The organism is Pseudomonas sp. (assembly GCF_051660785.1).
In the GTDB taxonomy this organism is placed as follows: domain Bacteria; phylum Pseudomonadota; class Gammaproteobacteria; order Pseudomonadales; family Pseudomonadaceae; genus Aquipseudomonas.
Map to the genome: position 1 here is coordinate 170716 of NZ_JBOFQE010000059.1, position 110006 is coordinate 280721.

Annotated in this window: 116 protein-coding genes (2 of these 116 only partly in view); 68 read left to right on the top strand and 48 right to left on the bottom strand. The window is 59.0% G+C overall.

What is annotated here, in order from left to right; translation table 11 throughout:
* Both ACRC4F_RS16455 and mqo read right to left on the bottom strand, forming a co-directional pair.
* On the bottom strand, positions 1 to 1562 hold the 5' portion of the coding sequence (locus ACRC4F_RS16455) for an acyltransferase family protein (protein WP_438660289.1). The gene continues 379 nt to the left of window position 1, outside the view; the window shows 1562 of its 1941 coding nt (coding positions 1-1562); it begins with the start codon at positions 1560 to 1562; its stop codon lies beyond the left edge, outside the window.
* Between the two features lie 345 nt (positions 1563 to 1907).
* Positions 1908 to 3554 (bottom strand): malate dehydrogenase (quinone), encoded by a 1647-nt coding sequence (gene mqo, locus ACRC4F_RS16460; RefSeq protein WP_438660290.1) that lies wholly within the window; start codon positions 3552 to 3554, stop codon positions 1908 to 1910.
* A gap of 425 nt (positions 3555 to 3979) precedes the next feature.
* Here mqo and ACRC4F_RS16465 point away from each other — a divergent pair, with 425 nt between their 5' ends.
* Complete coding sequence (locus tag ACRC4F_RS16465; protein ID WP_438660291.1) at positions 3980 to 4228, top strand: hypothetical protein; 249 nt, start codon at positions 3980 to 3982, stop codon at positions 4226 to 4228.
* A 100-nt stretch (positions 4229 to 4328) separates the two neighbouring features.
* On the opposite strand, the gene ACRC4F_RS16470 is transcribed toward ACRC4F_RS16465, so the two are convergent.
* Positions 4329 to 4544 (bottom strand): DUF4287 domain-containing protein, encoded by a 216-nt coding sequence (locus ACRC4F_RS16470; RefSeq protein ID WP_438660292.1) that lies wholly within the window; start codon positions 4542 to 4544, stop codon positions 4329 to 4331.
* A gap of 229 nt (positions 4545 to 4773) precedes the next feature.
* On the opposite strand from ACRC4F_RS16470, the gene ACRC4F_RS16475 reads away from it, so the two are divergent.
* Entirely contained in the window at positions 4774 to 5175 is a 402-nt protein-coding gene (locus tag ACRC4F_RS16475; RefSeq protein WP_438660293.1) for a carbohydrate-binding module family 20 domain-containing protein, read from the top strand.
* 95 nt (positions 5176 to 5270) lie between these two features.
* On the opposite strand, the gene ACRC4F_RS16480 is transcribed toward ACRC4F_RS16475, so the two are convergent.
* Complete coding sequence (locus ACRC4F_RS16480; protein WP_438660294.1) at positions 5271 to 6155, bottom strand: LysR family transcriptional regulator; 885 nt, start codon at positions 6153 to 6155, stop codon at positions 5271 to 5273.
* Between the two features lie 133 nt (positions 6156 to 6288).
* Here ACRC4F_RS16480 and ACRC4F_RS16485 point away from each other — a divergent pair, with 133 nt between their 5' ends.
* The 3 genes from ACRC4F_RS16485 (at position 6289) to lldD (ending at position 11101) form a co-directional block, all read left to right on the top strand.
* Complete coding sequence (locus tag ACRC4F_RS16485) at positions 6289 to 7938, top strand: GMC family oxidoreductase (RefSeq protein WP_438660295.1); 1650 nt, start codon at positions 6289 to 6291, stop codon at positions 7936 to 7938.
* A 155-nt stretch (positions 7939 to 8093) separates the two neighbouring features.
* Positions 8094 to 9716 carry an MFS transporter gene (locus ACRC4F_RS16490; RefSeq protein WP_438660296.1) on the top strand — a complete coding sequence of 541 codons (1623 nt, stop codon included), beginning with the start codon at positions 8094 to 8096 and terminating at the stop codon, positions 9714 to 9716.
* A 242-nt stretch (positions 9717 to 9958) separates the two neighbouring features.
* Entirely contained in the window at positions 9959 to 11101 is a 1143-nt protein-coding gene (lldD, locus tag ACRC4F_RS16495) for an FMN-dependent L-lactate dehydrogenase LldD (RefSeq protein ID WP_438660297.1), read from the top strand.
* A gap of 237 nt (positions 11102 to 11338) precedes the next feature.
* Here lldD and ACRC4F_RS16500 read toward each other — a convergent pair whose 3' ends face one another.
* Both ACRC4F_RS16500 and ACRC4F_RS16505 read right to left on the bottom strand, forming a co-directional pair.
* A complete protein-coding gene (locus ACRC4F_RS16500) occupies positions 11339 to 11707 on the bottom strand; it encodes a DUF427 domain-containing protein (RefSeq protein WP_438660298.1) in 369 nt (122 codons plus the stop codon).
* Positions 11708 to 11998: 291 nt separating this feature from the next.
* The gene (locus tag ACRC4F_RS16505) at positions 11999 to 12832 is read right to left on the bottom strand and encodes an oxidoreductase (protein ID WP_438660299.1); all 834 of its coding nucleotides are present in this window, start codon (positions 12830 to 12832) and stop codon (positions 11999 to 12001) included.
* A 207-nt stretch (positions 12833 to 13039) separates the two neighbouring features.
* Between ACRC4F_RS16505 and ACRC4F_RS16510 the strand changes: the two genes are divergently transcribed.
* The 6 genes from ACRC4F_RS16510 to ACRC4F_RS16535 all read left to right on the top strand — a co-directional run bounded on the left by ACRC4F_RS16510 (position 13040) and on the right by ACRC4F_RS16535 (position 18606).
* The gene (locus ACRC4F_RS16510; RefSeq protein ID WP_438660409.1) at positions 13040 to 13939 is read left to right on the top strand and encodes an AraC family transcriptional regulator; all 900 of its coding nucleotides are present in this window, start codon (positions 13040 to 13042) and stop codon (positions 13937 to 13939) included.
* 135 nt (positions 13940 to 14074) lie between these two features.
* Positions 14075 to 16024, top strand: a complete 1950-nt coding sequence (locus tag ACRC4F_RS16515; RefSeq protein WP_438660300.1) for a DNA topoisomerase III — start codon at positions 14075 to 14077, stop codon at positions 16022 to 16024.
* 115 nt (positions 16025 to 16139) lie between these two features.
* A complete protein-coding gene (locus ACRC4F_RS16520) occupies positions 16140 to 16769 on the top strand; it encodes a glutathione S-transferase family protein (RefSeq protein WP_438660301.1) in 630 nt (209 codons plus the stop codon).
* 49 nt (positions 16770 to 16818) lie between these two features.
* Positions 16819 to 17322: a GNAT family N-acetyltransferase gene (locus ACRC4F_RS16525; protein ID WP_438660302.1), complete on the top strand. Its 504-nt coding sequence runs from the start codon at positions 16819 to 16821 to the stop codon at positions 17320 to 17322.
* Between the two features lie 518 nt (positions 17323 to 17840).
* Positions 17841 to 18170 (top strand): hypothetical protein, encoded by a 330-nt coding sequence (locus ACRC4F_RS16530; protein ID WP_109636020.1) that lies wholly within the window; start codon positions 17841 to 17843, stop codon positions 18168 to 18170.
* Between the two features lie 130 nt (positions 18171 to 18300).
* On the top strand, positions 18301 to 18606 hold the full coding sequence (locus ACRC4F_RS16535; protein ID WP_438660303.1) for a hypothetical protein: 306 nt from the start codon (positions 18301 to 18303) through the stop codon (positions 18604 to 18606).
* Here the strand turns inward: ACRC4F_RS16535 and cynR are convergent.
* On the bottom strand, positions 18592 to 19488 hold the full coding sequence (gene cynR / locus ACRC4F_RS16540; protein WP_438660304.1) for a transcriptional regulator CynR: 897 nt from the start codon (positions 19486 to 19488) through the stop codon (positions 18592 to 18594). The two genes, ACRC4F_RS16535 and cynR, sit on opposite strands and share 15 nt — an antisense overlap.
* Positions 19489 to 19611: 123 nt before the next feature.
* Between cynR and cynS the strand changes: the two genes are divergently transcribed.
* Both cynS and ACRC4F_RS16550 read left to right on the top strand, forming a co-directional pair.
* Positions 19612 to 20079: a cyanase gene (cynS, locus tag ACRC4F_RS16545; protein ID WP_109629803.1), complete on the top strand. Its 468-nt coding sequence runs from the start codon at positions 19612 to 19614 to the stop codon at positions 20077 to 20079.
* A gap of 165 nt (positions 20080 to 20244) precedes the next feature.
* Entirely contained in the window at positions 20245 to 20904 is a 660-nt protein-coding gene (locus tag ACRC4F_RS16550) for a carbonic anhydrase (protein ID WP_438660305.1), read from the top strand.
* Positions 20905 to 20916: 12 nt separating this feature from the next.
* Here ACRC4F_RS16550 and ACRC4F_RS16555 read toward each other — a convergent pair whose 3' ends face one another.
* From ACRC4F_RS16555 to glsB, 5 genes are all read right to left on the bottom strand, one after another.
* Positions 20917 to 22980 (bottom strand): 2Fe-2S iron-sulfur cluster-binding protein, encoded by a 2064-nt coding sequence (locus ACRC4F_RS16555; protein WP_438660306.1) that lies wholly within the window; start codon positions 22978 to 22980, stop codon positions 20917 to 20919.
* A 128-nt stretch (positions 22981 to 23108) separates the two neighbouring features.
* The gene (locus ACRC4F_RS16560) at positions 23109 to 23732 is read right to left on the bottom strand and encodes a DJ-1/PfpI family protein (RefSeq protein ID WP_438660307.1); all 624 of its coding nucleotides are present in this window, start codon (positions 23730 to 23732) and stop codon (positions 23109 to 23111) included.
* Positions 23733 to 23881: 149 nt separating this feature from the next.
* Complete coding sequence (locus tag ACRC4F_RS16565) at positions 23882 to 24229, bottom strand: BON domain-containing protein (RefSeq protein ID WP_438660308.1); 348 nt, start codon at positions 24227 to 24229, stop codon at positions 23882 to 23884.
* A gap of 76 nt (positions 24230 to 24305) precedes the next feature.
* The gene (locus ACRC4F_RS16570; RefSeq protein WP_438660309.1) at positions 24306 to 25808 is read right to left on the bottom strand and encodes an aldehyde dehydrogenase family protein; all 1503 of its coding nucleotides are present in this window, start codon (positions 25806 to 25808) and stop codon (positions 24306 to 24308) included.
* An 84-nt stretch (positions 25809 to 25892) separates the two neighbouring features.
* The gene (gene glsB / locus ACRC4F_RS16575; RefSeq protein WP_438660310.1) at positions 25893 to 26801 is read right to left on the bottom strand and encodes a glutaminase B; all 909 of its coding nucleotides are present in this window, start codon (positions 26799 to 26801) and stop codon (positions 25893 to 25895) included.
* Positions 26802 to 27195: 394 nt separating this feature from the next.
* Between glsB and ACRC4F_RS16580 the strand changes: the two genes are divergently transcribed.
* The 4 genes from ACRC4F_RS16580 to ACRC4F_RS16595 are packed head-to-tail and all read left to right on the top strand — an operon-like array spanning position 27196 to position 29399.
* A complete protein-coding gene (locus ACRC4F_RS16580; RefSeq protein ID WP_438660311.1) occupies positions 27196 to 27414 on the top strand; it encodes an HvfA family oxazolone/thioamide-modified RiPP metallophore in 219 nt (72 codons plus the stop codon).
* Between the two features lie 57 nt (positions 27415 to 27471).
* Positions 27472 to 27987 (top strand): HvfX family Cu-binding RiPP maturation protein, encoded by a 516-nt coding sequence (locus ACRC4F_RS16585; protein ID WP_438660312.1) that lies wholly within the window; start codon positions 27472 to 27474, stop codon positions 27985 to 27987.
* Positions 27988 to 28040: 53 nt separating this feature from the next.
* Positions 28041 to 28664: a glutathione S-transferase family protein gene (locus tag ACRC4F_RS16590; protein ID WP_403096981.1), complete on the top strand. Its 624-nt coding sequence runs from the start codon at positions 28041 to 28043 to the stop codon at positions 28662 to 28664.
* 36 nt (positions 28665 to 28700) lie between these two features.
* Positions 28701 to 29399: a dienelactone hydrolase family protein gene (locus tag ACRC4F_RS16595; RefSeq protein WP_438660313.1), complete on the top strand. Its 699-nt coding sequence runs from the start codon at positions 28701 to 28703 to the stop codon at positions 29397 to 29399.
* A 61-nt stretch (positions 29400 to 29460) separates the two neighbouring features.
* Here ACRC4F_RS16595 and ACRC4F_RS16600 read toward each other — a convergent pair whose 3' ends face one another.
* The 5 genes from ACRC4F_RS16600 to ACRC4F_RS16620 all read right to left on the bottom strand — a co-directional run bounded on the left by ACRC4F_RS16600 (position 29461) and on the right by ACRC4F_RS16620 (position 33921).
* A complete protein-coding gene (locus ACRC4F_RS16600) occupies positions 29461 to 30711 on the bottom strand; it encodes a hypothetical protein (RefSeq protein ID WP_438660314.1) in 1251 nt (416 codons plus the stop codon).
* A 188-nt stretch (positions 30712 to 30899) separates the two neighbouring features.
* Positions 30900 to 31184, bottom strand: coding sequence for a hypothetical protein (locus tag ACRC4F_RS16605; protein ID WP_438660315.1), 285 nt, complete (start codon positions 31182 to 31184; stop codon positions 30900 to 30902).
* Between the two features lie 2 nt (positions 31185 to 31186).
* Positions 31187 to 32155, bottom strand: coding sequence for a nitrilase-related carbon-nitrogen hydrolase (locus tag ACRC4F_RS16610; protein ID WP_438660316.1), 969 nt, complete (start codon positions 32153 to 32155; stop codon positions 31187 to 31189).
* Positions 32156 to 32259: 104 nt separating this feature from the next.
* Complete coding sequence (locus ACRC4F_RS16615; protein WP_438660317.1) at positions 32260 to 33192, bottom strand: GlxA family transcriptional regulator; 933 nt, start codon at positions 33190 to 33192, stop codon at positions 32260 to 32262.
* 108 nt (positions 33193 to 33300) lie between these two features.
* On the bottom strand, positions 33301 to 33921 hold the full coding sequence (locus tag ACRC4F_RS16620) for a cell wall hydrolase (protein WP_438660318.1): 621 nt from the start codon (positions 33919 to 33921) through the stop codon (positions 33301 to 33303).
* A 141-nt stretch (positions 33922 to 34062) separates the two neighbouring features.
* Here ACRC4F_RS16620 and ACRC4F_RS16625 point away from each other — a divergent pair, with 141 nt between their 5' ends.
* Entirely contained in the window at positions 34063 to 34914 is an 852-nt protein-coding gene (locus ACRC4F_RS16625) for a CAP domain-containing protein (RefSeq protein ID WP_438660319.1), read from the top strand.
* Between the two features lie 31 nt (positions 34915 to 34945).
* On the opposite strand, the gene ACRC4F_RS16630 is transcribed toward ACRC4F_RS16625, so the two are convergent.
* Both ACRC4F_RS16630 and ACRC4F_RS16635 read right to left on the bottom strand, forming a co-directional pair.
* The gene (locus ACRC4F_RS16630) at positions 34946 to 35182 is read right to left on the bottom strand and encodes a hypothetical protein (RefSeq protein WP_438660320.1); all 237 of its coding nucleotides are present in this window, start codon (positions 35180 to 35182) and stop codon (positions 34946 to 34948) included.
* Between the two features lie 37 nt (positions 35183 to 35219).
* Positions 35220 to 36269 carry an SDR family oxidoreductase gene (locus tag ACRC4F_RS16635; RefSeq protein ID WP_438660321.1) on the bottom strand — a complete coding sequence of 350 codons (1050 nt, stop codon included), beginning with the start codon at positions 36267 to 36269 and terminating at the stop codon, positions 35220 to 35222.
* A gap of 117 nt (positions 36270 to 36386) precedes the next feature.
* Between ACRC4F_RS16635 and ACRC4F_RS16640 the strand changes: the two genes are divergently transcribed.
* Together ACRC4F_RS16640 and ACRC4F_RS16645 are read left to right on the top strand one after the other, a co-directional pair.
* Positions 36387 to 37295 carry a LysR family transcriptional regulator gene (locus tag ACRC4F_RS16640; protein ID WP_438660322.1) on the top strand — a complete coding sequence of 303 codons (909 nt, stop codon included), beginning with the start codon at positions 36387 to 36389 and terminating at the stop codon, positions 37293 to 37295.
* A 147-nt stretch (positions 37296 to 37442) separates the two neighbouring features.
* Positions 37443 to 39206 carry an L-lactate permease gene (locus tag ACRC4F_RS16645; protein WP_438660323.1) on the top strand — a complete coding sequence of 588 codons (1764 nt, stop codon included), beginning with the start codon at positions 37443 to 37445 and terminating at the stop codon, positions 39204 to 39206.
* A gap of 58 nt (positions 39207 to 39264) precedes the next feature.
* On the opposite strand, the gene ACRC4F_RS16650 is transcribed toward ACRC4F_RS16645, so the two are convergent.
* Entirely contained in the window at positions 39265 to 40143 is an 879-nt protein-coding gene (locus ACRC4F_RS16650; protein ID WP_438660324.1) for a LysR substrate-binding domain-containing protein, read from the bottom strand.
* A gap of 102 nt (positions 40144 to 40245) precedes the next feature.
* Here ACRC4F_RS16650 and ACRC4F_RS16655 point away from each other — a divergent pair, with 102 nt between their 5' ends.
* Positions 40246 to 40659 (top strand): ester cyclase, encoded by a 414-nt coding sequence (locus ACRC4F_RS16655; protein ID WP_438660325.1) that lies wholly within the window; start codon positions 40246 to 40248, stop codon positions 40657 to 40659.
* A gap of 175 nt (positions 40660 to 40834) precedes the next feature.
* The gene (locus ACRC4F_RS16660; RefSeq protein WP_438660326.1) at positions 40835 to 41098 is read left to right on the top strand and encodes a DUF2790 domain-containing protein; all 264 of its coding nucleotides are present in this window, start codon (positions 40835 to 40837) and stop codon (positions 41096 to 41098) included.
* Between the two features lie 205 nt (positions 41099 to 41303).
* Here the strand turns inward: ACRC4F_RS16660 and ACRC4F_RS16665 are convergent, their stop codons facing one another.
* Entirely contained in the window at positions 41304 to 42251 is a 948-nt protein-coding gene (locus tag ACRC4F_RS16665; protein WP_438660327.1) for a DMT family transporter, read from the bottom strand.
* Between the two features lie 122 nt (positions 42252 to 42373).
* On the opposite strand from ACRC4F_RS16665, the gene ACRC4F_RS16670 reads away from it, so the two are divergent.
* Both ACRC4F_RS16670 and yghX read left to right on the top strand, forming a co-directional pair.
* Positions 42374 to 43219, top strand: a complete 846-nt coding sequence (locus tag ACRC4F_RS16670; RefSeq protein ID WP_438660328.1) for a LysR family transcriptional regulator — start codon at positions 42374 to 42376, stop codon at positions 43217 to 43219.
* A 59-nt stretch (positions 43220 to 43278) separates the two neighbouring features.
* A complete protein-coding gene (gene yghX / locus ACRC4F_RS16675; protein ID WP_438660329.1) occupies positions 43279 to 44166 on the top strand; it encodes a YghX family hydrolase in 888 nt (295 codons plus the stop codon).
* Between the two features lie 239 nt (positions 44167 to 44405).
* Here the strand turns inward: yghX and ACRC4F_RS16680 are convergent, their stop codons facing one another.
* The gene (locus tag ACRC4F_RS16680; RefSeq protein WP_438660330.1) at positions 44406 to 45194 is read right to left on the bottom strand and encodes a DeoR/GlpR family DNA-binding transcription regulator; all 789 of its coding nucleotides are present in this window, start codon (positions 45192 to 45194) and stop codon (positions 44406 to 44408) included.
* Between the two features lie 114 nt (positions 45195 to 45308).
* On the opposite strand from ACRC4F_RS16680, the gene ACRC4F_RS16685 reads away from it, so the two are divergent.
* From ACRC4F_RS16685 to ACRC4F_RS16695, 3 genes are all read left to right on the top strand, one after another.
* Positions 45309 to 46190 (top strand): serine hydrolase domain-containing protein, encoded by an 882-nt coding sequence (locus ACRC4F_RS16685; RefSeq protein ID WP_438660331.1) that lies wholly within the window; start codon positions 45309 to 45311, stop codon positions 46188 to 46190.
* Positions 46191 to 46500: 310 nt separating this feature from the next.
* Positions 46501 to 47379: a glycoside hydrolase domain-containing protein gene (locus ACRC4F_RS16690; RefSeq protein WP_438660332.1), complete on the top strand. Its 879-nt coding sequence runs from the start codon at positions 46501 to 46503 to the stop codon at positions 47377 to 47379.
* Positions 47380 to 47412: 33 nt separating this feature from the next.
* Positions 47413 to 48939: a hypothetical protein gene (locus tag ACRC4F_RS16695; protein WP_438660333.1), complete on the top strand. Its 1527-nt coding sequence runs from the start codon at positions 47413 to 47415 to the stop codon at positions 48937 to 48939.
* A gap of 3 nt (positions 48940 to 48942) precedes the next feature.
* Here the strand turns inward: ACRC4F_RS16695 and ACRC4F_RS16700 are convergent, their stop codons facing one another.
* The gene (locus tag ACRC4F_RS16700; protein ID WP_438660334.1) at positions 48943 to 49611 is read right to left on the bottom strand and encodes an ATPase; all 669 of its coding nucleotides are present in this window, start codon (positions 49609 to 49611) and stop codon (positions 48943 to 48945) included.
* Positions 49612 to 49912: 301 nt separating this feature from the next.
* On the opposite strand from ACRC4F_RS16700, the gene ACRC4F_RS16705 reads away from it, so the two are divergent.
* The 5 genes from ACRC4F_RS16705 to ACRC4F_RS16725 all read left to right on the top strand — a co-directional run bounded on the left by ACRC4F_RS16705 (position 49913) and on the right by ACRC4F_RS16725 (position 54819).
* The gene (locus ACRC4F_RS16705; protein ID WP_438660335.1) at positions 49913 to 51589 is read left to right on the top strand and encodes an MFS transporter; all 1677 of its coding nucleotides are present in this window, start codon (positions 49913 to 49915) and stop codon (positions 51587 to 51589) included.
* Between the two features lie 115 nt (positions 51590 to 51704).
* Complete coding sequence (locus tag ACRC4F_RS16710; protein WP_438660336.1) at positions 51705 to 52610, top strand: alpha/beta fold hydrolase; 906 nt, start codon at positions 51705 to 51707, stop codon at positions 52608 to 52610.
* Between the two features lie 350 nt (positions 52611 to 52960).
* Positions 52961 to 53386, top strand: coding sequence for a hypothetical protein (locus ACRC4F_RS16715; RefSeq protein ID WP_438660337.1), 426 nt, complete (start codon positions 52961 to 52963; stop codon positions 53384 to 53386).
* Between the two features lie 188 nt (positions 53387 to 53574).
* Positions 53575 to 53823, top strand: a complete 249-nt coding sequence (locus ACRC4F_RS16720) for a hypothetical protein (RefSeq protein WP_438660338.1) — start codon at positions 53575 to 53577, stop codon at positions 53821 to 53823.
* A 252-nt stretch (positions 53824 to 54075) separates the two neighbouring features.
* The gene (locus ACRC4F_RS16725; protein WP_438660339.1) at positions 54076 to 54819 is read left to right on the top strand and encodes a hypothetical protein; all 744 of its coding nucleotides are present in this window, start codon (positions 54076 to 54078) and stop codon (positions 54817 to 54819) included.
* Between the two features lie 40 nt (positions 54820 to 54859).
* On the opposite strand, the gene ACRC4F_RS16730 is transcribed toward ACRC4F_RS16725, so the two are convergent.
* Positions 54860 to 55666 carry a hypothetical protein gene (locus ACRC4F_RS16730; RefSeq protein WP_438660340.1) on the bottom strand — a complete coding sequence of 269 codons (807 nt, stop codon included), beginning with the start codon at positions 55664 to 55666 and terminating at the stop codon, positions 54860 to 54862.
* 191 nt (positions 55667 to 55857) lie between these two features.
* On the bottom strand, positions 55858 to 56058 hold the full coding sequence (locus ACRC4F_RS16735; RefSeq protein ID WP_438660341.1) for a YbdD/YjiX family protein: 201 nt from the start codon (positions 56056 to 56058) through the stop codon (positions 55858 to 55860).
* A 461-nt stretch (positions 56059 to 56519) separates the two neighbouring features.
* Between ACRC4F_RS16735 and ACRC4F_RS16740 the strand changes: the two genes are divergently transcribed.
* Together ACRC4F_RS16740 and ACRC4F_RS16745 are read left to right on the top strand one after the other, a co-directional pair.
* Positions 56520 to 57125, top strand: coding sequence for an SCO family protein (locus ACRC4F_RS16740; protein WP_438660342.1), 606 nt, complete (start codon positions 56520 to 56522; stop codon positions 57123 to 57125).
* The gene (locus tag ACRC4F_RS16745; protein WP_438660343.1) at positions 57125 to 57613 is read left to right on the top strand and encodes a copper chaperone PCu(A)C; all 489 of its coding nucleotides are present in this window, start codon (positions 57125 to 57127) and stop codon (positions 57611 to 57613) included. The genes ACRC4F_RS16740 and ACRC4F_RS16745 overlap by 1 nt, the downstream gene beginning before the upstream one ends.
* A 150-nt stretch (positions 57614 to 57763) precedes the next feature.
* Here ACRC4F_RS16745 and ACRC4F_RS16750 read toward each other — a convergent pair whose 3' ends face one another.
* On the bottom strand, positions 57764 to 58747 hold the full coding sequence (locus tag ACRC4F_RS16750) for a GlxA family transcriptional regulator (RefSeq protein ID WP_438660344.1): 984 nt from the start codon (positions 58745 to 58747) through the stop codon (positions 57764 to 57766).
* Positions 58748 to 59023: 276 nt separating this feature from the next.
* Here ACRC4F_RS16750 and ACRC4F_RS16755 point away from each other — a divergent pair, with 276 nt between their 5' ends.
* From ACRC4F_RS16755 to ACRC4F_RS16805, 11 genes are all read left to right on the top strand, one after another.
* A complete protein-coding gene (locus ACRC4F_RS16755) occupies positions 59024 to 60334 on the top strand; it encodes a flavin-containing monooxygenase (RefSeq protein ID WP_438660345.1) in 1311 nt (436 codons plus the stop codon).
* Between the two features lie 25 nt (positions 60335 to 60359).
* Positions 60360 to 60776, top strand: coding sequence for a RidA family protein (locus ACRC4F_RS16760; protein WP_017338215.1), 417 nt, complete (start codon positions 60360 to 60362; stop codon positions 60774 to 60776).
* 156 nt (positions 60777 to 60932) lie between these two features.
* Positions 60933 to 61610 (top strand): DUF1028 domain-containing protein, encoded by a 678-nt coding sequence (locus tag ACRC4F_RS16765; protein ID WP_438660346.1) that lies wholly within the window; start codon positions 60933 to 60935, stop codon positions 61608 to 61610.
* Positions 61607 to 62758 carry an acetylornithine deacetylase gene (gene argE / locus ACRC4F_RS16770; protein ID WP_438660347.1) on the top strand — a complete coding sequence of 384 codons (1152 nt, stop codon included), beginning with the start codon at positions 61607 to 61609 and terminating at the stop codon, positions 62756 to 62758. Before ACRC4F_RS16765 ends, argE begins: the two co-directional genes overlap by 4 nt.
* Positions 62759 to 63042: 284 nt before the next feature.
* On the top strand, positions 63043 to 64458 hold the full coding sequence (locus ACRC4F_RS16775; RefSeq protein ID WP_438660348.1) for a purine-cytosine permease family protein: 1416 nt from the start codon (positions 63043 to 63045) through the stop codon (positions 64456 to 64458).
* Positions 64459 to 64632: 174 nt separating this feature from the next.
* Positions 64633 to 64851 carry a PLD nuclease N-terminal domain-containing protein gene (locus ACRC4F_RS16780; protein WP_438660349.1) on the top strand — a complete coding sequence of 73 codons (219 nt, stop codon included), beginning with the start codon at positions 64633 to 64635 and terminating at the stop codon, positions 64849 to 64851.
* Between the two features lie 575 nt (positions 64852 to 65426).
* On the top strand, positions 65427 to 65720 hold the full coding sequence (locus tag ACRC4F_RS16785) for a fructose-bisphosphate aldolase (protein WP_438660350.1): 294 nt from the start codon (positions 65427 to 65429) through the stop codon (positions 65718 to 65720).
* A gap of 274 nt (positions 65721 to 65994) precedes the next feature.
* The gene (locus tag ACRC4F_RS16790; protein ID WP_438660351.1) at positions 65995 to 66357 is read left to right on the top strand and encodes a hypothetical protein; all 363 of its coding nucleotides are present in this window, start codon (positions 65995 to 65997) and stop codon (positions 66355 to 66357) included.
* A 179-nt stretch (positions 66358 to 66536) separates the two neighbouring features.
* Positions 66537 to 68009, top strand: a complete 1473-nt coding sequence (locus tag ACRC4F_RS16795) for an FRG domain-containing protein (protein ID WP_438660352.1) — start codon at positions 66537 to 66539, stop codon at positions 68007 to 68009.
* A gap of 796 nt (positions 68010 to 68805) precedes the next feature.
* Positions 68806 to 69156, top strand: a complete 351-nt coding sequence (locus ACRC4F_RS16800; RefSeq protein WP_438660353.1) for a DUF6152 family protein — start codon at positions 68806 to 68808, stop codon at positions 69154 to 69156.
* Positions 69156 to 69668, top strand: a complete 513-nt coding sequence (locus ACRC4F_RS16805; protein WP_438660354.1) for a DUF6644 family protein — start codon at positions 69156 to 69158, stop codon at positions 69666 to 69668. The genes ACRC4F_RS16800 and ACRC4F_RS16805 overlap by 1 nt, the downstream gene beginning before the upstream one ends.
* A 26-nt stretch (positions 69669 to 69694) precedes the next feature.
* Here the strand turns inward: ACRC4F_RS16805 and ACRC4F_RS16810 are convergent, their stop codons facing one another.
* From ACRC4F_RS16810 to ACRC4F_RS16835, 6 genes are all read right to left on the bottom strand, one after another.
* The gene (locus ACRC4F_RS16810; RefSeq protein WP_438660355.1) at positions 69695 to 70267 is read right to left on the bottom strand and encodes a nucleotidyltransferase family protein; all 573 of its coding nucleotides are present in this window, start codon (positions 70265 to 70267) and stop codon (positions 69695 to 69697) included.
* Positions 70268 to 70339: 72 nt separating this feature from the next.
* Positions 70340 to 70786 carry an NUDIX hydrolase gene (locus ACRC4F_RS16815; RefSeq protein WP_438660356.1) on the bottom strand — a complete coding sequence of 149 codons (447 nt, stop codon included), beginning with the start codon at positions 70784 to 70786 and terminating at the stop codon, positions 70340 to 70342.
* 114 nt (positions 70787 to 70900) lie between these two features.
* Complete coding sequence (locus tag ACRC4F_RS16820) at positions 70901 to 71449, bottom strand: cupin domain-containing protein (RefSeq protein ID WP_007946335.1); 549 nt, start codon at positions 71447 to 71449, stop codon at positions 70901 to 70903.
* A gap of 443 nt (positions 71450 to 71892) precedes the next feature.
* Positions 71893 to 73179, bottom strand: a complete 1287-nt coding sequence (locus ACRC4F_RS16825; protein ID WP_438660357.1) for an NAD(P)/FAD-dependent oxidoreductase — start codon at positions 73177 to 73179, stop codon at positions 71893 to 71895.
* A 50-nt stretch (positions 73180 to 73229) separates the two neighbouring features.
* On the bottom strand, positions 73230 to 74720 hold the full coding sequence (locus tag ACRC4F_RS16830; protein WP_438660358.1) for an aldehyde dehydrogenase: 1491 nt from the start codon (positions 74718 to 74720) through the stop codon (positions 73230 to 73232).
* 250 nt (positions 74721 to 74970) lie between these two features.
* Positions 74971 to 76347, bottom strand: a complete 1377-nt coding sequence (locus ACRC4F_RS16835) for a glutamine synthetase family protein (protein WP_438660359.1) — start codon at positions 76345 to 76347, stop codon at positions 74971 to 74973.
* A gap of 280 nt (positions 76348 to 76627) precedes the next feature.
* On the opposite strand from ACRC4F_RS16835, the gene ACRC4F_RS16840 reads away from it, so the two are divergent.
* From ACRC4F_RS16840 to ACRC4F_RS16860, 5 genes are all read left to right on the top strand, one after another.
* Entirely contained in the window at positions 76628 to 77389 is a 762-nt protein-coding gene (locus tag ACRC4F_RS16840) for a gamma-glutamyl-gamma-aminobutyrate hydrolase family protein (RefSeq protein WP_438660360.1), read from the top strand.
* A 364-nt stretch (positions 77390 to 77753) separates the two neighbouring features.
* Complete coding sequence (gene potA, locus ACRC4F_RS16845) at positions 77754 to 78896, top strand: polyamine ABC transporter ATP-binding protein (RefSeq protein ID WP_438660361.1); 1143 nt, start codon at positions 77754 to 77756, stop codon at positions 78894 to 78896.
* Positions 78897 to 78925: 29 nt separating this feature from the next.
* Positions 78926 to 79807, top strand: coding sequence for an ABC transporter permease subunit (locus ACRC4F_RS16850; RefSeq protein WP_438660410.1), 882 nt, complete (start codon positions 78926 to 78928; stop codon positions 79805 to 79807).
* A complete protein-coding gene (locus ACRC4F_RS16855; protein WP_438660362.1) occupies positions 79804 to 80688 on the top strand; it encodes an ABC transporter permease subunit in 885 nt (294 codons plus the stop codon). The genes ACRC4F_RS16850 and ACRC4F_RS16855 overlap by 4 nt, the downstream gene beginning before the upstream one ends.
* Before the next feature lie 272 nt (positions 80689 to 80960).
* Positions 80961 to 82058 carry a polyamine ABC transporter substrate-binding protein gene (locus ACRC4F_RS16860; RefSeq protein ID WP_438660363.1) on the top strand — a complete coding sequence of 366 codons (1098 nt, stop codon included), beginning with the start codon at positions 80961 to 80963 and terminating at the stop codon, positions 82056 to 82058.
* Between the two features lie 399 nt (positions 82059 to 82457).
* Here the strand turns inward: ACRC4F_RS16860 and thpR are convergent, their stop codons facing one another.
* Positions 82458 to 82997 (bottom strand): RNA 2',3'-cyclic phosphodiesterase, encoded by a 540-nt coding sequence (thpR, locus tag ACRC4F_RS16865; protein ID WP_438660364.1) that lies wholly within the window; start codon positions 82995 to 82997, stop codon positions 82458 to 82460.
* Between the two features lie 60 nt (positions 82998 to 83057).
* Here thpR and ACRC4F_RS16870 point away from each other — a divergent pair, with 60 nt between their 5' ends.
* Positions 83058 to 83252, top strand: coding sequence for a hypothetical protein (locus ACRC4F_RS16870; RefSeq protein WP_438660365.1), 195 nt, complete (start codon positions 83058 to 83060; stop codon positions 83250 to 83252).
* Positions 83253 to 83266: 14 nt separating this feature from the next.
* Here the strand turns inward: ACRC4F_RS16870 and ACRC4F_RS16875 are convergent, their stop codons facing one another.
* Both ACRC4F_RS16875 and ACRC4F_RS16880 read right to left on the bottom strand, forming a co-directional pair.
* Positions 83267 to 83620, bottom strand: a complete 354-nt coding sequence (locus ACRC4F_RS16875; protein WP_438660366.1) for a DUF1428 domain-containing protein — start codon at positions 83618 to 83620, stop codon at positions 83267 to 83269.
* A 16-nt stretch (positions 83621 to 83636) separates the two neighbouring features.
* A complete protein-coding gene (locus tag ACRC4F_RS16880; protein WP_438660367.1) occupies positions 83637 to 84704 on the bottom strand; it encodes a hypothetical protein in 1068 nt (355 codons plus the stop codon).
* A gap of 433 nt (positions 84705 to 85137) precedes the next feature.
* Between ACRC4F_RS16880 and ACRC4F_RS16885 the strand changes: the two genes are divergently transcribed.
* Positions 85138 to 85407 carry a hypothetical protein gene (locus ACRC4F_RS16885; protein ID WP_438660368.1) on the top strand — a complete coding sequence of 90 codons (270 nt, stop codon included), beginning with the start codon at positions 85138 to 85140 and terminating at the stop codon, positions 85405 to 85407.
* On the opposite strand, the gene ACRC4F_RS16890 is transcribed toward ACRC4F_RS16885, so the two are convergent.
* From ACRC4F_RS16890 to ACRC4F_RS16900, 3 genes are all read right to left on the bottom strand, one after another.
* A complete protein-coding gene (locus tag ACRC4F_RS16890) occupies positions 85404 to 86042 on the bottom strand; it encodes a Vgb family protein (RefSeq protein ID WP_438660369.1) in 639 nt (212 codons plus the stop codon). The genes ACRC4F_RS16885 and ACRC4F_RS16890 overlap by 4 nt on opposite strands.
* A gap of 35 nt (positions 86043 to 86077) precedes the next feature.
* Positions 86078 to 87298, bottom strand: coding sequence for a helix-turn-helix domain-containing protein (locus ACRC4F_RS16895; protein ID WP_438660370.1), 1221 nt, complete (start codon positions 87296 to 87298; stop codon positions 86078 to 86080).
* 257 nt (positions 87299 to 87555) lie between these two features.
* A complete protein-coding gene (locus ACRC4F_RS16900) occupies positions 87556 to 88386 on the bottom strand; it encodes a cupin domain-containing protein (protein WP_438660371.1) in 831 nt (276 codons plus the stop codon).
* A gap of 135 nt (positions 88387 to 88521) precedes the next feature.
* On the opposite strand from ACRC4F_RS16900, the gene ACRC4F_RS16905 reads away from it, so the two are divergent.
* The 3 genes from ACRC4F_RS16905 (at position 88522) to ACRC4F_RS16915 (ending at position 89897) form a co-directional block, all read left to right on the top strand.
* Positions 88522 to 89040, top strand: a complete 519-nt coding sequence (locus tag ACRC4F_RS16905; protein WP_438660372.1) for a carboxymuconolactone decarboxylase family protein — start codon at positions 88522 to 88524, stop codon at positions 89038 to 89040.
* A gap of 30 nt (positions 89041 to 89070) precedes the next feature.
* A complete protein-coding gene (gene grxC / locus ACRC4F_RS16910; protein WP_438660373.1) occupies positions 89071 to 89322 on the top strand; it encodes a glutaredoxin 3 in 252 nt (83 codons plus the stop codon).
* 146 nt (positions 89323 to 89468) lie between these two features.
* Positions 89469 to 89897 carry a nuclear transport factor 2 family protein gene (locus tag ACRC4F_RS16915; protein WP_438660374.1) on the top strand — a complete coding sequence of 143 codons (429 nt, stop codon included), beginning with the start codon at positions 89469 to 89471 and terminating at the stop codon, positions 89895 to 89897.
* A gap of 78 nt (positions 89898 to 89975) precedes the next feature.
* On the opposite strand, the gene ACRC4F_RS16920 is transcribed toward ACRC4F_RS16915, so the two are convergent.
* Positions 89976 to 91181 carry an NAD(P)/FAD-dependent oxidoreductase gene (locus tag ACRC4F_RS16920; protein ID WP_438660375.1) on the bottom strand — a complete coding sequence of 402 codons (1206 nt, stop codon included), beginning with the start codon at positions 91179 to 91181 and terminating at the stop codon, positions 89976 to 89978.
* A 257-nt stretch (positions 91182 to 91438) separates the two neighbouring features.
* On the opposite strand from ACRC4F_RS16920, the gene ACRC4F_RS16925 reads away from it, so the two are divergent.
* The 5 genes from ACRC4F_RS16925 (at position 91439) to ACRC4F_RS16945 (ending at position 94300) form a co-directional block, all read left to right on the top strand.
* Entirely contained in the window at positions 91439 to 92008 is a 570-nt protein-coding gene (locus ACRC4F_RS16925; protein WP_438660376.1) for an RrF2 family transcriptional regulator, read from the top strand.
* Positions 92009 to 92041: 33 nt separating this feature from the next.
* Positions 92042 to 92443, top strand: coding sequence for a hypothetical protein (locus ACRC4F_RS16930; protein ID WP_438660377.1), 402 nt, complete (start codon positions 92042 to 92044; stop codon positions 92441 to 92443).
* An 11-nt stretch (positions 92444 to 92454) separates the two neighbouring features.
* The gene (locus ACRC4F_RS16935; RefSeq protein ID WP_438660378.1) at positions 92455 to 92994 is read left to right on the top strand and encodes an HD domain-containing protein; all 540 of its coding nucleotides are present in this window, start codon (positions 92455 to 92457) and stop codon (positions 92992 to 92994) included.
* 171 nt (positions 92995 to 93165) lie between these two features.
* The gene (locus ACRC4F_RS16940) at positions 93166 to 93444 is read left to right on the top strand and encodes a DUF3303 domain-containing protein (protein WP_438660379.1); all 279 of its coding nucleotides are present in this window, start codon (positions 93166 to 93168) and stop codon (positions 93442 to 93444) included.
* Positions 93445 to 93625: 181 nt separating this feature from the next.
* The gene (locus ACRC4F_RS16945) at positions 93626 to 94300 is read left to right on the top strand and encodes a DUF3313 domain-containing protein (protein ID WP_438660380.1); all 675 of its coding nucleotides are present in this window, start codon (positions 93626 to 93628) and stop codon (positions 94298 to 94300) included.
* A gap of 53 nt (positions 94301 to 94353) precedes the next feature.
* Here ACRC4F_RS16945 and ligD read toward each other — a convergent pair whose 3' ends face one another.
* From ligD to ACRC4F_RS16960, 3 genes are read right to left on the bottom strand one after another with little or no spacing between them, the layout of a single operon-like run.
* Complete coding sequence (gene ligD / locus ACRC4F_RS16950; protein WP_438660381.1) at positions 94354 to 96954, bottom strand: DNA ligase D; 2601 nt, start codon at positions 96952 to 96954, stop codon at positions 94354 to 94356.
* Entirely contained in the window at positions 96951 to 97943 is a 993-nt protein-coding gene (locus tag ACRC4F_RS16955) for a methyltransferase (RefSeq protein ID WP_438660382.1), read from the bottom strand. Before ACRC4F_RS16955 ends, ligD begins: the two co-directional genes overlap by 4 nt.
* Before the next feature lie 10 nt (positions 97944 to 97953).
* Positions 97954 to 99339: an iron-containing redox enzyme family protein gene (locus ACRC4F_RS16960; protein WP_438660383.1), complete on the bottom strand. Its 1386-nt coding sequence runs from the start codon at positions 99337 to 99339 to the stop codon at positions 97954 to 97956.
* A gap of 191 nt (positions 99340 to 99530) precedes the next feature.
* On the opposite strand from ACRC4F_RS16960, the gene ACRC4F_RS16965 reads away from it, so the two are divergent.
* A complete protein-coding gene (locus ACRC4F_RS16965; protein ID WP_438660384.1) occupies positions 99531 to 99971 on the top strand; it encodes a cupin domain-containing protein in 441 nt (146 codons plus the stop codon).
* Between the two features lie 127 nt (positions 99972 to 100098).
* Here ACRC4F_RS16965 and ACRC4F_RS16970 read toward each other — a convergent pair whose 3' ends face one another.
* Entirely contained in the window at positions 100099 to 100815 is a 717-nt protein-coding gene (locus tag ACRC4F_RS16970; protein WP_438660385.1) for a tellurite resistance TerB family protein, read from the bottom strand.
* 396 nt (positions 100816 to 101211) lie between these two features.
* On the opposite strand from ACRC4F_RS16970, the gene pcsA reads away from it, so the two are divergent.
* The 4 genes from pcsA (at position 101212) to ACRC4F_RS16990 (ending at position 103950) form a co-directional block, all read left to right on the top strand.
* Positions 101212 to 101934 (top strand): phosphatidylcholine synthase, encoded by a 723-nt coding sequence (gene pcsA, locus ACRC4F_RS16975; protein ID WP_094471814.1) that lies wholly within the window; start codon positions 101212 to 101214, stop codon positions 101932 to 101934.
* 6 nt (positions 101935 to 101940) lie between these two features.
* The gene (locus ACRC4F_RS16980) at positions 101941 to 102327 is read left to right on the top strand and encodes a DUF488 domain-containing protein (RefSeq protein ID WP_438660386.1); all 387 of its coding nucleotides are present in this window, start codon (positions 101941 to 101943) and stop codon (positions 102325 to 102327) included.
* 148 nt (positions 102328 to 102475) lie between these two features.
* On the top strand, positions 102476 to 102973 hold the full coding sequence (locus tag ACRC4F_RS16985) for a GNAT family N-acetyltransferase (protein ID WP_438660387.1): 498 nt from the start codon (positions 102476 to 102478) through the stop codon (positions 102971 to 102973).
* Positions 102974 to 103023: 50 nt separating this feature from the next.
* On the top strand, positions 103024 to 103950 hold the full coding sequence (locus ACRC4F_RS16990; protein ID WP_438660388.1) for a universal stress protein: 927 nt from the start codon (positions 103024 to 103026) through the stop codon (positions 103948 to 103950).
* A 136-nt stretch (positions 103951 to 104086) separates the two neighbouring features.
* Here the strand turns inward: ACRC4F_RS16990 and ACRC4F_RS16995 are convergent, their stop codons facing one another.
* Both ACRC4F_RS16995 and ACRC4F_RS17000 read right to left on the bottom strand, forming a co-directional pair.
* The gene (locus tag ACRC4F_RS16995; RefSeq protein ID WP_438660389.1) at positions 104087 to 104899 is read right to left on the bottom strand and encodes a class I SAM-dependent methyltransferase; all 813 of its coding nucleotides are present in this window, start codon (positions 104897 to 104899) and stop codon (positions 104087 to 104089) included.
* Positions 104900 to 104936: 37 nt separating this feature from the next.
* On the bottom strand, positions 104937 to 105206 hold the full coding sequence (locus ACRC4F_RS17000; protein WP_094471809.1) for a DUF4242 domain-containing protein: 270 nt from the start codon (positions 105204 to 105206) through the stop codon (positions 104937 to 104939).
* A gap of 181 nt (positions 105207 to 105387) precedes the next feature.
* On the opposite strand from ACRC4F_RS17000, the gene ACRC4F_RS17005 reads away from it, so the two are divergent.
* On the top strand, positions 105388 to 106380 hold the full coding sequence (locus ACRC4F_RS17005) for an AraC family transcriptional regulator (RefSeq protein ID WP_438660390.1): 993 nt from the start codon (positions 105388 to 105390) through the stop codon (positions 106378 to 106380).
* A gap of 9 nt (positions 106381 to 106389) precedes the next feature.
* Here ACRC4F_RS17005 and ACRC4F_RS17010 read toward each other — a convergent pair whose 3' ends face one another.
* The 3 genes from ACRC4F_RS17010 to ACRC4F_RS17020 form a co-directional block, all read right to left on the bottom strand.
* Positions 106390 to 107598 (bottom strand): cytochrome c biogenesis protein DipZ, encoded by a 1209-nt coding sequence (locus ACRC4F_RS17010; protein ID WP_438660391.1) that lies wholly within the window; start codon positions 107596 to 107598, stop codon positions 106390 to 106392.
* Between the two features lie 177 nt (positions 107599 to 107775).
* Positions 107776 to 107988 carry a hypothetical protein gene (locus ACRC4F_RS17015; RefSeq protein ID WP_438660392.1) on the bottom strand — a complete coding sequence of 71 codons (213 nt, stop codon included), beginning with the start codon at positions 107986 to 107988 and terminating at the stop codon, positions 107776 to 107778.
* 39 nt (positions 107989 to 108027) lie between these two features.
* Positions 108028 to 108294 (bottom strand): DUF2790 domain-containing protein, encoded by a 267-nt coding sequence (locus ACRC4F_RS17020; protein ID WP_438660393.1) that lies wholly within the window; start codon positions 108292 to 108294, stop codon positions 108028 to 108030.
* A 305-nt stretch (positions 108295 to 108599) separates the two neighbouring features.
* On the opposite strand from ACRC4F_RS17020, the gene ACRC4F_RS17025 reads away from it, so the two are divergent.
* Both ACRC4F_RS17025 and ACRC4F_RS17030 read left to right on the top strand, forming a co-directional pair.
* Complete coding sequence (locus ACRC4F_RS17025) at positions 108600 to 109340, top strand: response regulator (protein ID WP_282382256.1); 741 nt, start codon at positions 108600 to 108602, stop codon at positions 109338 to 109340.
* On the top strand, positions 109337 to 110006 hold the 5' portion of the coding sequence (locus ACRC4F_RS17030) for an ATP-binding protein (RefSeq protein ID WP_438660394.1). Its footprint extends 641 nt past the window's final position; the window shows 670 of its 1311 coding nt (coding positions 1-670); the start codon lies at positions 109337 to 109339; its stop codon lies off the right edge, out of view. Before ACRC4F_RS17025 ends, ACRC4F_RS17030 begins: the two co-directional genes overlap by 4 nt.

The following is a 110006-nucleotide window of genomic DNA, read 5'->3' on the forward strand; positions in this document are numbered from 1 at the left end:
TCCACCACCCGCTTGATACTCGCTTCGACCATGTCTTTGGCAATCGCGTCCCTGGGCCAGATCGCCGCCAGCACCACATAGTGATAATGGTTCTGCTCGATCATGGTGAACACACGTTCGTTGCGTTTTGCACAATGGGCGGCGTAGACCGCGTTCATGTCGACGGTGTAGCCGAGGATCGGCGGGCACGAGTCCATGGTGTAATCCATGATCGACAGGTTGTCTGGTTTGGCCAGAAGATCCACCATGCCGGTGAAATGATTGGCAAACGAATCACCGATCATGATGCCGTCCAGCTCGGCTTTTTTGACCCCCAGACGGCACGTGTCATTAGGTCCTGTGCTGTAAAGCGCATTGGTGACGTGGCACCCCTTGCGAATCTCGCTCGGCTTTTGCAGGGTCATCGCTTCGAGTGCTGAAACATCAGGACTGAATCGTTGTGGAAACCCGTTGAATTGCACGCTCAGCACCGCCAATGCAGCCAGGCCCAGGGCCGGGACGGCGAATCGACGGGCAAAGACTTTGGAAAAGTGCCACGTCGCTCCATCGCGCCGAAAAGGCACCTCGACATAACGCCAGGACAGCCACGCGAGGATGATCGAAACCGCGATCAGTATCGCCCCGACCGGCAGATCGATGGGGATCCCCAAATAGCTCAGGTAGGCAATCAACGGCCAGTGCCACAAATACAGCGAATAGGAAATCAAGCCGATGAACACCATGGGCCGGCTGGTGAGCAAACGCGAGCGCGTGTCGCCGCTGCCGGCCAGGATCAACAACGCGGCACCCAGGCACGGGATCAAGGCGTTGGTCCCGGGGAAGGTCGAGGTGGGGTTCAAGGCAAACAGCGAATAACCGATCAGCAGGAATCCGGCCAGGGCAATGCCATGCGCCGTGAGCTTTCCGATGATGCGCGGTTGATGCAGATAGATCGCCAGCAACCCACCCAGCATCAATTCGAAAAAGCGCGTAGGCAACAGGTAGTAGGCGGCGGTTGTAAATACGCCTGCCGCGTATTCTGAAGCGCCAACCGCGAAGACTACGCCAATGGCCAAAACCGGCAGCACGTAACGTGGCGCCAAGCGGTAGAGCACGACAATGAACAGCGGCCAGAGCAGGTAGAACTGTTCTTCAATGCCCAGTGACCAGGTATGCAGCAGGGGCGCTTCACTGGCGTCCGCGGCGAAGTAGTTACCGTACTTGACCCAAATATAGATGTTCGAGACGCCCATCAAAGACAGCAATGCGCTGACGTTGAGACGAATCAGGTCGACCGGAGAAAGAATAAATGCCCCGACGATCACGGTCGCCAGCAATACCGTGACCAATGCCGGAACAATGCGATTGATGCGTCGCTGATAAAAACCCTTCAGCGAAAACGTGTTGCGTTTGACCTCGGAAAAAACCTGGGAGGTGATCAAAAAGCCGGAGATGACGAAGAAGATGTCTACGCCAACGAATCCGCCTGGCAAAAGATTGGTGTTCAGATGATGCAGAAGTACTGCAATCACTGCCACAGCCCGCAGCCCATCGATGTCCGAGCGGTACTTGCCTTGTGCCATGTCCCTGACCATCCCTAAATTGTTGCCACCTATCGGACGTCCGAGCCATGACGACAACTGTCAAGATTTGGACACACCCCACCTCACCTATCAGGTGTAGTTGGAAATTTGACGGTATGCAAAATTGAATGCAAAAAAACTGTGCCGGTTTTGCAAAAGCCGCCCGCCAACCGAAGCGGATGGCCTAGGGTTACCGGGATAGCGAATTCTTTTTCATGAAGATAAAGAGCGTCTTTCCCGGCAATCCGTGATGATCCATTAAAAAGCCCGCTGGCCGTTAACGGCCAGCGGGCTTTTGTCTTTAAGTCAGCGATCCCAAGCATCCCCAATGCGTGGTCTTATCACTCATAGAGCCATGTCAGCCGCTGCCTTTTCTTTCATCGACGTGCCCTCCTCTTTTTCAGCAATCGGCGTAGCGATTTCACTGATCGCCGGTGGGGGCATCAATTGAAGTATCTTGGCGGTATAGGCCCACTCTTCAGCCACTTTTGCTGGATCGTCGTTAAGTTGGGTACCGTAGCTCGGGAGAATCTGATGCAGTTTCTCCTGCCAGGCGGGCGTCGCGACTTTGTCTTTGAAGACTTTCTGCAGCAAGCTCACCATGATGGGTACCGCGGTCGACGCGCCTGGAGAGGCACCTAGCAAACCGGCAATGGTGCCGTCCTGGGATGTAACAATCTCCGTGCCCAGCTTCAGGACGCCACCGGCAGCTTCGTCACGCTTGATCACCTGCACGCGCTGGCCTGCTTGCCACAGATGCCAGTCTTCGGCTTTGGCGTCAGGGAAGTATTCTTTCAGCGCATTAAGCCGATCGTCGTCCGACAGCATCAGTTGGCCAGCCAGGTACTCGACCAGTGGATATTGTTTGATGCCGACGCGAGTCATCGGCCACACATTGTCTATCGTGGTAGTGCTCAGCAGGTCCAGGAAGGAGCCCTGCTTGAGAAACTTGGTACTGAAGGTTGCGAATGGCCCGAACAGGATCAGGCGCTTGCCGTCCAGTACACGGGTATCCAGATGCGGAACCGACATGGGCGGCGCCCCCACCGACGCCTGGCCGTACGCTTTGGCCAGATGACGCTCGGTAATGGCCGGGTTTTCTGTCACCAGAAATGAGCCGCCCACTGGAAAGCCGGCATATTCCCTGGCCTCGGGAATACCCGATTTCTGCAACAGCTTCAACGCGCCACCACCGGCACCGATGAACAGGAATCTGGCATCGGTTGCGGTTTCGCTTCCGTCCTTGAGGTTTTTGTAGCTGACGCGCCAACTCCCGTCCTCGTTTCGGGTGATGTCCTGCACTTCGCTTGACAGCTTCAGGGCAAAATTGGGCGAGGTTTGCAGGTAACCGACCAGTTGGCGGGTCACTTCTCCAAAATTGACATCAGTGCCATTGGGATTCCACGTGGCCGCGATTTTTTGCTTGGGATCACGCCCTTCCATCATCAGCGGAACCCATTTTTTGATCACGGCCGGGTCTTCGGAAAACTGCATGCCGCGAAACAACGGACTAGCCTGCAACGCCTCATAACGCTTTTTCAGAAAGCTGGCGTTGGCATCGCCCCAGACGAAGCTCATGTGCGGGGTGGAATTGATGAACGAACGCGGGTTCTTCAGCACGCCTTGCCTGACTTGCCAGGCCCAGAATTGTCGGGTCAGCTGGAAGCCTTCATTGACTTCAACGGCCTTCGAGATCGTGACTTTTCCGTTCTCGTCTTGCGGTGTGTAATTCAACTCGGCCAATGCCGAATGACCTGTACCGGCGTTGTTCCAGCCATTGGAGCTTTCCAGGGCGACACCGTCGAGGCGTTCGACCATCTCCATCGAGAGCCCCGGCTCCAATTCATTCAGCCACACGCCCAAGGTTGCGCTCATGATGCCGCCACCGATCAGCAATACATCGACTTTTTTGGCCTCTTCGGCGTGCGAATGCACAGCGCCAAAAGACAGGGTCAATCCGGCAAGAATGTGTTTCAGTTTTTTCGTGTTCATCTTGTGCTTCTCCCGCAAATGTACGGTCATCCTTACCGCTCAGTTAGCGCTATCGTGGGTGATAGGTGGTAAAGACCTGGTGAGAAACTTCAAGATCAAGCATCACGTGAATCCAGGAGCCCTATTGGGTTCCATGCTCGGCACCCAATGGAATCAGGCTAACGAGGATCGAAGAATCCTGTTCAGGTGTTTGCGAGCTTTTTGTGCCAATGTGCATTTAATTACAGCCAAACTCTGAATCCATAACGCTGTCGGCAAATGTTTGACCTTTTCAGGGTGTCCAGACCTCAGTACCTATCGGTGCACCATCCGAAGTCTGTCTCAACGCATCAAAAAATTTTGAACCGCTGTTGGGCGCGCTCGCCTAATGATCAGCTTGTGGGTAATTGCACAGGCGATCTGCCAATACCGGCATATTCCGAGAGGTGGTCAACGTGGCTAAAGACGAGAAGAAAAGCAAAGGTGAAGCTTCGAAAGCCAGCAAGGATTTGAAAGACAAAAAGTCTTCACCTGCAAAGAAATCAGCGGCGGCCTCGGCGCTTTCGAAATCTTCCGAAAAGAAAGACAAGAAAAAAGATGCCGAACCAAAAAAATCTGCAAAAAAAGCTGATAGCAAGCCAGAAAAGGCCAAGAAATCAGACAAGGCAGACAAGCCGGCGAAAAAGAAAAAGTGACAGCTGCTATCCGCTAGGGCGTTACGCCCTAGCTTCCTCAGGCCGTGTTGCCGTCGATAGCTATCAATAGCCGTAAAGTTTCGCGCCGTTTACCGGCGGCTTACGCTTTAACGCTCGCCAAGTAATGCGCAACCAACGCATTCGCATGGCCATGCCCCATATCGTGCTCTTCCTTCAACCAGGCCACCATTTCCATATGCTTCTTGCCACTCACGGTGCCGAGCAGTTCCAGCCAATGGTTGATGGGTTGACCGTATTTTTTCTCGATTGAGGGGAAGTACGATGCCGGGCCTTTTACTTTTGTCTCTTCGATCATGCTGCCAGCTCCCTTTTTTCGCGATGGAGTGTCGGTGGGACGCTCCTTGTCTTCACCCCACGAATTGAAGGCCAGGACAGCCGTGCCGTCCAGTGGGTACAAGTTCGCTGTTAATAAACAACGATGAAGGCTATCGCGAAGTGCTCTAACGAACTGTCAGTTCTTACAGGTCATTTTCCGTTTGGTCGAGACTAAGCTGCGCCCATTGGATTCAATCGAGGCGTTGATCATGTTACGGAATCGTTATCTATTGCCGCTGGGCGTTAGCATGTTGGGGTTGCTGCAGGTTTACGGTGATGCTCAAGGTGGCGTTTGGGCGCCCATAACAGACGAAGTGGAATTTAAATGCGTTAACGGCAACACGACGCCGGGCTACAGCGTTTATGTTGTCGGCAACCATCCGAAGTTAGGGAACTGGGATCCGGCCAAGGCCGTGAAGCTCAACGATAAACCCGACTACCCGACATGGACCGGCAAGGTACTTTTCCCAGGCGCGGACGACGGCAAAGATGTGGAATGGAAGTGTATTGTGCGCAGCGAGACTGTACCGACCGACGTGCAGAAGTGGCAGGGCAATCCCAACAACATCGTTAAGTTGGCTTTCACTGCGAAGAGCGTCGGCTCGTTCTAGATGTGAGTCAGCATTGGGGAAGAATCTGCCGCCCTCGCCACAGGGGGTTGTATTGGTTCCTTCATTGCTTGGCTGATCGGAGCTTGTGTGCCAGGCTACCCCATCAACAACCCCTGCTCCGCCTCACACAACTCCACCACGTAATCCCACATCACCCGCAGCCGCACGGATTTGTGCAGCTCCCGCCGCGTACTGATCCAGTAACTGCGCAGAATGCTCTCATCCGCAAACAGCGGCACCAGTTCCGGATCGGCGCTGGCCATGTAGCACGGCAGCACTGCGATCCCCAACCCGGAGCGCGCCGCCTGTTGCTGGGCGATGACGCTGGTGCTGTGGAAGATTACCTGCGGGTTGCGGCAGAAGCTGTTGAGAAACATCAGTTCCTGGCTGAACAGCAAATCGTCGACGTAGCCGATCCAGGCATGGCGGCCGAGGTCTTCGCGGCTGTGCAGCGGGGGCGCCTTGTCGAGGTAGGCCTGGCTGGCGTACAGCGCCAGGCGATAGTCAGTGAGTTTGCGCGTGACCAGCATGTCGGCAGCCGGGCGTTCGAGGTGGATGCTGATTTCGGCTTCGCGGTTGAGGATGCTGACGAAGCGCGGCACGGCGACCAGTTCGACTTCCAGTCCCGGGTAGCGCTCGAACAGGCCGTTCATGCGGCTGGCGAGGAACATGATGCCCAGCCCTTCGGTGACGCCAACGCGAATCTTGCCCAGCGGCGCGGTGGATTGGGTGATTTCTTCTTGCGCCAGCAACGCGACGTTTTCCATGGCTTCGGCGTGTTTGAGCAGCGCTTCGCCGGCCGGCGTCATTTCGTAGCCCTGGGCATGCTGAACGAACAATGCCGTGCCGAGGCTCTTTTCGATGGCCTCGATGTGCCGGGCGACGGTGGCGTGGGTGGTGTTCAAACGGCGGGCAGCGGTGAGCAAACGACCGCTGCGCTGCAACTCGAGAAAAAACCGCAGGTCATTCCAGTCGAACATGAGTCGTCCTTGGGGCTACGCTAAGTGAGGCGCTGTCTGAAAACGCACAGCGGCTGCGCAAAAACTAACATTCTTTTGACGAAAGCTAACAACTAGGATGACCGACAACAAGAACAACAATACGAGGTCAGGGATGCAGACTTCCCTTGATGAATTCGACTACATCGTGGTCGGCGCCGGGCCGGCCGGGTGTTTGCTGGCCAATAGACTGTCCGCCGACCCGCAACACCGCGTATTGCTGCTCGAAGCCGGCGGCCGCGATAACTACGCGTGGATACACATCCCGGTGGGCTACCTGTTCTGCATCGGCAACCCGCGCACCGACTGGTGCTTCAAGACCGAAGCGCAACCCGGCCTGCAAGGTCGCGCGCTGAGTTACCCGCGCGGCAAAGTACTGGGTGGCTGCTCCTCGATCAACGGCATGATCTACATGCGTGGCCAGGCTGGCGACTATGACGGCTGGGCCGCCGACGGCAATCCGGGCTGGAGCTGGAACGACGTCCTGCCGCTGTTCAAGAAAAGCGAAAACCATTTTGCCGGCGACTCGGAATTTCACGGCGCCGCCGGGGAATGGCGGATCGAACGTCAACGGCTGTCGTGGCCGATTCTGGATGCGTTCCGCAGCGCTGCCGAGCAAAGCGGCCTTGCCAGCATCGATGATTTCAACCAGGGCGATAACGAAGGCTGCGGCTATTTCCAGGTCAACCAGAAGGCCGGGATTCGCTGGAACGCGGCCAAGGCCTTTCTCAAACCGATCCGCAACCGGACCAATCTCACCGTGTTGACGGATGTCGAAGTGGACCGTGTGCTATTGGAAAACGGCCGTGCATCGGCGGTCAGCACGCGTTATCAAGGTCAGGCGAAAACTTTCAAGGCACGCAAGGAAATCGTGTTGTGCGCAGGCTCCGTCGGCTCGCCGAGCATCCTGCAACGCTCCGGGATCGGCCCCCGTCCGCTACTGCAAAAACTGGGGATCGGCGTGGCCCATGAGCTGCGCGGTGTTGGCGGGAATCTGCAGGATCACCTGCAACTGCGGCTGATCTACAAACTGGAAAACGCGCGCACCCTGAACCAGATCGCTGGCAGCGTGTGGGGCAAGATGGGCATGGGCCTGCGTTATTTGTATGACCGCAGCGGCCCGCTGTCGATGGCGCCGAGTCAGCTCGGTGCGTTTGCCCGGTCGGGGCCGGAGCAGACTTCAGCCAATCTCGAATACCACGTGCAACCGCTGTCGCTGGAACGTTTTGGCGAACCGTTGCATGCGTTTCCTGCTTTTACTGCATCGGTTTGCGACCTGAGGCCGCAGAGTCGCGGTCGCGTGGAAATCCGTTCTGCCGATCCGCAGGAAGCGCCATCGATTCAGCCCAATTACTTGAGCCATCCAGAGGATTTGCGGGTTGCCGCTGACGCGATTCGCCTGACCCGCCGCATTGTTGCCGCCCCGGCCCTGCAAGCGTTCAAACCGGTGGAATATTTGCCCGGTGACAGCTTGCAGAGCGAAGAAGAATTGCACGAAGCCGCGGCGCGGATTGGCACGACGATTTTCCATCCGGTGGGGACCTGTCGGATGGGCAATGACGTGGAAGCGGTGGTGGATGCCGAGTTGCGGGTTCACGGGATTCCCGGCTTGCGCGTTGCCGATGCCTCGATCATGCCGCGAATCACCTCCGGCAACACCTGTTCGCCTACGCTGATGATTGCCGAAAAGGCTGCACAGCTGATGCTTACCGCTACTGTTGACACTTCCCCTGTGGGAGCGAGCCTGCTCGCGATGACGGTGTGACATCCAACATCAATGTTGACTGATGCTCCGCCATCGCGAGCAGGCCCGCTCCCACAAGGGGCCGCGCCAGATTTACAGACGTAGAAAATTACCCGCTGCAAGGAACACGCAACACCAGTGGAACAACAAAAACAATCACTGTGAGGGATACCGATATGTCAGAACATGTGCAGTCGCTGGAGTCGGTGGGTAGCGCCGAGATCGGCCGCGACACCCGCAAGGTCATCTTCGCGTCGTCACTCGGGACGGTTTTCGAGTGGTACGACTTTTTCCTCTATGGCGCCCTCGCGGCGGTGATCAGCAAACAGTTTTTCGCCGGGGTCAACGACACCACGGCGTTCATCTTTGCGCTGATGGCCTTCGCCGCCGGCTTCATCGTGAGGCCATTCGGCGCGTTGGTGTTCGGACGGCTGGGGGACATGATCGGGCGTAAATACACGTTCCTCGCCACCATCATCCTTATGGGTCTGGCGACCTTCTGCGTCGGCCTGCTGCCGACCTACGCCAGCATCGGCATCGCCGCGCCGATTATCCTCGTGGTGCTGCGCATGCTTCAGGGCCTGGCCCTGGGCGGCGAGTACGGCGGCGCCGCGACGTATGTCGCCGAACACGCGCCGATGGGCAAACGCGGTTTCCACACCAGCTGGATTCAGTCCACCGCGACCCTTGGTCTGTTGCTGTCGCTGCTGGTGGTACTCGGTTGCCGCTACTTCACCGGTGACCAGTTTGAAGTCTGGGGCTGGCGGATTCCGTTTCTGTTTTCCATCGTGCTGCTGGGCATCTCGACCTGGATTCGCATGAGCCTGCACGAGTCGCCGGCCTTTGTGAAAATGAAAGAGGAAGGCAAGCTCTGCAAGTCGCCGCTGCGTGACTCCTTCGGTAAATGGGAAAACCTCAAAGTCGTACTGATCGCGCTGTTCAGCATCAACGCCGGGCAAGCCGTGACTTTCTACGCGGCGCAATTCTACGTGCTGTTTTTCCTCACCCAGTTCCTGAAAATGGACCCGGCCCTGGCGAACAGTCTGCTGATTGTCAGCGTGATTATTGGCGCGCCGTTCTTCATCTTTTTTGGCTGGCTATCGGACAAGGTCGGACGCAAACCGGTGCTGATGATCGGCCTGCTGCTGGCCACCGCGCTGTACTTCCCGATCTTCAAATCCATCGCCCACTACGCCAACCCGGCCATCGATCAGGCCAGCCGTCAGGCACCGATCACCGTGCTGGCCGACCCGGCCACTTGCACCTTCCAGTTCGACCCGGTGGGCAAGGCGAAATTTGACAGCCCGTGCGACAAGGTCAAAACCTTCCTGGTGAAACAGGGCCTGCCTTACAAGAGCGAAGCGGCCCCGGCCGGCAGCGGCGTGCAGGTCAGCGTTGGTGACGTGAAGCTGGATGGCTTCGACGAAGCGGCCCTGCGCGGTGCGGTGACCCTGGCGGGGTATCCGTCACAAGCCGATACGCAACAGGTCAACAAGGCCATGATCGTGGCGCTGATGGTGGTGCTGATCATCATTTCAGCCATGTGCTACGGCCCGCTGGCGGCGCTGATGGTCGAACTGTTCCCGACGCGCATCCGCTACACCTCGATGTCCCTGCCCTATCACATCGGCAACGGCTGGTTCGGCGGGTTCCTGCCGACGGTGTCGTTTGCGTTGGTGGTGTACACCGGAGACATCTTCTACGGGCTGTGGTACCCGGTGGTGATTACTGCGGTGAGTTTGGTGGTGGGGATGATCTGTCTGCGTGAGACGAAAAACGTGGATCTCGATACAAACTGAGGCCACCACAATCCACCGTGGTCTCTGTGGTCCCTGTGGTCCCTGTGGCCTCTGTGGCCTCTGTGGCGAGGGAGCTTGCTCCCGCTGGGTGGCGAAGCCGCCCCAATCCAGCCGACTCGATTGTTCTGACACACCGAGATGGCTGGTTTGGGCCCGCCTCGCAGCCCAACGGGGATAAATCCCCTCACCACAGGTAAGCTCAACGACATCGGCAGCCCCGCCATTCCACAGACCGAGGCACCATGATCATTTCATCCGCATCCGACTATCGCGAGGCAGCACGTCGCAAACTCCCGCGTTTCCTGTTCGATTACATCGATGGCGGGGCCTACGCAGAGCACACGCTGCGGGCCAATAGCGCCGACCTCACGGGCATCAGCCTGCGTCAGCGCATCCTGAAAAACGTCGAAACCCTGAGCCTGCAAACCACCCTCTTCGATCAACCCCTTTCAATGCCCGTCATCCTGGCGCCGGTCGGCCTGACGGGCATGTTCGCCCGCCGGGGTGAAGTGCAGGCGGTCAGAGCGGCAGAGAACAAAGGCATTCCCCTGTGCCTTTCCACGGTCTCGGTATGCTCGATCGAGGAGGTTGCAGCGCAGAGCCAGCAATCCATCTGGTTTCAGCTGTACGTCCTCAAAGACCGCGGTTTCATGAAAAATGCGCTGGAGCGTGCGAAGGCCGCCGGGGTTAAAAACCTGGTGTTTACTGTCGACATGCCGACGCCCGGCGCCCGCTACCGGGATGCGCATTCAGGCATGTCAGGGCCTTTTGCGTCGTCGCGGCGAATGCTCCAGGCCATGACCAAACCCGACTGGGCCTTCAACGTCGGCCTCATGGGCCGTCCACACGACCTGGGCAATATCTCGAAGTACCTGGGCAAAGCCGTCACACTCGAAGACTACATGGGCTGGCTGGCCAATAACTTCGACCCTTCGATCAGCTGGGCCGATCTGCAGTGGATTCGTGATTTCTGGAAAGGCCCGATGATCATCAAGGGTATCCTCGACCCGCAGGACGCCAAGGACGCGGTCAGCTTTGGCGCGGATGGCATTGTGGTGTCGAATCACGGAGGGCGGCAGCTCGATGGCGTGCTGTCCACCACCAAGGCATTGCCGCCGATCATGCAGGCGGTGGGCAATGACTTGACGGTGCTGGTCGACTCAGGCATCCGCTCAGGGCTGGATGTCGTGCGGATGCTGGCCATGGGCGCAAAAGGCGTATTGCTGGGGCGATCCATGGCCTATGCATTGGCGGCCGACGGGCAACGCGGGGTGGAGAACATGCTGGATATTTTCGCCAGGGAAATGCGCGTGGCCATGACGCTGACGGGGGTGACTTCGATTGGTCAGATTGATGAATCGACGCTGGTGGGGGCTGTTCGCTGAGGTGAATACGCCCCATCAGTGCGAGCGACTGCTCACTCAAGCGCCTCGTCAGTCAATGAAAACCTGTGGCGAGGGAGCTTGCTCCCGCTTGAGTGCGTAGCACTCACAAAAATCGGTCGGGGTACTCCCTTTTTGGGGCCGCTACGCAGCCCAGCGGGAGCAAGTTCCCTCGCCACAAAAGCAGGTATGCCTGATACGCCGCGCGTGAGTGAACAGCCCTACCGTCGATGCGCAACCTCACTCAACGTTTTTGAGAATCTCAAACGTAACCTGATCCGGATAGAACGCCACATACCCGCGAATCTGATCCACCGAGACTTTGGGATCTTCATATCTCCACACCGCGTTAGCGCCCTCATGCCCCGGGATCTGCAGACTGTAATAAGTGGCGTCGCCCTTGTACGGGCAATAAGTCGTGTGGTCGGTACGGGCGTAAAACTCTTCGGCGATGTCCTCCCAGGGCACGTAGTACACCGGAGGATAATTGGCCTCGAGCAGCACCAGCGCACGCGTCGAAGCAGCCACTTGAATACCGTGAAACTTCACCAACAGGCAGCCGGGCTGCTCCGCGATAGTGATGACAGGACTGGGACCGGTGCTTTTCATGGAATACGTTCCTCATGACGGTGATGAACCTGAAGCAAGATTAGCACCCCGCTCATGTGGCGAGGGAGCTTGCTCCCGCCGGGCTGCGCAGCGGTCCCAAATCTGAGACTGCGAATGTCAGGTATAACCCAAAATTCGTCGTCACGACGGTCTCGCAGCCGAACGGGACGCTGCGGCGGTCCGACAGTCTCCCTCACCACAGAAGTTCGCAACCCTCTATTCAGCGGTTGTCCGCCCTACTGTCCCCACCACAAAATCCCCCGTGCCACGACACCGCGACGATGTCGCTGCTCAACCATCGGTGGATCGAGTCACCGCCTCCCATGCATCAATCTCCTGCGCCATGTTCGCGAGCCGTTCGCGCACCAGTTGCAGTGCATCGCTGCCCAGCAATAAATGCGCGGGCGGCGCGTCGCTGGCGATCAAGGTCAGCATGGCGCGGGCTGCTTTTATCGGGTCGCCCAGCTGCTTGCCGCTTTTGTTCTGGCGCGCTGTGCGGATCGGGTCGAAGCTCGCGTCATAGTCAGGGATGCTGCGCTCGGAGCGACGCATCGAGCGCCCGGCCCAATCCGTGCGAAACGACCCCGGTGCCACCGCCGTGACCGCGATGCCGAACGGCTTGAGTTCCTTGCTCAAGGTGTCGGAAATGCCCTCCAGGGCAAATTTGCTACCGCAGTAATAAGCGATGCCGGGCATGGTGATAAGGCCACCCATGGAGGTGATGTTGATGATGTGCCCGGCCCGTCGTTGGCGGAAGAACGGTACGAACGCCTTGGTCACGGCCACCGCGCCGAACACGTTGACATCGAATTGCTGGCGCATTTCTTCCAGCGCCGACTCCTCGAAAATGCCTTCATGGCCGTAACCGGCATTGTTGACCAGCACATCCACCGGCCCGAGGTTGTTTTCAACCTCGGCGACGATGGCATCAATCGCGGTGAAGTCGGTGACGTCCAGGCAACGGCCGAATGCATTTTTTGACGGGTGCTGCTCAAACTCTGCGCGTGCCGTTTCGTTGCGCACGGTGCCGATCACCCGGTGCCCTGCAGCCAGGGCTTCATTGGCCAATGCCCTGCCGAAGCCGCTGCTGACGCCGGTGATGAAGAGCGTCTTTTTCGTCGTCATGATTATGTTCCGCCGTGGTTGTGAAGTTGCTGACCATGGTAGATATGCCGCGGGAACGACTGAACGCCGATTGTGATGAGTCTTTTGCCTAATCCTATGAGCCGATTGATTTGCAACGCGCAGCGGTTCACATTCAGGCCCAGAGTTATTGAACGGGAAAGGCATGTGGGCGTTTCAAGGGTTGATCAAAACGATGACCAGCAACGCATGATCGCGCTGCTGGCGAAACTCGCACCGGCCGAGGGCTATAACCTCACGCGGCTGGCTGATGTACGCGTGTTGCGCTCCGACCGTCCACTGGCGCGCACGCCGGTGCTCTACGATCCGGGCATCGTCTTCGTTTGCCAGGGCAGCAAACGCGGGTATTGGGGCGATGCGACCTACCTTTACGATGCCAAGCACTATCTGGCCGTTGCCGTGCCCGTGCCGTTCACCATGGAAACCGACGCCAGCGCCGAGGAACCGCTGCTGGCAATCTATTTTCATCTGGACTTCAACCTCGCCGCCGACCTGATGCTGCAGCTCGACAACGAACCAACCGCCGAGCCCAAGGGCATGTACGCCTCACCCGTGGAACCGTGCTTGAGCCAATCCGTGCTGCGCCTGCTGGAAGCGCTCGATTCTCCGCTGGATAGCCGCATTATCGGGCCGTCGCTGGTGCGGGAGATTTATTACCGGATCCTCACCGGCGCCCAGGGCGGCTCGATGCGCGCCGCCCTCACCGCCCGCGGCCGTTTCGGCCGAATCTCCCTGGCCCTGCGAAAAATCCACGCCTGCCTTGGCGAACGGCTCGACGTCGAACAGTTGGCCTCGGAGGCGAATATGAGTGTGCCGACCTTTCATGCGCACTTCAAAGCCATCACCCACGCCTCGCCGATGCAGTATCTGAAATCCACCCGCCTGCATCAGGCTCGGCTGTTGATGGTGCGCAACGGCTGCAGCGTGGCGATGGCGGCATCCGACGTCGGTTATGAAAGCGGCTCGCAGTTCAGTCGCGAGTTCAAAAGGTTATTTGGCCGTACGCCCACCGAAGAAGTGGCGCGCATGAAAGGCTCATTTGCGCTGCCGCCGCCGGTGCAGGATTCGGTCTTTGTGTCCTCGCATTGAGCGCGAAGGGGCTTGCATATCATCTGTCATCACCGGCAATCCTTTATCTGTATATCCATACAGATAAAGGTTGCTCCAATCGCAATCCCTGCGCATTCTGTCCACCTTCTTCAAATCGACTGAACGATGGTGGTTATGCAGCTGTACCTCTGTGAAAAACCTTCCCAAGCCAAAGACATCGCGGCGGTACTCGGCGCCAGGCGCCGAGGCGACGGTTGCTGGCTGGGTACGGACGTCACGGTGACCTGGTGCATCGGCCATCTGCTGGAAACCGCACCGCCGGATGCCTACGACGCGAAGTACAAGCGCTGGGTACTGGCGGATCTGCCGATCATTCCGGAAAAATGGAAGATGACGGTCAAACCACGCACCGCCAGCCAGTACAAAGCGGTCAAACGCTTGCTCGGCGAGGCGGATGAACTGGTGATCGCCACCGACGCCGACCGTGAGGGCGAGATGATTGCCCGGGAGTTGGTCGAGCATTGCCGCTACCGCGGGCCGATCCGGCGCCTGTGGCTGTCAGCCCTTGACGATGCGTCGATCCGCAAGGCGCTGGCGGCACTCAAGCCGGGTGCCGAGACTTTCAGTCTTTACCATTCGGCGTTGGGACGTTCCCGGGCCGACTGGTTGATCGGGATGAACATGAGCCGGTTGTTTACGCTGCTGGGGCGACAGTCCGGTTATCAGGGCGTGTTGCCGGTGGGTCGGGTGCAGACGCCGACCTTGCGGCTGGTGGTGGATCGCGACCGCAGCATTGCCGATTTTGTGCCGGTCGCCTATTGGGCCATCGACGTGCAACTGTTGCACGACGGCACGGCGTTCACCGCCCAGTGGCGCGCAGCATCTGACGTCTGTGACGATCAGGATCGCTGCCTGAATCAGGCGCTGGCCCAGCAAGCGGCCGCCGCCATCGGCAGCGCGGCGAGTGCCCGTGTGATCAAACTGAAAACCGAACGGATGCGTGAAGTCGCGCCCCTGCCGTTCGATCTGGGCACCTTGCAGGAAGTCTGCTCGAAGAAGCTCGGCCTTGGCGCCCAGGAAACTCTCGACATCGCCCAGGCGCTCTACGAAACCCACAAGGTCATCACTTACCCGCGCAGCGATTGCGGCTTCCTGCCGCTGAGTCAACACAGCGAAGCCCCGGGCATTCTTGCGGCGCTGCGGCAGGCCGATCCGTCGCTGAACGCGTTGAACGACTACCTGGAGCCACAGCGCCGCTCACGGGCCTGGAACGATGCCAAGGTCACGGCTCACCACGGCATCATCCCGACGGCGGCGGCCAAGCATCTTGATCGACTGGTGGGCAAGCAGCGTGCGGTCTACACGCTGATCCGCGCGCGCTATCTGGCGCAGTTCCTGCCCAACCATGAATACGACCGCACCCAGGCTGACTTCGATTGCGCCGGTGAAGCCTTGCGCGCCGTCGGCAAGCAAATCGTCGAGCCCGGCTGGAAACGCGCCCTGCCCGAGGCGCTCGCCCCGGCCAAGGGTCGCGAGGCACCGGCACCGCAAACACTGCCGGCATTGGCCGAAGGACGGGACTGCGCGGTGTCCGATGTGAAGCTCAAGGACCTCTGGACGCAACCACCCAAGCCATTCACCGAAGGCGACCTGATCAAAGCGATGAAGAACGTCGCCAAACTGGTGGAAGACCCGCTGCTCAAACAGAAGCTCAAGGACACCACCGGCATTGGCACCGAGGCGACACGCGCCTCGATCATCCAGGGCCTGCTCGACCGCGGTTATCTGATCAAGAATGGCAAAGCCCTGGCCGCCACCCCGGCCGCCTTCAGCCTGATTGATGCGGTGCCGCGCGCCATTGCCGACCCCGGCACAACCGCCATCTGGGAACAGGCGCTGGACATGGTGCAAAGCGGCGAGATGAGCCTGGAAGAATTCGTCACCAAACAAGCCGCGTGGATGAGCAAACAGGTGGCCCGTTGCGCCGGCCTGAGCTTGACCATCAGTGGGCCGGCGAGCCCGGCCGGCCGGGGCGCCACGCCGTGGAAAAACAAACGAAAGACTGCCAAGCGCAAGCCAGCGACGGGGGCCAAACGCGCGGCGAAACCGGCCAGCAAAGCTTGATGGCACTTCGAATGGGCCGTGATGGTCTAGTGTTCTTCAAGCTTGGCGATGGCCCACTTTCTGAAAAGACAACGCAGCCTCGTTTCACTCGACAGCTGCTACAGGAATTTTGCTTATGATTATCGTGCACCACCTGAACAACTCCCGCTCCCAGCGGATTCTCTGGCTGCTGGAAGAACTGGCCATTCCGTATGAGCTGAAACTTTACCAGCGCGACCCGAAAACCAATCTGGCACCGCCGGAATTGAAAGCGATCAACGCCTTGGGCAAATCGCCGGTCATCGAAGATGGCGCGCAGAAACTGATCGAGTCTTCGGCCATCATCGACTACCTGATCCGCCGTCATGGCCAGGGGCGCCTGCAACCCGATCCGGCCACCGCTGCCTACGACGAATACGTCCAGTGGCTGCACTTCGCCGAAGGCTCGGCCATGCTGCCACTGATGTTGAACCTGTACGTCGGGCGCCTGGGTGAAGCCGGTGCGCCGCTGCATCCGCGGATCAATTCGGAAGTGGCCAACTACCTCGGCTACCTCGACACAGCCTTGAGCCAGTCCGATTACCTGCTCGGTGACGAGTTCAGTGCCGCCGATATCCAGATGAGCTTTATCGGCGAGATTGCCCGGGCCCAAGGCAAACTGGGCAACTACCCTCATGTAGCGGCCTGGGTTGATCGCTTCCAGAAACGTCCCGCTTACGCCGCTGCATTGAAGACAGGTGGGACGTACGACTTCGCGCCTCACTGAGTGATCCCGAAAGGGCCACGGACGGTCCTGCGATCTGGAGCGAGCCAGCATGCCTTCGATTGAACTGCACGCCGCACACCGCGACGAACTGGAAACGATCGAAAACCTGATGCAGTTCTACATGCACGACTTCAGCGAGTGGCTGCCGCTGAAACTCGGCGAACACGGTTTCTTCAACATCCAGCTGCAACAGGATTATTGGCGCAACTCCGCGACCCGGCCGTTCCTGATCAAAGTGGACGGTGAGCTCGCCGGTTTCGTGACCGTGGACGGCGACGTTCATATCGACGGTGCCGAGTACAACATCGGCTACCTTTTTGTCAGTCGGCGCTTTCGTGGCCAAGGTGTCGCGAAGTTTGTCGTGTCCACCCTCTTGAGCCGGTTCCCCGGTCAATGGCAGATTTTCCACATCGACGCGAACCAACCTGCACGGTTGTTTTGGGCCGTCGTGATGCCTCAGCTCGCGGGCAATGGATTCACTCTGCATCAGCGGACGGTCGACGGTTATCCCTGCACCTTCTACCGCTTCCAACGCTCGCTGCCGTCGGCCTGACCGGCGCGTTGCGGCCCCCCTTTTTAATTCCAAAGCGCTTTGTCCGACAATATGTAGTGACTGAAAATAATCACTACATAACGGTTGACGCCTCCGTTTTGCCCTTGCATGATGCAGACATCTCCCCGATCGGGAGTACAGCAACATGTTTGAGCAAGCTCGTCTGACCGCCGAGCTGTTTTTCCCGGATACACGCTGCCCACAAGGCAGATTGAAGAAGCTGACCTGGCCCGAACGTCCAGTACAAAGACGAGAAGCGCTGGCGATCAATCCTCATGAAGCTTGTGGCCGACCCTCAAAAGTCGGCGGTGGCCTCCAGGTTTTCGCTGCTTCTCTTCGTTGTGACGCTATTGCGTAGCAGTTATTCAACACGACTACATGCAACAGACGCGAGACCCCGTCGAATCGACGGCTGACCGCTGACGTCCTGGTTTCGGTGCCAGGGATCAACTAACCGATGGGCTACCTGTATTAGCGAATCAACTTTGAAAGATCACCAAATGGTCAAGGGGCATATTATGAATCTGAACAATCAACCTACTATCGATGAACTGGCTCGTATCTTCGCGGCGCAAAAAGACAGCCACGACAGCCACATTCTGTGGATCAGCAAATCGGGCCAGGTTCATATCGATTGCCTGTCGCCACACGCCCATGAAGCGGAGTTCGACCAGAACAACCAGAACCTGTTGGCCCGACTGAAGATGTACCGTCGCGGCCAGGGCTATGTCGGCAAGAAAGCCGCGGCCGACAAGGACTTCATTGGTCATGTTCTGCAAACGCTGAAACAGGCGTGGGCCTCGATGCAGAACCAGAATGAAGTTCGGGTGATTGACCGGTTCTACTGATACCCCCCGCAGTTCAACAATAAAAAGGCCCCGCTCGTAGTCTCGAGCGGGGCCTTTTTTTGTTTGTCTCGTGTGTGGCAAATGCAGCTATCTTTAATCGTATTCGCTGCTGTGCCCATGGAGACTTGCGATGAAAAATGCCCTGACATTTCTGCTGTTGCTGTCCACCGCAATGATTGCTCACGCAAACAAGATCGAAGGTGTTCCCTCATTCGATGTGGAATGCCCCGGAAAAATCATCATTCACGCGGATCAGGACGGCCCGGTGATGATCAACAACGTAGAAGCCGAAACCAAAGCCATGATCAAAGAGCGCAGCTTCGAAGCCAAGGGATCAGGCGTGACGATTTCGATCGTTCTCGCCGATGACGACTCGGTGACCGTGAGCTCCACGGGCAAGGCGCCCAATGGCGTCTGCCAATCACTGGACGACTGACTCCGTCACCACCGTACCTAACACCAGATTGATGAACGCCACCGACGCCGCGCTGTGATAGTTGTTCTTGCGCCGAAGCAGCGCCGCCCCGCGCGTAGGCGCGTCCCCCAACAATGGAATTCTGCGCAGTGCCCGGTCCTGGGTGGCGATGGGCTCCGGCAGGATGGTGGCGATGGGCGTGTGCCGAATCACTTCCAGCAACGTACTCACCGAATTGACCTCGATCACCACCTTGGGCGTGATCTGCTCCTGGGCAAAATAGTCATCGATACGGGTGCGGGTGACGAAGTCTTGGGCCAACAGCGCAAAGTCCAATTGCGCCACCTCTTCAGCGGACAACGCGACCTGCCGTTCATATAACGGGTGATCCCGCCCTACCATCACCCCAAGGGTTTCGGTAAATGCCGGGATCGACTCGATATCGGCATTTCTGACCTGGGTAAACGCGATGGCGATGTCCAGCGAGTCATCCGCCAGCCCCGCCTCGATGTCGTCCATCGACAACTCGAAAATCTGCAGATGGATGTTAGGAAACCGCGCCACGTAATCGCGCACCAACGGCCCCACCAGGTACGCCATGAACGTCGGCGTCATGGCCAGGCGCAAGGAGCCGCGCGACAAGTCCTTCACGTCATGCAGCGCCCGTTTGCCGGCTTCAAGCTCCACCAATACCCGCCGTGCACATGCGATGTAGGCCTCGCCCGCATCGGTCGGTTTGACCGTGCGCGAGGTGCGGTCGAACAGGCTCACACCCAGGGTTTCTTCCAGCTGGCGAATCTGCTGGGACAGGGTCGGTTGTGAAACGTGCAGCGCCTCGGCGGCGCGGGTGAAGCCGCCGTGGTCGGCAACCGCCAGCAAATATCGCAAATGTCGCAGCAGCATGGGGCACACCATCTATAGGCAGGGCTTATGCGCAGCATTGTATATCGGTCTTGGACGCTATGGATCAATCGGCAGAAGATTGCTTCACACCCAAGCAATACAAACCCCGATAGGAGAAACACCATGCAGCAGTCCCACGCTTACAACGACACCAACCTCGAACTGACCGCCAAAATCCTCGACGCTAAAGCTCGCAAAAATCTGTCTTTCGAAGACATGGCCGAGGGCACCGGCCTGAGCCTGGCCTACGTGACCGCCGCCCTGCTCGGCCAGCACCCGCTGCCGGAATCCGCCGCCAAAGTGGTTGGCGAGAAATTGGACCTGGACGCCGACGCCGTAGCCCGTCTGCAAATCATTCCACTGCGCGGCAGCCTCTCCGGCGTGCCAACCGACCCGACCATCTACCGTTTCTACGAAATGATCCAGATCTACGGCACCACATTGAAAGCCCTGGTTCACGAGCAGTTCGGCGACGGCATCATCAGCGCGATCAACTTCAAGCTCGACATGAAGAAGGTCGAAGATCCGGAAGGCGGCCATCGCGCTGTGATCACCCTGGATGGCAAGTTCCTGCCACTGCGTCCTTTCTAACCAATCCGAACACACGCAATTCCCTGTAGCAGCTGTCGAGCACCGCGAGGCAGCGTCCGAAGACGAAGTCTTCGCAGACCCATGCGACTGCTCCGCAGTCGGACGCAGCCTCGCGCTGCTCAACAGCTGCTACAGGGCAACCATCCGATTCAAGAGGACATCACCATGAAAGCGCTCATCGAAGGTTTTTTGAAGTTCCAGAACGAAGCGTTCCCGCAACGCACCGACCTGTTCAAACACCTGGCCACCACCCAGCATCCCGGCACGTTGTTCATCACCTGTTCCGACAGCCGCGTGGTCCCGGAACTGCTGACCCAGCAAGAACCCGGCGAACTATTTGTGATCCGCAACGCCGGCAACATCGTGCCCTCCTACAGCCCGCACCCGGGCGGTGTCTCGGCCACGGTCGAATACGCGGTCGCGGTGCTGGGCGTGACAGACATTGTGATCTGCGGCCACTCGGATTGCGGCGCCATGACCGCTATCGCCAAGTGCACATGCATGGATCATCTGCCGGCTGTCAGCGGCTGGTTGCAACACGCCGAATCCGCCAAGGTCATTAACGAATCCCGCCCTCACGCCGATGATGCGGCGAAGGTGAGTTCGATGGTCCGGGAGAACGTCATCGCGCAACTGGCCAACATCCAGACGCACCCGAGCGTGCGCCTGGCCCAGGAAAAAGGTCAGCTGAACCTGCACGGCTGGGTCTACGACATCGAGACCGGTTCGATCGACGCCCTGGAGGCCGACAGCCGCCGCTTTGTGTCGCTGGCTGAACACCCGACCACCTGCGCCGTGTATGGCAAAGCCGTCGAAGCCGCTTGATGGCGGGCCGCGCTAGATATCCAGCACCAAGGGCTCACTGCCCTTGGCCGGCACCGCGCAGCAGATCAGCACTTCCCCTGGCGCCGGCAACTCGGCGGGCATGTTCAGGTAATGCACCTGCCCGCTGAGCAATCGGGTGCGGCACGTTCCGCATGAGCCGCCACGGCAGCTGAAGTCCGGATTCAAGCCACGGCTTTCAGCCAGTTCCAGCAAACTCCCGCCGCCCGGCTCCCAACGAGCCTCCTTGGCCGACCCCGAAAACACTACTTTCACCGAGCTGTCCGCTGCCGGCACTTGTGCCGGGGCCGGACTCAGTTGGTCGCGCAGACGGACCAGCGTGGAAGGCCCGAACGTCTCCGCATGAATGCGCTCGTCACCAATGCGCAACGCCCGCAAGCTGTCGTAAATCCCTTGAGTAAACGCGCCGGGCCCGCACAGGTAGAAATCGTAATCGTCCAGCGGCAGCAACGCCTTGAGCAACTCGATGTCGACCCTTCCTGCCACCTCGAAATCCTCACCTTCTCGGGCATGATCCTCGGGTTGACTGAGCAGGCGCAGCGCTCGCACCGAATCCTTGGCACGGGTGGCCAGTTCGTACAATTCATCGCGAAACCCCAGCTCGGCAAGGCTGCGGGCACTTTGGATAAACCAGGTCGGTCGAGTGCGGCGGATGCGTTCGCCTTCGTAGATCACTTCGCGCAGCATCGACAACAACGGCGTCACGCCGACACCCGCGGCCAGTAGCACCAGCGGCCGACGTTCATCGGCTTTCACCGTAAACCGGCCCTGCGGCGCGCGGGCTTCGATCAGATCGCCCTCGCGGACACGCTCGTGCAGATGCGATGAAATCAGCCCGTCACGCTTGACGCTGATACGAAAGAAGCTGTCCGACGGTGCGCTCGACAGGCTGTATGTGCGCACCAAAGGCGCCTGCCCCTCGGCCAGGCAAAAGCGCACCGGCAAATGCTGCCCGGCCTCGAAGCGCGGCAAGCCCGCTTCGTCTGTGGGCTCCAGGTAAAACGAACGGATGCTGGTGCTTTCTTCAACGATGCGGGTCACGCGCAACAACCGCCATTGATCGCGCAAGGCATCGGCCTGCAATCGACCCTCAGCCTGCTGCCAACTGCCGGTCATCAAGCTGTTCGGGGAAAATCCTTCAAATTGCCATCGCAGCGACAGCACACCGGCGCGGCGCACGACGTGTTCCACCGTCATTCGCCAGAGTCGTTCAGCGCCCTGGAACGCTGCTATTTCCGGACCTTCCAGAATGATCTCGGTGCGCCCTGCGATTTGCAGCACATCACCCGATTCGAAGTCGACAAACAGCAACCCTACCTGCGGATTGAGCAGCAGATTACCCAAGGTATTGAAGTGCAGGTTGCCGGCGAAATCAGGGATCGTCAGCACGTTGCCCTCGACCCGTACGAAGCCTGCATTGCCGCCACGGTGCGAGACATCCACCGAACGTTTTGTCGGGTCGCCATCAAGGTCTACGTAACTGGTAAGGAAAAAGGTATCGGCGTTGCCGATGGTCGCCCGGGCGGCCTCGTCCAATTCATCGAAACGCTCGACAGCCACCGCAGACGATGCACGGCCCACTGACTCGGGTTCGACGGCACGCAGTTGAATGTACTGCGGGCAATTGCCGAAGGCGTGCTCGACGGCAACGGCAAAACCGCCCGGGGTGGCGCTGCTGATGCGGCCATTCATTCGGTTACGCCGGCGGGTTTTCAGATCGATACCGAGCAGCCCCACCGAGGCGCCCGCCTTGAGCGCGGGCCTGACGGGATCGCCCTCGGCGGGCAGGCGTTCGAGTTGCAATTGCTGTGGATCCGGCGAATGCGCAAACCCGGGCGGCCCTTCAATCAGGGTCGCCCATGGCACGCCTTGCTCATCGACGGCGCCGACCAGCAGATACGGCAGCTGCGCGTAGAACAGTTGATGCTGCTCGGGCAGATAATCGCGTACCACCTTGCGCCCGAAAACTTCCATGCGCTCGGCCACACCGACGCTTTCCTGCAACTGCCGCTCGCCCGCGTGCCAGGGTGACGCGCCCTGCTCTTGCGACTGATTCATGACGACCTCTACGCCTTCGTGCCCGCAAGCCTTCGCTTGCTTTTGTGGCTCAGGCGCTCAAGCGTAGTTCGCCGTTTTGGACTATGGAGGTTCGTCGGATGTACGGGGCAGATTCAGGGCGTGCCGGATCAGGGCACTTGCGGCGTTTCATACCACTGGCGAGACGGTGTCGGAAAACGCATTTTCTGGCGGATATTGGCTGCATTCGCCGCGCTGGTCAGTTGTTCCAGCAGCACGAAGGCGACTTCCGTTGCCGTGCCGGGGCCGCTTGAGGTGATGATGCGGCCATCGACCACCACGGGCCAGTCGACAAAGCGGGCGCCGGTTTCAACAAGCTGGTTTTTGCGCTTGCCACCCACCTGGTGATAGGTCGTGGCGTCTTTGCCTTTCAGTACCCCGGCAACGCCCAGGCACACTGAAGACACGCAGACACTGGCGACGGTTTTATCGGCCGCGACAAAGTGCCGGATGACCGCCAGAAACGGCTCACTCAAGGCTTCTTCATAAAAGCCGGACGGTTCAAATCCGCCGGGCAATGCCAAGGCATCGAAGCTGTCCAGATCAAGCTCGCTCAACAAATGAGCCGGATTAAGGGACAGCCCGAAGGTCGTCACGATCTGCGGGCGAAGGCCGGCATTGATCAATTCCACGGGTTGGTCGCCAAGCAGATTTGCCCAACCAAGCACATCGGTAAAAGCCGCCATTTCCAGCGGCTCGACACCGTTGGCCAACAACATGAGGACACGTTTCATCGGGTACACCTCTCAGGGATCGGCAGATAGTCGGCCTTTGCCTGAAATGAGAGAACACCCAAAAAACGCAATCCATTGTTGCTGGAACTGAAATGCCCAAGGCGCAGCGCTCCCTGTTCACGGAAGCGCCGCTCACAAAGTCGCTTTGATCAGTGGTCGTCCTGGTCTGACGATGATGGCCGACGCTCGGAGGTTTCTTCGGCATTAGGGGGAACTGGATTACTGCCGGGCGTGAACACGTGGGTCAGCAAGTCCCTGGCGTCGATGTCGACGACACCCGGCACCGACCGAGCCAGTGCAACCACCTGCTCACACTGGCGGTGCGTGTTGACGCGACCGCTCAGCGAAACCGTGCCCGCATGGGTTTTGACATGGATATTCATGCCAAGGGCCGGCTCGGCCCTGGTCAGGGCAGATTTCACCCTGGCGGTAATCCATGTGTCGTGCACGACCGTTTCCAGACCGTGGGAATAATTCCGAAAAGAATGAAGTTTCATGACGCAGCCCTCACTCAGAACACAGACGCAAACACACCCTTAATTATAGTGCGCTCGCAGCCTGTGCCCGGAATGCTCAGCGTTTGACCGACAGATCCACCTGGGTCATGCGGCTACGAACGGTAAACACCCCATCTCCCGAAAGAATCGCGCTGCGGGCGAACAGGCGACCGCTCTCCCAGTTCGAAAGCCCCAGTTCCGGCTTGTTCAGCGCGTACTGCCCATCGACCCAGCGAGTAATGCCATTGCCGACAAAAGGTGCATTGACCGCATTGTAGAAACGCTCATGAGCCGCCCCGTCTTCGCTGATCAGGGATACGGTGAACTGCGGGCTGTAGCGATTGAACAAGGCGATGGCGCTGTCCAGGTCATCAACGATTTTAAGGCTGACTTCCGGGGTTTCTTCCCATTCCCACTCGCGACCCAACTGATCCTCGGGCAACGGTTCGGCCAGCGCTTCGGTCTGGTAGCCTTCAGCGCGATACACCTCAACGCTGCCGGTTTGCCATTCAGTCGGCAACCATTGCTCGCTGCCCTCAACAATGTGCAACTTGCAACCCTGGCCCCGAGCGGTGCCGGCCTGTTGCAGTGCGTCGAGAAACAGCGGCACCAGTTCAGCGGCGCGGTCGCGCTGGATCAGGCAGACGTTCAGGGTGTTGCAGACCTTGCGGTCCAGAGAATTACGCACGACGGCGGCGAAGCGCTGGGCGTCAGCATCCCTGTCGGCAATCAGCCAGGCGCCACCGGTGCCGTGCAGGCTGACGGCGGTGCCAGCCTGCTGGGCGATGCTGCCCAGTTGGCTGACCGCACGGCCCGAACCTCGGGCCACGGCCAGGGACAAACGGCGGTCGGCAAACATCGCCCAACCGGCGGCGTGATTGACGCTTTCCACCAGAGACACCGCGCCGGTCGGCAAACCGGCGTCGCTGAGCGCAGGGTTCAGTGCGTGAGCGACGATGGCCTGAGCGGTGCCCAACGCATCGCTGCCGATTCGCAGCACTGCAGTGTTGCCGGTGCGCAACACACCGGCGGCATCGGCGAACACATTTGGCCGGCCTTCGAACACGAAGGCGACGATGCCCAGCGGCGACACCACTTGTTCGACTTTCCAGCCGTCGTGCTCGACGCAACTGATCACCTTGCCGCGAGTCGCCGCCGCGTCGCGCCAGGCGCGCAGGCCGGCGATCATGTCGCGGCGCATGCGTTCATCGGCCAACAGGCGTGTGGTGGATCGCCCACGGGCCTTGGCGCGTTCGATGTCGGCCAGGTTGGCGGCCTCGATCAAAGTCCAGCAATCCGGATTTTCCAGACGCTGAGCGAAGAGGTCGAAGAACGCGCTGATCGCCTGATCCGAGACGCTGGACAGCGCGGTGAACGCCGCTTCGGCACGCTCAATCGCAACGGCCGCCGCTTGCTGGTCAGCCACCGGAATCAGCAACAACTCGCCGCTGACCTGCTCCACCAGCAAATGGTCCCCGGGCTGAAAGCGCGCGGCCAGTTCGGGGCTGACGACAGTGACACGATTACCGGCAAAAGGGATCGGCGTGCCAGCGACTAGACGTTCGAGCGCAAGAGACATGAAGCGGTTTCACCATGCAGGGGGCGGCTGGAAAATGTATAGGAAAATCCCGGGAGCGTCATTAACCGTGCCGCGCCGAACGCCTTAAAACACTGACCAGCCGATCCTTTGACTCAACAATTCCAGCGCCGCCATCCCGGCCAGCGAATTGCCGGCGGCATTCAATTCCGGGGACCAGACGCACACCGTGAACTGCCCCGGCACCACCGCGACAATCCCGCCGCCGACGCCGCTCTTGCCCGGCAAACCGACGCGATAGGCAAAATTGCCGGCTTCGTCATACAGGCCGCTGGTGGCCATGATCGAGTTGACTTGCTGGGTCTGGCGAGCGGTGAGGATCTGTTCGCCGCTGTGTTTGCAGAACCCGTCGTTGGCCAGGAAGCAGAACGCCCGGGCCAGGTCCACGCAGTTCATGCGCACTGCGCAATGGCTGAAATAGCTGCGCAGTACGGCCTCGACGTCGTTGTGGAAGTTGCCGAAGGATTGCATCAGGTACGCCATGGCCGCGTTGCGCGCGCGGTGCTGGTATTCGGACTCGGCGACCTTGCCGTCCACCATGACCTGCGGGTTGCCGGACAGCCGACGGACGAAGTCGCGCATCGACAACGCGGGCGCGGCAAAGCGAGACTGGTTGATGTCGCAAATCACCAGGGCACCGGCATTGATGAACGGATTTCGCGGACGACCGCGCTCGAATTCCAGCTGCACCAGCGAGTTGAACGGTTGTCCGGACGGCTCGTGACCGAGGCGCTCCCAGATCGCTTCGCCGGAATGTTCGATGGCCTGCACCAGGCTGAATACCTTGGAAATACTCTGCACCGAGAACGGCGTCTCGGCATCGCCGGCGCAATACAGTTCGCCGTCGTTGCCATACACGGCAATGCCCAACTGGTTGGCCGGCACCGTGCCGAGGGCGGGAATGTAGTCAGCCACCTTGCCCTGACCGATCAGCGGCCGGACAGCGTCAAGGATCTCGTTCAACAGCGCTTGCATGCCGGGTTCCGAAGTCACGCCCCGTGGGATTGCGGGGACACGCAGGCTAGACGCTGTTGGCTGGCGCTGGATCACAGATTGCCGACCCCCTTCTCAAAATCACCCATGCCCCCTGTGGGAGCACAGCTAGCCTGCTAGCGATAGCGGTCTGTCAGACGACATCAATGTCGACTGACCGTCAGCTATCGCTAGCAGGCTAGCTCCCACAGGGGGGCATCGGCCCGAAGTTTTAGTGGCTGTGTATCGGAGTGTGTACAGACCCGCCTGCGACACACCCCATCCATAAAACCCCGCACCAACGACACATCGCAGATACACCCGCTTGATGAACTGTGCCTGTCGATTGGCCAAGCCGATCAAAGCGCTCAACTCACTCACGCTACGGAGTATCACCATGTTCAAGCTCTCGACTTCTTCCCTGACCCTCGGCCTGATCATCGCCGGCGGCCTGGCCCTGTCCAACGTGGCTTCTGCTTCCGAATCCGAGGCGTTCAGCATGAAACAACTGGCCCACGGCTACAGCCAGGCCCAGGCCGACACCGCGGAAAAACCCGCTGAAGGAAAATGTGGTGAAGGCAAGTGCGGCGAAGGCAAATGCGGCGCTGGCGAGTAACCCGATTGCGCGGGGCAACCGCTGCCCCGCCTTCCTGACTGAACGGAGATCAAGCACATGAACACCTCAATTTCATCGGCCGTCAAAGGCCTGCACCTGAACCTCGACCGTGCCGGCAGCTGGCTCGCGCCCTTGACGCTGCGACTGTTCATTGCCTGGGAATTTTTCGAGTCGGGCCTGGAAAAATGGAACGGCGAGAACTGGTTCGCCGACATTCAGGACGCCTTCCCGTTTCCGTTCAACCACGTGCCGGCCACGCTGAACTGGGAACTGTCGATGTGGGCCGAGCTGATCTGCGCCCTGGCCATCCTGGTCGGCCTGGGGACGCGGGTATCGGCCATCATTCTGATCGTCGTCACCATCGTCGCGACCGCCGCCGTTCACTGGCCGGCCGATTGGTCTACATTGAGTGAGCTTGCCCAGGGTTACTCCATCAGCAACAAGGGTCACGGCAACTTCAAACTGCCGCTGATCTACCTCGCAGCCCTGATGCCGTTGTTGCTCTCGGGTGCCGGCAAGCTCAGCCTGGATGCACTGTTGGCCCGATTCGCCTGGCGTCGCACTCACCTTTGACCGACCAGAGGCTCGGGCGCGTCCTCCACTTCCACAAGAACGGAGCAATCGCCATGAGCCTCACTCTCTACGGTTTTGACGGCAGTACGTATGTGCGCACAGTGAAGATGCTGCTTGCGGAAAAAGGTGCGGATTTCGACCAGTTACAGGTCAATGTGATGAAAGGCGAACCGCACCTGCCCGAACACCTGGCCCGCCATCCGTTCGGCAAGGTGCCGGTCATCGATCACGACGGTTTCCGCATTATCGAAACCGACGCCATCGTGGCCTATCTGGACGAAGTCCTGCCAGGGCCTTCCCTGACGCCCGACAATGCCCACGACCGTGCCCGCACACATATGGTCATGGGAATTTACGATTCTTATGGCTACGGTGCGCTAGGCTCGGTGTTCGGCTATCACCTGTTCCCCGATTTCATTGGAGGAAAAAACGAAGAATCCCGACGCAAAGGCATCGAGACCTCGAAAATGGTTTTGCGAGAACTGATGAAAATCAAAGGCTCCGATCCATTTGTCGCCGGCCAGGATCCGAGCCTGGGTGACTTTTACCTGGCACCGGCCTGTGCTTACATGGCGATGACGCCGGATGCTCCGCAGGTGTTCGCCGTCAACGGCTTCGATGACTGGTGGAAACGGATTCAGGCACTGCCCAGCTTTCAGGCCACACCGCCGCAATAAGCTTCATCCCTCTCACTTGTGTAGACAGGAGCCACCATGAGCGTGACCACCCAATGGATCGAGATCGACAGCCCCGACGGTAAATTCGGTGCTTACCTGGCCATTCCCCATACCCGAAAAGGCCCGGGGATCGTGCTGATCCAGGAGATCTTCGGCGTGAATGAACACATCCGCTCGGTCGCGGAGCAATACGCCGCCGATGGTTACCTGGTGATCGCGCCGGACCTGTTCTGGCGCAGCGAGCACCGCATCGAATTGACCTACGACGAAGCCGGCTGGAAACGCGCCGTCGAGTTGATGAACGCCACGGACATCGACAAGGCGCAGGCCGACATCAAACTGGCCATCGACGCACTCGATGCGCAGCCTGGACTGGACGGCGGCATCGCTTCCATCGGTTACTGCTTTGGCGGCCTGCTGTCCTACCTCACCGCCGCCAACGGGCTGGTGGAAGTGGCCGTTGCCTACTACGGCGGCGGGATCCAGAATCATCTGGACCGCGCCGATGAAATCGAAGTGCCGTTGCTGATGCACTTTGGTGAGCAGGACAGCCATATTTCACTGGAAGCCGTGGAGAAAATCGCCGAACGTTTCGAGAACAACGACAACGTGGAAATTGTCGTGTACCCGGAGGCCGAACATGGTTTCAACTGCTCGCATCGCGACAGCTACAACCAGCGAGCGGCGGCTGAGGCTCATGGCAATACGTTGATCTTTTTGGGGCAGGAACTTTAGAAGGCCGACGCCAACGCAAAAGGCGCCTTCATCAAGCGATGAAGGTGCCTTCTTTTTAGATTCAACCGCGAAATCGACTCACTGACGATTCATTTGTTTTTCGCCCGGCGACGATAATATCTTTGCCTCCCTGTACACCCACGCTTGTCGTTTGATTAGGGGTGTAATCGACGCTCGGATCGGTGATCCCCGTAGGAGAGAAGGTTGTGTCATGGATTCCGTCCTTGGTAATACGGCCGACGACGCACAGGCGCGCATCTACCTCCCCCGCCGCGACAATCGAGCCATTTGAATCGATACCTGCCGACCTCCACTGCAGTCTTCTGAACTGAATCCTGGTGATGACATCGTTCGAGTCATTAAATGTCACGTCGTCTGTACCATTGCTGAGTGCTCTTGCTATCCAGCCATTTGTGCCATTTGAAATCGTACCGACTGCGACGGGTTTATCGTCGGATTGCAGGAGGATTTGATTCAGTCTGACAGGCCCCTCAATTGACTCGAATACCGTAACGCCGTCTTCTTTTCCAAAGGAGCGGTCTGGCTGACCCGTTGAGGTATAGCCGGCCAGAAAACCTTGATCCGCAGTGGACCCCGCCAAAATAATCCTTCCATCGACTTGTGTGACCACACCGACAGTCGAGGTGTTTTGGTTGTTATAACGGAAGAAAATATAACCTAGACCACCCAGGCTCGTGTCCAGAGTGCCCTGCATTGTCAGTTGAAAAAACAAACCCCAATAACGGTATGGCCCAGGCGCGCTGTTGTTTACCGAGAAGAGGATCTTACCGGTCTTCGTTTCTGTAACCGACAAGCTATCGTTAGCGCTCGATTGCAGCGTATCGGAGGAACGTGTCTCGCTTGCCGGTGGCGCGGGTTCCTCGAATTTGAATTTGCCGAAAACGAGGTTCGGAGATCCGTTGGCATGAAATAGCGCAGCAGCGGGGCAGTTGGGACCTAAAGAGGTGTCCCGAACGTGTCCCGTCACCAGTATTTGATCGTTGTCGATGATGGTCAGACCACTGGGTGTCGAGAGACTTGTAGCGGCACCGAACCGATCTTCAGAATAACCCGTTGCAGTGGGCCCGAATGTTGTATCCAGCTCACCTGTCTTGTTCAGCCGGAAAAGTCTGAACGTGCCAGTTCCGGTACTGATGACTCCGATGATCTTGTCCTGATTAACACCTTCAGCGTTCAAGACAACAATCGCCGTTACTTCCGCTCCTTCCAGCAACCGGGTTCCATAAGTACCAAAGCTCCAATCCAGCTTGCCAGGTTCATTTGACGGCGCAGAGCTATTTTTCGAAGGCATGGGGAATCTCCGTAGTGTGAGTTCCCGTGCAAAGCACAGGCGTCAGTCATTCAGCCCGCGCCAACCCAATCGGTAAACTGTCAGAGTTGACAGTTGACAGTTGGCGTATGGCCATCACTGAAAGAGTCTGCCTTCAATAACGCAAAACGCCCCGCCATACACATGGCGGGGCTTCTGGTTTTCAGTGCCTACTTGATCAACATCCCCAACGGACTCAGCGGTCCGATCGGCATCAGTTCGAAGGTCAGCAAATCAACCTCTCCCAGCGGCAACGCCTTGAGCAAACGATCAGCCTCATCGACCGAGTCAACGGTCATCAGGAAGATCACCCCCGCTTCATGGTCGCGCATCCAGAACTGTTCCATCTTGCCGTCCAGATACAGCTGCAACGTGGCGGGTACTTCGGCGGGCAGGTAAGCCACGCGCTGTTCGGCGGTGAGGGGTTTAAGTGTTCCGATGTCCATGACTTTCATGATCACACCTCTTCCGTTTGCCCAGTGCCGGCCAGTTTCGGCTGATCGTTACGTTCGTGAACATGGCGATGCGGCGTGCGGTCGATGTTTAGGCTCAGTATTTCCGGACGGCTGTAGTGGCCACGGCCGTCCATCTGGCGTTTGCGGATTTCGATCTGGAACAGGTCGATGTCAGCGATGACTTCGCCCTCGCCTTCGGTCAATGCGCCGACGACTTCACCTTGGGGATCGATGATCGCGGTGTAGCAACCGCCGGAGATCGGGCCGATCTCACAACCGGTGTCGGCCATGATTTGCGCCTGCTGTTCCGGGTATAGCCACGCGGTGGAGTTCACCACGAAGCAAGCCGATTCCAGGGCGTGCATGCGAATGCTGACTTCCATCTGGCGGGTGAACAGCGGGCCGGCGAACGAACCCGGGTACATCGAGGCGTGAATCTGTTCGCCGTCTTCGATCAGGGCGTAACGCGCCAGCGGGTTGTAATGCTCCCAGCAGGCCAGTTGGCCGATGCGCCCGACCGCGCTGTCGGTGGCGCGCAGACCGGAACCGTCGCCCATGCCCCAGATCATGCGTTCATGATAGGTCGGCGAAATCTTGCGACGAGCCTGAATCAGGGTCCCGTCAGCATCGAACAGCAATTGCGTGTTGTAGAGGGTACTGCCATCGCGTTCGTTGACGCCGATGGACACCACCATGTTGGCTTCCTTGGCTGCCTCGCCAATGGCGTCGGTGGTTGCAGACGGGACGACCACGGCTTGTTCGAGCAATTTGTAGTGCTCGGCCCCCATTTTGAAAGGGCTCTGCACAAAGGAGAAATACGGGTAGTACGGCACGATGGTTTCAGGGAAAACGGCAAACTGCACGCCCTTCTCGCCGAGTTCACGAATCTTGCTGACAACCTTTTCTACTGTGCCTTCACGGCTGTAGAGAACAGGGGCGATCTGGACGGCGGCGGCTTTGACAATGGTCATGGCGATGATCTCGCTGAGGGAATTGGTTTCAACGAGATCTAGATTACGGCAATAATATTTTGTCTCAAATGCCGAATACACCACCTTTTAGGACGTGAAAGATATCACGCACGATTGGCGCGCTGGATCACTTGCGGCGGTTGCCCGAACGCGCGGATAAACGCCCGACGCATGCGCTCGCGATCACCAAAACCGGTGTCGGTGGCCACCACATCGATAGAGTGCCGACCTGTTTCCATCATCAGCCGGGCGGCCTCCACCCGCAGGTTTTCGATGGCTTTAGCCGGGGATTGACCGGTTTCGGCATGGAACACCCGACTGAACTGCCGTGGGCTGAGATTGGCTGCGCTGGCTAGTTCCTCTACCGAAAGCGCTGATCTAAGGTGGTGCTTGGCGTAGGTCAATGCGGCCTGGATGCGATCGGTCTTGGGCTCAAGTTCAAGCATCACCGAAAACTGCGACTGCCCTCCCGACCGTCGGTGATACACCACCAGCTGCCGGGCCACCTGGCGCGCCACCTCCGCGCCCAGATCCTTTTCCACCAGCGCCAGCGCCAGATCGACACACGCGCTCATGCCTGCCGCGGTCCAGATGTTGCCGTCGTTGATGAAAATGCGGTCCTCTTCCACCAACACCTTTGGATACGCCCGCTGCAAGGCCGGTGCATGACACCAATGCGTCGTCGCCCGCCGACCGTCCAGCAAACCGGCCTCGGCCAGCGCAATCGCGCCGGTGCAGATCGAACCCAGGCGCCGGGTGGTCCGGCTGGCGTTACGTAAAAACGCCACCATGCCCGGTGATGTCGGCCGGATCAGGTTGTCACCCATCACCAGCAGCGTATCGAAAGCGCGCTGATCGAATGCGCTGGTTTCCACGCCGAATCCGGCGGAGGTTTTCACCATACCGCCGTGTTCGGACAGCAAGTCGATGCTGTATATCGGCTCGTCGGAGGTGATGTTGGCTAACTCGAAGGTGGCGCACATGGCGAGACCCAACACCTGGAAGCCAGGGTAAACGATGAGTCCGATCGTGTGCATGGCGGCTGTCCGGTTAGGTGGCATGGCGGGTCTCAAGCCATCGTAGTTAACCCCCATGCCCTCGAAAATGGAATCAGCCGCCGATCAAAAAAGCAGATTGCTTGCGGCCTACTTCGCCGACCCGTCATGCGGTTTGTAAAACCGGAACATTTTGGTTTCAAAGGTTTTGGTGTACGCCCTGGCCCAATCCGGTTTCACCGTCCGGTCATGGAAATACATCGCGCCACCGGTGCGATCCGGCAGCTGTTTGTTCAACGCCTTACGCGCGATTTCCTTGGCCAGGGCATATTGGGTTTCTTCCTGGACTGAGTCCGATTTTCCATCGCACCACCACGAAAACTGGCAGCTTTTGGTTTCGGAACCTTGCTTGACCACCGCGCACACGGTGTCGGGAAAACCTTCATGGCCGAGACGGTTCATCACCACGTTGGCGACCGCTTCCATTTCGGCGGTGTCCTTGCCTTTGGCTTCCCAGTAGATGGAACGCGCCATGCAGGTGATGGCGTCGTCCAGCGGGGACTTGCCGGCCGGATCGACGGCCTGGACTTCTGATTGGGTGATCGCCTCGGATTTGGGTACAGGCACATCGCTGCCCTTCTCCGCGGCTTTGTGCTCAAGCACTTGGGCCTTGTCTTCGGCTATTTCCTTTTTTTGTTGCTGCTCATCGGCGATGGCCTGGCCGGTGAGAAGGGTCACGGCAAGGATTGCGGCTATCCATTTAAAGGACATGCTGGAAACACTCTGGGAGGCGTCGGGCTTAAGTGTAGTAGCCAAATCATGTCAGAAGGCCGGCAACAATGTGTAAAAAGCCATTGCCCTGGACGGGGTGAGTTCGCGCATTATGGGCGCAGTCAGCCAAAGGGGATTTTCATGCGCGTTCCGTCATCCGTTTTGCGTGTTGCCGCGTTGTCATTAGGTCTGGTGTTCACCGCCACGGCGATGGCCACCGATGAAACGCAACTGGTCGAGTCGATCAATATTTACCGTAGCCAGCCGCAAGGCTGCGGCGGCCAGGCGTCATCGGAGCTGCCGCCGCTGACGAGTGATCCGCGTCTGGTTTTGTCGGCCAGCGGGCCAGTGGATTTGCAGCAGGCCATGGCCCGGGCGTCATACCCGATGGTCAGCGTGCAGGCGATCACCTTGTCCGGACCGCGTGATGCGCAGTCCGCCATGACGGCGATCAAGGAAAGTTTTTGCCAGGTGGCGCTGGACCCGCAATTCACCGACGTCGGTGTCAGCCATGAGGGACGTGACTGGCGCATTGTGCTGGCGCGCCCCCTCTTGACCGCACGCTTGGGTGACGCCGCGACTGAAGGCCAGAAACTCCTGGAACTGCTCAACGCCGCCCGCGCGCAACCTCGTCAGTGTGGCGGTCAACCGTTTGCCGCGACCACACCGCTGGCCTGGAACGCGACGCTCGCGGCTGCGGCCGAAGCGCATACCCGTTCGATGGCCAATAACAATTTCTTTGACCACAAGGACCGCGACGGCCGCACACCGGGAGATCGCGCCGAGCTGGCGGGTTACAACTATCAGGAGATCGGCGAGAACATCGCCGCCGGACAAGACACTCCACGCAAGGTCGTCGATGGCTGGCTGGCCAGCGCGGGTCATTGCGCCAACCTGATGAACCCGAAATTCCGCGAACTGGGCGCGGCCTATGCGGTTGATCCCAAGAGCGGTGCCGGGATCTACTGGACAGCCATGTTCGGTACGCCATAAGAGCGAAGGTCAGAGCGGTGATTCACCGCTCTTACAACGTATGTTGGCTGTTGCCAATGTCTTTGGCTTCTTCGATGGCCCACGCCATGGCAGCTTCCATGTCCAACAGATGCGGGCGTGGTTCATTGTCCTCTTTGATGACCGAGCCGTCCGGCCGGTAAACACCAATGAACATCTTCAGAGAGCCGTCCCTCAATATCTCGGCTCTCACCTCGATCCTGCATCCATTGGAAAGCGTTTCCTTGTGCTCAATATGGCGTTCAGTCATCACTGCATCCTCTCGTCGGTAATAGCCGGGTCACGGGTTAGCCGGGAATAACCCCCTTCTGTGCAAGCCGTTTCAACGCGTTGATCATGATCTCCTCATTGTTGACGACTTCGGTAAAACCCGCACGCCGAATCTTGTTCATGTCGCTGATCATGTCGAACTCAGTGTTGAAGATGAAATCACCGAACGGCCAGCCCACCAGTTTGTTGAAAGGCATCGTGTTCAAGTCGTGAGTTTGGGTTAGACGCTCCCAGTCCTTCGCTTTGCCGGGCATGTGCCTCGCAAGGGAGAACGGTTGTGGCGGCGCGACATCCATGCCGAATGCTTGCGCTGCTTTGTGCCAGAGGCGCTCCCAACGGAACGGTTCGCCCACCAGATTGAACGCTTCATTACGCGCCGTCGGTGCCAGGGCCGCCCAAAGGCTGGCGCGAGCAAGCCAATGGGCATCGGTCACTTGCGCAACCACCTCGCGGTAGGTGCGCATGGAACCCGGAAAGCGCAATGGAACACCGGCCTCTTTGCTCAACGCCGCGAACACACCGATCACCATCGCAATGTTCATCGGATTACCGGCGATATCGCCCACCACCACATCGGGTCTGAGAATGGTCCAGTCGAGTCCTTCGCTGGCTTGACGTTCGCGCAGCACATCTTCCTGCGCGTAATAGAAGTTCGGCGCAATGTGGCGCGGGTCGTCCTCGTAAAACGGCGCCACGCTGGCACCCAGATGAACGCCATACACTTTGGCGCCCTGGTAATGCACCACACGCTGAAGCGGTGCGCCGACTGTTTTCAAACCATCCAGCACGTTGCGCAGCATGGCCGCATTGATCTCGGATTCGCGAGCCAGATCCGGGTCGGTCTGCAAGGCGGCGTAAAACACATGCGTGGTGTCGGAGGCATAAGCCAGCGCGGCCTGGGTCGCTTGAGGATCACTCAGATCACAATCGATTGTCTCGACGCCTTCGACGGAGGTCTTTCGCAGAGCTCGAACCTTCCAGTCGGGCGCGCTGGCCAGTGCCTCAACCAGCGCGCTGCCAATGATGCCGCTTGATCCAACGACCAGTGCAATATGGGTATTGCTCATGACTTGACCCTCATTATTTCGATGCGCAGTGGCAAGAGGGACAAAAGTTATCATCGAAAAAATGAAAGCAATAGGCGATAGTTATTGAATCTTTCGGTCCTGATGGTTGCTAATCCAATGCTGGATTCCATTGACGAGTTGCGCCTTTTCACCGCCGTCTTTGAGGAAGGCTCTATCCGTGCCGCCTCTGAACGCCTCGGGATGACGGCCGCAGGCGGCAGCAAGCGCCTGCTCTCCCTTGAAGATCGTGTCGGCCGACGACTTTTTAATCGCACCACGCGAAAACTGAGCCCGACGACGGATGGGCAAAAACTCTATCAACATGCTCAATCCATCCTCGCCAGCGTCCAGGAAGCCGAACGCGGCTTATTCGATGAAACCGAAATCAGCGGCCGCCTGAGAATCACCGCCTCGGCAACATTTGTCTTGGGTTACTTGTCGGGCGTCGTCAGTAGTTACCTGTCTTGCTACCCGAAAGTCGTCGTGGATCTGGACCCGACGGACCGATTGGTGGATCTGGTCGCCGAAGGCATTGACCTCGCGATTCGCCACGGCGTCATGGCCGACTCAACCCTGATCGCACAAAAGATTTCACCCTCCCGGCGCCTGATGTGCGCCACCCCGGCGTATTGGGAAAAGCACGGCATGCCCCTTTCGCCAAAAGAGTTGTCAATGCACGACGGACTGATAATCGGCAAAGAGAATCGCTGGACACTTGCACGAGATGGCGTTGAGAAGACCGTCAAGATTCGCAGCCGTTTTGAATCCGGCCTGGGGGAAGTCGTGCGTCAAATGGCGCTCGACGGGCATGGCATCGCGTTGCTCGCGGACTGGCATGTCGGCGATGACTTGCGCTCTGGAAAACTGGTGGAGGCGTTCGCTGACTGGACCGTCGAGCCATCAAGCGGAATCTATGCGGTCTACCCCTCCAGAGAAAACATCGCGCCCACCGTGCGCAGCTTTATCGCTCATCTCAAGGAATGGATAGCGACCCACCCGATTGAAATTGAATCCGGGAGGTTCTAGCCCCAACCCGACCCTTTGCGCACTATCCCCTGTAGCAGCTGTCGAGCCTGATGTTGCAGCGAGACAGCGGCGTAATGCCACCTATACTCCTTTCCACCAACCCCGCCCGGGGCCTGCACTACCAACAATAAAAAGCAGAGGTGGAACATGGTCTGGCAGCAAATCTACGATCCCTTCGGTAACCCGGTGCTTTCAACCATCATGGCGGCAGTGCCCGTGGTGGTGATGCTGGCATCCCTGGCGTTTTTTCATATCAAGGCGCATCTGGCGGCCTTGCTGGCCCTTGCCTCGGCGCTATTGATCGCAATCTTTGCCTTCGGCATGCCCGCGAACATGGCCGGTTCGGCGGCACTCTACGGTGCCGCCAACGGCCTGTTGCCGATTGGCTGGATTGTGCTCAACATCATTTTCCTGCACCGGCTGACCACCGAAAACGGTTCGTTCAAAGTGCTGCAGGATTCCCTCGCACGCATCACCGACGATCGACGATTGCAACTGCTGCTGATTGCCTTCTGCTTCGGCGCCTTCTTCGAAGGGGCTGCCGGGTTCGGCACGCCGGTAGCGGTGACCGGGGCGATTCTGATCGGGTTGGGCTTCTCGCCGCTGGCTGCTTCCGGCCTGGCATTGATCGCCAACACCGCGCCCGTGGCATTCGGTGCGCTGGGCACGCCCATCATTACGCTCGCCAAGGTCACGGGCCTGGATGAAATGGAGCTGTCGATGATGGTTGGCCGGCAACTGCCGTTCTTCTCGGTGATCGTCCCGTTCTGGTTGATCTGGGCCTTTGCCGGCTGGCGCAAGATGCTGGAAATCTGGCCGGCCATCCTCGTCGCCGGGGTCAGTTTCGCCGTGCCGCAGTTCCTGGTGTCCAACTATCACGGGCCGATGCTGGTGGACGTGATCGCCGCGCTGATCTCCATGGCGTGCCTGACCGGTTTCCTCAAGGTCTGGAAGCCGGCCACCATCCACACCTCCGCCGCCTTGTCCGGGCGCGTCGACAACTCGAAAATCGAAGAAGAACATCAGCAAAAATCCGAGACCAGCGGGACCTTTGCCAGCGATGCGAAACCGGCAGTAATGCGCGCGTGGATGCCCTGGATCATCCTCACGGTGTTCGTCTTCGCCTGGGGCACCCAGGGTTTCAAAAACATGTTCGACACCCGTCCAGCGATCGATCCGGCTACGAACTCGGCCAAACTCGACCCTCAAGGCAAACCGATGCGCGAAGCGAACCCGATCTTCGCCCCGGTGGTGACCTTCACCACCATTCACCAACAGATCGAGAAAGTGCCACCGGTGGTGCCCGCGGCTAAAACCGAGGAAGCGGTGTACAAGTTCACCTGGTTGACCAGCACCGGCAGCGGCATCCTCCTGGCGGCCATCGTCGGCGGCCTGCTGATGGGCTACTCCATCCCGCAACTGGCACGCCAATACCTGCGAACGTTGTGGGTGGTGCGTTACTCACTCATCACCATCGTGGCGATGCTGGCGCTCGGCTTCCTCACCCGCTACTCGGGCCTCGACGCCACAATGGGTCTGGCCTTCGCCGCGACAGGCATCTTCTACCCCATGTTCGGCACCCTCCTCGGCTGGCTCGGCGTGGCGCTGACCGGCTCCGACACGGCCTCCAACGTGCTGTTCGGCGGCTTGCAGCGGGTAACCGCCGAACAACTGGGGATCAGTCCGGTGTTGATGGCCGCGGCCAACAGTTCCGGCGGGGTCATGGGCAAGATGGTCGACGCCCAGTCGATCGTGGTCGCGTCCACGGCGACTCGCTGGTACGGGCATGAGGGGGAGATTCTGCGTTATGTGTTCTTCCACTCCATCATCCTGGCGATTCTGGTGGGTGGGTTGGTGACGTTGCAGGCGTATGTGGCGCCGTTCAGCAGTATGGTGGTGGGCGGACACTAGACGTCCAAAGGTCTATAGCCCGGGCCAGCCGCCCGGGTTATGGCTTGCAACGCACGTATCAAGTCAGGCGGCCTCCCGACATCAACCCTTCCGTCAACAACGACACCAACGGCTGCACCAGATGTTGGGTACGCACATCATCACCAACCACCGCCACTTCGGTACTCGGCAGGGTCGGCAACTTCTCCGACGGTTCCAGTATCCGCATCCCTTCCTGTAAAAACGAAGTCCCCAACGCCGTAATTCCCAACCCTCCCGCTACCGCCGCCTGAACGCCCATCAAATTGCTGGCCAGGCACGCGGATGCCCATTCCCGCCCAACCGTGGCCAACGCCTCGATCATGATTGCCCGGTACGCGCAGGGTGGCCGCATCATCACCAGTCGCACCGGTTTGGACGATTCGATTTCATAATCCTTCGCGGCAATCCACACCAACGGCTCGCGCCAGATGACTCGCCCCCGCGTTGTGCCGGAACTGAATTTTCGCTTGGAAATGACCACGTCCAGTAAACCGGCTTCGTAGTCGTTGAGCAGGTCGTCGCTCAGGCCCGTGGTCAGTTCCAGTTGAATGTCGGGATACAACTGGGTGAAGCGCGACAGCAGCTTGGGCAACTGGGTCGGAACGAGGTTTTCCGAGATTCCCAGGCGCAGCAGATTGACGGTAGCCGGCGCCTTGATGTCCCGCATGAAGGTGTCGAAATGCACCATCATCCGGCGCGCGCCCACCAGCAGGCGCTCGCCGTCCGGGGTCAGCGTCAGGGCGCGGCTGGTGCGGTCGAAGACACGAAAACCAAGCACCTCTTCCAGCCGGATGATCTTCTGGCTCACCGCCGATTGCGACCGCGCGATCACCTCGGCAGCCGCTGTGAAACTGCCGGTCTCCGCCACGGCGATAAACGCCCGAAGCAGGTCGATCTCAAGGTCGCTGGCTTGCATGATGGATTCGCCTTTCAACTGGATGCCATTAAATTTATGCGTTTGTATTCTAGATAGCAAATGCCGAACATCGTACTCAACCTGAATACGAGGAGTTCCAAAATGTCAGTCAATAAAGCAGTTGAGATCGTTGAGAGTTTCTGGCGCGAAGTGTGGCAAGCCAAAGATCCGCAAGCCGCGGCGCGCTTCGTGGCTGAAGATTTCGTCATCACTTCTGGCGGTATGGATATCGTTGGCCGCGAAGCGTTCATTCAATGGATTGGCGTCTTTCTGTCGAAGATCGAAGACTTCGAATTCGGCAGTATCGAGACGTTTCAAAATGCCGAAGGCACTCGCGTCGCGTCACGCTGGAAACTGGCCGGAAAGAACCAGGGGTTTATTGGTGGCCGCACGTGCAACAGCCCGTTTGAAATGCTCGGCACCGCGGTCTGGGAAGTTCGTCCGGATGGCCTTCTGGCGCATAACTGGGTGGAACGTAATTCGCTGGAAGTTCATCGCGACTTGATCGGGTTCTGAGCAACCGAGTTGAAGTGCAACATGAAACCCGCAACTTTTTTCATATTGCTTCTGCAGATCCTGACGCCCCCACACGGCGCGCGCCCACCTGAAGTCGTGATGGATGTCAGGAGCCTTCTGCAAGGGTCGGCGTTGCAGTATCCGCCGACCTGTTCGAAGTAACCGGAGACACATTATGAATACTCGTACTTTGTTCGCCAGTGCTGCTTTTGCCTTTGTAGCACTCACCAACAACACGTTTGCAGATACGCCAAACGTACCCGCCAAGCCTTATCACTACGGCATGCCGATCCACGTGGCCAAAGTCATTTCCCTTCAGGAACCACCTTCCGCCGACTGCGAAGTGGTGAATGCCAAACTGACTTATCTGGACGACTCCGGGAATGTCAAAGCCTTTACTTACTTCAAAATGGCCCAGGCTTGCGAAGAGCAGAACTGAATGTGATCAATCTGGCCAATGTGCAATTCAGGCAAGCCGCAACACGATCTGTAGCAGCTGGCGAAGCCTGCGTTCGGCTGCGAAGCAGTCGTAAATCCTGAACATGCGGTTTTTCTGACACACCGCATCGACTGATTTTACGACTGCTACTCAGCCGAACGCAGGCTTCGCCAGCTGCTACATGAGTTGTGTTGCCGCGGAGATATCAGGCCGCTTTATCTGTCAGGCCGCTGCGGACGTTCACCGCCGAAGATTGCCCCGCGCTGAACACCAACCCCGAAGCAAACACCACCCCCAGAATCACGCCCCCCGCCCCCAGCAACTGCCAGACATTGGGCAGCACACCGAGTATCGAAGACACCAGCATGGTGAACACCGGAGCCAGGTTGAAGAAGATCGACGTGCGCGCCGCACCAATCGCATGAATGCCTTTGAACCACAGTAAATAGGCAATCAACGAACCACACACTGCCAGATAAACCACCGCGCCATGCACAGACAGCGAAGCCGTGCTGATCGAGGCAGCCGGGTTCTCATAAATGAAGCCCAGCACGATCAAGCCAATGACACCGAACAACATGGAAAACGTGGTGGTTTCCAGCGGTGTCGAGTCTTTGACGAAGCGCCGGGTGCCGACCATGTTGGCTGCCCAGGCGATGCTGCCGGCCAGAATAATTGCATCGCCGGTCGCCACTTTCAGCCCGAGCAACACCTGGATATCGCCGCGCGTAATCACCAGGCCGACGCCCAGCAAACCCAGGATCAGCCCGATGGCGCGGCCGCGATCGATGCGTTCGCCTTCGAGCAGCACGGCGAAGATCATGGTCCACAGTGGCGTGGTCGCCAGGATCAGCGCGCCGTTGATGGGTGTGGTGGTTTGCAGGCCGAAGAAGGTCGCGAGGTTGAACGCGGTAAAGCCCAGCAGGCCCAGACCGATAAAGGCCGCAAGATTGTTTTTCAGTGTGCTGAGGCGCAATTTGCCCGCCAGGCCGAAAATCAGCACGAGCAACAGGGTGGAAATGGCGAAGCGCTCAATGGACGCGCTGATCGGTGCCATGCTCTTGATGATGTAAGCACCGGCGTTGAAGTTGGTGCCCCAGAAAAATGTGGCACCGACGATGCCGGCATAGGCGAGAGGCGTTGATTTTGACATGGCTTTTTCCTCGTCAAGTCGTGGGATCTTCAGACCTGCTTGTCAGGTGTTGAAGGATTCTTGCAGGCTTGGCGTCGGGGCAAAATTCCCCATTTATTCACCTTTCATGTGAGAAAACGCCCATGTTCGACTGGGAGGATCTGCGCTACTTCATCGTCTTCGCCCACGAGCATTCTTTGTCTGCGGCGGCGCGCACGCTCAAGGTCGACCACGCCACCGTGGCGCGGCGTATCAGTGCGCTGGAGAGCTCGCTGAACCTCAAACTGGTGGACCGACGCCCACGTTCCTATGTCATCACCGAGGACGGCGAACGTATCGCCCAGTTGGGCCGGCGCATGGAGAGCGAGTCTTTCGCGTTGCAACGCACGGCGTTGGCCGGACAGGAAAGCTTTGCCGGCGAAGTCACCGTCAGTGCACCGCCCGCCTTGGCTTGCGCGCTGATCGCGCCGCGAATCAATGCGTTACGCATCCAGCATCCACAACTGTCCTTGCAGTTGATCGGCAGCCTGGACAGCGCTTCGTTGTCGCGGCGCGAAGCCGATATTGCCGTGCGCCTGAGCCGCCCCAAGGAACCGGACCTGGTGGCTCGCAAAGTCGCGACGGTGCAGTTCCATCTGTACGGTTCGACGGACTATCTGGCCAGGACAGCCCCGGAAGATCTGGCCTTCATCGCCTACGACCAGACCATGGAACAGACCCCGCAACAGCTCTGGCTCAAGCAGCAAGCGGGGGATCGGCCGATCCTGCTGCGCAGCAATGATTTGAATATTCAGGCGACCATTGCCCAGGCGGGCGCCGGCGTTGCAGCATTGCCGTACTTCCTTGGCGAGCACTACGGTTTGCAAGCGATGGAGACCGTGGGCACGGGATTGGCACGTGAAGTCTGGCTGGTGGTGCACAGCGACATCCGCCATACCCCGTCGGTGCGGGCGGTGATGAGTTTCCTGGCGTCGTGCTTCGAAAACTGAGCCCGTGCGTCAAACACTGCTTTACTGATTCAAATCCTGAACCAACGGGAAGCGCCCCCATGGACCGTCTCACCGCCAAAGATTTCGCCCCGCAATTGCTTGAGCTTTACGACTACTACGCCCACGGCAAGATCAACCGGCGCGAGTTTCTTGATCGAGCAGCGTTGTTCACCTTGGGCGGGTTGACGGCCAGCGCCCTCCTCGCCGCCCTGAGCCCGAACTACGCACTTGCCGAGCAGGTTGAATTCACCGACCCGGACATCCTCCCCGAGTACATTTCCTATCCTTCGCCCAAGGGCCACGGCAATGTCCGCGGCTATCTGGTGCGCCCGGCCAAAGCCACCGGCAAGGTGCCAGCCGTGCTGGTCGTGCATGAAAACCGTGGGCTTAACCCTTACATCGAGGACGTCGCACGGCGCGTCGCCAAGGCGGGATTTATTGCCCTCGCCCCCGATGGCCTGAGTTCGGTGGGCGGCTATCCCGGCAACGATGAAAAAGGCAAGGAGTTACAAGCGACTGTCGATCCTGAAAAGCTGATGAATGACTTTTTTGCCGCTATTGACTGGCTGATGAAAAACGACAAAACCACGGGCAAAGTCGGCATCACCGGGTTCTGCTATGGCGGCGGTGTCTCCAATGCGGCGGCGGTGGCCTACCCGGAACTGGCAGCGGCCGTGCCGTTTTATGGCCGTCAGCCAAAGGCTGAAGATGTGCCGAAAATCAAGGCGCCGCTGCTGCTGCATTACGGCGAACTGGACAAGGGCATCAATGAAGGCTGGCCGGCGTATGAGAAAGCGTTGAAAGCGTCAGGCAAGACGTATGAGGCTTACATTTACGCGGGCTGCAACCACGGTTTTCATAACGACTCCACGCCTCGGTACGATGAGGCCGCAGCGAAGCTTGCTTGGGACAGGACGGTGGCCTGGTTCAACAAATACCTGGTTTAGGTCAAAAAACGCAGCCTCGTTTCACTCGACAGCTGCTACAGGGGGTCGTTGTGGGGTCTTGCGCAGCTATCAATTGCTTCGATCTTTTAAATCATGAAGCCGAATTTTTTATTTTTCAGCGACGAGTTCAGGATGGCGCCACCTCTGATAATTCGGGCGAAGCTTCATGAACATCAATTTTGCGTTTGCGTGCTTGATCGTGGTGTCGTTTGCAATTGCGCTGGGGCATGGCTGATCGCTCAGGCGGGCGCTTGCACCACTTCGATTCCTAGCTTGCGATAGTCGTCGATGTCGCCCGACGCCACGTGTTGCTCGGTAATCAGGGTGTGTAAACGTGAGCACGGCACGACGATGTACGGTTCCACCGCCCCCAGTTTGTCCGCGGTGGTGACGGCGATCACTTGAGAGGAACTGTCAAACAGCGCCTGCTTCACTGGTACCTCATCAAAATGCAGCGAGCTGATGCCGACCTCCGGATGAATCGCGCAAACCCCGGTAAACAGCACGTCAGCCTTGATACCCTGCAACAAGCGCACGGTCTCGTGACCGCTGACCGACATCGTCGCCAGGTTGAGTTGCCCACCCGCCAGAATCACCTTGATGCCCGGGTATTCCGCGAGGGTAATCGCGGTCAACGGCGATGTGGTGATGGCCGTGATGGAAATAGTCGAAGGCAAGGACCGGGCGATCTGCAACGTGGTGCTTCCCGAATCGAACATCACGATCTGACCGTCCCGGACGTGCCGCGCGGCGAGCTGTGCGAGGTGCACTTTCACCTCGTCTGTTTCACCCACCCGAGTAAGGAAATCCTTGCCCGTGTCCTTGGGCCGCGGCAGCGCGCCACCGTGCACACGTTGCACCAGGCCGGCGCTGTGCAGTTCCGAAAGGTCGCGGCGAATGGTGTCTTCTGAAACAGCGAAATGCTGGCTCAATTCCGAAGCCATGACCTTGCCGTCGCGCTCGAGGATCAGAAGAATTTTCTGCCGGCGTACGGAAGGAAGCTCGGTAGCCGAATGCTGATCTTGCATGTTTATGCCTGAATTTGCGTGTTTGTGCGAGATTAGCCAAAGCGATGCACAAACACAATCGCGGTTTTGTTTTCTGGCAAACTTCCCGGCGCGTCCATCCAGAGCATTCTCTTCATGCACTTCGCCCTTGTCTCAAACGGTTCACTCCTCACACCTGAACAGCCCGACGTAACCGTGCCGTGGTGGAGTTTCAGCAAGACGGTACTCGCCGCTGCGGCGATGTCGTTGGTGCGTGACGGGTTGATCGGTCTGGATGATGGTTTGCCTGAAGGCCCGTTCACGTTGCGCCAGCTACTGCGGCATGAAGCCGGATTGGCGGATTACAGTGAGCTCGCGGACTACCACGCCGCCGTGGCCCGCAATGACGCACCTTGGTCAGCCGCTGAAATGCTGCAACGGCTTGATGCCGCCAGGCTGCGCTACGCGCCGGGAGACGGCTGGCGGTATTCGAATGTTGGCTACCTGTTCGTCGCCAGACTCATTGAACGCGTGACCGGCCTCGCGCTTGAAGAAGCACTGACGCAACGCGTGTTTTTGCCTCTCGGTTTATCGCGCGTACGCCTCGCAACGACCCGAGCCGATCTGGTGGGCGTGAGCATGGGCGCGGCTTTGACTTACGATCCGGGCTGGGTCTATCACGGCTTGCTGGTCGGTCAGCTCGCTGACGCGGTCCTGTGCCTGGACCGTCTGTTGGCCGGGCATTTGCTGCCGCAATCACTGCTGCGAGAGATGCAAACGGCCCGGGCACTGGGCGGACCGATTGCCGGACGTCCCTGGGTGGCTCCGGGTTATGCCCTCGGCCTGATGCAGGGCACGGTGGAAGGTGGCTTTACTTTGAGTGGTCACACCGGCGCCGGACCGGGCAGTGTGGTTGCGGTTTACTGCTGCGTTAATGGCGGCAATACGGCAAGTTGTGCGGTGTTTTGTGAAGATGGGGACCAAGGCGCTGTCGAAACAAAATTGGTGCGTCGCCTGATAAACCTGGCAACTAAATAAATCCGCCTCCTGTAATCTTTCCGACTTTAACCCGAGCAGCGCTTATAACGCATAGCGTTAGCTCGATAAACTTTGTTGCATAATCCTCAACTCGCAACATATAGCAACTTATCAACTGAAATTCCTTGAATCTCATTTTCTTAACAAACTTTGTTGCATCTATTTAACACTGAATCATTCCTCTTACACCTTTCGCAAGAAGTTACATTCGCGTGTATTGACGCGCTTCTAAAACGCGCCTTTCATTAATGCCAGAGCCGAAACCTGTCGACTCTCACCACGCAAACGAAAGTGCGGAAGGAACCTGATCATGCTTATCATCGACACACCCTATAACACCACAGCAAAACTTCGCGGCCTGGCGAAAGAAAATGTACAAACGATTATTCGCTATTACAACTTCAGCAATTCAAGAACTTTCCCGGAGAAGTGTTTAACGCTTATAGAGGCGCAATCAATATGTGCGCAAGGAATGAACATCGTTGTCGTGTTCCAGCAACGACAAGACAATGCCGACGACTTCTCGGAAATCAAAGGCTATGAAGCGGGACGCAGAGCCTATCGGTATGCCCACAATGACATCGGGCAACCTGACGGGTCGGGCATCTATTTTTCCGTCGACTTCGATGCCAGCACCACCGAGATCACCAGCAGCATCATTCCGTATTTTCAGGGCGTACAACGGGCATTCGAAGAGATATCCGGCGGTCAACCAGCCTATCGGGTAGGTGTCTACGGCTCGGGGTCCACAGCCAGTGCCCTGACCAAAAACAACTTGTGCTCTCTGGTCTGGCTTGCCATGTCGTCGGGGTTTCGCGGGACGAAAGACGCGATTAAAAACGGCGCCTATCACATAGAGCAAAAAGCCCCGTCGGCCAAGTTGTGCGGTCTGGACCTCGACTACAACCTCATCAACCCTCAACACAGCGATTTCGGCGCTTTTGTCTTGCCGGTCGAAACTTCGTCGGTCCCGCCTTCTCTGTCTGCCGCCACCCATGAAGTGATCTCCCGCACCACCCTGCGACTGCGCGGCGGCCCCGGCACCGAGTACAGCGTGCTCAGTAGCTTGAAGCCAGGGCAGCTGGTCGTGGCGAGGCCGGTCAATACGGAGTGGTCGAGTATTGATCTTCAGAGGGATGGCTTGATTGACGGGTTTGTGTCTTCAGCATTTTTGAAAGAGTTGAATTGAACGCAGGATTGTTTTTTGCAATCAGGAGGCGTCATGAACATTCACTTTCAACACAAGACGGGCAGTGAGCAAGATCCTTTCCCCGAGCACGCCTACGGTCGCTTTGACCATGTTGAGTTGAGCGACGATGGTAACAACGCCTTGGTTGCTTTCGATCTGGTAGATGCTGAATGGATAGATAGTAGAGGCGGAACCGATATGTTCTCCCTCGAAGGTCCTCCGGATCAGCGGGAAATTTGGAGGGAATACCTTGCACATCAACAAACCCAACACCTGCCCGACCCGTTTGAAGACATGCCAATCTATCGGCTGGAAATTGACCTGCCGAATAACGGGTATTGGTATGGGTTGAAGGCCCTTGGGAATGTATCTGGGCCAAGCCTCGATAAGGCGCTGGCAGCATTGGAAGTGCCCTGGATCGATTTTCACCTCACCCAGCCCGCCCATGGTCAAAGAAACATCCCTGGCCTCACGGGCAGCCTCTACACGCGGATGTTCGGCGAGTCCCTTTTGTTATGCGTGAACGGAACCCCATTGCCAGACCCGGCCGCCCAAAGCCTGTCGACCATCTTCTCACTCAGTAACCTGCCTGAAATCAGTCATGATGACTTCCAGGATCTGCTGGCGAAAGCAATGGCTGACTGGCTGATAGTGTTCGATGTTGGCCAAGGCAATGCCTGCGCACTGCTGGAAACATCCACTCCGGACGCAGGCATCCCAACGCTCTATTTCGATCTGGGTGCCGGGGTTTACCGTAACAAGAACACCGCACCTGCAAACCTGGAATTCAGCTTCTACAGCAACCCGCCGGTGGTGTTGTCGCACTGGGACTCGGATCATTGGGCAGGTGCTTACATCGCTGATTCAGCGGGCAGCTACCCGGCCCTCCAGATGAAATGGATTGCCCCTTCACAGACGGTTGGCCCCACCCATATAGCCTTCGTCAACGATGTCCGCAAAGCCCATGGAGAATTTTTGATTTATGCCCCTCCTTCCCGACCAACCGTTGGGGTGGCTCAGCTGCGGGATGGTCGATGCATCCGGTTTATGTGCGGTACCGGGGGTGGTCGAAATAACACCGGTCTGGTCATGGCGATCGAGGATAATCCCTTAACGTTTGCGCGCAGTTGGATACTCACCGGTGATTGCGACTACGAACACTTCAAGGCTCATCTTGATCCGGAACTACCCGTAGGAATGGTGGCGCCGCATCATGGTGCAAACCTCAGCCCCAACACGCCGATACCGAACCCCAATCGCCAAAATACGTATTGGCGCCTGGTTTATTCCTTCGGCAAGGACAATCAGCACGGCAGAACACACGTACAACACCCGACGGCCAATGGGGTAGATGCGCACAGCCAACACGATTGGACTCACGACGCCTGGGATCTTAATGACCCTGGATATCCCTTGGCCGAGGGCGATGTCCGATCCACTTGCGAGCACCGCCCCGGCAAGCAGCGCGGTGGAGTACTGGTGGGTTGGGATGAGCCTCAACAACTGGTGCAGGTGCGACGCACCTACAACACGGTGATCAAGTCGACGACCCAGATGTGAGTGTTATTTGCTAGCGACTCGGGCTCCATTACCGGGCGTCACCAACGCCTTCAACGACGCATCAAACTGCTTCAACGCATTCACCTGCAACTCGGTTTGCCGGTCAATCTGCGCAGCAATCTCCGGCGCCGCCTTGCCATGCACCCAAACTGAAGGCATCTGCTGTTCACGTGAGCCTTCGGCCTTGCCGATGTACTGCAGGTTCGAATCGTAGAATTTGGCCAGGAACCGCGCTTCAACCTGGTTGTTGCGCTTGGACACCAGACGGCTATAGGTGTCCAGCATCACCACCACATCGGGATGGGCTTGCACCACGGCGTCGAGGTTGTCGTAGACAGTCACCGAAGCAAATTGTTTTTGCAGCGAGCCCATCAGCCAGTTGATCGCCAGTTTCGGATCGGAACTGTTGACGAAGGCGTTGCTGATGCGCGAATCCAGCGCAGGGTTCTTCGCGCCGTTCAGCGCGACAGAATGGTACTGCTCAAGGTACTCGAGGGTGTTGAGGGTGTTTTCGCTATAGAGCACGCCCACCGATTGGGTGTGCTGCAAGCTGGCGGTGCTGTCCGTCACCGGCAGGAAATGGCATGACGGGTCAGCCGCGTAGGCCGGCGCGGCGGCGGCCATACTGCCGGTCAATACAGCGACAAGGGCCAGCAAGGTAGAGATTCTCATCGCGCAGGTTCCTTCAGAGGCGACTTTGGTATGACGCTATCCTCCTCTCATGACAGAAAAACGGAACTTGCCTTCCTTGATGGTGATTATTGATTAAACGAATGGTTACGCGGAGCGTGATGGCGAGTGGATATCTGCGCGAAGCCGATTATGCTTCAAGAAACCTTGCAGCGATGCGAGGCCGTCAGCCTGTGTGCATGCTTCGCGCAATCCGTAATCCGACGACATCAGCCCAAGGGCCTGGGTGCGGCAAAAGGTAATGAGGTACTCCGGCCTATAACAAGAACGACGGAGAAGACTCATGGCCGCAATCGACAACGCATCTACGGGCAGTGCGCCCCACCACGGGATCACCAAGGAGGAGCGCAAGGTCATTTTCGCCTCGTCCCTGGGCACCGTGTTCGAGTGGTACGACTTTTACCTTTACGGCTCCCTGGCCGCGATCATCGCCAAGCACTTCTTCGCTGGCGTCAACGAGACGACGTCCTTCATCTTCGCGCTGCTCGCGTTCGCCGCGGGCTTTGCAGTACGGCCCTTCGGCGCGATCGTGTTCGGCCGACTGGGTGACATGATCGGGCGCAAGCACACTTTCCTCATCACCATCGTGATCATGGGTATTTCCACCGCCATCGTGGGCTTTTTGCCCGGCTACGCGACTATCGGTGTGGCGGCTCCGATCATCCTGATCACCTTGCGCCTGTTGCAAGGCCTGGCGCTGGGCGGTGAGTACGGCGGTGCGGCGACCTACGTCGCCGAACATGCGCCGAAAGGCAAGCGCGGCTATTTCACCTCGTGGATTCAAACCACCGCGACCCTCGGCCTGTTTCTGTCGCTGCTGGTGATCCTCGCTTGCCGGACGATCCTCGGCACCGAAGCCTTCGAGGCGTGGGGCTGGCGGATTCCGTTCCTGCTGTCGATCCTGCTGCTGATCGTCTCGGTGTACATCCGTTTGCAACTCAGCGAGTCGCCGGTGTTCGTGAAAATGAAGGCTGAAGGCAAGTCCTCCAAGGCGCCGCTGACCGAATCCTTCGCGCGGTGGGACAACCTGAAAATCGTGATCATGGCCCTGCTCGGCGGTACGGCCGGCCAAGCGGTTGTCTGGTACACCGGGCAGTTCTACGCGCTGTTCTTCCTCTTGCAAACGCTGAAGATCGACGCGCAGACCGCCAACTTGCTGATCGCCGGCTCGCTGCTGATCGGCACGCCGTTCTTCGTCATCTTCGGCAGCTTGTCCGACCGCATCGGCCGCAAGGGCATCATCATGGCCGGATGCATCCTCGCGGCGTTGACCTACTTCCCGATCTTCCATGCGTTGACCCAGTACGGTAACCCCGACGTGTTCGTTGCGCAGGAGAAGAACCCGGTCACGGTGATCGCTGATCCCGACCAGTGCTCGTTCCAGTTCGACCCGGTGGGCAAGGCCAAATTCACCAGTTCCTGCGACCTCGCCAAGACCGTGCTGGCGAAGCGGGCCATCCCGTACAAGAACGAGAAGGCCGAGCCGGGCACCGTCGCGCAAGTGCGCATCGGCGACAAGGTGATCCAGAGCTTCGAAGGCACCGGCATGCCGGCCGCCGACTTCAAGGCCAAGAACGACGCCTTCACCGCCACCCTTGGCACCTCGCTCAAAGAGGCCGGTTACCCGGAGAAAGCTGACCCGGCCAAGACCAACTACCCGATGGTGCTGCTGCTCCTGACCATCCTCGTGATCTACGTGACCATGGTCTACGGCCCGATCGCCGCCTGGCTGGTGGAACTGTTCCCGGCGCGCATCCGCTACACCTCGATGTCGCTGCCCTACCACATCGGCAACGGCTGGTTCGGCGGCTTCCTGCCGACGGTGGCGTTCGCCATGGTGGCGGCCACGGGTGACATCTATTACGGCCTCTGGTACCCGATCGTCATCGCCGTGATGACGGCGATTCTCGGCATCTTCTTCATGCCGGAAACCAAGGACCGGGAGATTCATCACACCTGAGTCTGGCGCCTGCCCTCTCGTGCGAACGAGAGGGCAGGCCTTCTACGGATCAAACGGTCTACGCTCATCCACATTGCTTCGGGGTTCCTTCCCCGGCACTGACGGGGGCACCTTGATGATTCGTATCCTGTTGAGCGCTTTTATGCTTGCACTGAGCATCCCGGCCCATGCCGGGGTGACGCCATTTCCTGCCGGGTTTCGTGTTCAGGACATCCCTGTCGAAGGCGCGACAATTCATGTGCGCGTCGGCGGCAAGGGACCCGCCGTGGTGATGCTGCATGGCTTTGGCGATACCGGCGACATGTGGGCGCCGCTGGCAGCCGACCTGGCCAAGGACCACACCGTCGTGGTGCCGGACCTTCGTGGCATGGGCTTGTCGTCGATTCCGGACGGCGGCTACGACAAGAAAACCCAGGCGGGCGATGTTCGTGGCGTGTTGGCAGCGTTGAAGATCGAGCACGCGGTCGTCATCGGCCACGACATCGGCACCATGGTTGCCTTCGCCTACGCTTCGCGCTATCCGCAGCTGACGGATCGCCTGGTGGTGATGGATGCGCCCGTGCCGGGCATTCCACCGTGGAACGAGATCGTTCGCTCACCCATGCTGTGGCACTTCGACTTCGGCGGAGCGGATGCCGAGCGCCTGGTCGCCGGTCGTGAGCGCATCTACCTGGACCGCTTCTGGAACGAGTTCGCCGGCGACCCGACCAAGGTCGATGAAGCCACCCGCCAGCATTACGCCAAGCTCTATGCCCGCCCCGGCGCCATGCATGCGGCCTTCGCGCAGTTCCGCAGCATTCGTCAGGATGCGGTGGACAACGAAGCGTCGATGAAGACAAAACTGACGATGCCGGTGCTGGCCATTGGTGGTGAGAAATCCTTCGGGAACAACGAAGCAATCGTAATGCGCAATGCGGCGGACAACGTGACCGAAGTGGTGATACCGGGGGCGGGGCATTGGCTGATGGAAGAAGCGCCGACGCAGACCATTAAGGCGATTCGCGAATTCATTGCGCAGTAGAGCCACAACTCGACCCGTGTAGCAGCTGCGTTGTGGCGAGGGGATTTAGCGAAACGTCGCACCGCCCCGTTCGGCTGCGCAGCAGTCGTAAAAACTACGCACACGGTTTACCTGATAGACCGCAGTGCCTGAATTCACGACTGCTCCGCAGCCGGACGGGGCGGTGCGACGTTTCGCTAAATCCCCTCGCCACAGGGCAGCTGCTACAGAGGTCGAGGCAAATCCATGTGTCATGGCTTTACAGCCCAGCGGATCACAAATCGAATTGAACCCCGCGCCTCCCCGTGTTTTCGAAACCCTATAAACGCTGATTCTTGATCAGGAGCAGCGCCATTGGAGAGGAAATCCCGATGAAACGTAGACTGCTGTTTCTGCTTGCCAGCCTGAGTCCCACGCTCGTATTCGCTGAAGGCTGTGACGTTCTGACCCGCTCCCAAAGCCCTTCCGTGCCGGTGGTCGAGTCCCATAGCTGTTATGAGTACGAAGGCATGCCGGTTAATGCTATCGATTGGTCGTGCAGCAATGAGAGCAAGGAAATGCTCAGCAGCACCAAGAAAAAAGTCGAACAGTGCGACGATCATTATCAGGCCACTTGCATTGCGACGCTGACTCAGGAATCGCTGGCCAACCCGCACTCCACCAGCAAGGACAAGAACAGCAAGTCGCTCAATATTCCCGACAATGCCCAGGTCACCACGTATTACTACGGTGCGGAACACCTGAACCAATCGAAGATTGATTGCGAATCGGGCGGTGGTCACTGGAAAGCGAAGTGATGTTGCGGGGTGATACGTAGCCGTTACATCGCACGATTCGCTGTATCCGTGTTGTTACCTTAGCGACCGTGTTGTCACTTCTGCGGTGCCCGGCGGGCCAATAGAGTATTGGCTTCGGTGTAGTGCCAGGGTCGAGAACGTCTCGACCCGGCTGTTCGCCGATCCCCCATCACGGAAGAGGTGACATCATGAGTTTCGTAAAAGTTGAAAAAAACCAGAGCAGTGCCCCGTCGGAAGCCGATCTGAAAAAAGCCATGACCGAGTCTGGCGGTACGCCGGGGGAAGTGACTGGAAACAACGAGAGCCGGAAGCTGACCTTTACCGGCACGGTCAATCACACCGTGTATGAAAACAACCTGATCAAGATTGCAAAAGGCAAACGAACCAGCTGGAACTTCGTCTGGGCCGACTCGAAAGTGAGTAGCCCGGCGGTATGAGGCCACAGCGGGGCGGTCGAACGGCCGCCCCGCTGGTTCAACTCCCAGGCCCCTTGATACAACCCGGTTACGCAGGTTGTTACCTCGCCGGTTCAACCGCCCTCCCCGCTGTAACGCCAAGACACTTCGCCGCCCTGAATCCTGCGCCTACTGTGAAGCCGTCAGTGTGTTTAGAGGGTGCTGCCCGATCACTTGTCGGAACTGCTGCCGCTGCGCATTGATTGCCTAACACAACCAAGGAAGAGGAAAGCCATGAGTAAGTCGAGCGCTGTGAGCAATCAAGCTCTGCAACTTCACAATGATGTGCAAGAGGCCTTCAAGTCATTCCAAAGTCTCGCCCCATCGAGCCTGAAAACGTCGGACTACAGCAAGGTGTTGACGTCGACCCTGGCCGCCACTCAAAAGTCGGTCACGATCGAAATCGCACCCGATGACCTGACCCTGCTCAAGCAGTCAGGCTACAAGCTGTGCTTTGCCAAGAAAGTCGGTAACGAAGCCTATAACGTTGTCTGGCAGTCTTATGACAAATACCTGAGCAACAATGGTTTCAGCTGGACACCTCAGTACCAGCTGTTCGGGTCCAATACTTTTCAGGCTGACGTGACGGTGAAGGTCTCGACCAACATCGTCACGATCGGTCTGGGGCAACAATCGGAACTCAGCCCGGAAGGCTTGCTCGGCCCGGCGGTAACCGGTGGCCCTGCCATTTCCATCACCCTGGATAACGAATACGGCCCGATCCACCCCGGCATCAACCAGTTGTCAGTCGGCATCGACGGCAAGCAGGTCAGCACCCCGATCTACGTCGCCACGAACCAGGTGGTCACCGGCAATACCGTTCTGACCCCGGTCGAGACCATTCTCGTGTGGTTCGAACAGAACGTGCAGACCAGCACCATGTTCAGCACTTCGCGGTCCAAAGCCATCGAAATCGACCTGACCGTCGTCAACGATGCAACCCGCCTCTACGAAGACGGTGCATGGAAAACCGTGTAATCGTGGCATCGAGGGGCAACCACGCGGTTGCCCCTTCCACTCAGGAAAAATCACCGCCGCCCCGGGCGAAATAACCCGTCAACGACCGACAGATGGACTCCGCCAGATCTTCCTGGGTCGCGATGCCATAAGGTCGATTCCGATCAAACTGCTCTGACCAGCGAATTCGCCCCTGAGCGACATCAATCAAGCGCACCGAGGCCCGGACACGGCTCGGCTCCACCCGCACGCTGCCTTCGAGCGAATAATTGCCGCGCCCGACCCGCATGACATCCTGTGCCTTGACGCTGATTCGCGGCACCTTCATCAACACGTGGTTGCCATGGCTTTGCGTCTGTTCGAACGACTCGAACAGCCGGCAGCTCAACTCTTCACACAAGCCGCGGGTAAAGTCTCCACCGTCGCTGGTGATACAGGTAAAGGGCTGAATCTGCAGGACAGGATGCCGGGTAGCGATGCTTTTGGGTCTGAGCCGCTGGTAAGCCAATCGATAACAACCGGCCGGAATGCTCAGACGCACCGGGTCGTGCTGACCCAGGGTCGCGTAATGTGTCGCGAGCTTGCGCCGCAACCTCCCTACCTGCACGCGCACCACCGGATCATCGCCCGTGCAGTAAACCGCCGGATCACGACGAAACACCGCAATGCCGATGGCGTGCTCGGTGAGCGGAACATTGGAAAATTGAAGATCATGATCGACCAGGAAACGCAGCAAACTGCCCATCCGCCTGGACTTCGCAAACACCGGGCTGGCCAGCAGCAGCGCCAGCACCCGTTCCATCTCATCGCGATCGAGTGGCTCGGGAACGCCCTCGGCACTCGTATTGCCAACGTGCTTGATCACCATTGCCTGCCTCCGTGCAGGTTACCGACAATCGCTCGCCACCCCTGTCGAAGTGGATATTGATACTGAAGTCGTACTCCATGGCCACGCTCAACGCCCGATCCCGCAAAGGCTCGGACGCTGCAACGTCGAAGCTTAGCAGCCGCAACGCAATGGTGAAGATATTGTGCTGATTACCGCGCTGCGAGCGGTTTTCAGCAGCAACGCGTCGTGCATTGCTTGCCGCCGTAGCGGGCTTCCTGACGCTCTCGAAGAAACGCCGAATGGCTCATCACCGGCTGTTCCGGGTGTTTGAGCGCCATCTGGGCGACGTAGTTGTCGTAATCGGGGACACCGACCATCAAACGCGCGCTCTGGCTGAGAAGTCGGGCGGCTTGCTGCAGTTTATGGAACATGGCAACGCTCTCATTGTGGTTGGGGATGGGACCATGAAAGCGCACTTATGTATCTGGAATGTGTCCGCGCGACAATGTGTCCAATACCCGCCATCAACCACAACGCATAACCTGTAGCAGCTGGCGAACTGTGGTGAGGGGATTTATCCCCGTTCGGCTGCGCAGCAGTCGTAAATCCTGGGTGCACGTTATGCCTGACACACCGCATTGCTTGAGTTTACGACTGCTACGCAGCCGAACGCAGCCTCGCGCTGCTCGGCAGCTGCTACAAGGGTTTGCGTGATGGCTGGGAGGTCAGTGGGCTGGTCCGTCGTTTTCTGCGCTTTCTGCACCTGTACCAGAACCGCCCCTCGTCCAACAATGCGCGACGCACGGTCACAGTTTGTTAATATCCACGCGTTTTTTTCGTCTGATACATCAGGCGCTGCAGATTTCCCGTCGCAACACAGGAATGTTTTTCCATGAGTACGTTGTTTACCCGTCGCACGGTCCTGCGCGGAATGGGCTTGTTGAGTCTTGGCCTGCTCGCCGGCTGCGATGACAGCAGCAAGCTGTCGTTCAAGTACGGCAAGGACCTCAGCGACAAGATCATGGGACGTACCTTCAAGCTCAAAGACGCCCAGGGCGAAACGAAGATGCTGAGCAGCTATCGCGGCCTGATGCCGATGGTGTTCTTTGGTTTCACCCAATGCCCGGCGGTCTGCCCCACGACCCTGGCCCGAGCGGCGCAAGCCAAGAAACTGATGGGCCGCGACGGCGAGAAGCTGCAGGTGATCTTCATCACCCTCGACCCCGAACGCGACACCCCACAAATGCTGGATGCCTACGTCAAGTCGTTCGACCCGAGTTTCGAAGCGTTGCACGGCACGCTGGAAGAAACCGCCGCCACCGCCAAGGAGTTCGGCGTGTTCTTCGAAAAGATCCCCAGCGGTTCGACCTACACCCTCTCCCACACCGCGACCAGCTACGTCTTCGACTCCCGGGGCAACTTGCGCCTAGGGCTGTCCGCGTCCCTTACGGCTAAAGAGTGCGCAGAAGACCTGCTCACTGTCATGGAAGTCTGCTAATGAATTCGATCAGCGCAAAAACCGCTTTCTCGCGACGTGCCAAGCAACTGGTCCTGGGCTGCGCCCTGATCGGCATGGCCTGGCAGGTATCGGCGCAAACCAGCGTGGACGACGCCTGGGTCCGCGCAACCGTTGCCGGCCAGCAATCGACCGGCGCTTTCATGACATTGCAAGCTGACAGCGACAGCAAGCTGCTCAGCGTGCAATCGCCTGTCGCGAAAATCGTGCAAGTTCACCAATCAAGCATGAAAGACGATGTGATGAGCATGAGTCAGGTCGAGTCCGTCGAGTTGCCGGCCGGCAAGGCGGTGAGCTTTGATCCCCACGGTTACCACGTGATGTTGATGGACCTGACGGCGCAGGTTAAGGAAGGCGATAAAGTCCCGCTGACCCTGACCGTGGAAAACGCTAAGGGCGAGAAAGAAACCATAGAAGTGCAAGCCGAAGCCCGGGCACTTGGCATGGCTGACCACAGTAAAATGCATTAACGCTGTCCTGTGGCGAGGGGATTTATCCCCGTTGGGCTGCGAAGCGGCCCCCAGCGGCTATTCAGACAAATCGAGTTGCCTGGATTTACGACTGCTGCGCAGCCGAACGGGGATAAATCCCCTCGCCACAGGGTTTATGCTCGGCTGATCCTATTTTACGAGTCGCTTTTCCTTGGAAGGTCTATAGCCGAAATACGAGCTGTAGCACTTGCTGAAATGGCTCGGCGATACAAAGCCACACGCCACCAGCACGTCCACCTGGGACAGTTCCGTATGCTGGAGCAGCCGCCGCGCTTCGGTGATCCGCAGTTCCATGTAATACCGCTGCGGTGTGGTGCCCAGTTGCTCCTTGAATAACCGCTCGAGTTGTCGACGGGAACGGCCGGCGTAAACCGCCAGTTGTTCCAGCTCCAACGGTTCTTCGAGGTTGGCATCCATCAGCTTCACCACCTCGCGCAACGGCGCGCTCACACAGACATTTTCCGTCGGCTTGATGCGCCGGTAGCGGGACTCCTCGAATGCCAGGATGTCCTCGATCCCCTCGACGAGCGCCTTACCGTACAGCCCTTTGATCCAGTCCAGCGCCATGTGGAAAGCCCCGGAAGGACTCGACGCCGTCAGACGGTCTCGATCAATGATGTACGGCTCGCTGCTGACCTGCGTGGCCTTGCAGAAATCCGCCAGCGCCGGGCGATGTTCGGGGTGAATCGCGCAACGGTAACCGTCCAGCAAACCCGCCTTCCCCAGGAACCATGCCCCATTCCACAACCCGGCCAGGCTGACGCCCTGGTCTGATGCCGTCCGCAACAGGCTGATCAAGCCTTCGCTGGCCTTGAGTTCAGTCCTGTAGCCGCCGCAAATCACCAGCAGGTCCAGCGTTTTGATCGCTGCACAATCGATGCGCGCATCGGGCCGGATAACCAGGCCCAGATCGCTGACGACCTCCCCTTCATTCAAGCCGAACGTGCGGGAAGAGAACGAGTCAGGTCGTAGCAGATTGGCGGTGATAACCGTATCCAGCGCCTGGGTGAACGCGGGCAGCGAGAAATGTTCGAGCAGCAGAAATCCGGCGCGGACCGTTTGCAGGGTCCCATCGGGGTGCTCATTCAGATAGCGAAGGTTTTTGCCCTTCATGCCTCCGCTAAATTGGCGTCGTTCGATCAATGCTCGCCCCACTCCATTACGTTACCGAACCGGTTGTCTGTTACCTGATAAGGCGCCATGTTAACCCGCAGCGCCACTTTGGCGTATCCACGCCCATGATGGAACGCCAGATAGCGCTCTGCCTCAGTTATTTATACTCAAATGCCAGCTTAATAATATTTTACCGATACCAGGGTCATCCCTAGTCTTGAGCCCAAGAAATGGCAGGCCGTTCGCGGCCTAACTCCAACTTCGAAGGGTATTGAGATGACCACTGAAAAAATAAAAACAGATACGCTGATTGTTGGCGCCGGTCAGGCTGGCGTGGCCATGAGTGAACACCTGAGCAAACTCGGCGTGCCGCACCTGGTGCTGGAGCGCAATCGTATTGCCGAGCGCTGGCGCACCGGGCGCTGGGATTCGCTGGTGGCGAATGGTCCGGCGTGGCACGACCGCTTTCCCGGGCTTGATTTTGACGACCTCAGCCCCGACGAATTTGCCCCGAAAGAACGCGTCGCCGATTACTTCGAAGCCTACGCCAGGAAATTCAACGCGCCGATCCGCACTGGCGTGGACGTGCTGAAAGTCGAGCGCAATGTCGGTCGCCCGGGCTTCACCATCGAGACCTCCGAAGGCGTGATCGAAGCCAACCGCGTAGTGGCGGCCACCGGGCCTTTCCAGCGTCCGGTCATTCCGCCGATTGCTCCAAAAGATCAGCCGTTCATGCAGATCCACTCGGCCGACTACCGCAACCCGGCGCAACTGCCTGAAGGCGCGGTGCTGGTGGTCGGCGCAGGTTCGTCCGGCGTGCAGATTGCCGATGAATTGCAGCGTGCCGGCAAGAAGGTTTACCTCTCCGTCGGCGCCCACGACCGCCCTCCTCGCGCCTATCGCAACCGTGATTTCTGCTGGTGGCTGGGAGTGCTGGGCGAGTGGGATCAGGCAGCGATGAAACCGGGTCGGGAACACGTGACCATCGCGGTCAGCGGCGCCCATGGCGGGCGCACCGTGGACTTCCGTGGACTGGCCCATCGCGGAATGACGCTGGTGGGTTTGACTCAATCGTTCAACGGTAGCGTGGCGACGTTCCAGCCAAACCTGGCCGACAACTTGGCGCGTGGCGATGAGAACTATCTGGCGCTGCTGAATGCCGCCGACGCCTATATCGAACGCAACGGCCTGGACCTGCCGGAAGAACCTGAAGCGCGCCATGTGTTCCCGGATCCCGAGTGTGTCACCCAGCCGATTCTTGAGCTCGACCTGGCCAAGGCCGGCGTGACTTCGATTATCTGGGCCACCGGTTTTGCCACGGATTACAGCTGGCTCAAGGTGGCTGCCTTCGACGACAACGGCAAGCCGCAGCATCAGCGCGGTGTATCGAGCGAGGCTGGCGTGTACTTCCTCGGGCTGCCTTGGCAGTCCCGTCGCGGCTCTTCATTCATCTGGGGTGTCTGGCACGACGCCAAGTACGTGGCGGATCACATCGCCATCCAGCGCTCTTATCTCGACTATCACGATGCGGCGCAACGCGAGGCCGAACAGGCCCCGGTCGCCCACAAAACCACGGTCAGCGCTTAAGCCTTTTTCTTTTCAGGAGCTTCAAATGTCCACGCCAACCCATACCCGAATTCGCATGTTCAACACCAAGGAAACCTACCCGAACCAGAGCCTGGACAACGACCTGTGCCAGGCGGTTCGCGCCGGCAACACCGTTTATGTTCGCGGCCAGGTCGGGACGGATTTCGAGGGCAGACTGGTGGGGCTCGGTGACCCTCGGGCCCAGGCCGAGCAGGCCATGCGCAACGTCAAGCAGTTGCTGGAAGAGGCTGGCAGTGACCTCAGCCACATCGTGAAAACCACGACTTATTTGATTGACCCGCGGTATCGCGAGCCGGTGTATCAGGAAGTAGGCAAGTGGCTCAAAGGTGTGTTTCCGATCTCGACCGGGCTGGTTGTATCGGCGCTGGGGCAGCCGCAGTGGCTGATGGAGATTGATGTGATTGCGGTGATTCCTGAGTAGACCGAGTCGCCGCCATCGCTGGCAGGCCAGCTCCCACAGGGTTAGTCGTCGAGCACAAAATCTGTGTTCGCTGAAGCCCCCTGTGGGAGCGAGCCTGCTCGCGATGAGGCCCGCCCAGACACCTCATTAGCCAAGGCAAACCAAGGAGCAAAACCCATGACCTTCTCCATCGCCGCCCGCTGCCCCGAAACCGGTCAGTTCGGCATTGCGATCAGTTCATCCAGCATCGCCGTCGGCGCCCGTTGCCCGTGGCTGCTGCCGGGCGTCGGCGCTGTCTCCACACAAAACATCACCCTGCCATCGTTAGGCCCGGAAGTCCTCGCCCTCATGGAGCAAGGCCTCGCCCCTGCCGAGGCGCTGGACAAAGTCCTGACACGCAACGGCTACAGCCAATACCGCCAGATCACCGCCATCGACTACCTCGGCCAGACCGCGCATTTCAGCGGCGCGCAAACCCTCGGCAACCACAATGCTGTGTCGGGTGAACAATGCGTCGCCGCCGGCAACATGCTCGCGGATCGCTCGGTAATCGAGGCCATGGTAGAAGCATTCGAACACGGCGAAGGCCAACTCGCCGACCGCTTGCTCGCCGCCATGAAAGCCGCCATCGCCGCCGGTGGCGAAGCCGGGCCGGTGCATTCGGCGGCAATGGTGGTGGTCGGCGAACTGACCTGGCCGATCATCAACCTGCGGGTCGATTGGGCGGACGACAACCCGATCGGCCAGTTGGAAAAACTCTGGGACGCCTATCGCCCGCAAGTCCAGGACTACATCGACCGCGCCCTCGCCCCCGACAAATCCCCGGGCTACGGTGTCGCCGGAGACGACCGATGAGCAGCAGCCGCGATTTGCTGCAGACGCTGGTGGCGTTCGACACCACCAGCCGCGAATCGAACCTGCACCTGATCGAGTTCGTCCGCGATTACCTCGCGGGTTTCGATGTGCCTTGCGAACTGATCTACAACGAGCAGCGCAGCAAAGCCAATTTGTTCGCCACCATCGGCCCGGCGGATCGGCAGGGCATTGTGCTGTCGGGGCACACCGACGTGGTGCCTGTCGATGGTCAGCCGTGGACGTTTGCGCCGTTTGAACTCACCGAGCGCGATGGGAAATTATTCGGGCGCGGCACGGCGGACATGAAGGGCTACATCGCTTGCGTACTGGCGTTGGTGCCGTCGCTGGTGAACGCCCAGTTGCGGCTGCCGGTGCACATCGCACTTTCGTACGATGAAGAAGTCGGCTGCCTGGGCGTGCGCTCGTTACTGGCGGAACTGGAGCAGCGTCCGGTCAAACCGATGCTGTGCATTATCGGCGAGCCGACCGAACTGAAACCGGTGCTCGGGCATAAAGGCAAACTGGCGATGCGTTGCGATATTCATGGTGAGGCGTGCCATTCGGCGTACGCCCCGCTTGGCGTCAACGCCATCGAATACGCCGCCGAACTGATCGGTGAACTGGGGCGGATCGGCAACCGACTGAAAGCGCCCGAGCATCACGATTCGCGGTTCGATCCGCCATTCAGCACCGTGCAAACCGGGGTGATTTCCGGGGGCAAAGCATTGAACATCGTGCCTGCCGATTGCCGCTTCGACTTCGAAATCCGCGCGCTGCCTTCGCATGATCCGGGTGAGGTTGCGCAGGCGCTCAAGGCCTATGCCGAGCAGCAGGTTTTACCGCGCATGCGGGCGGTGAGTGAACAAAGCGAGATTCGATTTAGTCAGCTGTCGGCATATCCTGGATTGGCCACCGACGCGCACAGCGAAGCGGCCGAGTTGATCGCCATGTTTTGCGGCTCCCGAGCATTCGGCACCGTGGCCTTCGGCACCGAAGGCGGCCTGTTCGACGCCGCCGGAATACCCACCGTCGTCTGCGGCCCCGGCAGCATGGACCAGGGCCACAAACCCGACGAATTCGTCAGCCTCGAACAACTCACCGCGTGCGACACCATGCTGCAACGGATGCTGCTATCGATCACTGAATAACAAAGATTTCAAACACCCAAAAAACCCCTGTGGGAGCTAGCCTGCTAGCGATAGCAATCTGTCAGCCAAATCAATTTTGACTGTCATTGCTATCGCCAGCAGGCTAGCTCCCACAGGTTTTTCGGCGTCCAATCGACCCATTTTTTTTAACGTCTATACCCACAATCTTACTAATTTATCTATCCGCCCCCACCGCACATCATCAACTCCAACAAGAAAAGCGTCGCCCCCGTGCGCCGCTCACCGAAGTACGTCCACGTACTCAAATTGCCTTGGAGTCCGTCATGGTTACCACCGCAACAACCGCCGCCCCGCTCATTGAAAAACACACCATCGGCTACGTGCCGCCCGAAGATCGCCACGGCAAAACCCGCGACCTGTTCACCCTCTGGTTCGGCGGCAACATCGCCCCGCTGCCCATCGTCACCGGCGCCCTCGGCGTGCAGATGTTTCACCTCAACCTGGTGTGGGGCATCGTTGCCATTCTCGTCGGCCACCTGGTCGGCGGCGTGCTGATGGCGCTGCACTCGGCGCAAGGCCCGCAGATGGGCATCCCGCAAATGATCCAGAGCCGCGCCCAGTTCGGCTCCCTCGGCGCACTGCTGGTAGTGCTGATCGCCGGCATCATGTACATCGGCTTCTTTGCCTCCAACATCGTCCTCGCCGGCAAATCCCTGCACGGCGTCGTCGACAGCGTCCCGGTGCCCGTGGGCATCGTCATCGGCGCCCTCGGTTCCGGGATCATCGGCATCATCGGCTACCGCTTCATCCACGTGCTCAACCGCATCGGCACCTGGGTGCTGGGCGCCGGCATCGTGCTCGGCTTCGGCTACATCTTCACTCACGTGCAGACCGCCGATTTCCTCACCCGTGGCAGCTTCAACATCTCCGGCTGGCTCGCCACCGTGTCGCTCGCCGCACTCTGGCAAATCGCCTTCGCGCCGTACGTCTCCGACTACTCGCGCTACCTGCCAGCCAACGTGCCCGTGGCCGCCACATTCTGGACCACTTATCTCGGCACCGTCCTCGGCTCCAGCCTCTCGTTCATCTTCGGCGCCGTTGCCGTGCTCGCCACGCCCATCGGCATGGACACCATGGACGCCGTCAAACTCGCCACCGGTTCCATCGGCCCGCTGATGCTCGTGCTGTTCCTGCTCAGCGTCATCAGCCACAACGCCCTCAACCTCTACGGCGCCGTCCTGTCGCTGATCACCCTGGTGCAAACCTTCGCCTACCGCTGGATCCCCACCGCCAAAAGCCGCGCGGTCCTCTCCCTCATCATCCTCGCCGCCTGCTGCTTCGCCGCCGTCGGTGCGTCCGCCAACTTCATCGGCCACTTCGTCGACATGGTGCTGGTGCTGCTCGTGGTACTGGTGCCGTGGACCGCGATCAACCTGATCGACTTCTATGCGATTCACAAAGGTCAGTACGACATCAAATCGATCTTCCAGGTCGATGGCGGGATCTATGGCCGCTACAACCCGCAGGCGTTGCTGGCGTACGCGATCGGCATCGCGGTGCAGATTCCGTTCATGAACACCCCGCTGTACGTCGGGCCGATCTCCGAACACATCAACGGCGCCGACCTGTCCTGGCTGGTCGGCCTGCTCATTACCTCCCCGCTCTACTACTGGCTGGCCAACCGCGACACCGCCTACAAACGCCGCCTATCCACCGGAAAACTGGCCAACTCAATCTAACTAATCCCCCAATCCCCTGTGGGAGCGAGCCTGCTCGCGATGAGGCCCTGTCAGCCAACATCAATTTGACTGACAGCCCCCCATCGCGAGCAGCCCCGCTTACGTCTTCCCAAAATTAAATGAACCCTGCCCAACACAACCCACCTAACAGAAAGACTATCTGGAGGGTGACCCATGCAAATCGAAACAATCTGGATCGTACTGACAGCCGTTCTTTTGCTGGTCGAACTATGGGCCATCAACCGAGTGCGCAAAGCCCAAGGCAAATCAAGCAACAAACTCCTGTGGATCGTAGTGATCGTGTTTGTGCCGCTGATCGGGGTGGTGGCGTGGGCATTGGCAGGACCGAAACACACCGAACACAACCCGCATTCGCCGCAGGCTCGGCAATGAGATTGGACGGTCCGCGATAACGATTAGAAAACTGCACAATTCAAAATGACAAAGCCCCGATGATTCGGGGCTTTGTTGTTTCTGGTCATCCGATCAACGTACGAGCCACCAAAAGCCGAAATCCTTTGATTTTTCACATCCGAAAATCATGTAGGAAACCACCCACCGTGGCGAGGGAGCTTGCTCCCGCTGGGTGGCGAAGCCGCCCCAAACCCCACCAAACTTTTAAACAACCCAACCCCCTGTAGCAGCTGGCGAAGCCTGCGTTCGGCTGCGCAGCAGCCGCAAATCCAGCACACACGGTCCACCTGACACTAAACAACGTCTGAATTCACGTCAGCTTCGCAGCCGAACGTAGTCGCCGCCTCCAACCACTAAACAACGATTTTGGTCCTACAGCCTCGTTTGCACGCGCCAAAATCGCCGCTTATAGTTCGCCCCGTCACTGACGACCATCAGAGAAAGGGTTTCGCAGCCCTAAAAGAAGATCACCAAATACCGTCAGACATGACACGGCCGGTTTCCGTCTGTGAATGGATTTTGGCGACTTTGATTCATTTTTTAGGACTTCAAGCATGTCAACCCAGAACACTCCCCGCCGCTTCACCCCAATGTCCCAACTCGCCACCGACCACCCCGTTCTGCTCATCGACTACGACGCCCCGCTCCGCGAACTCCACAACTGCCTCAGCGAACGCCTCAACGCCGTCCTCAAATACCTCAACCTCATGGCCTGCACCAGCCTCCCCGACTACGCCGAACACGACATCAACACCGTCACCAACATTGCCCGGATCATGGTCCAGGATGTGAGCGATGTGTTTCGGGTGATTGAGCAGCGTGGGTTTGATGTACCAAAGAGTCAGTGATCCGAGTTAGCTCGCAAAAAGCCGTCTGTTCTGCGGATTTTTTAACCCTATGAAAATGAAAAAGCAGTCTATCGTTCCGAGTCGAGGACGCGGGCATGCACACCACATGCAGTCATGATCCAGCGATGATCAGTGATCGACTTTGGTCTCAACCTCTTTCACTGACATTAAGTTAATGGCACTCTGCTACCCTACACGCGTGTTGTCGAGTCATGAGCTTACAGTTCATCCAGTTCAACACCTGCCACACCAGAAAACGAAGGAAAGGATGCCCATGAAAAAGTGGTTTTTTGCGCTCATCATCTTCAACTCGGCCGTGTGTTCAGCCGCGACAATCCTCAACCCAATGGATTTTGACGGCTCCGAAGCTCAGAAAAAGCAAGTGATCGAATCCATTACCGCAACGGTAAAAAAAGACTACTGCGAGAAAATCGACATGTGCCAGGAAAGTACTCTACGCATGATGGAGAAGCAGAATCTCGACGCCTTCAAAGAAGCCACCAAAGCCACCGACCGAAAGATCATGAATGCTGTTATCCGCGACTACTGCGAAAAAATCGACATGTGCAACTACGGTACGATCTGGATGATGTATAAGCAAAACTTCAAGGCCAGCAATAAATCACTTACATGGTAGGACACTAAAGTAGCGGTTACTGCAGCACCTGCAGTTTTTTTGGCGGCGAATCAGTATCGACTCTACAAGCGCGCTCTGCCATAGAGCGTCGTCAGCTCAATTTCGTACATAAATAGAAACTTATAGTCATACACTCCAATCGATCTGAGCGCAGACTTAAGTGATTCAGGGAACAATGCATGAAGACTATGAAAGTTGCCAACGTTGAAGAGGCCGTGGCGCTTGCAAATCAACTTAAGCAGGAAGGTAGCTATAATTGGTTCCGGGGCCAATTGCGTGAGTGGACGCCACAGTCATCCCTTGAGCGCCGGTTGCATGAAAACCCGAACGCCAAGCCACTGCTGGATGCACAACTGAATAGGTTTCTCATTTGGATCAAAGATCAACCTGAGCTCGCTTATCTGGCGGATCCCGAGAATATAGATGCGCTTTTTGCTGTACTGCAGCATTACGGCTTTCCGACATCCTATATCGACTTCACCACCGAGCCCGCAGTTGCTGGTTTCTTCGCGTCCGATACCGCACAACCACCTGAAGCGCCGGGTAACTGCGTTATCTATTGCCTAAATACAACGGAGCTTGTCGAGTTCTACAGCGAACTCAACCAGAGCATCGACCTTGGCCCTTTGCTCGTCGAGCCCGTGGTGGTGAACGTCCCCAACCTGTGGCGTTTGCAGTCTCAGCGTGGCTGTTTCTTGTTTGCGAACCACGCGTGGTATCTAAACTACAACATGGACCGAATTATTTTCCCTTGGAGTGGTGCTCCCGCATTTCCCACTCGCGAACAAATCTATCCTGCTGACAAGAGCTCTCTTGAGCGATTGCTTGACCAGCATTTTTTCAATGAGAGAAAGCTTGAAAACCAAGCGTTCTTAAGATCGTTGGCTAACTTCACACATATTGATGTAGATGAGCTATCACTGGACGAACAAGATCACTTCATCTCTCCTCCACAGCCTATAAAGCAGTGGCATGGCGATGCACTGAATGAGTGGTCCAAGGCACCCATTGAGCACTTCGATTCCACCGTCGGCCGGCGAATACCTATACCCCTACGCGTCGGAAACGCAGCGCCCGACTCTGCTTATCAGGTTCAACTATCAATAAAAAATGCGCTTGATTGGCAACCGGGGTTGAGGGCAGAGGCCGTCGAGTGGCACTTCACTGGCTTGCCCGATAATGTGGATGAAAAACATTTCGTAGCGTCAATTCGCGCTGCGTGGAACGGCATGCGCAACCTTCCATACACGAATGACGATATTGCCGCTGCGATGTCTGCCCTAGTGACCCTTTGTGGCATAACGGACTGTTACGCGTTCGATGGCGGAAAAATTGACCAGGCATTTTCCAGCTGGATTTCCGATGCGTTACGCGTGGAGTTTGGTAATCCGAACGGTGTGTACTCTCAGGCCTACTGTTCCAACGCTCATTTGCTTGAGGCCTTGGACGCGGGCTGGAAGACGAACCTGAAAAATCCGCAGCTTGTTTCCATCATCACAGCATTCTGCTACATGCACGATCCCCGCCTCATGTTCGACTTCAAACAATTATCCAGGATCTTTGCTCGAGAGGTTATCCCGTCACAACTAGCCATGAAGCGTCCCGTCGTGCTTTTTAACCCCGCTGAAATGGACAGCTTTGGTCTTTCTTAAAAAACAAAAAGCTGCACCCCAAAAAAGGTGACAGGTCTATTTGTAAAAATAGATCCGTCACCTTTTTCATACAGCTCCGAAATTTACGTCTACCTCCAATCGTATGGAATGTTTGTGCCGTTCCAATACGTCACGAAGAACGTGCTGGGCGAATGGACTATTGAGGCGGTGGAATATTGAGTTGCCTGGCCTATTTCATTTTTTGCAGCGCCACCCTTGCTCGAAGCAGGCTAAAACTGATGCAATAAAAAGCCCGGTTCCTGGGCCGGGCTCATCTCGCAGCATGGGATGAAAAGCAACTAACCCCCACCCGAGTTCCCCCCACTACTGCTGCCACTCGCCTGCCCTGGTTCGCCAGTCTTTGATCCAGCAGGCGTCGGGCCGCTATCGGTCGTCCCGCCATCGGCCCCTTTAGGGAGTGAGCCCGCGTCGGGGTTTGCATTGGTGCTTTTTGGTGCGGGGTCGCGGGTTTGACTCGTGCCATCAGTCGAGGTGGTCCCGGGTGTTGAGTCAGCTGCGATCGCATACAGCGAACTGCCAGACATCATGACTGCGAGCGTCAGCACCACTGTTTTGTGATTCATCATGTTGATTCTTCCTGAGCGTGGGGTAACACGACATTGGAAGGATGGGTCACGAGAACGTGCTGGGCAGTGGACGAGCGGTTACGTCTGACAGGAATCGTGGGACTTCCCAGGTCAAGAATTTGTACTATTTTTATGGTCTCTCTGGATTGACCGGTTCCAGATCAAAACGGGCTGACGGTCATCAATGATCCGTAACAGGAGATCGCATCATGAAGCGTTTGCTTGCGTCCCTTGGATTCTCATCGTTACTGGTGGCTTCGGCAGTGTTCGCTCATCACGGGTGGAGTGAGTACGACTCGAGCAAAGCCTTGCAGCTGGACGGAACAATCGAGGAATCCGGTTACTCCCACCCGCACGGGTTCGTTCGGCTGAAGACCGCCGACAAGACCTGGAATGTCGTGCTGGCGCCGCCCTCGCGCATGGAGAACCGTGGTCTTTCCAGGGAAATGCTGAGTGTCGGCAAGCAGGCGATGGTGGTGGGCTATCAGAATCGCAACAACCCCGATGAACTGCGCGCAGAACGCATCACGGTCGACAACAAAACCACTGAGTTACGCTGATGCAGACAACTGGCACCAGCAATGGATCGGGTCTGGACGGCTGGCTGGACTATGTGGGTGACTCGCAACTCGGGTCGGCCATGCGCAGCGAGTTATGGCTGTATCCGATCGTCGAGGTGGTTCACATCCTGGGTTTCGTGGTGCTTGTCGGCTCGGTCGTCATGTTCGATTTGCGGGTTCTCGGGGTGTCGAGAGGTCTGCCGGTGACTGCGTTGGCTCACCACCTCCTGAGGTGGGGAGTCGCTGCGCTGCTATTGATAGTCCCCGCCGGGTTGATGATGTTTTCAGCCCATCCGCACGACTTCGCATCCAACGGCGTTTTTATTTTGAAGCTTTGCTTGATCGGTGTTGCAGGCCTCAACGCGGCGCTTTTTCACGTGGGTGTTTTCCGTTCAGTAGATAGGTGGAACACCGACACCGCGGCGCCTGGAGTAGCAAAAATCCAGGCGATATTTTCGATTATGTTATGGATCAGCGTGGTGCTCTGCGGTCGGCTGCTGGCGTACACGTGACAGCCACCTTTCAACACTTTCACAAACTAAATCATGAGACCGTGTTCATGAATCCTGAGCCAGGGCCAGCGAGCCTGATAACTCTTCGCCTTCTGTTCAAATAAATCGGGCTGGGGATTTTTGGGATTGATACGAAGAATCCCGTGCTCCGTGTCAGCCAGACCGTTGGGGGCGTAGACCTCACCCGTTTCAATATCCAGCCCGATGCACGTGCCGGCGATCAGGTAGCGATCAATGCCGTCGGTAGTCGACTGAAGCCGAGGATAGGATCCGCCGAAACGCTGGCTGTACCAAAGGTGGACGCGAGCCTGATTCTTGATTTCAACGTTAACGCCGAGATCCTGGAAAAGGCGTTGTGCCGATTTTATGACCTCGTTCTCGGCCTCCCAGGACAAATCCTCATCGAAGTAAAAAACGTCGTAATCCTTGATCCCCCAAGCGGACGACTGATTCGACTGATGATTCCAGACGGCCTGAAAAAGGCAGCCGGCCGTTAGCATGCATTGACTCAACCCGAGTGAAGGCAAGCGAGCGGTGATTTCAGCGTTTATTGAGTTGGCCATCGCCAGGCTGACCAACTTTTCAGCAGTCAATGTCATTTTCGTTCCTTGAAAGGTGATCGCATCCTGACGATCGATAAACTAAACAGCTCCACTCCTGATGACCGCGCATCAGTCCAGCAGCGCAACCTTCTTCAGCAGCTCGCACAACCCGGCAGGAACCAGCGGTGTATCGCCAGTAATACTGTCGAGCGGCAGCCACTTCGCAATGAAGGCAGTGCCATCGGTTTCTTGAGCGTTCAAGTGGGGCCGTTCATAGACGCTGGCATCTACGAATTTCGCATCATAGACCTGCACGATTTCGTGCCCGGGCGTGCCGGCATAGGTGAAGATGTTTTCGAGCGTGCCGAGCAGGCGAACATCGGTGATGGATAAGCCGAGTTCTTCATCGACCTCACGTATTACGGCTTGGGCGCTGGTTTCGCCAAATTCGATTCCGCCACCGATTGGGCGCAAGAATGGCTTTCCAGTAACGGGGTCGTACGCTTCGTTGACCAGTATCTTGCCATCGTGATGGAAGATGCAGAGTGCGAGGGGGCGGATGCGGTGTGGGGCCATGAGGTGAAGTCCATTTCCTTTAGAAAAACGCTGAATCAGCTGCTTCCATTCAGCATGGGTGTCGTCTGCGGACGCAGCCTTCGGCAGCTGCTACAGGGTTGCGTCCGTTTTGGATCAGAAGTTGGCCGGGGTGTTGGCGCTGATGATTTCCGCTTCATCCTGGCCGATATTGCGGAACTTGTGCGGCAGCGTCGTCGGGAAGTAGTAGCCGTCACCAGCGTTGAGGACACTGATCTGCCCATCAACCGTCAGCTCAACAGTGCCCCGGGTGACGAGCCCACACTCCTCGCCTTCCGAATGCACAATCGGCTCTTCCCCCGAACTCGCCCCTGGCGCGTATTGCTCGCGCAACAAGCGCATCTGCCTACTCGGTACCGAAGCGCCGATCAGCAGCAACCGCAGCCCATGTCGGCCGAGGTCCGGCTGTTCATTGGCGCGGAACACATATTGATGTTCACGTGGCGGCTGGTCGAAGGTAAAGAAGTCCGCCAGGGACATGGGGATGCCTTCGAGCAGTTTTTTCAGGGAGCTGACGGAGGGACTGACGCGATTCTGTTCGATCAGGGAAATGGTGGCATTGGTGACGCCGCTACGCCGGGCCAGCTCGCGCTGGGACAGTTTGTAGCTTTCGCGTACTAATTTGAGTCGTGAGCCCGTGTCCATGACAGCCTTATGCGAGGAAAACTTAAGGGTTATGGGGGTGGATGGCGGGCGACTCTTGGCCGCGAAAGTACCGCTTCCCTGTCCCGGAATTGTGAAAGGCGGGTATTAAATCACGTTTGGGGGTGTTGCTCAGCAGGATCGATGGGTGGCCGGAAAAAAAGGCCTTTCGGCCCTGATGCAGGCTGGATCAGATACCTGGAACTGTGGGAGCGAGCCTGCTCGCAAAGGCGGTGTGCCAGGCAACATCGATGTGGACTGTCCCGTCGTCATCGCGAGCAGGCTCGCTCCCACAGGGGATTTGTGGCGCACGCCAGATTTGTATACGCCCGGGAACAAACTGTGGGAGCGAGCCTGCTCGCGATGGCGGTGTGTCAGGCGACATTGATGGCGACTGATAGGGCCTCATCGCGAGCAGGCTCGCTCCTACAGGGTTTTGCGTTGGTTTAGATACCGAACCGGTCGCGCAGCGCGTAGTACGCGGCGCCCATGGCGGTGAGCGGGGCCTGGAAGGTGCGGCCGCCGAGCATGGGCATGTGCGGCAAGGATGCGAACGCATCGAAGCGTTCGGCGTCGCCGCGGATCATTTCCGAGATCAGTTTGCCGGCCAGGTGCGAGCAGGTGACGCCGTGGCCGCTGTAGCCTTGCATGTAGTAGGCGTTTTTCTCGATGCGACCGAATTGCGGCATGCGGGACATGGTCAGCAGGAAGTTGCCGGTCCAGCGGTAGTCGATCTTCACGTCCTTCAGTTGCGGGAAGGTCTTGAGGATTTTCGGCTTGATCAGTTGCTCGATGTCGTCCGGCTCGCGGGCGCCGTAGACCACGCCACCACCGTATAGCAGACGGTTATCGGCAGTGAGACGGTAGTAATCGAGCAGGTAGTTGCAGTCTTCGACGCAGTAGTTGTTCTTGATCAGGCTGCGCGCAACCTTCTCCGACAACGGCTCGGTGACGACGATTTGCGAGCCGCACGGCATGCTTTTGCGCGTGACGCGATTGTCGAGGTCTTGCGGTAGATAGGCGTTGCCGGCGATCAGCAGGTATTTGGCGCGGACGATACCTTTGGCGGTGCGCACGGTGATCGGTTCGCCGTAGGTGATTTCCACCGCGGCCGATTGCTCGTAGATTTTGCCGCCGAGGCCGATGATGGCCGAGGCTTCGCCGAGGGCCAGGTTCAGCGGGTGGATGTGGCCGCCCTGCAGGTCGAGCAGGCCGCCGACGTAGTTGTCGCAACCGACTTCGCGCTTGATGTCCGCCGCGTCGAGCATCTTCAGGTTTTTATTGCCGTAGCGCTCCCAGCTGCTTTTCTGCTCGGCCAGGCCTTTGAGCTGCTTCTTGTTCAGCGCGGCGAAGATGCCGCCCGGTTTGTAGTCGCACTGGATGTCGTAGTGTTGTATGCGCTGACGGATGATGTCGGCGCCTTCGAAGATCATGCTGCCGAGGACTTCAGCGGTCTTGTCGCCGTAGCGCTCTTCGATCACATCGACGTCGCGGCTGTAAGAGTTGACCAGTTGACCGCCGTTGCGACCGCTGGCGCCGAAACCGACTTTGGCGGCTTCGAGCACGGTCACGCTGTAGCCCGCTTCGGCGAGGAACAGGGCCGAGGACAAACCGGTGTAGCCGGCGCCGATAATGCAGACGTCACAATCCACCGCGTGCTCCAGCACCGGAAAATCACCGGTGAAGTTGCGGGTGGCGGCGTAGTAGCTGTTTACATGTGTTGTTGGTTTCATACGTTTCTCCGATGGCCGCAGGTTGACCTGCGACCGCCGCTGTAGAGGTGTCAGAGCTTGATCCAGGTCGCTTTGAGTTCGGTGTATTTGTCGAACGCGTGCAGCGATTTGTCCCGACCGTTACCCGACTGTTTGTACCCGCCGAACGGCGCGGTCATGTCGCCGCCGTCGTACTGGTTGACCCAGACGCTGCCGGCGCGCAAACCGCGAGCGAAGGTGTGGGCCTTGCTCAGGTTGCTGGTCCAGACGCCGGCGGCCAGGCCGAAGATGCTGTCGTTGGCGATGGCCAGTGCTTCTTCAGCGGTGTCGAAGGTGATCAGCGAAAGCACCGGGCCGAAGATTTCTTCCCGGGCGATGGTCATGGCGTTGGTCACACCGTCGAAAATCGCTGGTTCCACGTACAGGCCACCGGTGGCTTCGAGAGTGCGGCTGCCGCCCGCGATCAGTTGCGCGCCCTGGTCTTTGCCGACCTGGATGTAGCGCAACACGTTGTCCAGTTGGCGCTGATCAACCACTGCGCCGACGGTGGTTTCTGGATCGAGGGCGTGCCCCGGCTTCCAGGCTTGCAACGCTTCCACCAGCAGCGGAATGAACTGCTCGCGAATCGAACGCTGCACCAGCAAACGCGAACCGGCGGTGCAGACTTCGCCCTGGTTGAAGGCAATCGCACCGGCCGCCGCTTGTGCTGCCGCGCGCAAATCCGGCGCGTCGGCGAACACCACGTTTGGACTCTTCCCCCCTGCTTCGAGCCAGACGCGTTTCATGTTGCTTTGCCCGGCGTAGATCATCAATTGCTTGGCAATCGCGGTCGAGCCGGTGAAGGCCAGCACGTCGACGTCCATGTGCAACGCCAGCGCCTTGCCGACGGTGTGACCGAAGCCCGGCAGGACGTTGAACACACCTTTCGGAATGCCGGCGTCCAGCGCCAGTTGCGCAATGCGAATGGCCGTGAGCGGCGACTTTTCCGAAGGCTTGAGGATGAACGAGTTACCGGCTGCGAGGGCCGGAGCGAACTTCCAGCTGGCCATGATCAACGGGAAGTTCCACGGCACGATGGCGGCGACCACGCCCGCAGGTTCGCGGGTGATGAGGCCGAGTTGGTCGTGGGGCGTGGCGGCAACTTCGTCGTAGATCTTGTCGATGGCCTCGGCGCTCCAGCGGATCGCGTTGGCGGTCGCCGGGATGTCGATGTTCATCGAGTCGTTGATCGGCTTGCCCATGTCGAGGGTTTCGAGCAGGGCCAGTTCTTGCTGGTTGGCCTGGATCAAATCGGCGAAGCGGATCAGGATGCGCTTGCGCTCGGCCGGGGCAAGGTTGGCCCAGATGCCGGAATCGAAGGTGCGGCGCGCGACGGCCACGGCTTCGTTGGCGTCGGCTTCGTCGGTGCTGGCGACGTTGGCCAGGAAACGACCGTCGACCGGGCTGATGCATTCGAAGGTGTCACCGCTGAGTGCTGCGCGGTACTGGCCGTCGATGAAGGCGCGGCTTTCGATGGATAAGGACTGGAAGCGTTGTTCCCAGTCGCTGCGGGTGTTTGTCATGGTTGTGACTCGACGCGGGGGAATTGGGTGGTTGTCTGGCTGATGTGTTCGGCTTGGGATCCAGCCCTCACCCTAGCCCTCTCCCGGGGGAGAGGGGACTGACCGAGTTGTCTTAAGACATTCAGCGACCTGATCGATCCAGTCGATTATGGATTCGATACGAAAGCGTCAGGTCGCAGGAGCTCCCAAGCATCCCCCGATCAGTCCCCTCTCCCCCTGGGAGAGGGTTAGGGTGAGGGCCTTTGCAGACTTAAACCGTATGCAGATACCAGTTGTACTCAAGGTCCGAGATGGAGTTCTCGAACTCGGCCAGCTCGCTTTCCTTGCACGCCACGAACACGTCGATGTACATCGGGTCGATGTAACGCGACATGACTTCGCTGTCGTCGAGCTCACGCAGTGCATCGCGCAGGTTGTTCGGCAGGCTCTGCTCGTTCTGCTCGTAGCTGTTGCCTTCCACCGGTGCGCCCGGTTCGATCTGGTTGGTCAGGCCGTGGTGAATACCGGCCAGCACCGAGGCCATCAGCAAGTACGGGTTGGCATCGGCGCCCGCCACACGGTGTTCGATGCGCACCGAGTCCGGCGAACCGGTCGGCACTCGCACTGCAACGGTACGGTTGTCGATGCCCCAGCTCGGCGAGTTCGGTACGTAGAACTGCGCGCCGAAACGACGGTACGAGTTGACGTTCGGGCACAAGAAAGCCATCTGCGCCGGCAGGGTCTCGAGCACACCGCCGATCGCGTGTCGCAGCGCGGCGTTCTGCTCGGGATCCTCGCTGGCGAAGATGTTGTTGCCTTCTTTGTCGAGAATTGAGATGTGCACGTGCAAACCGTTACCCGCCTGGCCCGGATACGGCTTGGCCATAAACGTGGTGTCCATCTCGTGGTCGTAGGCGATGTTCTTCACCAGACGCTTGAGCAACACCGCGTAGTCGCAGGCCTTGATCGGGTCGTTGACGTGATGCAGGTTCACTTCGAATTGCGCCGGGGCGCTTTCCTTGACGATGGCGTCGGCAGGGATGCCCTGCTCTTTCGCGCCTTCGAGGATGTCTTGCAGGCAGTCGACGTATTCGTCGAGGTCGTCGATCAGGTAGACCTGGGTCGACACCGGACGCTTGCCCGATACCGGCGAACGCGGTGACTGCGGACGGCCGTTCACGTTGTCCTGGTCGATCAGGTAGAACTCGAGCTCGAACGCCGCGCAGATGGTCAGGCCGAGTTCGTCGAATTTGCGCACCACATTAGCCAACACTTCCCGAGGGTCGGCGAAGAATGCCTCGCCTTCCAGTTCGTGCATGGTCATCAGCAACTGAGCGGTCGGGCGCTTCTGCCACGGCTCAATGCTCAGGGTGCCAGGGATGGGGAAGCAGATCCGGTCCGAGTCGCCGATGTCCAGACCCAGGCCGGTGCTTTCCACCGTAGAGCCGTTGATGTCCAGGGCAAACAGAGACGCCGGGAGGTTAATGCCTTTTTCGTAAACCTTATGAAGACTGGTGCGTTCGATGCGCTTGCCGCGCACCACACCGTTCATATCCGCAATCAGAAGGTCGACGTACAAAACCTCAGGATATTTCTTAAGGAATGCGTTTGCTTCGTTGAGTTGAACGGTACGCAGAGGGACCGACATGATGCACCTATTAGCTGTTAATTATTATGTTCACTACCTTGTTGCGAGCCCAGTCAACCCGAACGGCAAAGTGAAGTCAATAGCGAACACCTGACCTCTCAACCTTTATTTTCGGGCCTTTTTTGGGGACGAGAGTGCCAAATGAGTCACGCACACCGCGCAAATCCTGAAGATCCGACGCGCGGCGTTTAGAATTTTTTACATGAGAGTTGTTAATTAAAATCAACAAGGCTAAGCTCCGGAAAAGCTCGTTCAAGTGTGAAACTTCGAGGTGATAAAAATGGCATTCAAGCCATTGATCGGCGTTACTGCGTGCGTCAAACAGATTGGCCTGCACCCCTACCATGTCAGCGGCGACAAGTACTTGCGTGCTGTCAGCGTCGCGGCTCTGGGGCTGCCTGTGGTCATTCCTTCCTTAGGCGAATTGACTGAAATCGAGGATGTGCTCGCGCATCTCGACGGTCTGCTGCTGACCGGTTCTCCCTCGAACGTGGAACCCTTCCACTATCAAGGCCCGGCCAGTGCCCCCGGCACGGATCACGATCCGACGCGGGACGCCACCACCCTTCCTTTATTGCGTGCGGCCATTGCGGCGGGCGTTCCGGTGCTCGGCATCTGCCGTGGCTTCCAGGAAATGAACGTGGCGTTCGGCGGCAGCCTGCATCAGAAGGTGCATGAACTGCCGGGCATGCTCGATCACCGGGAAGCGGACAGTCCGGAGCTGGCGGTGCAATACGCCCCGGCCCATGCGGTGAAGGTGCAACCGGGCGGTGTGTTTGAAGCGCTGGAGTTGCCAGCGGAGTTCAGGGTCAATTCGATTCACAGCCAGGGCATTGATCGACTGGCTCCAGGCTTGCGCTCGGAAGCGGTGGCGCCGGACGGTTTGATCGAGGCGATTTCGGTGGAACACAGCCAGGCGTTTGCCGTCGGCGTGCAATGGCACCCGGAATGGCAAGTCCTTTCGAACCCGCCCTATTTGAGTATTTTTCAGGCGTTCGGCGATGCGTGCCGGCGACGGGCCGCGCTACGTAAAACCCGCTGACTTAAAACAACCTTTTACTGCCCCCGCGAGTCAGGCGAGCGTGCCTTTGCGCGTCCGTGACTTGCGAAACAACACACTGCAATAACAACAAGTACGACCCCGGCAGCCAGGATGGCGGCGCCGAATTAGCCCAGGCCGGGCGATGCCAGTGAGTCAAACGCAATACCCCCTGTGGGAGCTAGCCTGCTAGCGATGAGGGCGGCCCAGTCACATTGATGTCGACTGACACACCGCCATCGCTAGCGGGCTAGCTCCCACAGGGGTCCATCGCTGAATCAACTGACATCGCACGCCCTCGGGCTAGCAATCCACTCTTAAGTCAGGCCGCGTTGGCCCGACGACTGAAACCTGTTGGGAGTTTCACATGGCAAACGCCTCCAGCACTTACAGGAAGGCTCTTGAAGGTCACCAGACATCGAAAAAGGTGTTGGTGAAAGTCGACCGCGTCACCAAGAAATTCGACGAAACCTGCGCAGTAGACGATGTCTCGCTCGAGATTCATCAAGGCGAAATCTTCGCCCTGCTCGGCGGTTCCGGCTCGGGTAAATCGACCTTGCTGCGCATGCTCGCCGGCTTCGAGCGCCCGACCGAAGGACGGATTTTCCTCGACGGCGTGGACATCACCGACATGCCGCCGTACGAACGGCCGATCAACATGATGTTTCAGTCGTACGCCTTGTTCCCGCACATGACCGTGGCGCAGAACATTGCCTTCGGCCTCAAGCAGGATCGTTTGCCCGCCAGTGAAATCGACGCCCGCGTTGAAGAGATGCTGCGCCTGGTGCACATGACCCAGTACGCCAAACGCAAACCTCATCAGTTGTCCGGCGGCCAACGTCAGCGCGTCGCCCTCGCCCGCTCCCTGGCCAAGCGTCCGAAGCTGTTGCTGCTCGACGAACCGATGGGCGCGCTGGATAAAAAGCTGCGTTCGCAGATGCAACTGGAGTTGGTGGAGATCATCGAGCGCGTCGGCGTGACCTGCGTGATGGTGACCCACGACCAGGAAGAGGCCATGACCATGGCCCAGCGGATCGCGATCATGCACTTGGGCTGGATCGCGCAGATCGGCAGCCCGGTCGACATTTATGAAGCACCGGTCAGCCGCATGGTCTGCGAATTCATCGGCAACGTGAACGCCTTCGAAGGCACCGTTGTGGAAGACCTTGAAGGTCACGCGATCATTCACAGCCCGGACCTGGAGCAGAAAATTTACGTCGGTCACGGCGTCAGCACCTCGGTGCAGGACAAGTCGATCACCTACGCCATCCGCCCGGAAAAAATGCTGGTCAGCACCCTCAAGCCGGACACCCGCTACAACTGGTCCGAAGGCAAGGTGCATGACATCGCCTACCTCGGCGGTCACTCGGTGTTCTACGTGGCATTGCCCGGCGGCAAGGTCGTGCAATCGTTCATGGCCAACGCCGAACGCCGTGGTGCCCGTCCGACCTGGGACGACAAGGTCTATGTGTGGTGGGAAGACGACAGCGGCGTGGTACTGCGCTCATGAAAACACTCAATCAGCAGTTCCTGCGGCTGATGCCGAGTGGTCGAAAGCTCGTCATCGGGATTCCGTTCCTGTGGCTGTTCCTGTTCTTCATGCTGCCGTTCTTCCTGGTGATGAAGATCAGCTTCTCGGAAGCGGCGCTGGCCATTCCTCCCTACTCCGAGATTTACACCTTCGCCGAACAGAAATTCCAGCTGCTGCTGAACCTCGGCAACTACTCGCTGCTGACTCAGGATGAGTTGTACATCTCGGCCTACTTCGGCTCGTTGAAGGTAGCGTTTTTAAGCACGCTGATGTGCCTGGTGATCGGCTTTCCGATGGCCTACGCGATCACCAAGGCGAACAAGGAAACGCAAAACGTTTTGCTGTTGCTGATCATGATGCCGACCTGGACCGCGATCCTGATCCGCGTGTATGCGTGGATGGGCATCCTCAGCAACAACGGTTTGCTCAACGGGTTTTTGATGTGGACCGGGCTGACGGATCACCCGATCGAGATCCTCAACACCAACACCGCCGTGTATATCGGCGTGGTTTACGCCTACTTGCCGTTCATGGTGTTGCCGCTGTACGCCAACCTGGTCAAGCACGATCAAAGCCTGCTGGAAGCCGCGTCCGACCTGGGCTCGAGCAACTTCAACAACTTCTGGAAAATCACCGTGCCGCTAGCTAAGAACGGGATCATTGCCGGTTGCATGCTGGTGTTCATTCCGGTGGTCGGTGAGTTCGTGATTCCGGAGCTGCTGGGCGGCCCTGAGACGCTGATGATCGGTCGCGTGCTGTGGCAAGAGTTCTTCAACAACCGCGACTGGCCGGTGGCGTCTGCGCTGGCGGTGGTGATGCTGTTGATCCTGATTGTGCCGATTCTGCTGTTCAACCGCAGCCAGGCCAAAGAGATGGAGGCACGGGGATGAAACGTTTCGGATTTTCAAAGTTCATGCTGGTTTTCGGCCTGTCGTTTATCTACCTGCCGATGCTGATTCTGGTGATCTACTCGTTCAACGCCTCGAAACTGGTGACGGTGTGGGGTGGCTGGTCGTTCAAGTGGTACGCCGGTTTGCTCGACAACACGCAACTGATGGGCTCGGTGGTGCGCTCGCTGGAAATCGCCTGCTACACCGCTATTGCCGCTGTTGCGCTGGGGACGTTGGCAGCGTTTGTGCTGACTCGCGTCACGCGCTTCAAGGGTCGTACGCTGTTTGGTGGTCTGGTGACGGCGCCGTTGGTAATGCCGGAAGTGATCACCGGCCTGTCGCTGTTGCTGCTGTTCGTGGCGATGGCGCAGTTGATCGGCTGGCCGATGGAGCGTGGCATCGTCACGATTTGGATCGCCCACACCACGTTCTGCGCCGCGTATGTCGCGGTGGTGGTCTCGGCGCGCTTGCGTGAGCTGGACCTGTCCATCGAAGAAGCGGCCATGGACCTTGGGGCGAAGCCGTTCAAGGTGTTTTTCCTGATCACCATTCCGATGATCGCGCCGTCACTGGCGGCCGGCGGCATGATGTCGTTTGCCTTGTCGCTGGATGACCTGGTGTTGGCGAGTTTCGTGTCAGGCCCGGGCTCGACGACCTTGCCGATGGAAGTGTTCTCGGCGGTGCGTCTGGGTGTGAAGCCTGAGATCAATGCCGTGGCCAGTCTGATTTTGCTCGCCGTTTCGATAGTGACGTTCATGGTCTGGTACTTCAGCCGCCGCGCCGAAGCCACCCGTAAACGGGCGATCCAGGAAGCGATGGACCAGACTGCCAGCGAATCCTGGCAGCAACCTAAAAAGCAAATGGCAGGAGCGACGGCGTAGTCGTCGTTGCTCAGTTAACTGTGGCGAGGGAACTTCTGTGGCGAGGGGATTTATCCCCGTTCGGCTGCGAAGCAGTCGTAAAACCAGTGAATTCGGTGTAACTGATACACCGCGGGTTGCAGGTTTGGCGCCGCTTCGCAGCCCAACGGGGATAAATCCCCTCACCACAGGTTTTGGGTTTACTCCAAAGGTTTTGTGTTTTCTGCCCAGGTTTATGTTCACTGCATTTTTGCTGTGTGATTTTGAATAAAAAGAGAATTGGAGTTGTACCGATGAAAATGTTTGGCAGGACTCTGCTGACACTGTCCTTATTGGGCGCAATGGCTACCGGCGCCCAGGCCAATGACAAGGTTCTGCGCGTCTATAACTGGTCGGATTACATCGCCCCGGACACGGTCAAGAAGTTCGAAGACGAGACCGGTATCCGCGTGACCTACGACGTGTTCGACAGCAATGAAACCCTTGAGGCCCGGTTGCTCGCCGGCAAATCCGGCTACGACATCGTCGTACCGTCCAACAGTTTCCTGGCCAAGCAGATCAAGGCCGGCGTCTATCAGGAACTGGACAAGTCGAAGCTGTCGAACTGGAAAAACCTCAACCCGGTTCTGTTGAAAAACGCCTCCGCGAGCGACCCGGATAACGGTCACGCCTTCCCGTACATGTGGGGCTCGATCGGCATCGGCTTCAACCCGGCCAAGGTCAAGGAAGTGCTCGGGGCCAACGCACCGACCAATTCCTGGGACTTGCTGTTCAAGCCGGAAAACGCGGAAAAACTCAAAGCCTGCGGTATCAGCTTCCTTGATTCGCCCACCGAAATGCTTCCGGCCGCCCTGCACTACTTGGGCTATCCGGTGAACTCCAAGGACACGCAACAAATCGCCGAAGCCGAAGCGCTGTTCATGAAGATTCGGCCGTCGGTGGCGTATTTCCATTCGTCGAAATACATCTCCGACCTGGCCAACGGCAACATCTGCGTCGCAGTCGGTTATTCCGGCGATGTGCTGCAAGCCAAGGCGCGCGCTCAGGAAGCGGGCGACAAGGTGAAGATTGATTACAGCATTCCGAAAGAAGGCGCCGGCAGCTTCTACGACATGGTCGCGATCCCGCGGGACGCGGCGAACGTCGAGAACGCCTACCTGTTCATGAACTTCCTGATGCGCCCGGACATCATCGCCGAGATCACCAACAACATCGGCTACAGCAACGCCAACGCGGCAGCCACGCCGTTGGTGGATGAGGCGATTCGCGATGACCCGGGGTCGTATCCGCCGCAAGCGGTGATGGCGACGTTGTATGCCATTCCGGATATGCCGATCGGCGTCCAGCGGGTGATGACCCGGGGCTGGACGCGGGTGAAGCTCGGGAAGTAATTCATTCAGACTCATCGCTGAACCTGAAATCGCCATCGCGAGCAGGCTCGCTCCCACAGGGGATTCTTGTCGTTCACAAGCCTGTGTTCCACCACGAACCACAGTGGGAGTGAAGCTCGGGAAATAGTCGCTGTATTCGAAATCGCCATCGCGAGCAGGCTCGCTCCCACAGGGGATTTGTGTCGAACACAAAATTCATCATCACGACAGATCAAATCTGGGAGCGAGCCGGCTCCGGGCGGCGTTCCGACGATGAGGCCATAACATTCAACATAGATATCAGTTCTAACCTTTTCCGTTCACGCAGCGCCTTACCACCGCTGCACCCTCTCTGACGAACGGCCTCACCTGGCTTCCTCGGTTCAGGTGAATTCGGGCGCCCTCCTCGGGCGCCTTTTTTTATGCGGGGACAAGCGGCCACTCGGCCAGCGCCCGATATCGTCCTTTGTGGGATTCAAACAAGACGAAGCGATCAGCCCGCAGGAAAAATTCGGGCGGCGTCGCGGATTCAGGCACCGACACTCGATAATCACGCATCAAGGTCAGGTGCGGTCGAAACTCCTTCGGAGAATCCTCCAGACCAAACGGCAACATCGCCTGCTCCAGCGCATACACCAGACGCAGCAACTCCGGCGGCGCCTGCTCCGGCGCCAGTACCAGAACCCCTGCCCGGCGCCAGACATCCAGTCGATCCAGCGCCAACCTCAGCGGCGCACCCGCCACGCGAACCTTTGCCGCCGCCGTGCAAATCTCGCCGATTTGCGCCACCGCCACAGCCCCCAAAAACAACAACGTCAGGTGGAAATTTTCCACCGGCACCGGGCGCCCGTTGCGCAACTCAAGGGCGCTGCGCCATTGAGCAATGGCCTTGCGTTGCTCGGGTGGGCAATTGAGTGCGAAAAACAGCCTTTTGAGCGGTTCATGAGATTCGTCAGTCATGCCTGGCAGCTCCTGACATGCACGTTATAGTTGAACCAACCGAATCAACGGGAGGGGGCCATGCGAGCAATCATCAGCAAAGAGCCATGGTGGGCGATGCCACCGAAACCGGGTCAGGATGAGTCCGAGCTGGAATGGGGCTGGCTGGTTCACTATAGCGAAGGTGAGCCGCGCTTCGAGTTCGTCAGGGAGCGGCCGACGGACAGCGAGATCCGCAACCGCAAAAGCTGCAGGATCACCCCGACGCCGGAGTGATCCTTTCGTCGGGATCAGGCCTTCACGATCATTTCGAAACCACCGTAGACCAGACGCTGGCCATCGAAGGGCATCGGATTGACGTCCGGCTGCATCCGCGGATCGTTCATGAGTTTGTCCATTCCCGCATCACGGGTGGCTTTGTCCGGCCAGATAATCCAGCTGAAGACTACGGTTTCGTCTTCCTTGAGTTTTACCGCCATGGGAAACGAAGTCACCTTGCCGTCAGGCACATCGTCGCCCCAGCATTCAGCGACGCTGAGCGCGCCGCTTTCCTTGAAAATGACCGCGGCAGTTTCGGCGTGTTTCTTGAATTTTTCGCGATTGGCGGTGGGTACGGCAGCGAGGAAGCCATCAACGTAGGACATGGTGTTTCTCCTTCGGTTATGGAACGGTCTGCTGGCTAGTCGTTTCCATCGGGCTCCAATCGACAGCGCCGCTGCTCGAACTGACCGACGGTACATCGGCGCTCCCCGCCAGGTTGCCCTCGATCTGCGCCGCCATGTACAACGTCCCCGCCATCACGCCGGTGGTCGGGTTCTGCACCAGTTTTGTCCAGGCTTTGTCGAACGTATTGCCCAGGCTGCTGCGAATCAGCGCCTCGCTGTCCGGCCGGTCGTTGGCCTGGATAATCGCCCGGACGCCTGCTACCCCCACCGAAATCAGCGCGCCGGCCAGTTTCCCGGCGGCCGCCGCCACCGCACTGGCCGCTCCTCGCGGGGCCATTTCCGCTTCTATCCGTTTACTCGCGCGCTTGGCCACCGGTGCCATGGCGGTCTCGGTGTTATCCACCCCTTTGTCGCCGCCCGCCTTGTGGATCTTCTCGATCAACGCCGCATACGCCGGCAAGCTGTTCAACGGCTGAGTGTGCACCACCTGATACAGCGAAGCGTCCCGGGCGGTTGGCGGGCCCAGTGCAATGGCGGGGATTTTCTGGATGCGGCCGTTGAGCTGGGCCATCGGTATACCGTGGCGCTGGGAGATTCGCTGCAACTCTTCCTGAATAATGTCCACGTAGAAGGCCGTTGCCAGGCCGAGAATCGCGTCGGGATCGATCTCTACCGCGACTGGCGCCAGCACGCGTTCCTGGTATTGCTCCAGCAAATAAGCGGCCAGGCGTTTGGCCGAGGCATCCTGCTCGCCCTGGGCACTGAGGCTGTACCAGCTGACCTTCATCGACAGCCACTCCTGGGTCCAGTAGCTGCTGAACCAGGGAATGAAGTTTTCTTCGGTCAATTGGTAGACCCGGGTGCGCCAGTAATCCATGGCGCCACGGGCGTAGATTTTGGTTTGTTCGGTGGCCGATTGCGAGGCTGCGACAATTTCCTGATCGACCTTGCGCCACGTGCTCTCGGACACCACCACGATCGGCGCCACCACCGGGGCAGGCGGAGGCGTGGCGCATCCCGCCAACACCACCATCACGGCGACGATCAGCGAACGCAGGTTCAAGATCGCGGTTCCTACAGTGATCTCCGGACGGAATGTCCGGTGCTCGAAAAGCCTATTTATTTGAGTATAGGTGGCGGGGTTTGTTCGCTTGGGATGGATGGACGGCTTATGGCCTCATCGCGAGCAGGCTCGCTCCCACAGTAGTCTGCGGTGGAACGCAGATTTGTGAACGACGCTAATCCCTGTGGGAGCGAGCCTGCTCGCGATGAGGCCCTAGAAAACACCCAAAATCCACCATCAACGCCGTCGATACTCACCATCGCGATGATTGCCTTCCGCTAAAAAACCGCCAGGCGCAGGATCAACCCATCCCAAGGCAAAACCCCACACCGGAGGGGCAAATCATGTTGATCCATCTCCTGACCTGCCTGGCCCTGACGGCCATTACCCTGACTGTTTTTTCATACATCGTCCTCGCCGAGGAGCGCAGATCATGATCCACGCCATCACCCTCTCCGTCAGCTTCCCGGTGTTCGGCAACAACTTTTATTCGCAGGCATTCGTCTCTCGCAAAGTGCTGTCGCTGGTGTTCGACAAAAACTTCGAGGCGTTGCTGATACCGGCCGCCGCGAACCACTTCAACAATGAAGTGGTCGGGCTCAACGATCAGTTCCGCTTCCTCAATGACGTTTTGGTTGAACACTTGCTGGAGATCGAGTTGGCGCAAAGTGCGCCTCGGTCTTCCCGCGCTTTCACGTTCTAGGATGAGGCGGGCCGACGAACGGCCCGCACCTTGCCGCTGTTCCCTCCGCCGCAGAAAAATCGGTCCGCGCCGTCGGACTCAAGCCCTGACACGCCGACACCGGTTGGCAGCGTTAGGCTCTCCAGCACCTCGCCGGTGTTTGGGTCTACTCGCCGCAATTCACCTTCCTCTCCTTCCCAGGTGCCGTGCCAGAGCGCACCTTCCACCCAGGTCACGCCGGTGACGAAGCGGTTCGACTCGATCGTGCGCAGAATCTTGCCGGTGTCGGGGTCGATCTGATGGATCTTGCGTTCCTGATACTGCCCGACCCACAGCGTGCCTTCGGCCCACGCGAGCCCTGAGTCGCCACCGCCGCCGGGCGCAGGAATGGTGGCGAGCACACGGCCGCTCGCAGGGTCGATCTTTTGAATGCGATCCTCGGCGATCTGGAACAGGTGCTGACCGTCAAAGGCTGTTCCCGCATGGGCGGCGACATCGATGGAACGCAGTGTCTTGCCGCTTTCAGGGTCGAGGGCGTTGAGTTTTTCTCCGGAGGCGAACCAGACGTTCTTACCGTCATGGGTGACGCCATGCACACTATCGACGCCCGGAAAGGGTCCGTATTCACGGATGATTTCGGCGGATGATTGCTTCATGGTTGCATCCTCTTCATTGGGTGGTGGAATGGATCCTAGTCACCCGGCACCCAAGCTGTGAGTAACAAAGTCGTCGCGAATCCGGGCAGCGGAGGCATCATCCAGCGCCGGGCGCGCCCGCGACCAAACGCCTGCACTTTGCCGGCGGTGGCCAGCGCGTCGAGGGAGCGCTGCACGGTGCGCTGACTGGCCTTCAGCGCCAGGGCCAGCGCCGAACTCGACCACGACTCGCCGTCGGCCAGGAAGGCGAGCAGCGCCGCTTGAGGTTCTTCGACGGGCCGCGCCAGCACCACAACGTGGTCAGCAATCTGTGGTTGCAGCGTAAACCCGCGCCTGGTCGCACTGACACCGGCCAGAGGCTTCAGTGCCGCGCGAAGCCGGCCGATTTCGACGCGCAATCGCGCGCGATGGGACTCATCGGTAAGCTTCAGGCGAAAAGCCTGGGTGATCAGTGTTTCCCGCGCCACATCGGCGGGCCAGGCTTCGGCCAGCGCCCGCACGAGGGTAAAAAGCACCGGGCGTTTGGCCAGCGACACTGACATCCCCGAGCCGCGCACGCCGTATCGACACGCGTCCACCACCAGTGACGGCGAACTCAGCAGCGCTTCCACCTCATCCAGCAACAGTGGCCGCTCCTCGCCACGGACAATCAGTCGTGCAGCGGGCGTGTTGAGGACTTGGGCGGCGTGTTCGACCTCGGCGGTCAGCGCGGGAATACGGGCGTCGGATGCGGCGCGTTGAGCTCTTTCGAGTGCAGACCGCGCCTTTTTTGTTTCGAGTCGCCGCACGGCGATCCCCACCACCACCAGCTCATGAACGGCGCGCAATGCCGGCGGCAGTGGCGCGGGGTCGAGTTCGGCAAGCAAACTTTCGACCTCATCAAGATGCCCGATCAGCAACAACCGTCGAATCTGCAAATACCGCGCATGGGCCGCATTTGCGTGATCGCCATGGGATTGCAGGGTCACGCGCGCTGCTTCGAGCGCCTTTACCGGCCAGCCCAGATCCCGGGAAGCCAGGGCGATTTCAGCCTCGGCAACCACGCATCGCGCACGGGCCAGAGGCGCTTGAGAACCGAAGGCGCGTGCCGCGCTGCGCACCAATTCCTTTGCCCGTATCAGATCGCCCAACTGCGCCATGGCGATGCCGCGAAGTGCCAGCGCCGGGGCATCGTCGCGCAAGGCAACCCGGTTCAGTGCACCGAGGGGATCGCCCGCCGCGAGTGCGTGCGCTGCAGCGGTGATCAGCGAGTCCATTTGAATTGCGCCACAGGTGTCACTCCCAGGGTTCAATGCCCGTTGATGAGTCTATCTCACGCCCACCAAACAGCCCGCTGGTTAAGCGCAATCCCTGTGGGAGTGAGCTGTGGCGAGGGGATTTATCCCCGCTGGACTGCGAAGCAGGCCCAAGATTTTGGGGCGGCTGCGCCACCCAACGGGGCGGTGCGACGTTTCGCTGAATCCCCTCGCCACAGCTCGCTCCCACAGGGATTGTGTTCAACCGACCTGCATCATCATCGTGGGCGTTTGGCGTCCTGCAGCCATTCGCGCGGGCTGGTGCCGGTTTTGCGCCGGAACGCTCGGGCCAGCGCCGAGGGGCTTTCGTAGCCGACTTCATCGGCGATCAGGGCGATGGACTTGCCTTCCCGCAAGCGCTTCTGCGCCAGGCTGATGCGCCAGCTCACCAGATAATCGACCGGCGTCTGCCCCACCACCGAGCGAAAGTAGTCGGCGAAACTGGCCCGGGACATGTTGGCCGCCGCCGACAGTTCCGCCACCGTCCAGGCCTTGCCGGGCGAGTCGTGCATCAGGCTCATGGGGCGCGCCAGCCGTGGATCGGCGAGACCGGCCATCATCCCGGGCGTCTGATCGCGGCTGGTCAGAATGTGCCGCAACAACTGAATCACCAGCAGTTCGAAAAGCCGGTCCATCATCGCTTCGCGACCACAAATGCCGCCAAAGGCCTCGCTGAAGAGCCAGTCCAGCGTACCGGCCATGGTCGAGATGCTGTCGAGTTTGAGCACCAGGTATTCAGGCAGCGCGGCCGCCAGGGCATTGCCCGCCCCACCGTCGAATTCCAGGGTGGCGCACACCAGTTGCGTGCCCGACGCTTCGCTGGCGAACAACTGATGACGATAAGGCCGCGGAAAGAAAATCAACGTCGGCTCATTAAGCTGCAGGTCTCGCCCATCCGCGAGTTTGAGCGTCAATTCGCCGGCCTGAAGCAAATGCAGGTGCCCGGTCGCCTGATCACCATCAAACGCCGTGGCGCCGCAAAAATCTCCACTGTGGAAGGTTCCGGCACTGACACCGAAATGCGTGAGCAAAGTGGATAAGCGATCCATGGAACGACTCCCGGCGACATATCTGGACGATCTGTCGCATATCCTCGACGATTTGCACCCTCAAAGCCAGCATTGATCAATAGCATGGACCCCGTACCCAGCGCACACCGCGCTTGAATCTACGGAGCATCACCCATGAGCCGCATCAACACCCTGAGCCTTGACCAAGCCACCGACACCACCCGCCCGCTGCTGGAAGGCGTGCAGAAAAAAATCGGCTTCTTGCCCAACGTCTTCAAGACGCTGGCCCATGCCCCCGCCGTACTGGCTGCCTATCTGCAGCAGTCGGTGGCCCTGGGCAAAACGTCCCTGAGCGCGACTGAAAAAGAAGCGATCTTCCTCGCCACTTCGCAGGTCAACGGCTGCGACTACTGCCTGGCGGCGCACACGTTGTTTGCCGGCAAGGCCGGGCTGTCCGCACAAGACATCCTTAGTGCCCGGCACGGCCAACTCAATGCCTTTGCCACGCTGGCTCAGCAAATTACTGAAAGTCGCGGCCATTTGAGCAACGAGCAGATTGAAGCGGCGCGTGCAGCCGGGATCACCGACGCGAAGATCATCGAAGTGGTCGCCCACATCGCCTCGCAGACCCTGACCAACTACCTCAACAATCTGGCCCTGACCGACATCGACTTCCCTGCGATCGACGCTTGAAGCGGATCTCTAATTAGAGGAGTAAACACCATGAACACTGTGACGCTTTACACCACTGACACTTGCCCCTACTGCCGCAATGCCAAGGCGTTGCTGGCCAGCAAAGGGATCGCCACCCGGGAAATAAACGTGCAGTCGGACCCTGGCAAATTCCAGGAGATGCTCACCCGCAGCGGTCGCCGCAGCGTGCCGCAGATTTTCATCGGTGACACTCACGTCGGAGGCTTCGACGACCTGGCCAAACTGGACCGCCAGGGTGCCTTGATGTCGATGCTGGCCTGAGGCTGCAATCAAAGCGCCCTTCCCTTTACCCGGCAAGACTTCTATCAGCCATAGAAGTCTTGCCTCGTCGTTTTGCCACTCTTCATTTAATTTCCGCAAGGTTGTACGATGACCGACGAGTCATTCATAACAACAAGGAACTACCCATGAAAAAAGTGAAAGTGCTGATTGGTTTTCTGTGCCTGTTCAGTGGCTACGTGGCGGCAGCCCCGGCAACGGAGAAGGATGTTGCGGACGCGGTGGACCACCTGACGCAAGCCATGCTCAAAAAGAACATCCCCGAGCTGCAAGCGTTGACCGCTGAGAACCTGACTTACGGGCACTCCAGCGGTAAGGTCCAGGACAAGAAAGACTTCATCGCCGATATCGAAACGGGCAAGAGCGCCTTCAAAACCCTGGAAATGCAGAACCAGACCATCACCGTCTCAGGTGACGTGGCGTTGGTTCGGCACCACTTCTCGGCACAGGCGATCAAGGGCACCGAGGTCGTCCCGACTGAAATCGAGAACTTTCAGATCTGGCAAAAGAAGTCTGGCAAATGGTTGCTGGTAGGCCGACAAGCCTTCCGCATCTGAATAAAAAAATCCCGCCCAAGGTCACTTGAGCGGGATTTTTCAGGCAGGCCGTGTCATCGAGACACCTCTGCCAACCTCTTAGGCCACAACCGGGATCATCGGATCCGCTGCCGCCAGCGCTGTTGCACGGTCGGCCGCCGGCGGGTAGATCCACACCGTGTTGATCTGGGTCTTGAGCGACTTGCCTTCTTCCTTGACCAGTTTCACCTGGCGATCCCAGCCCTCGGTGTACACCGCGCCCCACGCCCCCAGATCCAGGCAGGTAACGTACTTGGGCTGGCTGTACGCCTTCGGATCCACACCCAGAATTTGCGCAGCCACGTTGTTGCCGGCGTGACGTCCCAGCGAGATCGCGTGCTGGCAGGTCATCAGGGCGTAGTTGCCGATGTCATCCGTGGCGGCATAGGCCACGTCGCCGGTGGCAAAAATATCGTCCTGACCGATGACTTGCAGATGCGCATCAACGTGCAGGCGGCCGAGGTGATCGCGTTCGGCCGGGATCTGCTCGGTCAGCGAGCTGGCCCGTACCCCGGTGGTCCAGACCACGGTCTTGGCGTCGATGCGTTGGCCATCGGCCAGGGTCACACCGTTTTCATCGACGGCAACGACCGACGACTTCAAGCGCCATTGCACGCCCAGCTCAGTGCTGGCTTCGGCGATCGAGTGGGCGATTTCACTGCCCATGGACGCGCCGACTTTTTCACCGCGATCAACGATGATCACTTCGACGTCGGCGTCTTCACCGAGGATGGCCCGCAGGCGCGCCGGCATTTCGGTCGCCGTTTCAATCCCGGTGAAACCACCACCGGCCACCACTACTGTGTTGCGGGCTTTGCTGTCTGGCAGGTCAGCCAGGGATTTCAGATGATTTTCCAGGCGTACGGCCTGTTCAATCTGGTCGACGTCGAAGGCGTGCGCGGCCACGCCCGGCGTGTTGGGCAACGCCAGACCGCTGCCGGTGGCCAGAACGAGTTTGTCGTAGCTGCACACCTGTTTGGCACCTGACGCATCGGTGTAGCCGACGCGTTTTTGTTGCACGTCGATGGTTTCTGCGGCGCCCTTGATGAACTTCACACCGACCGCATCGAACAAGTCGCCGAGGGGTGCAGCGAGTTGATGAGCATTCGGTTCGTAGAAACGCGGACGTACGCGCAGCTCGGCCTGTGGCGCCAGAACCGTGACTTCTACGTGGTTGTGATCATGGAGGTCCAACAGGCGCGTGGCGCTCAATGCCGTCCACATGCCGCCGAAACCCGCGCCGATTACCAGAATGTGCTGTTTCATTGTTTTAACTCCGAAGAAGACCAAAGACTGAACTCGTTGCCGAGCTGACAACGGCGACTATAGTGATCCGAGTTATGAGAAGCAACGACCTTTTATCGATGGTTATCATCACCCACACCAATGCTTCGAGAATCCAGCCACAAGCTTCTATCTATACGCAGCACAGGATCTATAGACGATCAAGGCAACGCCGACGGCTCGTTGCACCCCTGATCATCGGCTGGTAACATTGGCGACTCATTCAGTCGGAGATAACCATGTCTCTTTACAGCGCGGGCGTTGAGTACGGCATTCACTGCCTGCTCTTTCTGGTAGGCGATTACGGCGACAGCCGTGAGGCGAGCGTGCGCGACCTCGCTGAACTGCAAGGCGTGCCCCTGGATTACCTGGCGAAAATCTTCACCAAGCTGGCCAAGGCCAGACTGGTGGTGGCGACCGAGGGCGTGCGCGGCGGGTTCAAGCTGGCGCGACCGGCGGATGAAATCAGCGTGCTGGACATCGTCAACGCCATCGACGGCCAGAAGCTGATCTTCGATTGCCGTGATATCCGTGGGCGTTGTGCGCTGTTTGACGGTTCCCCGCCGACGTGGGCCGTGGAAGGTCATTGCTCGGTGCACGCGGTCATGATGACGGCGCAGCAGCGTATGGAAGACGCCCTCGCCCAGCAGACCATTCTTGACCTTGCCCGCAGGGTCGGGCGCAAAGCCCCGGCCGAGTTCGGCGCCCAGGTGGACAACTGGATCAATGATCGTCGGGAAAAGAAAACCGCGACCGGCACTCAGCACGATGGCGAACAGATCATCCCGGTGACCGATATTTCCGACTGACGATTTGTCCCGGCCGCTCTATGATTAAGGCCCATGACGACCTCGACCCCGATCCGCTCACCCTGCCCGCCCGGCGCCTGCATCTGCGGGCGAGACCCGTTGCTGGAAACACCGGGCGCGGATGTGCGCATCCTGTTTCTGACCCGGCAGGAAGAAAAGCGTCTGCTCGATCGTCTGGAAAACCTGCAAAGCCTGGCTGACCTCGAACGCTTGCAACACCGCATGTACGAACAATTGGGCATCCGCGTGGACATCGTCCCCAGCTTTAACGAAGTACGCACCATGCGCGGCATCGGCATCACCCTCGGCGAATTGCCCGGTCTGTGCCGCAAGACCCGCCAGTCGATCCCGGCCGCGATTCGCCGCAGCCTGGAGAAGCGCCCGGAGATCGCCTTCGAGATCCTCAACGCCAATGACCTGTTGCGCGACGCCTGAGGTCTGCACCGATGAACCCCCTTCTGGAATTCCCCGTCACCGACGAAATACTGACGTCTTATGCGCTGGCGATCGGCACGGATTTGCCGGGTTATCGCAATCACATCTATCGGGTGCTGAACTTCTACCGCGCGATCAGCGGCATTGAAGGCCTGCCCTCCGAAGCGGTGCAGATCGCGGGAGCGTTTCATGACCTGGGCATCTGGACCGACCAGACCATCGATTACCTGGAACCCTCGGTTCGCCTGGCCACCGACTACCTCGCCAAGCGGCAACTGTCGCACTTGACCGGCGAAGTGACGGCGCTGATTCTGGAACACCACAAAGTGCGGTCCTATGGCGCCGACCATGCGCTCAGCGTCGAGCCCTTCCGGCGCGCCGATGTCATTGATGTGTCCCTCGGCCTGCTGACGTTCGGCCTGCCACGGGCGTACATCAAAACGGTGAAATCGGCGCTGCCCAATCATGGCTTTCACGGGATGCTGCTCCGGCAGACCGCGCGGCAATTCCTGCGCTCCCCGCTCAAGCCGTTGCCCATGTTTCGCTGGTGAAACAGCCGTCACCCAAGCCTTGAAAAAAAGCCATTAAAGAGGATCAGCGGTCGTACGCAGACGGCCCGGCGCTGCTATGCCTTCACAGGGGAGACACAGCGTCACCGTGGCCCCGGCGCCTACCCGGTGCGCGCAGACAAACAGGTGCCAATCCGTAGCAGGAGGTGGCAAATGTTATTCATCGTCAGCTGGTCGATTAATCCGGATAACCGAAACAAAGCAATCGAGCGCTTCCTCAAGACCGGCGCCGTCCCACCGGCCGGCGTGCAGATGCTCGGGCGCTGGCATGCCGTCGGTGGTTCGAGCGGTTTTGGCGTCGCCGAAGCCAATGATCTGGTGCAGATTCAGAAGTGGGTGCTGGAGTGGAACGACATCATGAAGATGGAAGTTCAGGCGGCACTGACCGATGAACAGATGGCGCCGCTGTTGGCAGGTACGGTCGGCAAGTAGCCGTCATCGGGCGGCGGGCGCTGCTCGTCGCCTCCTGTGAGTTTCCGGCGGACAGTGCATGACTGACTGGAAATTTCTGCGGGCGAACCTACGCTCATCGCGAAGGATCCGGTTTCAGCCAGGTTTTTTTCGCCTGGACGATCGGGCCGACCCTGCGCTGACCTCACGGAGTAGAACGTATATGAACCTGTCGCAGAAACTGTTCATCGGCGCTGCACTTGCCAGCCTGTTGCTCGGCGGGTGCACCTCGAAAATCACCGAAAAAGACCAGTACTCGGGCTTCCTGTCCAACTACAACAACTTGCAGCAAGTCACCACCACCAGCGGTGACACCGCCATGCGCTGGGTGAGTCCTTCATGGAACCCGGACGCCTACAACACCGTCGCGTTCAACAAGCTGGAGCTGTACCCGGCGCCGAAGCCCAACGAGCGGGTCAATCGGCAAACCCTGGATGAACTGCAGAGCTACATGACCAGTAAGGCCAAAGGCGTGCTGGGGCAGAAATACCGGGTTGTACCGAGCGCAAAAGCCGCGCCGGCCGGTTCGAAAACACTGATCATGCGCTCGGCGATCACCGGGGTGAATGCCGAGAATGAAGGCATGAAATGGTATGAAGTGGTGCCTGTCGCAGCGGTGGTCGGTGGCGTTTCAGCTGCCAGCGGGCATCGGGATCAGGACACTACGTTGTTCATCGAGGCCGAGTTTATAGACGCGAGCAACAACCAGACCGTGGCCAAAGTCGTGCGCAAGGTGTTTGGCAGCACGCTGGAAAACGCCAGCCAGAAAATCACCGCCAAAGACTTCAAGGTAGCGATCGACAAACTGACCAGCGATTTGCAGGCGTTTATCCGCTAGCGACACCTCGTCTTGTAGCAGCTGCTACAAACGGATGCGGCTAACCAAGGGGGTTATTTTTTCATGCCCACCCGCCGGCGCATGTCGGCGGTGATCGCCTGGCGGGTTTTCTTCAGGTCCGCCCAGGGCTCATCGCCCACTTCTGCCAGCCGTTCTTGCACGTTGTGAATGTTCCACTGATTCCCGCCTTTCAATTCGGCCACTTCTTCGCGAAAAATCGGTACCGACACCGGCAGCCCTTCGCGGGTCCGCGCGGCGTAGGTGCAAATCGTCGTGGCACCCAGACCATTGCGCAGGTAATCGATGAAGATCCGCCCTACCCGATTTTTAGGCCCCGACACCGCAGAAAATCGCTCCGGCAGTAACTTGGCCATGTGGCTGACAATCGCGTGACTGAAATCTTTCACCTCGTCCCAACCAAGCTTGCGAGTCAGCGGTACCACCAGGTGAATGCCCTTGCCGCCGCTGGTCTTGAGGAAGGCCTTGAGGCCCAGTTCATCGAGCACTGACAGGGTCAGCTGGGTCGCCTCGACCATGCTTTTCCACGGCAGCGCAGGATCCGGGTCGAGGTCGAGGACGAAGCGGTCAGGCTTGTCGAGGTTCTCGGTGGTGGCGTTCCAGGTGTGCAGCTCCACGGTGCTCATCTGCACGGCGCCAATCAGGGCTTCGGCGTTGTTGATGATCATCACCGGTTGGCCGGTGACGTCCTTGTCCAGCGTGGTGATCCCGGGAATGGCCAGGCGCTCGGCGTTTTTCTGGAAGAACAGCTCGCCGGCGATGCCGTCCGGCGCACGCACCAGCGCCACTGGCCGGTCCTTGAGCTCGGGCAGAATCCACTCGGCGACGCTGGCGTAATACTCCGCCAGCTGCACTTTGGTGGTGCCGCTGCTGGCGTCGATCACCCGGTCCGGGTGGGTGATGCGCACCTTGCCTGCGCCGAGGCCGATTTGTGAGGGTGCGGGCGCTGCCTTGGCCGGTTTCTTTTTCGCCGCAGCGGCCGGTTTTTCAGCGGCGGCTTTTTTGCTGGTCTGGGCTTTCACGGCTTTCGGACGCTCCTCGGTGATGTCTTCGGCGGGTTTGTCATCGCGCAAGCCATGGAACACCGCATGGCGTACCGAGCCGTCCTTGGTCATCTCGGCGAACGCGACTTCGGCGAGCAGAACGGGCTTGAGCCAATGAACGCCCTTGGCATCAAAACCGGTCGGAGGGTTGACCACCGCCGGCTTCTTGGCCTGCAACGGTTTCAGCTGTTCGTAAATGTGCTTGAGCGTGGTTTCGTTGAATCCGGTGCCGACCTTGCCGGCATAGCGAAGCTCGCCGCTGTCACGGTCATGCAGCCCCAGCAGTAATGCACCGAAGGCATTGCGCGCACCTTTGGGATCGGTGAAACCGACCACGACGAATTCCTGCCGATGCTTGCACTTGAGCTTGATCCAGTCGTTGCTGCGCCGGGACACATAAGGCGAACCCAGGCGCTTGCCGATCAACCCTTCCATCTGCATCTGGCAGGCGCTGTTGAGCAAAGCGTCCGGCTCTTCGCCGAACGCGTCGGAGAAACGCAGCAGCGGGTCTTCATTGGGTTTGAGCACCGTCGCCAGCGCAACGCGTCGTTCCTCGACCGGCACTTCGCGCAGGTCCACGCCATTGAGGTAAGGCATGTCGAACAGGTAGTAAAGGATGTTGCCGCTTCGATTGGATTCGAAGGCGTTTTGCAGCGCCTGAAAGTCCGGCACGCCCTGCTCGTTGGCCACCACCATTTCACCGTCAAGCCAGGCGGATTCGAGGCCCAGCGACGCCAGTGCCTGGGCCTGTTTCGGCAGTTTGTGGGTCCAGTCGTGGCCGTTGCGGGTGAACAGTTTCACTTCGTCATGGTCGATGCGAGCCATGATCCGGTAACCGTCGAACTTGATTTCATAACTCCACTCGCCCTGCGGGGCTTTTTCCACCAACGTGGCCAACTCCGGTTTTAGCTGGTCGGGCAGTTTCGCCTTGTGAGCGCCGGTAAGTTGCGCTGACTGCTCTTTCGGCGTGACCTTGCGCGCAGGCTTCTTCACCGGTTTTGGTTTGGCGTCAGCCTTCGCCTTCCTCGGGACAATGGTCCGGTCACTGAGCACGCTGTCCGGTTCGGCGACGACCACGTCGTAATCGCTTTCGGGTTTCGCCGCGCTGTCCTGATGCTTGATCAGGAACCACTGCTCCTGCTTGCCCGGCATGTGCGTGCGCACCAGGTTCCACAGGCCGCCGAGTTTCTCGCCTTGCAGCTCGAACTTGAGCTTGCCCTTGGCATAGGCCTTGGCTGGATCTTCCTGCGGAATCCACACGCCACGGTCCCAGACAATCACGTCGCCGGCGCCGTAATGCCCTTCGGGAATGCTGCCCTCGAACGTGGCGTAGTCGAGCGGATGGTCTTCAACGTGGACCGCCAGGCGCTTGACCTTGGGGTCCAGCGACGGGCCTTTGGGCACCGCCCAGCTTTTCAGTGCGCCATCGAGTTCCAGGCGAAAGTCATAATGCAGCCGCGAGGCATCATGCTTCTGGATACAGAACTGCAAGGCGTGGTCTTTCGCGGCTTTTTTGTTCGATCGTTTCGCGGCCGGCTCAGAGGTGGCCGAGAAATCGCGCATGCGGTTGTAATCGTCCAGATTCTTGTTCATGGCGCACCTGCCGACTCAACGCTTCCCCCGATGCCGGGGCCGGTGCGCGTAACGATCAGGGCCACGACCGCAATCCGCTCCACCCGTTGATAGCCCGGGGTCAGCAGTTCTTCACCGAATACATCAGGATCGAGCTCGCGGTAGGTCCAGCTGAACATCGACGACTCCAGACGCGGGGTCAGCGCTTCAAGAAACGGATCCTGTCCATCAATCATTGCCACCCCGGTGTACAACACCAAAGAGCCACCTGGCGCCAGGCGATACAACGCCTGCTCGACAATGCGCAACGACAATTGCGCACCAAAGGCACCGCCACCATGACGGTAAGCGCGCTCGGCGGGGTCAGCCATGTAGGGTGGATTGGCAACGATCAGGTCGAAATTGCCGTCGACGTCCTGCAGCACATCACTGGCCTCGACAGTAACGTTAACGACTTCGGCAAGCGCCGCGTTGACAGCCGTGAGGCGCAGCGCCGCCGGGTTGATGTCGACGGCCAATACTTCAGCGTCGCGGCGTGCGCGGGCAATCACAATCGCCCCGACGCCCGCACCGCACCCAATGTCCACGGCGCGCCGGATGGGCGCGAAGCTTTGCTGCAGATGGGCATGAATCAGTTGGGCGAAACGGTAGGTGTCCGGGCCGAAGAACACCGCGTCAGCGGCGTCGGTGGGAAATCCCGAGTGCACGAACAGCAAATCATCCAGGCTGGACCAGCGCACACGGCTTTTCAGTCGGCCGTTGCTCTCCTGAAGGATGCCCGCCTGTTGCAACTGCCGCTGCTCGTCCGCCGATAACAGGCCCGGTTCGAATGAGCGCGACCAGCCGAACACATCGCGCAGGGTCCGGGCGTTCTGCCCGAAGGCGCGGTCATTGACCCGCTGATGAGTGAGCGGCGTCGGGGTGATGAATCGATAGCCATCAGCCTGCAAGCGGCGCCCCAGTTGGACCAGCGCCAGATCGGCAGCGTCCAGTTGCTCTTCCTGATTCATGCAGTGCTCCTTATCGCAGGCTGGATTTGAGTTCGATAAAACGTCGCGTGGCCATCAGGCCGGCTGGATGGGAATGCCGATGGGCCGAGAGCCACGGGATCAACACCGGCATCTGTTCGTGCGCGGCAAGCCCTTCCAGCGCGGTTTGCAGGCTCTGGATGTCCGGGTCGTTGTCGGAGACCGGCGGTTGTGTCGCGACACTCGTGCCCCGTCGAACCGCAGGAGCTGAGCGCTCAGGCGTCCAGTCGCCCGCGATCCAGTCGTGCAACAGTTGTTTTTCATAGGGGCTGAACACGCCGAACATGGCGGCGCCATCCCCTTCGATCAACTGCCAGAACCGGCTGGCTTGAGGATCCTGCTGACGTTTGATCCAGCCTTTGTTTTCCATGGCCGTGAGGAAACCAGGCAACTGCTCCGGCGCCGACAGCCATTGGTTGACGGTCTTGCCTTCGAAACGGCAGTAATCGGAATGCATGTGCTGGCCGAACGGGCGCTTGCGCTCAAGCATGCTGAGCAATTCGGCGTCGAGGTCGAACGATTCGATGATCGCGCGGCTGCCCTGCCCCAGATCGTTGAGCCGATAACCCAGCGCAACGCGGCGCAGAAAGTCTTCGCGATCACCTTCCAGCGGCAGCAGTTGCAGTACCGACTGCACGGCTTTTTGCGCGTGGCCGGTGCTGGCATTGTCGATGGTCACATGCAGCGTGAAGTAGTACGGATCGATACCCAGTTCGCTGAGCTCATAGGCGCTGATCAGCAAATGCAGCGGCAGCTGTTCGTAGCCGAGGTTGTAGCCGATCACCTCGGGCAGAAACTCATCGGCGGATTCGCCCAGCGCCAGTTGTATCGCGCCTTGCAGGTAATGCTCGTCCGCGATCACGCCGGGGTCTTGCAAGCCATGTTCGGCGAGCAGTTTGCGGTAGATCACCACATGGTTCTGCGCCGGGTTGCCGTCGCCCAGTTCCTCAAGATAAGTGCAAATGAGCCCTTCGAAACGTGGGTCGCGCCAGTGACGCAACAGGCCATACAACCACGCGCCATCGACCAGTTTGGTCGGGGCAACGGCTTGCAGGAAAAACAGTGCGTGCGCCTTGTTGCTGAAAAAGAGTCGCGGCCCGCCGTCCTTGCGGTTTTGCAGGTAATCGGCGTATTGGCGGGCGACGTCGACGCTGTGCTGTTCGACGAACAATTGCAAGGCCGACAGGTCGTTCGGCATCTCCTGAGGCAGGTCGGTGGCGTGTTCGAGCTGCGCCTGGAGAAAGCTTCGGGCAAGTGCGCGGCGTTGCTCGGGGTCGTCGCCCAGCAGCAGTTGCTCATAGGCCTGTTTCAGGCTCCCGGCGGCCGGGATCGGGTGTTCGGCGGCTGTCCGCGATTCAAGGCGTGTCAGGGCAGTCATGGGCGCATCTCTCGGTCTGAGGCCAGTGGCAGGACGCTGAATCAACACGTCTCTACATCAGCAGAGCGATTTGCCTGGATAAAAATTCAATCGGCGTTGAATTTGCCCTGACGGACGGGCTTGCCGAGAGACCTCCCGCTGGCGCGCCAGGCATATACTCAGCGGGTGTTGACTCATCTTCGGGAGCAATCATGCGAACGGTGCACGTCATCGAGCAATCGCCGGTACCGGTGAACGTCGTCGGCGAGGCGATCACGATCCTCGCGGGCGGCGACCTGAGCAAGCCCTTTGAAATGCATATTCAGGAAGGCGTGCAAGGCGGCGGGCCGCCACCGCACTTTCATCCGTGGGACGAGGCGTTTTACGTAGTTGACGGCCAGGTCGAAGTGACCGTGGCGGGCAAGTCCACTACCGTCTCGGCCGGGGGTTACGTGCATATTCCCGGTGGCTCCATCCATGCCTACAAGAACATCAGCCCTACCGCGAAAATGATTGGCGTGGTGTCCGACCCGCGTGGCGGGCAGTTTTTTGCGGCGGTGGATCAATTAAGGGTGCCGGAGGATTTACCGCGGATACTGGAGATTGCCGAGGCGCATGGGGTTATTTTCCTGGTGCCCAAACCGGCAGTTTGACCGCGTTATCGTTCATCGCTAGCAGGCTAGCTCCCACAGGGATCGTGCACACACCGCAAATCCACTGTGGGAGCTAGCCTGCTAGCGAAGGCGGCCTGAAAGACAACCCGATTCTTGCGGACACACCCTAAGCCACGCCACCCTTGGCCTGTTGCTCCAGATGCACTTGCAAGTCCGGATCAATCTGCAGCGCCGCAGCCAGTTCATCCAGATAATTGCGCTCGGCATCCTGCTGATCATCCACCAGCATCACGCTGGCAAGGTACATCTCTGACGCCATGCCGGGATCCGTCGCCGACTGTGCCACATCGGCAGCATCCAGTGGCCGGGCAACTTCGTCGTCCAGCCATTGCTGCAATTGCGGGTCATCGGTGTGGCGGCCGATTTCGGTGCTGATCATCTGCTTCTCGGCGTCATCGATCCGGCCATCAGCCTTGGCCGCCGCGATCAAGGCCCGCAGGATCGCATGACTGTGGTCCTCCACTTCCGGGCCAGACAACAAATCGACCGTGCGCGGTGCCTCTTGCGGTGCAGCCGCCTGACTGCGTTGCCACGCTTGATACGCCTGGAATGCCATCATCCCGAGGGACGCCAGGGCCGCGTAGTTGGTGCCGCCACCCGAGCGGGTGCGGGTTGCACCGCCCATGGGTGAACCGCCACCCAGCAGCCCACCGAGCAAACCACCCAGTCCGCCACCGCCCATGGCTGAACCACCACTTCCTAACAGGCCACCGAGCAATCCACCAAGACCGCCGCCGATGCCGCCCTGGGCGGAGGCGCCACCCTGTTGCGCCCCGGAGCCCTGGCCGCGCAGAAGTTGTTCGAGCAAATCGCTGGTGTTCATGACGACGTCCTCATCGATGGGAGTGACCCGGTCAGGCAACAATAGTCCTCGCCACTGAATGCGCCACCACCGTTTGGCCTGTGGCGAGGGAGCTTGCTCCCGCTTGAGTGCGTAGCACTCACAAAAAATCGGCATTGTTTGTCACATTTTGGGGCCGCTTCGCAGCCCAGCGGGAGCAAGCTCCCTCGCCACAGAAGCAGGTGTGTCTGATGCACGTATTTAAGTGAACAGCATTGCGGATTTATCCGGAGTATTTTTTGCCGGCCCAGCTAAGATTTACAGACGGTGAACCTTATTCCCGGATTTTCGGTCGATACCTGCAACCAAACCGGTTTGCCGCCGCCCTTGATATTAAGGGTGATGACTGGCTTGCTTCACTTTCTGGAGAACGCCCCCGTGATATCCACCCTACACATCGCCAGGCTCAAAGCATGGGGCGCCCATGGTTTTACCGCCACCGGCGTGGTCACTGCCTTCCTCGCCACCCTCGCCCTGCTGGAAAACCAGGCCACCAACTGCCTGCTGTGGCTGGGCGTGGCCCTGATCGTCGACGGGCTGGACGGTGCCTTGGCGCGCAAGGTCAATGTGCAGTCGGTGCTGCCGAGTTTCGATGGGTCGATCCTCGACCTGGTGATCGACTACCTGACGTATGTGTTCATCCCCGCGCTGTTCATCTATCGCTACATCCCGTTGCCGGACTACACGCTGCTGCTGACCGTGTCGCTGATTCTGGTCTCGTCGCTGTTCTGCTTCTGCAACGTCAACATGAAAAGTAAAGACAACTATTTCCAGGGCTTCCCCGCCGCGTGGAACGTGGTTGCCCTGTGCCTGTACATCATCGCCCCGTCGCCGTGGATCACCTTCCTGACCGTCATTGGCCTGGCCTTGTTGACCGTGACGCGCATGAAGTTCCTGCACCCGTTCCGCGTGCGCAAGTTCATGCCGATCAATATCGCCGTGACCGCCATCTGGTTGCTGTGCAGCTTGTCGCTGGTGGTCAACCACCCGGTCATCAACCCGATGGTCATGGGGCTTTGGCTGCTAATGTCGGCTTACTTCCTGGGCATTTGCATCTGGCGCACCGCCATGGAGTGGTTTGACGGATCGCGTCACAAGTAACGCGGCATGGCCATCCATATCGTAAGACTTGGCTCACCCCGTTCGCCCGATGAAGGGCTGCGGATCGGCACGGTACGCCGCCCGCCTCGGGGTGTACCGAAGGCCGAATTTGCCAGCCGGGATTTTTATGATGTGTGGCAGCCGTTACTGTCGCCCAGCGCCGAGTTGGTTGCAGAAGCCAAAGCGGCCGAGGATGAGAAGGCCTGGGAGGCGTTCAGGCGCAAGTTCAAGGCCGAAATGAACCATCCCGCGCCCAATCAGTTGCTGGATCTGCTGGCTGCCCTGTCCCATCAAACCTCGCTGGCGGTGGGGTGTTATTGCGAGGAAGAGGCGCATTGCCATCGTTCTGTGTTGCGGGAACTTCTTGAAGCACGCGGCGCCCGAATTACATGATCATTCCCTGTGGGAGCGAGCCTGCTCCGGGCGGCGTTCCGACGATGACTGCTTTCCAGCCGATGTAGATGTCGACTGACACTCAGCCATCGCGAGCAGGCTCGCTCCCACAGGGGAAATTGGTTGTTCAAAGGATTGAGATACCACTATGAAACCGCAAATAAGGGCCGCCACCCCAGCCGACGCGCCCGCCATCAGCCAGGTCATCATCCGGTCGCTGCACCAGTCCAACGCCCTGGACTACTCCCCCGACATCATCGCGCAGGTGGAAAAGAGCTTTTCCATCGAATCCGTTCGCGCGTTGTTGAGCCAACGCCATGTCCTTGTCGCAACTATCGATTGCTGCGTAGTAGCCACCGCCAGCCTTGATCGCGATGTGGTGCGCAGCGTGTTTGTCGACCCCGGACAACAAAGAGCGGGCCTCGGCCGGCAGTTGATGGCAACCATCGAGTCCATCGCCACCGAGGCAAACATCGAAGTCTTGCGCGTCCCCTCCTCCATCACCGCAGAAGCCTTTTACTCCAAACTGGGATTTCGCAAGATCCGCGATGAGTTCCACGGTGCCGAGCGCACCATCATCATGGAACTGCGCCTGCACCGGGCCGCCGGACGGGACCTTGATCATGGTCAATACTTAAGAGATTGAATGCCTGTTGAATGACCAATGTCTCTTCGTTTATCCACGGGAGGTTTGCCATGTCGGGTCAATCACGCTTCATGCTGGTCGCCTCGCCACTGATGGAGCACAGCCCCGCCTTCGACCGGGCCGCGGCGCTGGCCAAGGCCGAAGACGCGGCGTTGCACATCGTGGCTTTCGATTACCTGGAAGGCCTGGCCACCGCGAGCCTGGTCAACGAAAAGGCTCTGGAGCAGATGCGCCTGGGCTACGTCGATCGCCACCGAAACTGGCTCGAAGAACAGGCCCGCCCCTTGCGCAAGATCGGGGTCCACGTCACCACCGAGGTGACCTGGGTCGAAAAACCCCTGGAAGAAATCCTGATTCACCTCAAAGAACAGCCGATGGACGTGCTGATCAAAGCCCTGGAGCACGAATCGCTGTTGTCGCGGCTCATGTTCACCCCGCTCGACGTGCATCTGCTGCGCGAATGCCCGGTGCCGCTGCATTTCGTCAGCCACGCCGTTCACGCCCTGCCACGCAAGATCGTCGCGGCGGTTGACCCTTTCCATCGCGATGATCACTACAAAACGTTCAACGACCGGATCCTTCACGAAGCGGCGAAACTGGCGAGTGCCTGTAACGCCGAGCTGGACGTGGTGTACGCCTATGACCTTTCATCCATCAGCGCCGACGAATTCGGCTTCGACAACGGTTCGGCGTTTTTCAATTCCGGCAAGGCCAGGACCCTGTTCGACTTCCAGGAAGACGCTTTCAACGAATTGGCCGAACGCAACGGCATCGCACCCGAGCAACGGCACATGATCATGGGCAACCCGGCCAAGGTCCTGACCCGTTATGCCGATGCCTATGATGTCGACGTGATTGTCATGGGCCGGGTCGGCCATCGCGGTTTGGGCCGGTTGATTGGCAGCACGGTGGAGCACCTGCTGTACAAAATGCCGTGCAGCGTGTGGGTGGTGTACACCGAGCGGGTGGACGAGTGATGCCCTTGAACACACCACATATCCCTGTGGGAGCTAGCCCGCTAGCGATGGCAGAGTGTCAGGCAATATCATTGTCGATTGGCACTCCGTCATCGCTAGCAGGCTAGCTCCCACAGGGGTTTTGTGTGCTGCCGGGTCAACGTCGGGTGATCACCACTTCAAGGTACTCACTCGGCACCACCAGCGATGTCTCTCCTGCCCTGTTCATCTTGTTGATCAGTCCGGTCAGGTCGCTTTCCAGGGCCAGGCCACTCTCGGGAGGCAGCGCCGCGAAGGCCTTGTGCACCGGGCCGTACCAGGTGCGGAACGTGTCGATGAAGTGCGCAGCCGAACGATAACGGAAGTTGAAGGTGCGTTTCGTCACCTGGACCTGGAAGTCGCGCTCATCGAAGTGCGTGTGCAACCAGGCTTCGGTTCCCCAGTTTGAGGGCGGTTGCGCGCCAGCCGGTGGCGGCAGATGACGGCCCAGGGTCTTGAACATCTGACCGACAAAACCTTCAGGTGTCCAGTTGGCCAAACCGATGCGGCCGCCGGGGCGACAGACTCTGGCCAGTTCCGAGGCCGCTTTGGCCTGGTCCGGCGTGAACATCACACCGAAGGTCGAGAGCACGGCATCGAAGCTGGCATCCTCGAACGGCAGCGCCTCGGCATCGGCCACCTGAAAGGTAACTTCCAGGCGTTCTGCCCGGGCCCGGTCTTCGCCGCGTTCGAGCAGCGCGGCGACGTAGTCGGTGGAAGTCACATTGCAGCCACGGCGCGCGGCGGCCAGCGTCGCGTTGCCGTTGCCGGCCGCCACGTCCAGCACCCGCTCATCGCAGAGCAAGTCGCAGGCTTCGGCCAGTTGCTCGCCGACAATCTGCAGGGTGGTGCCGATCACAGCGTAGTCGCCGCTGGCCCAGGAGGCCATCTGGCGGTTTTTCAGGGCAGTGAGATCAAGGGGTGTACTCATTAAATCTGCTCCGTAAGGATTGAAACGCAGGGCCGGCTTATTCCGCCGTGGTCGGATCGATGATGTTCGTGACCTGGGAAATGCGGTTGGCCGGGAAACCGCTCTGCCTGGCGTGCTCCTGAATCAGCGCTTCGCTGGGCGAGATGTACACGCAGTACAGCTTGTCGCCCGTGACATAACTCTGAAGCCACTGCACCTCTGGCAAATCGCGCAACGCCCGGCAGGACTTTTGCGAAGCCGCTTTCAAATCCCTTTCTGACAGTGTTCCAGCACCTGGAATCTCGCGTTCTATGACGAACTTCGGCATGGCAACCTCTCATTCTTGTTATTGATGACAGGGTCGGCAGTGGCCCTGTAGGCAAACTATCGCTCCGCTGCTCGCCTGCGTCCTGCCCGATCGTCGGGCAACACTGCCCGATCGTCCGGAGAATCCACGTTTGGCGCAGACGCGCTCACAATCAAAAAGCCCTCCGCACGGGGAAACCACCATGGACGCACTGTCCCAAACCCTGCGCGTCGTCCACTTGGTCGGCGCGATTTTCATCAATGCCAGGTTCACGGCGCCCTGGTGCTACCAGTCGCCCAGCGCCGACACCGCGGCACCGTTTCTGGAGCCCGGCGCCGAGCGGGTGGTGATCTTTCACTTGATCACCGAAGGCGAATGCTATGTCGAGTTGGGTAACGATCCGCCGCTGCGGCTGACGGCCGGCGATGTGGTGGTGTTCCCTCAGGGCGATGCCCATCGCATGAGTTCACAACCCGGGCTCACGCCGGTCACCGGCAAACGCCTGGACGCGGTGCTGGCGCGCCGTCCGCGGCAACTGAGCTACGGCGGGGGTGGCGCGGTCACGCGTCTGGTGTGCGGTTATCTGGCGTGCGACACGCGATTGGCGGGCATGTTGCTGACGGGCCTTCCGGCGGTGGTGCGGGTCAATGTGCGCGGCTCGAATGCCGGTATCTGGCTGGAATCTTCGGTTCGTTACGCGCTGGCCGAAGCGCGCTCGCCCAGGCCTGGGGGCGAAGGTGTGCTGGCGAAACTGGCCGAGGTGTTGTTCATCGAAGTGCTGCGCCTGTACATGAACGAGCACGGTGAAGGCCGGACCGGTTGGCTGGCGGGTGTGGGCGACCGGATCGTCGGCGCCGCCCTGAATGCGCTGCACAAAAAGCCCTGTCACGCCTGGACCCTGGATGAACTGGCGCGGACCGCCGGCACGTCAAGGTCGGTGCTGGCGGAGCGCTTTGCGCAGTTGGTGGGGAGTTCGCCGATGCAGTATTTGACGCAATGGCGGATGTTGCTGGCGGCTAACCTGTTACGCAGCAGTAACAGTTCGTTGTGGCGGATTGCCGAAGAGGTGGGCTACCAGACCGACACGGCGTTCAGCCGGGCCTTTCGTCGAGAGTACGGCGCACCGCCAGCGGCGTGGCGACGCAATCAGGAGAAAAAACCAATGGCCCACGGCGCGATGCCAGTGAGCCATTGATCTTCAAGGTCAGGCGGAAGGTGCCTTGGCCTCCTCCAGCAGTTGCTGAATCATTTTCTCCTGGGTTTCGTAGGCGCCTTCACCAAAGTGGGTGTAACGCACCTGGCCCTTGGCGTCGATCAGGTAGTGAGCGGGCCAGTACTGATTGTCGAAGGCGCGCCAGATCGCGTAGTTGTTGTCGATGGCCACCGGGTAGGTAATGCCGAGCTTTTTCACCTGATCCTTGACGTTGTCGATGATGCGTTCGTAACCGTATTCAGGGGTGTGAACGCCGACGACCACCAGGCCATCCTTCTCGTATTTCTTCGCCCAGTCCTTCACGTACGGCAAGGTGTGCTGGCAGTTGATGCAGTCGTAGGTCCAGAAATCCACCAGCACCACTTTGCCTTTGAGCGAGTCATTGCTCAGCGCTGGCGAGTTGAGCCATTGGACGGCACCGGACAGCGACGGCATGGCGCCCTGGGCGTTGTCCATGGGGTCGGCCTTGACCTTGCTGACGAAGTAATCGACGACTTTCGGCACGGTTTCCATCACGCCTTTCTCGAGGCTGCTGACGCCTTCGGACGAGGTGCCGGCGAGCAGCGTCCGGTCGGCGCCGGTGGAAATCACCGCCACGGTGGCCAGCACGGCAACACCGGCACCACGACGCAGCCAACCAGTGACCGGGATAGACACTTTCAAGCGATTGACCAGGCCGCGACCGAAAAAGATCAAAGTACCCAGCGACAACGCGCTACCCAGGCCGTACGCCAGCAGCAACAGGCTGGTCTGTGCGTTGGCGCCTTGCAGCATGGCACCGGTGAGGATCACGCCGAGGATCGGTCCGGCACACGGGGCCCAGAGCAGCCCGGTGGCCACGCCGATCATGACCGAACCCAGCGGGCCGGACATCTTGCGGGTGTCGGGGTCGAGGCGGTTGCCCAGCGCCACGAAGGGACGGGCCATCCAGTCACCGACACGGGCGGAAATCAGCGACAGCGCGAACAACCCCATCACGATCAGGGCGACGTGGCGACCGGTGTTGTTGGCTTGCACCACCCATTCGCTGCTGACCACGGCCAGGCTTGAGATCAGGGCGAAGGTCAGGACCATGCCGCCGAGGGTGAGCAGGATGGAAGAACGCGTGCGTTTGACCCCGGCGAACAGGAACGGCACGACCGGGAGGATGCAGGGGCTGAGGACGGTCAATATGCCGCCCAGGAAAGCGATGAGAAACATGGTAATCACCTTGAAAATAGAGAGGGACGACACACCACCGATCCCCTGTGGGAGCGAGACCGGCTTGCCGGCGATAGCGGAGTGTCAGTCGACATCTGTGTTATCTGACACACCGCCATCGCGAGCAGGCTCGCTCCTACACTGGAATTGTGGGGTTCACAAAACAGTGTTCGGATTTCAGGCCGTCTGGTTTTCCAGCTGCTGACCCTGCGGCGTATGGCTCGAACCGTCCTGTGCCAGGAAGGCATGACCGCCCTGCTCCGCCACCGGCGTCAGCTGGAAGCAGGTCGCGCTGCCGCAGCTTTTCTGTTCGACAGCGGCATTGGCATGGGCCGCCGCGCCGGCGACGGAGAAGGCAACAGCGGTCAAGAAGCGGGTGACGTTTTTCATGGTGTTCTTCCTGTTCAAAAGGATTGGCAATCGAATGACTCAGTTGTCCGAGTTGCAGCCGTCAGCAAACTTGCGGTAATCCAGCACCTGGGTTTTGTGCTGGGAATCCAGGTAGGTCAGCTTGGCATTCACAATCCCGCAGGCAGGTGCGGCGTCTTCTTTCAACGACACCACTTTCTTGATGTCCAGGTGGGTGCCGTAGGTGTAGGTTTTCGCGCCGGCATCGGTGGCTTCGGCGCGGGCCGACAAGGTGCAGATGTTCAGGGCGGCAAACAGGCAAGCGGCGTAGATGGCTTTGGTGTTCATGGTGGATTCCTCAAGGCTTCAATGGGTAGTCGTTCAATTGAGAAGAGGCGGTGTGGGTTGCCTCGATGGAACCCATTAGAAGCTCGCGAGGTATCTCGTCTGTGTCGAAAACAGCCGCGTGTAAATCGGTACGTATCAAAGTCGGCCCCTGATACAGAGCGATACAAACCCTGCGGAAAATCGCATTTTTGCGTTCGCGTGTATCCGTCGCTGCGCCAGATACACTGCAATACAAAGGGCTGCGGGCGAGCGGGCCAAGGCTCGATAGACTGCGCAACATCCCCCATTGATAGAGGCTTGGCCCCATGGAACACGTCGATCACATTCTCATCGTGGACGATGACCGCGAGATCCGGGAACTGGTAGGCAACTACCTCAAGAAGAATGGCCTGCGCACCACCGTCGTCGCCGACGGACGCCAGATGCGCGCCTTCCTCGAGTCCACGCCGGTGGACCTGATCGTGCTCGACATCATGATGCCGGGCGACGACGGCCTGATGCTCTGCCGCGAGTTGCGCGCCGGTAAACACAAAGCCACGCCGGTGCTGATGCTCACCGCCCGCAACGACGAAACCGACCGCATCATCGGCCTGGAAATGGGCGCCGATGATTACCTGGTCAAGCCGTTCGCCGCCCGTGAACTGCTCGCCCGAATCAACGCCGTACTGCGCCGCACGCGGATGCTGCCGCCGAACCTGGTGGTCACCGAAAGCGGTCGCCTTCTGGCGTTCGGGCGCTGGCGCCTGGACACTTCGGCCCGGCACCTGCTGGATGAAGACGGCACCATGGTCGCGCTCAGCGGCGCGGAATATCGATTGCTGCGGGTGTTCCTCGATCATCCGCAGCGGGTGCTCAATCGTGATCAGTTGCTCAATCTGACCCAGGGCCGCGACGCCGATCTGTTCGACCGCTCCATCGACTTGCTGGTGAGCCGCTTGCGCCAGCGTTTGCTGGACGATGCCCGCGAACCGGCCTACATCAAAACCGTGCGCAGCGAGGGCTATGTGTTTTCCCTGCCGGTGGAAGTGCTCGGTGCACCGTCATGAACCTGTCGCTTCGTTGGCCTCGCACCCTCGCCTCACGGTTGTCGCTGATCTTCCTGGTCTGCCTGATCCTGGCGCAGGCGCTGTCCTTCGGCGCGCAGTATTACGAGCGCTACGAAAGCGCAAAAAACACCATGCTCGGCAACCTGGAAACCGACGTCTCGACGTCCATCGCGATCCTCGACCGCTTGCCGGCCGAAGAACGCATGAGCTGGCTGAAACAACTGGACCGGCGCAATTACAGTTATCTGCTCAATGAAGGTTCGCCGGGCACCCGCATGGAAGACATGCCCATCGCGATGACCTCGATCAAAGACGCCATCGGCAAGGATTATCCGATGACCGTGACGGACATTCCGGGCCCGCAGAAACACTTTCAGGTTCACCTGAAGCTCGCGGACGGCAGCCCGGTGACCATCGACGTGCGGCCAGCGATGGTACCGTTGTCGCCGTGGTTGCCCATCGTATTGCTGGGTCAGTTGTTGCTGATGATCGCCTGCACCTGGCTGGCCGTCAGAATTGCCATCAGCCCCCTCACCCGCCTCGCCGAGGCCGTGGACAACCTTGATCCCAACACCCACGCGGTGCACCTGGACGAAAACGGCCCGACCGAGGTCGCCCATGCCGCCATCGCCTTCAATTCAATGCAGGCGCGCATCGCCGCGTACC

What these genes read in the sequence shown, in the direction of transcription:
- mqo (WP_438660290.1), bottom strand. Translation starts at nt 3,554, where the DNA reads ATGAACACGAAAAAACTGAAACACATTCTTGCCGGATTGACCCTGTCT.
- ACRC4F_RS16470 (WP_438660292.1), bottom strand. Translation starts at nt 4,544, where the DNA reads ATGATCGAAGAGACAAAAGTAAAAGGCCCGGCATCGTACTTCCCCTCA.
- ACRC4F_RS16475 (WP_438660293.1), top strand. Translation starts at nt 4,774, where the DNA reads ATGTTACGGAATCGTTATCTATTGCCGCTGGGCGTTAGCATGTTGGGG.
- ACRC4F_RS16480 (WP_438660294.1), bottom strand. Translation starts at nt 6,155, where the DNA reads ATGTTCGACTGGAATGACCTGCGGTTTTTTCTCGAGTTGCAGCGCAGC.
- ACRC4F_RS16485 (WP_438660295.1), top strand. Translation starts at nt 6,289, where the DNA reads ATGCAGACTTCCCTTGATGAATTCGACTACATCGTGGTCGGCGCCGGG.
- ACRC4F_RS16490 (WP_438660296.1), top strand. Translation starts at nt 8,094, where the DNA reads ATGTCAGAACATGTGCAGTCGCTGGAGTCGGTGGGTAGCGCCGAGATC.
- lldD (WP_438660297.1), top strand. Translation starts at nt 9,959, where the DNA reads ATGATCATTTCATCCGCATCCGACTATCGCGAGGCAGCACGTCGCAAA.
- ACRC4F_RS16500 (WP_438660298.1), bottom strand. Translation starts at nt 11,707, where the DNA reads ATGAAAAGCACCGGTCCCAGTCCTGTCATCACTATCGCGGAGCAGCCC.
- ACRC4F_RS16505 (WP_438660299.1), bottom strand. Translation starts at nt 12,832, where the DNA reads ATGACGACGAAAAAGACGCTCTTCATCACCGGCGTCAGCAGCGGCTTC.
- ACRC4F_RS16510 (WP_438660409.1), top strand. Translation starts at nt 13,040, where the DNA reads ATGATCGCGCTGCTGGCGAAACTCGCACCGGCCGAGGGCTATAACCTC.
- ACRC4F_RS16515 (WP_438660300.1), top strand. Translation starts at nt 14,075, where the DNA reads ATGCAGCTGTACCTCTGTGAAAAACCTTCCCAAGCCAAAGACATCGCG.
- ACRC4F_RS16520 (WP_438660301.1), top strand. Translation starts at nt 16,140, where the DNA reads ATGATTATCGTGCACCACCTGAACAACTCCCGCTCCCAGCGGATTCTC.
- ACRC4F_RS16525 (WP_438660302.1), top strand. Translation starts at nt 16,819, where the DNA reads ATGCCTTCGATTGAACTGCACGCCGCACACCGCGACGAACTGGAAACG.
- ACRC4F_RS16530 (WP_109636020.1), top strand. Translation starts at nt 17,841, where the DNA reads ATGAATCTGAACAATCAACCTACTATCGATGAACTGGCTCGTATCTTC.
- ACRC4F_RS16535 (WP_438660303.1), top strand. Translation starts at nt 18,301, where the DNA reads ATGAAAAATGCCCTGACATTTCTGCTGTTGCTGTCCACCGCAATGATT.
- cynR (WP_438660304.1), bottom strand. Translation starts at nt 19,488, where the DNA reads ATGCTGCTGCGACATTTGCGATATTTGCTGGCGGTTGCCGACCACGGC.
- cynS (WP_109629803.1), top strand. Translation starts at nt 19,612, where the DNA reads ATGCAGCAGTCCCACGCTTACAACGACACCAACCTCGAACTGACCGCC.
- ACRC4F_RS16550 (WP_438660305.1), top strand. Translation starts at nt 20,245, where the DNA reads ATGAAAGCGCTCATCGAAGGTTTTTTGAAGTTCCAGAACGAAGCGTTC.
- ACRC4F_RS16555 (WP_438660306.1), bottom strand. Translation starts at nt 22,980, where the DNA reads ATGAATCAGTCGCAAGAGCAGGGCGCGTCACCCTGGCACGCGGGCGAG.
- ACRC4F_RS16560 (WP_438660307.1), bottom strand. Translation starts at nt 23,732, where the DNA reads ATGAAACGTGTCCTCATGTTGTTGGCCAACGGTGTCGAGCCGCTGGAA.
- ACRC4F_RS16565 (WP_438660308.1), bottom strand. Translation starts at nt 24,229, where the DNA reads ATGAAACTTCATTCTTTTCGGAATTATTCCCACGGTCTGGAAACGGTC.
- ACRC4F_RS16570 (WP_438660309.1), bottom strand. Translation starts at nt 25,808, where the DNA reads ATGTCTCTTGCGCTCGAACGTCTAGTCGCTGGCACGCCGATCCCTTTT.
- glsB (WP_438660310.1), bottom strand. Translation starts at nt 26,801, where the DNA reads ATGCAAGCGCTGTTGAACGAGATCCTTGACGCTGTCCGGCCGCTGATC.
- ACRC4F_RS16580 (WP_438660311.1), top strand. Translation starts at nt 27,196, where the DNA reads ATGTTCAAGCTCTCGACTTCTTCCCTGACCCTCGGCCTGATCATCGCC.
- ACRC4F_RS16585 (WP_438660312.1), top strand. Translation starts at nt 27,472, where the DNA reads ATGAACACCTCAATTTCATCGGCCGTCAAAGGCCTGCACCTGAACCTC.
- ACRC4F_RS16590 (WP_403096981.1), top strand. Translation starts at nt 28,041, where the DNA reads ATGAGCCTCACTCTCTACGGTTTTGACGGCAGTACGTATGTGCGCACA.
- ACRC4F_RS16595 (WP_438660313.1), top strand. Translation starts at nt 28,701, where the DNA reads ATGAGCGTGACCACCCAATGGATCGAGATCGACAGCCCCGACGGTAAA.
- ACRC4F_RS16600 (WP_438660314.1), bottom strand. Translation starts at nt 30,711, where the DNA reads ATGCCTTCGAAAAATAGCTCTGCGCCGTCAAATGAACCTGGCAAGCTG.
- ACRC4F_RS16605 (WP_438660315.1), bottom strand. Translation starts at nt 31,184, where the DNA reads ATGAAAGTCATGGACATCGGAACACTTAAACCCCTCACCGCCGAACAG.
- ACRC4F_RS16610 (WP_438660316.1), bottom strand. Translation starts at nt 32,155, where the DNA reads ATGACCATTGTCAAAGCCGCCGCCGTCCAGATCGCCCCTGTTCTCTAC.
- ACRC4F_RS16615 (WP_438660317.1), bottom strand. Translation starts at nt 33,192, where the DNA reads ATGCACACGATCGGACTCATCGTTTACCCTGGCTTCCAGGTGTTGGGT.
- ACRC4F_RS16620 (WP_438660318.1), bottom strand. Translation starts at nt 33,921, where the DNA reads ATGTCCTTTAAATGGATAGCCGCAATCCTTGCCGTGACCCTTCTCACC.
- ACRC4F_RS16625 (WP_438660319.1), top strand. Translation starts at nt 34,063, where the DNA reads ATGCGCGTTCCGTCATCCGTTTTGCGTGTTGCCGCGTTGTCATTAGGT.
- ACRC4F_RS16630 (WP_438660320.1), bottom strand. Translation starts at nt 35,182, where the DNA reads ATGACTGAACGCCATATTGAGCACAAGGAAACGCTTTCCAATGGATGC.
- ACRC4F_RS16635 (WP_438660321.1), bottom strand. Translation starts at nt 36,269, where the DNA reads ATGAGCAATACCCATATTGCACTGGTCGTTGGATCAAGCGGCATCATT.
- ACRC4F_RS16640 (WP_438660322.1), top strand. Translation starts at nt 36,387, where the DNA reads ATGCTGGATTCCATTGACGAGTTGCGCCTTTTCACCGCCGTCTTTGAG.
- ACRC4F_RS16645 (WP_438660323.1), top strand. Translation starts at nt 37,443, where the DNA reads ATGGTCTGGCAGCAAATCTACGATCCCTTCGGTAACCCGGTGCTTTCA.
- ACRC4F_RS16650 (WP_438660324.1), bottom strand. Translation starts at nt 40,143, where the DNA reads ATGCAAGCCAGCGACCTTGAGATCGACCTGCTTCGGGCGTTTATCGCC.
- ACRC4F_RS16655 (WP_438660325.1), top strand. Translation starts at nt 40,246, where the DNA reads ATGTCAGTCAATAAAGCAGTTGAGATCGTTGAGAGTTTCTGGCGCGAA.
- ACRC4F_RS16660 (WP_438660326.1), top strand. Translation starts at nt 40,835, where the DNA reads ATGAATACTCGTACTTTGTTCGCCAGTGCTGCTTTTGCCTTTGTAGCA.
- ACRC4F_RS16665 (WP_438660327.1), bottom strand. Translation starts at nt 42,251, where the DNA reads ATGTCAAAATCAACGCCTCTCGCCTATGCCGGCATCGTCGGTGCCACA.
- ACRC4F_RS16670 (WP_438660328.1), top strand. Translation starts at nt 42,374, where the DNA reads ATGTTCGACTGGGAGGATCTGCGCTACTTCATCGTCTTCGCCCACGAG.
- yghX (WP_438660329.1), top strand. Translation starts at nt 43,279, where the DNA reads ATGGACCGTCTCACCGCCAAAGATTTCGCCCCGCAATTGCTTGAGCTT.
- ACRC4F_RS16680 (WP_438660330.1), bottom strand. Translation starts at nt 45,194, where the DNA reads ATGCAAGATCAGCATTCGGCTACCGAGCTTCCTTCCGTACGCCGGCAG.
- ACRC4F_RS16685 (WP_438660331.1), top strand. Translation starts at nt 45,309, where the DNA reads ATGCACTTCGCCCTTGTCTCAAACGGTTCACTCCTCACACCTGAACAG.
- ACRC4F_RS16690 (WP_438660332.1), top strand. Translation starts at nt 46,501, where the DNA reads ATGCTTATCATCGACACACCCTATAACACCACAGCAAAACTTCGCGGC.
- ACRC4F_RS16695 (WP_438660333.1), top strand. Translation starts at nt 47,413, where the DNA reads ATGAACATTCACTTTCAACACAAGACGGGCAGTGAGCAAGATCCTTTC.
- ACRC4F_RS16700 (WP_438660334.1), bottom strand. Translation starts at nt 49,611, where the DNA reads ATGAGAATCTCTACCTTGCTGGCCCTTGTCGCTGTATTGACCGGCAGT.
- ACRC4F_RS16705 (WP_438660335.1), top strand. Translation starts at nt 49,913, where the DNA reads ATGGCCGCAATCGACAACGCATCTACGGGCAGTGCGCCCCACCACGGG.
- ACRC4F_RS16710 (WP_438660336.1), top strand. Translation starts at nt 51,705, where the DNA reads ATGATTCGTATCCTGTTGAGCGCTTTTATGCTTGCACTGAGCATCCCG.
- ACRC4F_RS16715 (WP_438660337.1), top strand. Translation starts at nt 52,961, where the DNA reads ATGAAACGTAGACTGCTGTTTCTGCTTGCCAGCCTGAGTCCCACGCTC.
- ACRC4F_RS16720 (WP_438660338.1), top strand. Translation starts at nt 53,575, where the DNA reads ATGAGTTTCGTAAAAGTTGAAAAAAACCAGAGCAGTGCCCCGTCGGAA.
- ACRC4F_RS16725 (WP_438660339.1), top strand. Translation starts at nt 54,076, where the DNA reads ATGAGTAAGTCGAGCGCTGTGAGCAATCAAGCTCTGCAACTTCACAAT.
- ACRC4F_RS16730 (WP_438660340.1), bottom strand. Translation starts at nt 55,666, where the DNA reads ATGGTGATCAAGCACGTTGGCAATACGAGTGCCGAGGGCGTTCCCGAG.
- ACRC4F_RS16735 (WP_438660341.1), bottom strand. Translation starts at nt 56,058, where the DNA reads ATGTTCCATAAACTGCAGCAAGCCGCCCGACTTCTCAGCCAGAGCGCG.
- ACRC4F_RS16740 (WP_438660342.1), top strand. Translation starts at nt 56,520, where the DNA reads ATGAGTACGTTGTTTACCCGTCGCACGGTCCTGCGCGGAATGGGCTTG.
- ACRC4F_RS16745 (WP_438660343.1), top strand. Translation starts at nt 57,125, where the DNA reads ATGAATTCGATCAGCGCAAAAACCGCTTTCTCGCGACGTGCCAAGCAA.
- ACRC4F_RS16750 (WP_438660344.1), bottom strand. Translation starts at nt 58,747, where the DNA reads ATGAAGGGCAAAAACCTTCGCTATCTGAATGAGCACCCCGATGGGACC.
- ACRC4F_RS16755 (WP_438660345.1), top strand. Translation starts at nt 59,024, where the DNA reads ATGACCACTGAAAAAATAAAAACAGATACGCTGATTGTTGGCGCCGGT.
- ACRC4F_RS16760 (WP_017338215.1), top strand. Translation starts at nt 60,360, where the DNA reads ATGTCCACGCCAACCCATACCCGAATTCGCATGTTCAACACCAAGGAA.
- ACRC4F_RS16765 (WP_438660346.1), top strand. Translation starts at nt 60,933, where the DNA reads ATGACCTTCTCCATCGCCGCCCGCTGCCCCGAAACCGGTCAGTTCGGC.
- argE (WP_438660347.1), top strand. Translation starts at nt 61,607, where the DNA reads ATGAGCAGCAGCCGCGATTTGCTGCAGACGCTGGTGGCGTTCGACACC.
- ACRC4F_RS16775 (WP_438660348.1), top strand. Translation starts at nt 63,043, where the DNA reads ATGGTTACCACCGCAACAACCGCCGCCCCGCTCATTGAAAAACACACC.
- ACRC4F_RS16780 (WP_438660349.1), top strand. Translation starts at nt 64,633, where the DNA reads ATGCAAATCGAAACAATCTGGATCGTACTGACAGCCGTTCTTTTGCTG.
- ACRC4F_RS16785 (WP_438660350.1), top strand. Translation starts at nt 65,427, where the DNA reads ATGTCAACCCAGAACACTCCCCGCCGCTTCACCCCAATGTCCCAACTC.
- ACRC4F_RS16790 (WP_438660351.1), top strand. Translation starts at nt 65,995, where the DNA reads ATGAAAAAGTGGTTTTTTGCGCTCATCATCTTCAACTCGGCCGTGTGT.
- ACRC4F_RS16795 (WP_438660352.1), top strand. Translation starts at nt 66,537, where the DNA reads ATGAAGACTATGAAAGTTGCCAACGTTGAAGAGGCCGTGGCGCTTGCA.
- ACRC4F_RS16800 (WP_438660353.1), top strand. Translation starts at nt 68,806, where the DNA reads ATGAAGCGTTTGCTTGCGTCCCTTGGATTCTCATCGTTACTGGTGGCT.
- ACRC4F_RS16805 (WP_438660354.1), top strand. Translation starts at nt 69,156, where the DNA reads ATGCAGACAACTGGCACCAGCAATGGATCGGGTCTGGACGGCTGGCTG.
- ACRC4F_RS16810 (WP_438660355.1), bottom strand. Translation starts at nt 70,267, where the DNA reads ATGACATTGACTGCTGAAAAGTTGGTCAGCCTGGCGATGGCCAACTCA.
- ACRC4F_RS16815 (WP_438660356.1), bottom strand. Translation starts at nt 70,786, where the DNA reads ATGGCCCCACACCGCATCCGCCCCCTCGCACTCTGCATCTTCCATCAC.
- ACRC4F_RS16820 (WP_007946335.1), bottom strand. Translation starts at nt 71,449, where the DNA reads ATGGACACGGGCTCACGACTCAAATTAGTACGCGAAAGCTACAAACTG.
- ACRC4F_RS16825 (WP_438660357.1), bottom strand. Translation starts at nt 73,179, where the DNA reads ATGAAACCAACAACACATGTAAACAGCTACTACGCCGCCACCCGCAAC.
- ACRC4F_RS16830 (WP_438660358.1), bottom strand. Translation starts at nt 74,720, where the DNA reads ATGACAAACACCCGCAGCGACTGGGAACAACGCTTCCAGTCCTTATCC.
- ACRC4F_RS16835 (WP_438660359.1), bottom strand. Translation starts at nt 76,347, where the DNA reads ATGTCGGTCCCTCTGCGTACCGTTCAACTCAACGAAGCAAACGCATTC.
- ACRC4F_RS16840 (WP_438660360.1), top strand. Translation starts at nt 76,628, where the DNA reads ATGGCATTCAAGCCATTGATCGGCGTTACTGCGTGCGTCAAACAGATT.
- potA (WP_438660361.1), top strand. Translation starts at nt 77,754, where the DNA reads ATGGCAAACGCCTCCAGCACTTACAGGAAGGCTCTTGAAGGTCACCAG.
- ACRC4F_RS16850 (WP_438660410.1), top strand. Translation starts at nt 78,926, where the DNA reads ATGCCGAGTGGTCGAAAGCTCGTCATCGGGATTCCGTTCCTGTGGCTG.
- ACRC4F_RS16855 (WP_438660362.1), top strand. Translation starts at nt 79,804, where the DNA reads ATGAAACGTTTCGGATTTTCAAAGTTCATGCTGGTTTTCGGCCTGTCG.
- ACRC4F_RS16860 (WP_438660363.1), top strand. Translation starts at nt 80,961, where the DNA reads ATGAAAATGTTTGGCAGGACTCTGCTGACACTGTCCTTATTGGGCGCA.
- thpR (WP_438660364.1), bottom strand. Translation starts at nt 82,997, where the DNA reads ATGACTGACGAATCTCATGAACCGCTCAAAAGGCTGTTTTTCGCACTC.
- ACRC4F_RS16870 (WP_438660365.1), top strand. Translation starts at nt 83,058, where the DNA reads ATGCGAGCAATCATCAGCAAAGAGCCATGGTGGGCGATGCCACCGAAA.
- ACRC4F_RS16875 (WP_438660366.1), bottom strand. Translation starts at nt 83,620, where the DNA reads ATGTCCTACGTTGATGGCTTCCTCGCTGCCGTACCCACCGCCAATCGC.
- ACRC4F_RS16885 (WP_438660368.1), top strand. Translation starts at nt 85,138, where the DNA reads ATGATCCACGCCATCACCCTCTCCGTCAGCTTCCCGGTGTTCGGCAAC.
- ACRC4F_RS16890 (WP_438660369.1), bottom strand. Translation starts at nt 86,042, where the DNA reads ATGAAGCAATCATCCGCCGAAATCATCCGTGAATACGGACCCTTTCCG.
- ACRC4F_RS16895 (WP_438660370.1), bottom strand. Translation starts at nt 87,298, where the DNA reads ATGGACTCGCTGATCACCGCTGCAGCGCACGCACTCGCGGCGGGCGAT.
- ACRC4F_RS16900 (WP_438660371.1), bottom strand. Translation starts at nt 88,386, where the DNA reads ATGGATCGCTTATCCACTTTGCTCACGCATTTCGGTGTCAGTGCCGGA.
- ACRC4F_RS16905 (WP_438660372.1), top strand. Translation starts at nt 88,522, where the DNA reads ATGAGCCGCATCAACACCCTGAGCCTTGACCAAGCCACCGACACCACC.
- grxC (WP_438660373.1), top strand. Translation starts at nt 89,071, where the DNA reads ATGAACACTGTGACGCTTTACACCACTGACACTTGCCCCTACTGCCGC.
- ACRC4F_RS16915 (WP_438660374.1), top strand. Translation starts at nt 89,469, where the DNA reads ATGAAAAAAGTGAAAGTGCTGATTGGTTTTCTGTGCCTGTTCAGTGGC.
- ACRC4F_RS16920 (WP_438660375.1), bottom strand. Translation starts at nt 91,181, where the DNA reads ATGAAACAGCACATTCTGGTAATCGGCGCGGGTTTCGGCGGCATGTGG.
- ACRC4F_RS16925 (WP_438660376.1), top strand. Translation starts at nt 91,439, where the DNA reads ATGTCTCTTTACAGCGCGGGCGTTGAGTACGGCATTCACTGCCTGCTC.
- ACRC4F_RS16930 (WP_438660377.1), top strand. Translation starts at nt 92,042, where the DNA reads ATGACGACCTCGACCCCGATCCGCTCACCCTGCCCGCCCGGCGCCTGC.
- ACRC4F_RS16935 (WP_438660378.1), top strand. Translation starts at nt 92,455, where the DNA reads ATGAACCCCCTTCTGGAATTCCCCGTCACCGACGAAATACTGACGTCT.
- ACRC4F_RS16940 (WP_438660379.1), top strand. Translation starts at nt 93,166, where the DNA reads ATGTTATTCATCGTCAGCTGGTCGATTAATCCGGATAACCGAAACAAA.
- ACRC4F_RS16945 (WP_438660380.1), top strand. Translation starts at nt 93,626, where the DNA reads ATGAACCTGTCGCAGAAACTGTTCATCGGCGCTGCACTTGCCAGCCTG.
- ligD (WP_438660381.1), bottom strand. Translation starts at nt 96,954, where the DNA reads ATGAACAAGAATCTGGACGATTACAACCGCATGCGCGATTTCTCGGCC.
- ACRC4F_RS16955 (WP_438660382.1), bottom strand. Translation starts at nt 97,943, where the DNA reads ATGAATCAGGAAGAGCAACTGGACGCTGCCGATCTGGCGCTGGTCCAA.
- ACRC4F_RS16960 (WP_438660383.1), bottom strand. Translation starts at nt 99,339, where the DNA reads ATGACTGCCCTGACACGCCTTGAATCGCGGACAGCCGCCGAACACCCG.
- ACRC4F_RS16965 (WP_438660384.1), top strand. Translation starts at nt 99,531, where the DNA reads ATGCGAACGGTGCACGTCATCGAGCAATCGCCGGTACCGGTGAACGTC.
- ACRC4F_RS16970 (WP_438660385.1), bottom strand. Translation starts at nt 100,815, where the DNA reads ATGAACACCAGCGATTTGCTCGAACAACTTCTGCGCGGCCAGGGCTCC.
- ACRC4F_RS16980 (WP_438660386.1), top strand. Translation starts at nt 101,941, where the DNA reads ATGGCCATCCATATCGTAAGACTTGGCTCACCCCGTTCGCCCGATGAA.
- ACRC4F_RS16985 (WP_438660387.1), top strand. Translation starts at nt 102,476, where the DNA reads ATGAAACCGCAAATAAGGGCCGCCACCCCAGCCGACGCGCCCGCCATC.
- ACRC4F_RS16990 (WP_438660388.1), top strand. Translation starts at nt 103,024, where the DNA reads ATGTCGGGTCAATCACGCTTCATGCTGGTCGCCTCGCCACTGATGGAG.
- ACRC4F_RS16995 (WP_438660389.1), bottom strand. Translation starts at nt 104,899, where the DNA reads ATGAGTACACCCCTTGATCTCACTGCCCTGAAAAACCGCCAGATGGCC.
- ACRC4F_RS17000 (WP_094471809.1), bottom strand. Translation starts at nt 105,206, where the DNA reads ATGCCGAAGTTCGTCATAGAACGCGAGATTCCAGGTGCTGGAACACTG.
- ACRC4F_RS17005 (WP_438660390.1), top strand. Translation starts at nt 105,388, where the DNA reads ATGGACGCACTGTCCCAAACCCTGCGCGTCGTCCACTTGGTCGGCGCG.
- ACRC4F_RS17010 (WP_438660391.1), bottom strand. Translation starts at nt 107,598, where the DNA reads ATGTTTCTCATCGCTTTCCTGGGCGGCATATTGACCGTCCTCAGCCCC.
- ACRC4F_RS17015 (WP_438660392.1), bottom strand. Translation starts at nt 107,988, where the DNA reads ATGAAAAACGTCACCCGCTTCTTGACCGCTGTTGCCTTCTCCGTCGCC.
- ACRC4F_RS17020 (WP_438660393.1), bottom strand. Translation starts at nt 108,294, where the DNA reads ATGAACACCAAAGCCATCTACGCCGCTTGCCTGTTTGCCGCCCTGAAC.
- ACRC4F_RS17025 (WP_282382256.1), top strand. Translation starts at nt 108,600, where the DNA reads ATGGAACACGTCGATCACATTCTCATCGTGGACGATGACCGCGAGATC.